Genomic DNA, 115343 nt, shown 5'->3' on the forward strand with positions numbered 1-115343 from the left:
CTTTGGTGGCATGTTTCTCGCGAATGCCGTTCCACACTGTGTGAGCGGTCTCACGGGGCATCCTTTTCAAACCCCCTTTGCCACGCCGTCCGGTGAGGGGCTTTCGACCTCGACGGTGAATGTGCTTTGGGGGTTCTTCAATCTGGTGGTCGGCTATGTGCTGGTCTGCCGAGTTGGAAGCTTTGACCTTCATTCCACCAGCCATGTTGCCGCGTTGGGGCTGGGCAGTTTGCTTATAAGTCTTTTCACGGCACGCCACTTCGGCCGGTTCCATGGCGGCAACACGCCTGAGCAATCGTGAAGCCTGTTGCCACGCCGGCGACTTCATCGGTAGCTTCGATGTCGCATGCGTGGCGCTCGCTGCGGCATCGCAACTTCCAGCTCTTCTTCTTTGGGCAGAGCATCTCCGTCATTGGCAACTGGATGACGCGGCTGGCGACGAGTTGGCTCGTCTACCGGATGACGCATTCGGTCCTCCTTCTGGGCGTCGTGGGCTTTTCCGGACAGATTCTCTCGTTTTTGCTGGGGCCCGTTGCGGGCGTGTGGGTGGAGCGCCTCAATCGGCGCAAGTTGCTGGTGGCGACGCAGGCCGCCGCCGCCGTGCAATCGCTCGCGCTGGCGGCGCTTACTTTGACCCACGTCATCACGCTATGGGAGGTCATCGTCCTCACGGCCATGCAAGGCCTGATCAACGCCTTCGACATGCCGGGGCGGCAGTCCTTCCTGGTGCAGATGGTCGAAGACCGCAATGATCTGAGTAATGCCATTGCCATCAACTCCTCCATGGCCAACGGAGCGCGGTTGATCGGTCCCGCCGTCGCCGGTTTGGTGGTGGGCGCCTTCGGCGAAGGCTGGTGTTTTCTTCTCGACGGCTTCAGCTACTTCGCTGTCATCGCTTCCTTGCTGCTGATGCACATCAAGCCCATGGAAGTCCGCCACCGCACGAGCAGCATGCTGGAAGAGATGCGCGAAGGCTGGGACTACGTCCGCACCTTCCGCCCGATCCGCTCGATCCTTCTGCTTTTTGCGGTGGGAAGCATGATGGGCTATTCGTACCCAGTGCTTCTGCCGTTCTTTGCGGCCCAGGTGCTGCACGGCGGAGCGACGACGCTGGGCTGGCTTACGGGAGCGTCGGGCGTGGGTGCAGTGGTCTCTGCGCTTTCGCTTGCAGTGCGCAAGTCGGTGGTAGGTCTAGTCCGCATGGTGCAGATCGCCTCCACTATGCTGGGATCCGCTCTGATCCTCTTCGGGTTCTCGCACACGCTGTGGATCTCGCTGGTGCTGATGGGCTTCGTCGGTTTTGGCCTGATCCAGACCGCGTCTGCGAGCAACACCATCATCCAGTCGCTGGTGAAAGAGGGCATGCGCGCGCGGGTGATGGGGTACTACACGATGGCATTTTTCGGCTCCGCTCCGTTTGGAAGCCTGCTGGCCGGTGTGCTGGCGGCTCGCATCGGTGCTGCCCATACCGTGATGGTGACGGGAGCGTGCTGCGTTGCGGGTTCGGTGTGGTTCGCGCTGGAGTTGCCGAAGGTAAAAGCGGAGATGCGGCCGATCTACGAAGAGATGGGTCTGCTACCCGCGCAGCAGGAAGCAGCACTGGAAGCTGTCCCCGGGGCCTAGCAGGTTTCCGTCCCGGCCAAATCAAGGACGTGGCCTCCGCGTTGCCCCACAAACCATGTGATCTAGATCAAGTATCAACAAGTGACTCGGCCTGATATGGAGTGACCGTGTCAACACCGCCAAATCTGTGGGTTTGTTTTTGTCGTTGTCGTTGCTTTCGTCCTTTCCCGAAGACAGAGCGAGCAGCAGTCGGGGCAGTTTTGAGCGACGATTGATCAGTCTGATATTCGCGGGTCGAAACCGCATAATCATGATCCGTCGGGAGCTGCCTCTGACTGTTATCGCGAGTCCGGTTGAGCCTGTCGCATAGGCCGAGCGAGGGTTCTCCTTCGTGCTTGCCCTGGCTGCTGCTGGCTCTGTGTTCGAGATGGATGTCAGCGTTCATTGAAAGTGTTCTTGTCTTTTTCCTTCTTAGGAGGTTTTTCTTTTGCGTTATTGTCAGGCTGCAACTTGCTGCCTGGAGACAGTCTCTGCTCTGGTTCCAATAGCCCAGATAAAGCCCAGCAGCTCTCGAGCTACAGCTGTGACGATCTTCCTCTGATCCTTGCCGGCCGCGCCCAGCTTCATATATCGCTTATGCAACCGGTGTTGCGCCTTCCACGCAATCTCCTTGGTCTCTTGTGAAATGGTCTCCTGTCGTCTGCGCAGACCGTACCAGATACCTGGTGGACGACGATAGCTCCATGCGGCTTCGACAACGATGCGTCGGAGGTGCGCGTTGCCGGTCTTCGTGATGCCTCCGCGTCTGGTTCGCTTGCCGCTGGAATCCTCGCTCGGTACAACGCCGCAGTAACCCATCAGCTGGCGAGCGCTCTCAAAGCGAGATACCTGGCCCAACTCGCTCGCAATGGTGACCGCCGAGATATCTGCAATACCGCGCAGTGCCTGTAGATCGTTGATGACTTGTTGCAGCGCCGGAGATGCCAGCTTCACCGCTTCCATGATGGCTTGCTCCAGTCGTGCGACCCGCTCCCGCATGTGCTCGACCTCGTGCAGATAATCCTGGCGCGTAGACTCTTGCGCGATCTGGGTGAAACGCAGCTGCGCGACCCAGATTAGATAGGGTCGTGTCCACGGCCTGACTCCGGTCGGTGGACGCTGACCGGAGCGCAGAAGGAACTTGCTCAAGCGATGCCGCGCTCGGGTCTGATCCTGCTTGGCTGCCTCGCGGGCTCGCACCAAATCGCGTAACGCTTCCGACCCCTCATCCGGAACCCACACCGCCGTCAGATCCCCGGACCGATAGCACCGTGCCAGCTTCTCAGCATCCCGCCGGTCCGTCTTCACTCGATCGCCAGCCTTGACTGGTACCAGCGTAGGTGCCACAACCTCGCACTCGACGCCCAGTTCCGCGAGCTGCCAGTACACGACGTAGCCCGTCGGCCCGGCTTCATAACAGGCTCTCAACTTGGCGGCCGGACCAAGCTTCTTGATCAACCTGCGGATAGACTCAGCACGGTTGGGAATCGTTCCCAGGCTCCGAACCTCACCTTCCGGCTCCGCGACCGCCACGGCGATCGTCTCAGCATGGACATCCAAACCTAGAAATCGTACCTTCTCCTTCATGACCGGCTTCCTTCCGCTTGTGGCTCTGAACTGCGCGCCCTTCGACGCTCACAGCTTAACCCACGGTCGGCGCATCGGCGCCGGTCACTCCATACTGACTGTAATCGTCAGTTGAGAACCGCCTGCTCTACACGTGGTCCGGATGGAATGATAGCGCGTGGTAGAAGCGCCCATGAGAGGCGCGCCCGATGGCTTTCTTAAGCGGATCGACGCAGGATAAAGGACATTATCATGCGTAAGAATCACTGCCTTGTAGAGACTCCTATTCAACCTTGACCGGAAGCCCTGCAATATAGAGGGAGGCAATTTTATCGACGAAGGTTTGAGGCGATCCGCCCATAAGATTTGTCAGCACGATGATCTTTAGGTCGTCGTCTGGATAGACGAACACTGTGAACCGTTCTCCACCCACAGGAGTGATGGCACGGTGAGAGCTACGTCGCATGACTGGCCAGCCGAGCGAAGCCACACGAGGTGTGACATCCGTGGAATCGCCGTAGCTGGTTCCTTTCATGGCAACAACGTCAAACTGTCGCTGTTGCACAAAGCTGGCAAAGGTTTCGCCCGTGAGCTTCGCTATGATCTTCCCCATGACGACATAGTTAGTCTGGGTGTAGGCAAACTGCGTTCCAGGGGCGAACTGCAGGGGAAGTGTCTGCACCTTTGCCCAAGCGCCCTCCGCCGTTCCGTCGCCGATCAGCCGAACGTTGTCGTCTACGATCTCGGGGAGGCCGGAGGTGTGCGTGAGAATCTGCCGGACGGTGATGTTCTGCCAAGAAGTGAGAAGCCCGCCGAGATATCCCGAGAGCGGAGCGTCGAGGTTGAGCTTTCCGGCCTCGACAAGTTGCATTGCTGCGACGCCAGTGAATGCCTTACTCATCGAGTTGATGCGAAATATCGTTTGATCCGTCATGGGTACGGAGTTCTCGACGTTGGCTAGGCCGTAGGCACCTGTAAAGACAATTTTGTGATGCCGAACAATCGTCAACTGGAAGCCCGGGAACCCCGTGAGACTGCATCTGCGGCCGGACCAGATGTTCAATCCTGTCTGCCTCGGCGCTGGTCTCCGTCCTGGAGGCGGCCTGGGCGTGAGACACAGCAAAAGTTAGTGATACCCAAAAGCACAACGAAGACAACGGCGAACTGTTTGATTCTCAAGGTTACCTACTCTACCCCCAAAACCAATTGAGCGTTCCTCAGAGGAATCTAGCAGGTCTGGTCAGACCACTTCCCTTCAATCCCTCAGGATCTTCGAAAAAAACAGAAGTAAAGGTGAACTGCGCGGAAGAGAATCCTCTTTGGTTTCAAAACCAAAGACGTGCATTGTTGGACATCCGAAAGGTTCCAACCGCAAATCTCAAGAAGCGCATACTCGCCAATGCACTCATTGATGCCGGTCTTCGAATATATTCAAAAAATAACGGATTCCAGTTTGCCGCAGATGCCAGTCCGATCGGCAGTATCCCGTTCGTTACCTGGCGCTTATGGAACAAGTCGTCTGTCCATTTACGGACAGAATCGCTAATTGCGGACAGTTACTCCTCAAATGAATAATTCTACAAATAAAAGAATGAGCGAGTTCCAACCATTCTGCTTTGGTAGCCAAGATGCTCTTGATAAGGGCTTACGGCAGCAAAAGGAGAACTGAGCATGATGCAGTCCTTTGTCCAGAGTCTTCGGTACGCCTTGCGGCAGTTGAGGCGTGCGCCTGGTTTCGCGGCGACCATCGTGGTCACGCTGGCCCTTGGCATCGGCGCAAACACGGCCATCTTTACGCTCTTCGATCAGGTCTTGCTGCGGATGCTGCCGGTGCAGAAGCCGCAGGAATTGGTGCGCTTCGAGTGGAGCGGAAGCTTCTCCGGTTCGTCGAACGGCTTTGGTGGAGGCAAGAAGAATTATTTCTCTTATCCGATGTACAAAGACCTGCGTGACCGCAGTTCTGCCTTTGCAGGCATGGTGGCTGCAAGCCGCACAAACGTGGGTATCTCGTGGCACGATCAGGCAGCGAGCGAAGATGCGGAGCTGGTCAGCGGAAACTACTTCGATGTGCTCGGTCTGCGGCCAGCAGTTGGGCGTCTGCTTACTTCCTTCGATGAGGGAGCGAAGAACTCCAACCCGGTCGTGGTCCTGGGGTACGACTACTGGAAGACGCACTTCAATGCAGCGCAGGATGTCGTGGGGCAGGCGTTGTTGATCAACGGGCACCCCTTCACCGTTCTCGGGGTAGCTCCGCAAGGCTTTCACAGCGCGGTGGATGGATATAACCCAAGGGTCTTTCTGCCGGTGAGCATGGTTGAAGTGGCCATGCCATGGATGGCTCCGGGAGACGACCTCAACAGCCACAAATCGATCTGGCTAACGGTGTTTGCGCGGCTGAGGCCTGGGGTGACACGCCAGCAGGCCGAAGCGAGCGTGGGTCCTCTCTGGTATTCACTGCGGGCAGAGGAGCTGACGGCCTACAAGAATGGCGCTCGGTTCAAAGAAGGCTTTCTAAACAAGTCACACCTGTCCGTGATGGACGACTCCGCGGGCTTTATGCCACAGCGTGCCGAACTGCGCATGCCCATGCTGGTGCTGATGGGGATGGTCGGCGTACTGGCGGCGATGTGCGCGGTCAATGTGGCAACGCTTTTACTACTGCGCGCCGCCGGGCGTGTGCGCGAGTTTTCGCTGCGCTATGCGCTGGGAGCCGCGAAGTCGCGGATCGTGGGACAGCTTCTGGTGGAGGGTGGTCTGCTGGGTGCGATGGGCTGCCTCGCCGGGCTTGCGCTCTCGCCGGTCATCGCGCGGGCTCTGGTCAGGCTGCTGATGCATGCAGAGGAAGCGATCGATTCGCCCTATAGTGCGGCGGTAGGTGGGCGTGCCCTGTTGTTCAGCCTCGTGCTTTCCTATGTCGTGTGTCTCGCATTCAGCGTGGCCCCGGCGCTGCAGTTCCTGCGACCAAAGCTGGCCGAAGCGTTGCGGCAGAATACGGGCACGGCTTCGAAGAACTCGCAACGCTTCCGCAAAGTGGCGGTAGGTCTGCAGATCGCGCTGACCATTCTGCTGATGGGTGGAGCGGGACTCTTCCTGCGCACGCTGACGAATCTGCGGAGCCAGAATATCGGCCTGCAGGTTTCTCATCTGATGACGCTGGATGTCGACCCCACCCTGGCGGGCTACGACGAAGCGAACAGACCTCGCGTTGAGTCGGGTGTGTTGGAAGCGGTGCGGTCCGTTCCCGGTGTGCAGCAGGCCGCGGGAACGACAGATCCAGTGATCGCCGGCGACTCGAGCCATTCGTCTTTTGCGGTGCAAGGACACCTTGAGACCGATGAAGACGACACCATGCACTTTGAGGATGCGTGGGTCACGCCGGATTACTTCGCGGCGCTGGGCCAGCCGCTATTGGCGGGGCGTGATTTTTCCCCCGCCGATGCGAAGGATGCGCCTCATGTTGCGATCGTGAACCTTACGTTTGCAAAACGGTTCTTCGGGTCGCCGCAGAATGCTCTTGGGCGGTTGATGGCCGAGGGCAGCGGCAATGCCGTGAAATACGACCTGACCATTATTGGAGTTGTGGGGGATGCATTCCACCACGATATGCGTGACAAGGTGGCGGAGGGCGTGTTTCGTTCCTACGCACAGATGCCGCATCCTGTCGGCCTGCAGCTCTATGTCCGCACGGCGCAGACGCCAGAGATCGTGGAGAATGCCATCCGCGAAAGCATTCATCGTTACGATCCAAAGCTGGTGGCGGAGGAGATCCGCACCATGGAAGAGCAGATTGACCGCAACGTGTCGAATGAGCGTGCCCTTGCACTGCTCGCGGCGAGCTTCTCTGCTCTGGCGCTTCTGATGACGGCGGTGGGTCTCTACGGCGTGCTGGCCTTTGCCACAGCACAGCGCACGCGAGAGATCGGCGTGCGCATGGCATTGGGAAGCGACCGTACTGCGGTGGTGATGCTTGTACTCAAGGAGATGGCGCTGACGGCGGTGATCGCGATTGTAGCGGCGGTTCCAGCGGCGATCGGGCTTTCGAAACTGGTGCAGAGCCAGCTTTATGGCGTGGTGCCGGGCGATCCACTCACACTGGCCGGATGCGTGGTCATCGCTACGCTGATGGTGCTGGCATCGGCTGCCATTCCGGCGCGAAGAGCGGCTTCCGTCGATCCAATGCTGGCGCTTCGTACGGAATAACTCAAATGAATAAGGGCCTGCCTGCTTCAGCAGGCAGGCCCTTATTCATTTGATGTGGGTACTAGTGAATTATCTGCGGCCCCGCCTTGACGGCGACGACGGAGATCTCGATCTTTGCTCCGCCGATCAAGCCTGCAACCTGCACGGTAGCGCGCGCGGGCTTCGGGTCTGGCATGAGCTTCTTGTAAACGGCATTCATCGCCGGAACGTCATTGAGGTCGGTGATGTAGACGGTGACGGAGACGATGTCCGTCAACTTGTAGCCCGCCTGCTTGACGACCTTTTCGATGGCGGCGATGGCGCTGGTGGTCTGGAAGGTGATATCGGTGCCGGTGACCTTGCCGTGGTCATCGGGGCCCTGCTGACCAGCGACATAGAGGGTGTTGCCAGCGATGTAGGCATTGCTGAAGGGCATGCCAGGCGTGAAGTCGATGGCCTTGTTCTGGGCGAAGGCCGAGGTGCCGAGAGCGAGCAAGCCTGCGAAGAAGAGGGTGCGCTTCGCTGCCTTTAAGACGGTGAGCTTCATGTGCTTGGATCTCCTATCCGGTTGAGGATGAGTGATTTTCTCATTTCGACGTTTCGGCCCGGTGGAAGTTTTGCCTTTTCGGCCACTTATGTTCTGTATATTGCGTTCTGTATATTGCGCGTACCGAGGGATTCGCTTGCGGCCGGGCCCCTGCAGTGCCATTCGTTCAGGGCGAATCTGGCTCGGCTACCTTGTGGAATGGAAGGGATAGCGAGCGTGTCTTAACACAAGCTAGTGTTGGCCTCTACCGACACAGGCTCAGGAGTGTTATGACCGTTGCTGCGACGATAAGCCAACCTTTGACCATGGATCCAACGACCACGGAGAGCGATCTGCTTGCCGCCGCGAGGTCGCTGGTTCCCGTCCTCCGGTCGCGATATGCGGAGACAGAGACCCTGGGCAGGCTACCGGCGTCCACGCTGAAGGAAATGGAGCAGGCCCGTCTCTTCGATGTCCTCGTCCCAAAGAGATACGGTGGCCTGCAGACTTCGCTGCGCACCTTTATGGATGTGGTCGTGGAACTCGGAAAGGGAGATGGATCAGTATCCTGGACCCACTCCTTACTCGCAGGCGGAAACTGGATCGCCGCAGCGATCTATCCGGAGCAAGTTCTGGAGGAAGTGTTTTCGCAGCCGAACATTCGCCTTGCAGGCGTAATGACAGGACGTGGCGTAAAGACGAGGCGCATGGAGGACGGGATTCTGATCGAAGAAGGGGTATGGAGTTTCAATAGCGGGATTCATCATGCGCAGTGGGACGGTCTGGGGATTCCTCTCAAGGACGATACCGGGAAGGTCATCGACACCGCCTTTGCCATGATCCCTACATCGCAGATCACCTTGTTGAACGACTGGGATACGGTCGGTTTGCGAGGAACCGGGAGTGTCAGTGTGTCTGTGAAGGATGTGTTTGTTACAAACGAACGCATCGCGCCGGTCAGTAAAGCGTTTTCGGGAAGATACGACTATGCCGGAAATCCGATGGGGAGCGAGGGACTCTATCGTCTTCCTCTGATGCCTTTTTTCGCGATGAGACTTGTTTGGCCTGCTCTGGGCATGGCCAAAGCTGCCCTTGAGCTTTTTCTGGAAAAGGCTCCATCCCGCATCATTCCATTCGCGCCCTACGAGAAGCAGGATGACGCTCCCGTAACGCACATACAATTCGCCGAGGCGTCGGTCAAGATCGATGCGGCTGAACTCCTGCTTCGCCGAGCGGTCGATGACCTGGATGCAATCACTCAAAACAACACGAAGTTGACGCTGCAGCAGCGCGCACGTATGTGGGCGGACGTGGGTGTGGCCAGCCGAATGATCTGGGAGGCGGTCGACCTGCTTGCCGGAGCTTCGGGAGGATCGTCTGCCCATAAGACCCACCCGATGAATCGTATCTGGCGGGACGTACGCGTTGCCGGGATGCATGCGGTACTCAACCCAACGACAGCGATGGAAGCGTTGGGCAGAGTTCTCTTAGGAAAAGATCCCAAAGCCCCGTTCCTCTAGCGTTACGTCGAGTTACCTCGCATTACTGTCTATTTACTGCGCGCAGCGATGTGCGATGAGGCGGTGGCTGAGCGCCTGCGTCTGAGCGTCTTCGGCAGGCTCCTGGTCGTCATCGAGGACAGCGCCGGTGCGCAGGTTCACCGTGTAGAGACCCACAAGGGAGCCGCTGTCGGAGTCGTTCAGAACGCGGAAGGTAGCTGTGCTGCGTACCTGGTGGTCGAGAGCGGCCCTGAGTTTCGCGCCATAGTTTTCTTTGAAGGCGCGTGCGTTCGGTGTATCGAGAACGAGGGTGCGGGCATCGGCTACCGTAAGCGTGGCGCTGCAGACGCGGGTGTTCGTTGTCGCGGTCGCGGTAGCCAGAAGAAGGGTTGCTGGTAGGAGCATCTGTGTCAGCCTCGTGCGGCGGCTACGACGCTGGCTGTTCCGCGAAGCTTTGGAGACGGAGCAGATGATTGCGGTCGTGGCCGGCCATGGTTTCGACGATGGTCCAGAACGTCATGGTGCCGCGCTCCGGGTGCGTCACTTCTTTGGAGCGATCTTCGGCGGAAACGGTTGTCAGGAGAGCCAGATTCCAGGCGCGAATCGCATTAAAAGTCGCGTGGGCCGTGGCGAGATCGTAGGCTGCATAGCGCTCCGCATAGACATCCTGATCGAAGGGCAGAAGGGTGGAACCGGGGTCCGCCAGGGCCTGGCGAAGACGCGCGCCAAACATCAGTTCGCAGTCGGCAAGGTGCGCGACGACCTCGCGGGGCGACCATTTGCCGGGGTCGAGCGGAGCTTCGGCTTTTTCTGTGCCGAGAATGGCGAGGAGGTCGGCGAGCGTTTTTGGCGTTTCCGCAATGATCGCGTGGGTGTCCTCTCCGATCTGGAGGAAGGTGGCGTAGGGATTGAGGGTCATGCGTTCAGGGTAATCCGCCCTGCCGTTTGCTGTAACTTGATTTTTGATGGATACGCGGACGATCGACGGGTGGAGTGAGGACGAGCGGCGGTTGCGCTGGCGCGTCTTCTGGGTGGCATTTCTAGTGCGCGTGGCGTACATGACGCTGGCGCATACGTTCAAAGTGCGCCCTCTGGAAGACCACTTCCAGTTCGGCTGGGAGATGGGACGGGTCGCGCGCGCGTTGACGACAGGGTTTGGCTACGCCGATCCCTTCAACGGCCACACCGGACCGACGGCGTGGTCTCCACCGCTGTATGTGTTTCTGATGGCGGGTGTCTTTAAGCTGTGCGGTGTGTATTCGGCGCTGTCGGCGTGGGTGATCCTGGCGCTGAACTGCCTCATGTCCGCAGCCACGGCAGTCGCAGTGTGGGAGATTGCGTGGCGATGCTTCGGAGCGAAGGTCGCTCTTTGGAGCGGTTGGATGTGGGCGCTCCATCCGGCGGCAATGCAGTATGCGGTGCGTTGGATCTGGGAGATGACGGCGAGCACATGTCTGCTGGCGTGGATTATGGTGCTGGCCCTGCGCATGCGCGAGAACCAGAGCTGGCAGCGATGGTTTGTCTTTGGGCTGTTGTGGGGCGTGCTGGCGTTGGCCAGTCCAACGCCGCTGATTCTGCTGCCCGTGGTAGCAATTTGGGTGCTGGCCGGGCCGGGCTTCTCAACGGCGCGTGTGGCGAAAGCGGCGCTGGCAGGAGTGGTCTTCTGCGCTGTGATCGCGCCGTGGGCCGCGCGCAACTGGGCAGTGTTCCATGCATTCATCCCACTGCGTGGAAACTTCGGAGCGGAGAACTATCTGGGCAACGGCCCATGGTCGGTTGGCTTTCCCTGGGGAACGACAGTGCCGCTGGACGACAAAGTAACGCTGCATGAGTATGCGACGATGGGCGAGCGCGCATGGGTGGCGGACCGTGGAGCAAAAGCCTCGGCTTGGATCGCCGGGCATCACGCGCAGTTTGTCCAACTCAGTGTGAAACGCGCATGGATGTTCTGGGCAGGCGTGCCGCACCCTTTGGGCGAAGGCGCGGCGAACGAGTACACACGCATCATCAGCTTCGAGTTTCTTTCGCTCGCCGGGTGGTTTGGGGTCTTGCTCGCGGTGAGGCGCGGGGTTTATTTTTCCGGTGTGATGCTGGCGGCGTTTCTATTGGTTCCCGTGACGTACTACCTTGTGACGGTGCAGGCACGCTTCCGCCATCCACTGGAGCCGTTCATCTGTATCGTCGGCGTCTACCTGTTTCAGAGCGCGGAGCCGGGACGATTTGGACGCGGCGTAGCAGCGAGGTTTGCGTGGCTGGGCAGAGCAACTGCGGGGCTTAGACCTTTCTTCCGAGGTGAAGCTTGAAGAAGACCTTTCGTGCCGTGCTGGAACCGCTGCGAGGCAACCTGGGATGGGTGATCGCGCGCGTGCCTTTCGATATGACGAAGGTCTGGAAGGAGCGCAGGGGGCTGCGCGTGCACGGCACAGTGAACGGATTTGCGTTTCGTAGTTCACTCTTCTCGGAGAAGGAGGGTGGTTATTTTCTGTTGGTGAATAAGGTCATGCAGAAGAACGCTGCTGCGGGCGTTGGCTCCATGGTGAAGATAGCTCTCTGGCCCGATCTGGAAGCTCGCGATGCGGCCGTTCCTGCGGAGCTGGAGAAGATCTTTGCGAAGCAGAAAAAGCTGCGCGCGTTCTATGAAGAGTTGAGTCCCTCGGCGAAGGCAGATATTTCCAAGACCATCACCGCACCGAAGAGTGCCGAGGCACGTCTGCGCCAGGCCGAGCGGATGGCGGAGCGCTTTTTGCTGACCATGGAAGGCGAGCGCGAGCTGCCGCCAATTCTCCGGATGCTCTTTCAGAGGCATCCCAAAGCGAAGGCCGGTTGGGACGCCATGACCGCAGCGCGGCGGCGCGGACACCTGATGGGGATCTTTTATTACCAGGGGCCCGAAGCGCGGGAGAAGCGGGCGATGAAAGCAGTGGAAGAGAGCGAGTCAGCAGGCCAGCGAGTCAGCTGAGTAATCTGCACAGATTACTTCTGAATCAGCTTCGTCAGGTAATCAAGCGCACGCGGATCATGCGATTGTCCCAGCCAAAAAACAGCTTGTTTGCGGACAGCAGGATCTTTGCTGGTGTCGGCTACGTGCATAAGCTGGGTGGCAGCTTCATCTCCGGGAAGGCGCGAAAGGGCAAAGACCGCAGACTTGCGCACGTCCGTGTTGGGATCGTTCTCCGCAGAGTTTACGAGGTCAGCCGAGACGGCTTTACCTGCCTTGTTCGCCATCCAGAACTGGGCCTGTTTGCGGACCTTCGGATCTTCGTCGTTGTGCGCCATCTTGATGAGTTCGGTGGTGGCTTCAGGGTCTTTGCAGAGATTGAGGTCAAAGGCGATCTTCTCGCGAAGAGCCGGATCGGGTTCGTCGTGCGCGAGCTTCTTCAGAATAAGGAAACCTTCGTGTCCGCGCCGGTTAGCGAGCCAGAAGGCGGCTTTTTCTCGGAGGAACGTGTCTTTGTCCGGCTTTGTAAGCGAAGCGAGTGCGGCGAGACCGGAAGGATCGCTGTGCAGACTGAGCGCGAAAACGGAGACGTCGCGGAGCTTCTTCTGCGTGGCTTCCTGCGCCAGGCCGAGGAAGAAGCGGACGCTGAGATCGCCTGCGGCATTAGGAAGATAGACGACGCGTGTGTCGCCCGCGTCGATGGTGCGCTTTGGCGATTCGACGTGGATCTTGGAGACAGCCCCGTCACTGATGCGCACGAGAATGAAGGCGAAGTCTGTGCTGTCCTGCGTGCGGAAGCCGTCGGACTGGTCGTGATGATCGCTTTCGAGGTAGACGATCTGATCGTTGTTCCAGCCCGCGTTGAATGTGTCGAGGGTCTTCACCGGCCATGCAACCCAGCTGGTGGTGTTTGCTTTCTTTGCCGCCTCAATCTGAAGGGCGGGGTCGTGGACCTCAGCGAGAGTAGTGAGCTGTGCGTGGACGAGTTTGGGCTGTTGTGCGTGGAGGGTGGTCGCGACGATGGTGATTGCGAGCAAAAGGGAGCTGAGACGCGAGATGAGGCGCATGGTGGTCTCCGTGAAAGTGTGGGTGGGTTTAGTCGCTACGCGTGGATCCGGTTTGTGCGCTCTGCGCGACCCCATTCTTTCGCGATACAGCCGCGAAAGAATGGGGCACTAAGGGGCTCTCCTTTATTTGAGGAGTTCGAGCATGTAGTCCTGTGCTGCCTGGTCGTGCATGAGGGCAAGTTGCGATACGATCTGTCGTTTCACCTGAAGGTCTTTTTCCGAACGGGCGATGTCGACCATGCGGGGTGCGTCCTGGGAGATGAAGAGGCCGTTGATGACGGCTTTCTTTACCTTGGGATCGGAGGTGGATTTGTAGACTTCGACGAGAGTCGGATTGGAGCGTTTTCCCTGGAAGACGGCCATCATCTCAATGGCGCGACGTTGCAGTTCGGCGTCCATCTTGCCGCGGACGGCGTCGTCGAGGATCTTCTGCGCTTCAGGGTTCTTGCTCTGCGCGAGGGCGAAGATGGCGTGCTTCTTCATCTCCATGGAGTTGTTGCCACTCAGGATGCCGCGCAGCAGGGGAAGAGCGCGGTTGGGGTCCTGCTGCATGAGGGAGTTGAGCGCGAGCATCTTGATGTCGGAGTCGGGATCGCGGCTTTCACTCCGCTCTGGACGTTCCGGCCGCTCAGGCCTTTCGGGACGCTCAGGCCGTTCCGGACGATCGTTGTCGGAATCGTTATTTACGAAGATCGCGATCTTCGGCTCTACGGAAGTAGAGACAAGGAGCGCGCCACAGTCGTTGTTCCACGAACTTGCGGCGAAGCGCGCGTGAAGTGTGTCGCAGGTGGACTTTGTCTCCGAGGTGCGGTGAAGCTTGCTGAGGTTGTATGCCTTCCAGTAAAGCGCCGCGTCCGTACGCGGTCCATTCGCCTTGATGACCTGATCGAAGGAGCGGACGGCGTCGTACCAGCGCTGTCCGTTCATGGCGTCGGTACCGGCGGTGAAGGCTGCATCGGACTTGCTATCGGGTGCGGGAGAGGCCGCAGCTTCGGCGTGAAGAAGAGGGGAGGCAGCAAATGCTGCAAGGAGGATTACGGTGCGGAACGGGATAGCGTTCATGGTGGGGTCCTTTATTTCTGGTCGTTCTGGCGGAGAATGCGAATGTCTAGGAGAAGGCCGTCGGTGTTCATTTCGACACGAAGGCGGAAGGTGCTGGATTTGTGCGATTCGTTGTCGAGTGAAGTAAGCACGCGCCCGAGGCTTTCCAAGGTGGAGGCTTCGACAAGGTCACCGCGCTGCGTGGCCTGTTGCACGTAAACGGCGTTGCGGAGTGCAAGCGTTCGGGCCTGCGTGCGCGTCGTGTCGTCGAGTTCGCCCGAGGTATGGTTCACCGTGGTGAGCAGACGCTCAGCGGCGTCGAGATGGTTGCGTTCATCCGCAGGCGCTGTGGTCAAAGGGCCGGGGCGATTGAAGGCATAGGTATTCGTCTTCTGCTTCTGGTGAGAAACAACGAAGGCGATGGTCAACAGAAGCACGGCGGTGAGTGTACCCAGCGCGGGCCACGCTGCGATCTTCCACCAGGACTTCTTCTGCGGCTTGGCGAGCACGGTGAGATTGCCGCGAACGCGCTGCCAGCTTGTTTCGAAGTCGGGTGTTGGGACAGGTTCTGCGGAGAAGACGCGGAGAGTTTCAGCGATAGAGTCCGAGAGTTCGCCGCAGGTTCCGCAGGTGTCGAGATGCTGGCGGATGGCGGCTTCGTCTTTGCTCTCATTCAGATGAAAGGCAATAAGGTCGTCTTCGCTGAAGTGGTTGGTGGAATGGTTCATGCCAGACCTCCTGCTACAGGCGCCAACGCGCGACGGAGCTTGCCCACGGCGCGGAAGACGGCTTGCTTGGCCGCGTTTGGCTGAATGTTGAGGGCGACGGCGATCTCTGCGATGGGCGTCTCTTCCATATGGCGCAGGGTGAAGGCGGTGCGTTCCATGGGGGTGAGGCAGGCCATGGCCTGCTTGCGCATGCTTTCGCTCTCGCGGTCGAGCAGAGCCTGCTCAGGAGAGGCTTTATCGTCCGCTACCTGCACGTGGCCATCGGTGACGGCGTCGGCGATGCGGGGCGCGTGGTGCGAGAGATCGCGTTTGCGGCGTTCGACGAGATTGAGGGCGGTATTCATAGCGATGCGTGTGATCCATGTAGAGAATGCGGCGTCCATGCGGAAGCCGGGGAGCTTGTTGTAGGCGCGGAGGAAGGCCTCTTGCGCGGCCTCCTCTGCGTCTTCCTGATCGCCCGTGATGCGAAAGGCGATGCGATGAACCTGAACGAAGTAGCGATCCATCAGGACGCGGTAAGCGTCCCGGTTGCCGGACAGGATCTGCCGAATCGCTTCTTTCTCTTCCTTATCCATGCGGCGATTAGACAGCGGTTCGCCGTCCCGGTTAGGAAGGTTTGTGAAGAAATATTTTTGGGGCAGATTGCGACGGGGAGTTGATGAGGCTGTTGGTGCTTTTGCGAACGCTATTTGGGAGGAGAGTCGACACGACGCAGATGTGCCAGTTGGGTATTGTGGCTTGCTTGTAATTCCCATTTTGGGATTGTTGAAGATATTGCAACGGATCATAGGAGGCGGGAATGCTAGCATCTCTCCCATAAGTGCGGAGATATTAGCCAACCCAACCCAACGTACGTGCCTCGATAAGGCTATGTTTGAGAGGAATCGAATGCCAATGGTTCGTTTATTGAAAACTCTGATCGCAGTATTTATTGCAGTGTCTTCTGTAGTTAGCCAAGCTCAGTTTGTAGCTCTCCAGCCGTCGGGATCCCAGACAGTCCGGCAACCTACTGCCACGACGTTGATGGTTAATTCTTTAAATAGCTCTTTGAACCCGATACTTTTTCCCGGCTCCGACATAGGAGCTCAGATCAACTCAGCAATTTCCGCGCTGCCACAGTCAGCATTCGGAGAGCCGTGTGGCACCATTGTTGTCCCGGCGGGCTACTATGCATTCTCTACTAGCATAGTGAAGCCTCAATGCGTTTTTATCGAAGGAAATGGCGCCAACCTTCATTTCACAGCTACGAGCGGTGCCGCATTGGTGGTCGCATCGCCATACTCTAACTCGGACCCATATAGCTCCGGTGGAGTGTCGCACCTTTCGCTATCAGGCGTTGGGGGATCTTCGATTGGGGTTTATATGGGGGGCGATCCGGCGGGGTCGATCTCCCGGTCAGATTATTATGCTGCGGACCAGTCGTTTGTAGATGATCAAATCTTCGGTTTTGGAACCGGAGTACAAATGGGAAATAACTCTTTTCTTGATACTTGGCGGGGTGGCGCTATTTCCAGTAACAATATCGGGGTATATTTCCCCTGCGGGACTACAAATGCCGGGGAAAATTATAGTTTTTATGGAATGGTTGTGAATAATGGGGGCGTTGGATTCAAACAGGATTGTGGCGCAGAGATCAAGCTATATGGAGGCGGTGTTGACTATAACGTAACAGCAGCAATCACAGGAGCTGGCATTTACGTGACAGCCTATGGCACTCATTTCGAACAGCGGAACGCACCGATCATCTTGGGACAAGGTGTTAGTGCAACCCAACAGTTGAATTTGTTTGGAGGAGTTCTGTACGCATCGGCTCCAGGAGGAGATGATCCTTCGTTTATAACGATAGGGGGAGTATCGAGCAATGTAAGACTCGACGCCGTTGATCTAGCAGCAGGTCCGGGACATGGCGTGTCCTCCATCGTCAATTGGCAGGCAGGCGGTCAAGGTCATCTTTCCGCCTCCGCGATTACGGGAGCAACTTCGCCACCTCTCGTCATTGGAGCCACAGGAAACGTATCCGTATCCGCGATGGATCTTAATACTGCATCGCTCTCAAATTATTCTGGTGCGTTTATCCCAAGTGGTCTTATCCAAGGGGGAAGCTATATCGGGTCAGCGAACAATAGCAACGGTTCACTTCCCGGAACTTCCGGAACATTTCCCTACAACGGCACTTTTTTAGGATGGAACGCCGACGATAACGGTGGAAGCGATTTCTATAACGCTTTCGATGCACCTGCATCGGCTAACGCAGCTTTCAACTGGTGGAGTAACAATAACGGCGCATGGTCAAAAATTAGCTCTTTGAGCCGGAATGGAGATCTCACTTTGAACGGTCGGGTTTCTGCAACCACAGTAACCATCTCCGGTGCAAATTGGACATCGGGAAATGGCATTCCTTCCGGAGCTTGTACTACTGGCAGCCTTTATAGCAACAAGGTAGGTGGTCCTGGTTCAACTCTTTTCATATGCGTCGCTGGAGCTTGGGTAGACGACAAGTAAGTTGAGCTTTTTGGGGAGACGCTCAACTGGCGGAGCTGATAGGTAGTGCCAAAAATTGGTTGCGCTGTGTCTTTTGATCAGGTTACGGCATCAATGCAACAGATGTTGTTTGACGGAGCTGCTCTCAAGGTGAAGGAGAAGGGATGTCTGAGAGTTGAGCAAAAACATTCAAATTGCGGACCTTCATAGCTCATCCAGCTCCTGGTTGACCTGAGGGCAAGATTTGCCGTATTCTCGTTAAGTTTGGCGGAGTGCCCCTGCGTTGCGGGGCGGCTTGATTGAGTTCCTGTTTTGTGAGGGCCAGTCTGGAGCCAGTACCTGCCACCCAATCCAGCGTTTTGATATGACTGGTTCAAGTTTTGGACGCGCTCCCAACTTGCGGTACTTTCGCAGGATGCGCGTGGAGGAAGTTTATGTACGCAGTGATTCGTACCGGCGGGAAGCAGTATCGTGTTGCTCCCGGAGATACCTTGAAGATTGAGACCACGGCGCACGAAAACGGCGCTTTGGAGTTCTCCGATGTTCTGGCCGTAAGCGGCGAAGAGGGCAAGTTTGAGCAGGAGCTGGGCGGCGCGAAGGTGCTGGCCTCGGTCGTCGGCGAAGGCCGTGGCGACAAGATCCTGGTCTTCCACTTCAAGCGCAAGAAGCAGTACAAGAAGATGCAGGGGCATCGTCAGAACTTCGTTGAAGTAAAGATCAACGAGATCCTGGTGAACGGCAAGAGCTTCAAGGCTGAAGCCAAGTAGTCGCTTTCGTACCGCAAAATTTTGAATTCGACAGGGATGGCCTGGTAAATCCGGCGCCCGGTGATGAGGTAGAGGAATGGCACATAAAAAAGGTGGCGGAAGTACTACGAACGGACGTGACTCGAACGCACAGCGCCTCGGCGTCAAGAAGTTCGCGGGCGAAGTCGTAACGGGCGGATCGATCCTGGTACGTCAGCGTGGAACCCCGCTGAAGGCCGGTCTGAACGTTGGCCGTGGATGCGACGACACGTTGTTTGCCAAGATTTCGGGACGTGTTCAGTTCCTGGACCGTGGCAACCATGGCCGTTTTGTGGCGATCGATCCCATCGCGTAAATTAGTTTTCAGCAAGAGGAAGCCCTGCGTATGCAGGGCTTTTCTGTTTTGTCTTTATACTTGTGCCCCATTCTTTCGCGGTTTCATGCGAAAGGGTGGGGTCGCGCTGAGCGCACAAACCTGATCTTTGGGGAGAGTCCCGCCAAAGATATAGCTAGTCGACTTTGAGGGTGATGCTGAAGCTGTTCTTGGAGTCGAAGGAACTGATGGTTTTGGTCGGGCTCTTCTTACCGTTGAATTCAGCCCAGATCTCATAGTCCGTATTGGAGTTAAGCTGGCCGAAGCGGAATCCGCCGTCATCGTCGGTGATGAAGCTCTTTTGTGAGAGGCTGCGGGTGTCTTTGAGATGAACGACGGCACCCTTGACGGGGGTGTCGGCCTTGGACATGACTTTGCCCTGTACCGAGCGCTGCGCAGCCTGCGCGAAGGCCGGAGCGGCGGAGAATGGCACGGCGAGCGGTGCAAGCAGGAACGTTGCAGCGAGGGCCATGCGGCCAAATTTGTTGAAGTGTTGCTGGACGTACTGTTGAGCGCGTTGCGTGGCTCGTGTCATGGCTTGAGTATACGTGCCGGCCAGAGGCCTGGCCGGCAACCTTTCACAGGTAACAAACACGCTTTCGACGTACGCGTTGCGTTGGCCGGGACTACTCGTCTTCTTCGTCGGCGTCCGCGCGTACGGGGGTATCGTCTTCGTCGTCGTATCCTTCCGCATCAATGGCGGCTAGTTCAAGGGGATCGCTGGAAACAACTTCGATGTCGGCACCGCATTCATCACAGGTGACGGTGTCTCCTTCTTCGATTTCTTCCTGGTCGATATCGAGGGGGGTGTCGCATTCTGGGCAGAGAGCCATGATTCTTACCTCCGAAATGTTGCTGGTAGCGGGATAGTGATTGAAGTCGTAGGACGCAGACAGGGTAGTTTTAGATGGATGTTGGATTCGCGTCAAGCGAAAGCACAACCGAAGTGGAACAGGTACGCATGCTTCGACGCACGAAGAGGGCAGAAGGATGACAAGTTTTTTAAAATTACTTTCGCCTCGTTGTCCCGTTTTGTTCGAAGGATATACGCACCCTGATAAAGGGAAAGAAATCAACACTGTGGCTGATTGCAGCTTAGAGTTTACCCGGTGAAAGAGTGGAGCACTCGCTTTCCCGCGTGCGGCTCCGATTAGGATAGAGGTATGCAGCGTGGCGGACCCAGCATGATGACTCTTCCACCATTTGGCGGTGCGGTGCGCCGGATCGTTCTGGCGTACGTGGTGGCTTTCTTTGGCTTGGCGTTGTTGCACTTCGCTCTGCCCCAGCGCGGCAGTCTGATCGAAGGCGCCCTTTCCCTGATCCCGGTAGCCGTTGTGCACGGCTGGGTATGGCAACTGGTGACGTACACGTTCGTGGGCGGGGGAATCCTGAACACAGCGTTTGCTCTGCTGACGCTTTGGTTTACGGGCAGTTCGCTGGAGGGGATGCGAGGGTCGCGGTGGGTGGCGGAGCTCTTCTATGTTTCGGTCATCGGCGGCGGTGTGGTGGCGACCGCACTCGCAATGCTGCATGTGTTCGGTCTGCGGCCGGATGTCCCCGCGTGGGGGGCCTGGAGCGCCGTCTTCGGCATGCTGGTAGCGTTTGCCGTGCTCTTTGCCGAGCAGGAGATCGTCTTCTTCTTCGTGCTGCGCATGAAGGCGAAGTACCTTGTGCTGATCTATGTGCTGATCGAGATCGCCATGCTGATCCGGGGTGAGGACAGGCTGGCGGCGGCGGTACAGCTATCGGCGGGTCTCTGCGGATATCTGTATGTGCGGTTTGCGCCCAGGCGGGGGCTTTCGTACGCCGTAACGGAGCAGTATTTCGGTGTGCGAAATAGTTATTTCCGTTGGAAGCGGCGGCGGGCGGCGAAAAAGTTCGAGGTCTATATGCGCAAGCAGGACCGCGTGGTCCACTTCGACTCCGAGGGTCGCTATATCGCGCCGGAAGACGAGAGCGGATCGAAGCGGTCGGACAAAAAGTGGATGAACTAAACACGTAATTCAGACTGATCTGCGCCTTCTCTGTCGCGCGCCACGTCCAAATCTTTATAAGTTATTGGAGAGCTGAGACTTTGCTGAATCTTGGGACTACGAAGTTGGAGATTGCTCCGCTGGCGTTGGGCGGAAATGTGTTTGGCTGGACCGCGGATGAGGCGGCGAGTTTCGCCGTGCTGGACGCCTTTATAGATCGCGGTTACAACCTGATCGATACGGCAGATGTCTATTCGCGCTGGTTTCCAGGACATGTAGGCGGCGAGAGTGAGACGATCCTGGGTAAGTGGTTTGCCCAGGGCGGCGGTCGGCGCACGAAGGTCGTGCTGGCGACCAAGGTCGGCATGGAAATGGGCGAGGGAAAGAAGGGCCTGTCCGCGCGCTATATCCGCTCTTCAGTGGAAGATTCTCTGCGTCGTCTGCAGACGGAGTACATCGATCTTTATCAGTCGCATACGGACGACGCGCAGACTCCTCTGGAGGAGACGCTGCAGGTCTATGACGAGCTGGTGAACTCCGGGAAGGTCCGATACATCGGTGCCTCGAATTACAAGGGAAGCCGTCTGCGGCAGGCGATCGAGACAAGCCGACACGAAGACCTGGTGGCTTACAAGACACTGCAGCCGAACTACAACCTGCATACCCGCGCGGAGTATGAGAACGATCTCGCCCCCGTGGTGGCCGAATACAAGCTGGCAGTACTGCCCTATTTTGCTTTGGGCAGCGGGTTTTTGACGGGCAAGTACAAAACGAAGGAAGATGCTGCCGGAGCAAAGCGCGAGGGGATGGTTGGGAAGTACTTCGATGCGCGGGGTGAGAAGATTCTCTCGGCCTTGGCTGCCGTGAGTAAAGAGAGTGGCGAGGCGCAGGCTTCGATTGCCCTGGCCTGGCTGCTGACTCGTCCGAATATTGCCGCGCCGATTGCGAGTGCGACTTCGGTGAAGCAGTTGGAGGCGCTTGTCCGCGGGGCGGAGATGAAGCTTTCGGCGGAGCAGGTGAAGACGTTGGATGAGGCGAGTGCTTACTAGGCGCTCGCTTTTTGTCATCCCGTAGCGAAGCGGAGGGATCTGCTTTTCTTTCCTGACAGATCCGGTTTGTGCGCTCCGCGCGACCCCACCCTTTCGCAAAGAGCGCGAAAGAATGGGGCACGGAATGTTCTAGCGGTCGTTTTTGTCGCCGAAGGGGCGGAGGCGGAGAAAGACTGAGACGCCTATGGGATGGGATCCGTAGATAGGTTTGAGGACGTCGGGGACGCCGTAGGTGGTGACCTGTGCGCCCAGGGCGGTGCGCAGGTGCGAGATGACGTCCACGTCGTGATCGTAGCCAAAAGTGTACGCCTGCACGTGGGCGAGGGGCTCTTCCTGGAAGTTGGGCGGCAGCGGGTTGGTGCCGTTGAGCAACTCATTGGTGCGGCTGGCGTTTTCCATACGGAGCCAGGCGTAGTTGCTGGTCTTGAAGCGCAGGAGCGATTCGAGGAGGTAGCTGTTCTGCTTGCCGTTGTCTTCCAGCGCACGGGTGTGCCCCCAGACGGCTGTATTGGCCCAGTTTCCTTTTGAGAACTTGCGGTTGTACATAACGGAGGCGGTGGTGCGGGCCTGGTCTTCCTGCGGGTAGAGGGCTTCGGGGCTATGGATGCGGGCGTAGGAGTACTGGCCGCTCCAGTTCTTGCCGGGCTGCACGGTGAGGCGTGTCGACCAGGAGTCGATGGCTCCATAGTTAACATCCCAGCGGAACTCGTCGGGCTCGCGACCGTGGAAGCCGCTGGCTTCGGCCTTCACGCCGATGTTCCCAAAGGTGTGAGCGACACCGACTGTGAGGACGTCGGCGGCGATGTGGGTGGAGTCTTCCTGGTGATGGCCGAGGGTGCCGACAGGGTTCTCAAGGGCCGAGGCGCGGTGGGGGTAAGCGGTGGGGCCTATGGCGGGATCTCCCATGGGTGCGGCGTAGAAGGAGAGAAGGGTCTTGCTGCCAAGCTTCAGGTCGTAGAGAGCGGCGATCTCCATGAGGAAGTCATGCGGGTGCTGGCCGTCGGCGATGGGCTTGCCGAAGGCGGTTTCGCCCTGCTGGAAGAGCAGCGGATACTGGCGACCAGTGACGGTGGCGGGTTCAAGCGAGAACATGGCGCGGAGCGTGAACTCTCCTGGGCCAAGGTTGCGCTGGGCCATGGGCATAAACCAGTTCGTGGAGTACAGCTTGTCCCCGCCGCGAGGACTGGTCTGTTGCGTGTCCGTGAGGAAGCCGTTGCCGTGGAACATGAACATCCACTTGCCGCGCATGGACATGAGCATGGGGGTAGGCGTGGAGTTGGGCTCGGCGGTGGTACCGGATGAGGAGTGATGGAGGATCTGCTGGAGGAAGTTCTGCGGACGCATGTTCTGCATGAGCTCCATCATGTCGTGATCCATCGCCGGAGCCGTTGTGTCAGGACACATCTTCATGCCGGGCATGTTCTCCACGCAGGGAGACGGAGTAGCCGTTGGGAGATTTGCATTCTGCGGAAACACTGCGGGAGCCGCAAGCAAAAAGACAGAGAAGACGAAGATAACGGGATGCAAGGACTCTCCGAGGAGCCACGCGCTACACAAATCTTCGGGCGGGCTCAACTTAAGAATCACACGAAAGTTGAAGGGATGAATAGCCGATGTGCCATATCGACGTAACGTGACCATGTCGCAAGATGAATAGGCATGTGGTGGGTGGGCATCTTTGAGAGGCTGGGGCAATGAAGGCCATGATTTTGAAGCGGTTTGCGCGTTGGTTGCCGGTGGCGCTTGCATTGCTGCTTACTACGACGGGCAGAGGCGCGTTTGCGCAGGCGGTCACGCTTGTCCCGATCCAGACAAAGTTTGCGGGCACCGGGGCGGGCACGTACAACGGCGACTTCGGATCGGCTGATTTTGTTTCGCTGAATGGACCTGCGGCAGTCGCGCTGGATTCGAGTGGGAACACCTTCATCTCGGATAGAGGAAATAACTGTGTTCGCCGAATCGATGCGGCGACGGGAAGCGTGACCACGCTGCTTGGATTGGTAAGCAGCGGGACGGGTGATTCCTGCAACACCGCGACAAATGCCACGCCTTCGGCGGCGCAGGGGCTGTACCAGCCGGGCGGGATCGTGATCGACTCCAACGATTCTCTCTACATCGCGGACACAGGGCACAACTGCGTGCGGATGCTGCCATCGCATACGACCGGAACGACAAACCTTGTGACCGTTGCGGGAACGTGTACGTCCGTGAATACGCCGGGAGCGACGACGCCGGGATCGAGTACGCCGCAGCCCAACATGTTGGCCATCGATAGCGCGAACCAGCTTTATGTGAGCATTCTGGATGCGCCGGATAGTGTGTATCAGGTCCTGCGGCACACCTCCGGTGATCTTGCTGCCACAGTCTGCCGCGTTGCGGGCGCAGCTTCTACGCTGGCACCGGCGAACTGCACTGGGGTAAGCAATAGCGTCGCGTTGAATGCGCCCGTAGGGATTGCGTTTGATCCTGCAGGCGGACTTTACATCGCCGATACGGGAAACAACTGCGTGCGCGAGGAGCAGGGTGGAACGATCTCCACAGTTCTGGGCACGTGCGCGAACGACAGTACAAGCTCTGGAACGGCGGCCATCGTGGATCCGCGCGGCCTGGTCTTCAACTCTAAGGGCGAGCTTTTTGTGTCGGAGGGTTCAGCGAACCAGCTTCTTCGTTTCAATGCTTCGACGAAGAGCATTCTGCGATTGGCCGGTGACCCAACGGGCGCATCCGGGGCATACATCGCTGCGCAGAATGGGACGGGTTCACAATCGATCCCGCTGCATACGCCGCTTGGGCTGGCGTTCGATGCGGGCGGAGATCTGTATCTCGCGGACTCGGATAACAGCGTTGTGCGCAAGTTCAGTTTTTCAACACGCTTTGGGCAGGCACCGATCGGCAGTGCGGCGAGCGCGCAGCTGGTGACGTTTACGATCAACAATCCGACGGTGAACCTGTCGGTGAGTGCAGGCGCGGATTACGTCGTGGATGGATCGACGTGCACGGGCGCGCTGACGGGTGCGGCGAGCGGGAGTCTCTCGAATTTCTGCACGGTGACGGTGAGCTTCCATCCGACGTTTCCGGGGCTTCGCTCCTCAGCGCTGCGTGTGGCCGATTCGGTGAGCGGCAACACGGTGTTAGTGGCGTTGCAGGGAACCGGAACGGGAAGCCAGCCGGTCTTTGCGCCGGGAGTTGCGGCGACTTCAGCTTCGGCCATTTCGAATCCCGTGGCGGTCACGGTGGACTCGGCGGGAAATGCCTATGTGCTGAATGCTGCTCCGGGTGGGGCTAGCCTTTCGGTCACAGGCAGTGGCGGTGTCACGCAGACGGCGATTCCGACATCCGCAGGTCTGGTGAATCCGGTGGCGATTACGTCTGACGGCGCGGGGAACTTTTACATCGCAGACGGAACGACGGGCAAGATCGTGCAGTTTGGCGCGGACGGTTCTGTGACGCCGGAGTACGTGACGGGCCTGGTTGCACCGACGGCGATTGCGCTGGATGTCGACGGCAATCTGGTGATCGCGGAGGCGGGATCGAAGCATGATCTCGTAAAGGCGTTCGTCGGTGGGCAGAGGCTGGTACTGGCTGGCGCGGGAGCGAATACTTCGCCCGATAATGTCTTGGCAACAACGGCCATGTTGCAGACGCCTTCGGGTGTGCGCGTTGGGCCGAGTGGGAATGTCTTCTTCGCGGATGCCGCGGCGCATCGCGTCTACGCAATCGATACGGCGGGGCAGATCCACTTTCTTGCGGGAAACGGGACCACGACGACGAGCGCTGTTGGAGCCGCGTTGGGCACGGGCTTGGTTCAGCCGACCGGGGTAGATCTCGATGCTGCGGGCGATGTGTTGATTACCGATCCGCCTGCGAATTTGGTCTACGTGGTGTATTCGTCCACGCAGCAGATGTTGAACCTGAGCGTGATTCTGGGCACGGGCGTTGCGGGCAATACGGGCGATGGCGCTTTGGCGACCTCGGCCACGGTGAACGGGCCGGTTGCGGTGGCGACGGCGTCGTCGGGTGCGCTCTATGTGGTGGACGCCGGAAACAAATCGCTGCGGAGCGTGACCTTCCCGGCGACGACGCTCGACTTTGGCGATGTGGCCATCGGCGGGACCGTTTCGCTGGTGCAACAGCTATGGAATCGCGGCAACCAGGCCTTCATCCGCACGACCGATCCGGTGATCAGCGACTCGCACTTTGCGAACGATGCCACGCTGAACACCTGCGGACAGTCCGTGGGCCTGGGAGCGACGTGTAACTTCGGCTTCTCTTTCTCGCCGACGGCCATCGGTCCTGTTTCGGCGACGGGGCAGTTAGTGAATGTCGCGTATAACTCGCCGCAGGTGGTGAATCTTACGGGAGTGGGTACCGGGGCGATCATTACGATCACGGCCCCGGTGGAGACCGAAGTCTACGGAGCACCGTATGTCGGCACGGTGCATGTCGTGAGTAACGGCGGAGTGGCGGCGACGGGAACGGTGACCTTCTCCGTAAACGGCGTTGTTCTCTGCGCGACGACGGGGGCCGTGACCGGCGATCTGAGCTGCACGAAGGCTGCAGGCAGCGGTCTGAATGTGGGCACCTATCCTGTGCAGATTGCGTACAGCGGAGACACGACTTATCCGGCGCGCACGTTGACGACGACCTTGACCGTGACGCCTGCAACGATCTCCGTGGTCGTGGGGAGTCAGTCGAGAGACATCAATTCGGCCAATCCGACGCTTACGGGCGTGGTCACAGGAGTCGTCGCGGGGCAGAGTGTGACGCCGATTTATACGACCACGGCGACGACGACCAGCCCGGCGGGAACCTATCCTATTACAGCGACGGTCACGTTTGGGGCAGGAACGCTGGCGACGAACTATGTCGTCCAGATCACTCCCGGCGTACTGACAATCTATATTCCTGTGACGATGACGCTTGCCAGTTCAGGAAACCCTTCGACGGTGGGACAGAGCGTGACGTTTACCTCGACGGTGGTCCCAGTTGCGGGAACGGCAGCAGGTACGGTGGTCTTTTTCGATGGAACCGTATCGGTTGCCACTGTGCCCGTGAGCAGTACAGGCGTTGCGACGTATACGACTTCTATACTCACGTTGGGAACGCATGCCATCGTAGCGTTGTTCAGGCCGAGCACGTTGGACTTTCGCACGGCGAGCGGTTCGCTGATACAGGTGGTCGACGCTGTGCCGGTCCCAGTGGGAGCCTTCTCTGTCTCGGCCACGCCGGATACCTATCTCGTACGGGGTAAAGGATCGGTGGTTTACACCGCGCGAGTAACGCCCGGTGGCGGATTTGCCGGACCGGTGGCTCTGACCTGCTCCGGGCTTCCAGCGGATGCAACGTGTGTTTTCGCTACGCCGACGGTGAATGTTTCGACGGCAGTTGTGGACACTGCATTTACCGTGAGCGTCACGGAAGCCGACGCTGCATCGCTCCGAATGCCAGCGAGTCCGGCGATACCAACGATGGCTCCGATCTATGCTGCCGCGGTCTTTCCCATGGGGTTGAGTGGGCTTGGGGTCTTTGCCTTCGGTGCGCGCCGACGCCGACGCGGTCAGAAAAACATGCTGCTGTTTGTCCTGATCGGATTGGTGATGGTGGGTCTCGCAGGATGCGGATGCCCTACCAGTTCGTTCAAAACATACTCCGTGACGGTGACGGGTACGAGTGTGAATGGCGGTCCGGCCGCAAGCTCCGCCACAGTCTCGATTACGGTAGCGACACCAACAAATTAGTTGTGGAAATGGATGTTGAGCTGACTCATGAATCTTATCGAGTACTCTTTGGTCGAGCAGGAACGTGCGGGCGGTATCTTTCAGAAAGAGATGTGTCTGCGCCTATCCAAATCGCTCGCGCTCATCGCACTCACCGTGCTCGGGAATCTTCTGGTTCCGGGTTTGGCAACGGGGCGGATCGAGGCGCAGGCGGCACGCACGGGCAATCCAGATGCAGTGACCGACCGCGTGGAGTTGTTTGCGGGATATTCGTACTGGCGTCCGTGGCGTGCGGACATTAATAACTACTACTACCGCACGATCAATCCCGGCGCGGTGGGAAGTGCGACGCTTTATGTGAACCGTTGGCTGGGTGTGCAGGCGGAGGGTGGCTACCATCCGAATGGGCCGAACGATTGTGCTACTACGGCAGAGGCCGGGCCGGTGTTCCGCTATGCGATTGGGCATTTCGTTCCCTTTGCCCATGTGCTGGGCGGAGGCGTCAGGATCGGAGGGCCTCTGCTGAATAAGTGCACCTGGGGCTACGGCGGAACGGGCGGGCTGGGCATAGATTACGTTCTTCATCAGTGGCACGAGCGCATTGCGATTCGACCGATCCAGGCGGACTACGAGTACAACCATGTGGACTATGGTCCGCTGCTGCTGCCGGGTGGATACTCGGGCGGCATCGTGAAGATGAATACGATCCGTCTGTCGGCGGGCGTGGTCTTCCGCTTTGGTGAGAAAGACAAGGCGCAGGCGGCGCAGATGGCCTGCACGGCGGTCCCTGGGCAGGTGTTTCCGGGAGAACCGGTGACCGTGGACTCGCAGATATTGAATCTGGATATGCGTCGTGCGCGAACCTACAACTGGATGTCGGCGGGAGGAAAGATCTCCGGGCGAGGCGATACGATTTCCATCGATACGAATGGTTTGGCCGCAGGGGATTATGTGGTGCATGGAAGTGTCTCGCAGGGGCACGGAGCTTCTTCGCGGGCGACGTGCGATACAGGGTTTACGGTGAAGCCGTATCTTCCGCCCTCGGTGACCTGCTCGGCTAGCCCGACGTCGCTGCACGCGGGTGAGAGTTCGACGATTACCGCGAGCGGTGTAAGCCCAGCGAACCGCCCGATGACGTACACCTTTACGACGACGGCGGGGCAGATCACGAACACGGGCAATGTAGCGACGCTCAGCACGGGCGGTGTGGCTCCCGGTGACATCGTGGTGACGTGCAACATGGCCGACGATCAGGGCAGGATGGCCACGGCGACGGCCATGGTGAACGTGATGGGCATCACGATTCCTGTGGCGCCGCAGCAGAGGAGCCTGTGCTCCCTGACCTTCAACCGCGATGTGCGGCGACCGGCGCGCGTGGACAACGAGGCGAAGGGCTGCCTGGATGATGTCGCTCTGGCGCTGAACCGCGAGAGCGGGTCGCAGCTTGTGATTATTGCGAACCATGGAACGGATGAGGGACGACCGACGGCGGATGAGCGCGGTATGAATGTGAAGGAGTATCTGACGGCGGAGAAAGGAATCGATCCATCGCGCATTCAGGTGAGGAGGGGTTCCTCGCCAGAACATACGGCGGAGAATGTTCTGGTGCCAAATGGGACCACGTTCCTTGGCGATGGCACGACGATCGTAGATGAGGCCTCGGTCGTGAGACACGGAGGTACTTATGGTTCAGGAGCTTCGGGAACGACGGCGCATGTGCGTTCTGGGCATACGGCCACCCGACACGGGCGCAGGAAAAGGGCCAAAACCGCGGCTGCAGCGCCAGATTCCACCGGCGCTGCAGCCGCTCCGAGCACGGTACAACCGCCCCATCTGCAGTAGGAGAGCAGAGGGTTTCTGATACACTGGGTCAGTTGGAATCGCTGTGCAGCCGTGCGTTGCGCAGTCCCGCCGCCCAACGTTTTTCGAAGAAATCGGGGAGTGGCTCAGCCTGGTAGAGCACCTGGTTCGGGACCAGGGGGTCGGAGGTTCGAATCCTCTCTCCCCGACCAATTTTGGTCTTATAGAAAACGGCAGCTCTCAGGGCTGCCGTTTTCGCGTGCCGGGGATTATTTTTGTCGCGGAACTGCTGTCCTTGACTGGCGGATGTCTGCGACCGACCATAAAATCAGCGCATGCACGTGCCCGCTTCTACTTCTTCCAACACGTTAGACAAAAAGGCCTTAGTCACGGGGGCCTCGCGAGGAATTGGGGCGAGCGTTGCCCGACAACTTGGGCGGCTGGGTGTGGATGTCGCCCTCAATTATCGAAGCAAAGGGCCGAGAGCGCAGGAAGTCGCCGACGAACTGGTGGCTCTGGGAAGGCAGGCGTTGCCGATTCAAGGCGACATCACCAGTGCGGCAGACCTCGCTGCGACCTTCGATCAGATTCGCGCGCTCTGGGGTCATCTGGATCTTCTTGTTTTGAACGCCAGTGGAGGGTTGGAGCAGGACAAGGCTGCCGATTACGCCATGCAGCTCAACCTCACGGCGCAGATAAATCTTGTTCATGGAGCGTTGCCTCTTATGCCGCGCGGGGGACGTATCGTCTTCGTGACCAGCCATCTCGTCCATTTCTATAGGAAGGGGACGGGGTACGACGGCTATGAGACGGTCGCGGCAAGCAAGCGGGCAGGGGAAGACGCTCTGCGCGCCATGATTCCGAGCCTGTCCGAGCTCGGCATTCGGCTGGTCATCGTGAGCGGTGATCTGATCGAGGGCACGATTACGCCGAAACTCCTGGAGCGGCAGAGTCGTGGCTTGATCGAGAAGCGGAGGCAGGCGGTGGGTGCGCTTCCGGGTGTGGAGGAGTTTGCTGCTGCGATCGTGCAGGCTGGCGTTGGCGAAGAGTATGCGAGCGGCGACACGATCTACGTTGGGAGCACGGAGTTGTGACCCGACTCCAGATTGAGAAGATAGGCTTTCGTCTCCAGGCCGCCCGCGAAGCCCGTCAGTTTTCCTGAAGATCCGATTACGCGATGGCAGGGGACAAGGATGGAGACCGGGTTTCTGCCGTTGGCTGCGCCGACGGCCCGCGTTGCCCGAGGATTGCCGAGCTTGTTCGCGAGTTGGGCGTAGCTTCGGGTCTCTCCGAAGGGGATGGCGAGCAGGGCTTCCCAGACATCTTTCTGAAATCGCGTCCCTTGCATATCGAGAGGGATAGAGAAGCACTTTCGCTTTCCGGCGAAGTACTCGCCGAGCTGCCGTTCCGTTTCCACGAGAACGGGGTGCTGTTCTTCTTCTACCGATACGCTCAGGCGCACACGTCCTGGGCGGTCATTCTCCCAAAGAATGGCGACGAGGCCTTTCTCGCTTGCGACCAGTTCCAGCTTGCCGATGGGGGATTCGATTTTCTTGTGGACGAGACTCATTGTGGGAATTTTAGAAGCATGGACCGCATCTTTTCTCCGGAACTTTGTGAGCTATGGTAGATTTTCTTTCGCCGTTCCTCTTGTTCCAACCGTGTGTCTCGCCCGAGACCGAAGGAGAATTTGGACGTGTCTACCAAAAAGAAATCCGCGCCTGTGAAGGGTGTAAGTGCCGCTGCGAAAAAGGCCGCGCCAAAGTTTCTGCGCAACGTCGTCCCTGACAGTATCGACCTTCGAGACCGGCCCTACATCCCGTCGATTCAGGTGATTCCGTCCGAAGTCCTTGCGCCGAAGGTCAAGATCCCCGTTCTTAATCAGCATGATACGAATGCCTGTACTGGCTTTGCACTCGCGAGTGTTTTGTATCACTTACTCTTCGCAGCGAAACGCAAGCCGGAGGAGTGCGAGGTCTCACCCTTCATGCTGTACTCCATGGCGCGCCGGTACGACGAGTTTCCGGGCGCGCCCGATGTAGACACGGGTTCCAGTCTGCGGGGTGCGATGAAGGGTTGGTATAAGCATGGCGCGTGCGCCGCTGCTCTGTGGCCTAAGTTCGACATGCCGAAGCAGATTGATGACAGCACCGATGCGGCCAAGGACTGGTGGCTTGACGCGGTGCGCAGGCCAATGGGCGCTTACTATCGGGTCGAAGTGCGCTCGGTTACGGACATGCAGGTGGCACTCAATGAGGCGGGAGTGCTTTACGCAAGTGCTGTCGTACACAGTGGCTGGGACGAAGGAGTGGACGCCAAGGCGAATCCTAAAAACGATATTTGGATCATCCCGCAAAAGAAATCTCTTCCGAGCGATGGTGCCCACGCCTTCGCCATCGTGGGCTATACCCAGGAAGGTTTCATCGTACATAACTCCTGGGATACGAACTGGGGTTCGGATGGTCTTGCGGTTCTGACCTATGAAGACTGGTTGGAACACGCGATGGATTGCTGGGTCGCCCAACTTGGCGTGGTCACGAAGATTCATCTGGATATTGCGGATTCCAAATCACTGCGTGTGAAGTCCGGGACGGTCCGTCTCGCCAGCGATAGTGTTCTGCGTTACCGCGAGATAGATCCTTTTATCGTGGATATGGCGAACAACGGTCTGCTGAGTAACACCGGGGATTTTCGTACGCAGGATTCAGACCTCGATGCGCTGGTCAATCAGCAGGTTGCGATGGCACGCTCCAAGTGGGGTCTTCAGGACGGCGATGTGATGGATATCGCCATCTACGCTCATGGTGGACTGACTGCCGAGAGCGACGCGGCGGAGACGGCATCTCAATGGATTCCGGCTCTCTATAACGCTAAGGTCTTTCCCATCTTCCTCATGTGGGAGACCGGCCTCTGGGACACGATCAAAGACCGCACCGCCGATCTTCTTTCCCATCAGGCGAAGACTACGGGCGGTATGTTGGACGGGGTTAAAAACTGGTGGAACGCGCGCCTGGAGAAGCTTCTGGCCGTTCCGGGTACGGCAATCTGGGGCGAGATGAAGAAGAATGCCGATTGCCTTTCCAGTTACCCGCAGAGCGGCGGGATCAAGCTGTACAAAGCTTGCCAGAAATCTCCTTACTTCAAGGATATGTCGAAGATCCGCCTGCATCTCATCGGACACTCCGCCGGGGCGATCGTCCACAGTTTCATCGTCGATCGTCTCGGCCAGCAGGGCTGGAAGTTTGAGAGCGTGAATTTTATGGCTCCGGCTGTTCGGGCTGATAGCTTTCTGGCGGAGGTCGTTCCCGCGATCAAGAGCGGCAAGGTAAAAGCTTATAACCAATTCAGTCTGCTGGATTCGTTCGAGCAGAAAGATCCTACCTGCGAACCGATCCTGGGTTACAGCCGATCTCTTCTCTATCTTGTTTCGCAATCGTTTGAGCACGGAACGGTCACGCCGATCCTCGGCATGCAGACATACTTCAATCGTCAGATTGCGTCTTTGAATCTTCCCAATGTCACCCTGATTACCGCACCCAGTGCGGCATCGCAGAGTACGACACACGGTGGATTTGACGATGATCTGGCGACGAGGACGAAGGTGATTTCGCTGATTACTTCTACGCGTTCCTAAAGTGAGTCATCGCTCTCAAAAAACGAAGCGAACGTACCGGTGGAGAACCTTCATCAAGGGGCTTTTGTCTTCATAGACGCTGACTTCCGTAATGCCGCCAGCATGCCATTGTTGTCTGCGCTGGATTTCATGTTTGAAGGGACGCAGAGTGCCGAAGCTGTGGTCGATGAAGACAGACGCACCGCAGGTCGCGCACATGGGCCATACGGATGCAGACGCATCGCCTCTCAAACGTTCTATCGTCACGTGATCGAGTTGCCCAACATGAATAGCTCGCATATCTTTGTGATGCCGAAGATATACGCCAGGTGTTCTAAATGTATATATCGAAGGGGTGCCAACTTTAGTAATCCGTTATTAAAGTTGACAAGGTCAACACTGCCCTGCTGGCAGAGCAGTTTCGCGCTTCGAATGACCGCCGACTTACTTCTCTGTCGTGAAAGGCATCTCTGGTAAGTCATTCGGTAGTAACAGATGACTCTGTAACCCCATACCTGGAGAAGCCGTCAGAAGCTCTCTTATGCCCTCGGCATCCAGAGGTTTTGAGAAGAGATATCCCTGTCCGTAAAGGCATCCCACCTGCATGAGCAAAAGGCTTTGTTCCGCTGTTTCGATTCCCTCCGCGATTACCGTCATATTCAGGGTCCGACCTAATTGCAGGATCGATTGCGCGATGGCCTTACTTTCCTGGGAGTCCGTTAACTCGTGGACGAAGGATTGGTCGATCTTCAGGGAGTCAAAGGGAAGACGATTGAGATAACTGAGAGAAGAGTAGCCAGTTCCGAAGTCGTCCAGGTCCAGATGGACGCCGAGGCTTCGCAGACCATCCAGGCTCTTCTTTGCGCCTGCTATGTTGTCCATCAGGGCGCTTTCGGTGACCTCCAGAGTGAGACAGTCCGCGGGGAAGTCTTCTTCGGCGAGTTTTTTCGCAATCTCTGCGATCAGACCCGGCCTTTCAAACTGCTTGGTCGAAAGATTCACCGCCATGGTGACATCGGGCGCAACCAGGCCGGAGTCACGCCAGACCTTTGCCTGCCGGATAGCGTTTCGCAGCGTCCATCGGCCGATGTCGATGATCAAGCCGGTTTCTTCGGCGTAGGGGATAAATTCTGCGGGGGAGATCATACCCTTGACCGGATGCTGCCAGCGGACGAGTGCTTCGAATCCGACGAGCTTTCCGGTCTCCAATAGCACTTTGGGCTGATAGTGGAGGATGAATTCGTTTCTTTGGAACGCTCCACGAAGGTCAGTTTCCAGCTCGACGCGCCTTCGCGTCCGTTCCCTCATATGGGCGCCGAAGAGAATGCACTGGGCTTTCCCGGCCCGTTTTGCCTGGTGCATGGCAACTTCCGCATCCTCCAACATCGTCTCGGCGGAGTGATAGCCCTCATCTCCCATCGCAATCCCAATGCTGGCCGAGATGGTAAGAAACTGATGTTGGTGCTCGATCGGAGTGCTCAGAACATGCTGAAGAAGGTTGGCATAGGTGATTGCGTCATCGACTCCAGCGATGCGGCCTAAAAGGACCACAAACTCATCGCCCGTAATTCTTCCAGCGATCGATAGAGGGTCTTTCTGGATCGTTGAATCCAGCCGTCGTGCGATTTCGATCAGGATGGCATCGCCAGAAGCTCGACCAAAGCTATCGTTGATTCGATTGAAGACGTCCAGGCCGACGACAATCACCGCGAAGGTCGCCTGCTCTTTCGAGGGCATCTCCATACGGTGATCGATCTGCTCCACGGACGAGGCTCGGTTTGGCAGGCCGGTCAGCGGCTCAATCGACTTTTCAGAGGTAATCTCTTTCATCGAGCCCACCTTGCGGGTGGGCCGATTTTCCTGATCCCTGATGATGATCCCTTCGTTCCGCACCCAGATCCAACCCCGGTCTTCGTGACGCATCCGATATTCAGTGCGGAACTCTAGTGTGTTCTGCTCTTCCATCTCGCGTTGTGCTTGTTGACCGAGGAGCAAGTCTTTTGGGTGGACCCGATTTTCCCAATCAGCACTGGTTCCTATGAAATCGACCGCGGGCAGACCGACGATTTCCTGCCATCGCGCGGAATAATAGATCTGATCGGTTAACATATCTCGATCCCATACCCCTTCCGTCGTCGATCGTGCGGCGAGGCGATAGCGCTCTTCTACTTTGCGGAGCTCCAGATCCAGAGACCGCTGCTCGGTGACGTCGGAGAGAAAGACGACGATCCCATCCCCGCTGGGATGGACGTGTCCTTTGAAATAGGCCTTGAGCGGCGCATAGTATTCGTTGAAGGAGAGCGCGATGCCTTCCTGAGCTACTTGTCTGTACTTCTGTTCGAAGCCCGTTCCTACCAGTCCGGGAAAGGCTTTCCATATATTTTGCCCAAGCACATCACGGCCCTGGGCGCTGTTCCGAATTGCATTCTGGTGAGAAAGATGAGGTTCCAGTCCTTGTCGAGGAGGAAGACGCTTTCTTCTACGCTTTCCAGAATCTGCCGCGAATTCCGGGAGGAGTTCAGGGTTTTTGCTTCGGCTTGAGCCAACTGCATGGGCAGAAGCCGCTCCTCCACCAGTTCCATGGCCAGAGAGGCGAAGTCCACGAGCGCTTTACGGTCTTTCTCTTCAAAGCTTTCGCGGGGGGTGAAGTCGAAGATGCAGAAGGTACCTATTTTTAGGCCTTCTTTGCTCACCAAGGGAGTTCCTGCATAAAACAAAAGCGGCGTTTCGGTCTGTACGTGCGGGTTCGAAGCGAAACGCGGATCCTGCGAGGTATCCAGAACGACCAAGGGATCGTCCTGAAGAAGGGAGTAGCTACAGAAGGAATCACGTCGCGAAGACTCGCGTCTGGGAGTGCCATAAGCAGATTTCAAGAACTGCCTATGCTCCGAGATAAAGGTGATGAGACACAAGGGAACGTGGAAGGCATAAGCGCCCAGACGCGTGAGCTGGTCGAACTGGGGCTCGTCCTGTGAATCCATGATGCGGTAGGCGGCGAGGGCGGAGAGCCGCTCTGATTCGTTTGAAGGGAGTGCAGCGGGCACAAAGGTCTGGTGTTCTCTCATGGTTCAGGCCAGTCCAGGGTTGACGGAGGTGAGTACTTCAAGGAACGCAACCGGGCCTGGATTTGGATTTCAATCGCGCTCCTCGCCATGATCCCGAGCTCCTTGGTGTGCCAGTTCGTCGCGATCGAAACAGGCGGAATACCCGCGCGACCTGAAAACAGGCGCAAGTCTTCTATTTCTTTACGGAATCGTACTCCTAAGATTCGGTTTGCCGCCTACCACTTAAGTTAAGGATGCTTTGACATAAGGATCCAATGTTCAAAAACTATGGTGTCTCTTATCAATGTGTCTTTGATACCTCTGCCTTGTGCCGGGCTTAACCGCCAGCTATCCGATTGACTGCCGCTTCTTATCCCGGTACAGCTTACTTATGCGCGAGAAATTGCTTTGCGGGAACTGCGGAAATCTCGGTCTGATGCGGAGCCATCGTCATGGTCTGATCGAACGATTGGTGTTGCCGTTGCTGCGGATTTTTCCCTGGCGGTGCCACCGTTGCGATCACCGGACGTGGAGGTTTGTCAAAGCGCATCGCGTTCCTGTGTAAGGTTGTTCCGGACATTTCGAGAACGGCGGCTCATGGGGCTGGCCGTTGTTGTGTTTTGAGGTCGATTGAGATGCCTCTGTAAGATCTTCGCGAAGTTCCAAACTGCAATCAAAACCCTCGCAACCTAATTGTTCTGTTCCCACAGTCGATCGTTAGTAAAAAGCAGATCCCCTTCGCTTCGCTACGGAAGCACAAATTGAGCTGCGTTAGTTTCTCCTGTGCGTTGTTCCGGGAGGGGAGAAATGCGGCGACACGATGCCGCGTCTGCGATAGAGTGGAAGGAATCCCCTGAAACACTGTTGCGCATGGCTTGTCGCGCCGGAGAGAACTCTGCATCCAGTGGACGGCCTGTCTCGCATAACTTTTCGTCTTTAACTAACTCTGGTTCTTAATTTGACGAGGTGATTTGATGAGCATTTCCAGGCGCAATTTCCTTTTGCGTGTCGGGCAGGCCGGCGGTTACAGCGCGGCTTTTACAGCAATGCAGGCCATGGGTTTGATGCCGATGAAGGCAGTGGCTGCCGAACCGATTACAGCTACGGCGGGCGTGGGTAAGGGAACGAAGCTGGTGGTTCTGGGGGGCGGTATCGCAGGGCTTACGACAGCCTATGAAGCCAGAAAGCTGGGCTATGACGTGACTCTGCTGGAGGCTCGGAAGCGCGCGGGTGGACGCAGCTGGAGTGCACGGAACGGCGACGTGGTGGAGTTTGTGGATGGAACCAGGCAGCAGGTTAGCTGGAGCGAGGGGCTGTACCAGAACATGGGACCGGGGCGTCTTCCCTCCGTGCACGGAACGATTCTTGGCTATTGTCGTGAGTTAAAAGTTCCACTGGAAGTTGAGGTCAATACTTCACGCTCGACTTTGCTGCAGAACGATAAGGTGAATGACGGCAAGCCGTATGTGCAGCGCAAGGCGATCAACGATACGCGCGGGCATGTGAGCGAGTTGTTGTCGAAGGCCGTGCAGAATGGCTCGCTGGACCAGGAGCTTTCCGCGGATGATCGTATCCGCATGATTGAGTTTTTGAAAATCTATGGCGCTCTGGATAAGAGCAATACGTACCAGGGTTCTGATCGTTCGGGCATCAAGCAATATCCCGGCGCGGGTGCGCAGGAGATGGTCTTTGAGAAAGACACCATCCCGATGCATGTGCTGCTGGATGCAAACTTCTGGTCCGCAGAGCTGTATGAAGAGGCATGGGACTGGCAGGCGACGATGATGCAGCCGGTGAACGGTATGCAGCAGATTGCCAATGCTTTTGCGAAGTCCCTCGGGCCGATCGTGCACTATGACTCGCCGGTGAGCGAGATCAAGAAGACCGCAAAGGGTGTCAGCGTGACCTATGTGCAGGGTGGCGTCACGAAGCATGTAGAAGCCGAGTACGCCGTATGCGCGATGCCGTTGACGATCCTCAACAAGATTCAGGCGGACCTGGATCCCGAGCACGCGGCGGCCGTGAAGCTGGGCGCCAGCCTGTATCGCGGATCGTTCAAGGTCCCGTGGGAATCGAACCGCTTCTGGGAGAAGGATTACAACATCTATGGCGGCCTTTCGTTCCTCGCGCAGGGACCGAGCCCGGTATGGTATCCAAGCTGCAATCTTATGTCGGACCGTGGCATCATCGTGTCGGGTTACATGGATGAGACGGTCGGCGGCTTCAACAAACTTACGATGGAAGAGAAGTTTGCGGCATCGCGCGCGTCGATTGAGAAGCTGCACCCCGGCCATGGCAAGGAGCTGGAGAAACCAATCTTCTGCGGATGGAAGCACATTAAGTACAACGAAGGCTCATGGATTGGATCGACTCCGCCAGCGATGTACAACGTGATCACGCAGCCTGACGGTCCGATCTACTTTGCCGGAGATCATACGAGCCACGTTGTGGGCTGGCAGGAGGGCGCTGCACTGAGCGGACGCCGCGCCATCCAGATGATCAGCGACAAAGTCAAAGCGCGCGCGTAAGAGTTTGCGCAGCCAGATATTGAACGAACGACTTACTGCAAGAGAAAGGGATTTCCATGAAGAAGATTATTTGCACAGCGACGATGATGTTGGCACTAAGCACGGTAACGCACGCGCAGGCTGTGGTGAAGCATCTGCAACCGAATGAGAAGAGCCCGATTGCCAACGGCGTCTGGGCGGGAGATACGTTGTATCTCAGCGGACAGCTTGCATCGCCAGTGACTGCTGCAGATCCTGCAAAGGGTGTTGCCGCAGCCTATGGAGATACCGAGGCGCAGGCATTGAGCGCTCTGACAAAGATCCAGGCTTTGCTGAAGGAGCAGGGGCTGGATATGAAGGATGTTGTGAAGATGACGGTGTTTCTTGCGGGCGATCCTTCCAAGGGTGGGAAGCTGGATTTTCCGGGTCTGCAGGCGAGCTATACCAAGTTCTTCGGAACGAAGGATCAGCCCAACAAGCCCGCGCGCAGCGCCATGCAGGTGGCCGCTCTTGTGGCTCCCTGGGCATTGGTGGAGATCGAAGTGATTGCGGTTCGTTCCAAGTAACAGTAATTGCAGCAAGAGAAAGGCGAAGCTAATGGCTTCGCCTTTCTTCTTGCTTGTAAGTCGCCTACGAGAGCTGAGGGAAGGCTACGTCGACGAATGGATCGTGCAGAGTGGCCGTGGAAGGCACATCCATGACTTCCTTGAACGCTACCTGGAACTTCGCCATCTCACTTGGCGTGCCGACGGAGACGCGCACCATGTTGGGCCAGACAGCCCATGTGCGTCCGATGAAGATGTTCTTCGCGCGCATGGCGGCGATGACCTGACCGCCGGGACGGCCGGTATCGATCATGAAGCAGTTGGATTCAGAGGGAATGAACTTGTAGTGATTCGCCTTGAGGAAGGCGAAGGTATCGTTCCGTGTCTTCGCGATCAGAGCTTTGCGCGTAGGTACTAACTCTGCGTCGAGCAGACTGACGTTCGCTGCGACAGAGCCGGTGATCGGCATTGCGTTCTGTCCGAAGGGCTGTAATTTCGCGAGTAAGTCAGGACGGCCTACTGCGAAGCCGCAACGGATACCTGCCATGCCGTAGATTTTGGAGAAGGTACGCAGAACGATCAAGTCTTTGTCCGCGGCTACATACTCCAGAACGTTCTTCGCGTCGGAGAGGTGAATGTAGGCTTCGTCGACGAGTAGGATCGAACCCTTGGGCTTGTTTTCGAGCGCCCAGGCGATATCTTCCTTGGTGGTGGTGGTGCCGGTCGGGTTATTTGGATTACAGATATAAATCACGCCAGCGTTCGGATCGGCAGCCACCATGGCCTTGACGTCGTGTGCGTAGTTCGCTGTCAAAGGTACCTTGGTGATCTTGGCCTTTGCGATGGATGCGGCGCGCATGCCGGCTTCGTAAGAAGGATCTGCTGTGACGAAGCCTTTGGTGGGGGAAGTGAAGGCGAGCACGGAGTAATGCAGTGGCTCGGAGGAGCCCGCATAGACCATGATGTACTCCTCCTTCAGGCCATTCTGTTCGGCGAAGGTCTTGGTGAGCTTCTCCGTTTCGCCATCCATGTCATAGCGTCCGCCCTTGGGTGCGATGGCTGCGATGGCTTCGCATGCGGCCCTACAAGGACCCAGGGGATTTTCATTTGCGTTGATCATAACGGCGCCCGGTGGCGTAGCTGGACGCACACGGCGCAATGGCGCGGAGGCACCGGGTGTTGGAGTCGCCTGATGTGCGGCCCAGGCGAAGTGCGCTTCGGTAAGGACCGGCAAGGAAGCAGCGACGCTTGCGAGGCGCATGAAGGAACGGCGTGAGACCGCAGATGCGTTCTTCTGGGGCATGATGACTCTCCTTGGGATGCAGGAATTCTTAAGGCCAGGCCAATAGTCGGCTTGTCTTGATCATGCGAAACAGATGGACCGAGAAGCTGTGGAAGGGAACTGTGTGTACTCTAACTCAAAATTTCAATTCGCCAAGACATTTTCAAAGGAGGTATTTCTTCGAACGATGTTACGTAATTACTTTCGCGCTTCATCGGATGTGAGGGTTCGCTTCCAGCATACGGATGCGATTTTCACGAAGGAACCAAATTTCTATTGACACACCGTTCAAGGTTCGATAGTTTCAAACCCATTACCTCGAACTCAGATGGGACAGTCTGATCGGCAGAAATACACTGCCATCAGCAGCACCCTCGCATCACCTTGCTAGCCTAGCCTTTGGTTTGTGAGGTATGGCATAGCCACACCTCCAGTGATTCCTCTAGCCGTACAGCGTCATTGCAGTCTGATTCAGTTGTCGTAGCAAAGCCGGCAGTTCCGCCGGAAACCGATCTGAACCGTTCTATAGCAATCCACTCGGCAGGGCCTGTTTTTAACTCGCTTTGAAACTTTCATGAAGGACAACGGCGGAGTATCCCGCCGCTCACCCAGTTGCATTTGGCCGCGACTTAGCCCGTGGTGTATCTCTCTGCATCTTTATGCACCGAGTTACATGGCGGAAGAAGTTACCCCAAGGCGATTTCGGTGAAGTATGTCCATAAGTATCTGAGTTTTATATTCTTCGGAGGCATGAACAAGATATGCATTGTAATTTCCAGATATCCCCAGTTGCTCGCAGGTGCCGCTCTCTCGCGCTCTTTCTTCTGCTCTTTATCGCGTTTGGAGTTTCTTTGGCCCAGTCGAACTACGGAGCGCTCCGTGGAATCGTGACGGACCTTCAAGGTGCAACGCTTCCGAATAGCGAGGTAACGCTCACTTCTCAGGCGACAAAGCTTTCGAGAAAAACAAAATCGAACGGTGCGGGAGAGTATGTTTTCAATGCGGTCGATCCGGGCAAGTATACGATCACTGCGACTTCGTCAGGCTTTCGCGCCATCGAGCAGACCGGCGTTACTGTGGATACGGGAAACACGCTCAATATCGATTTGAAGCTTTCGGTCGGTGCAGCCACGGACAGTGTGGAAGTAAGTGCGGCAGAGCCACTGGTGGACAATGGTACCTCTTATAACGGTCAGATGATCGATTCGCAGAAGCTGCAGAATCTGCCAAATCCCGGTCGAAATCCTTTTCTCTTTTCCAAGCTCGACAATGCTGTGACGCCTGTCGGCGATCCGCGTTTCGTTCGTTTCCAGGACCAGAGCGGATCTTCCACGATCTCCATTGCCGGTGCGCCGCTTAGCTCGAACAACTACTCGATTGATGGTGTGCCGATTACTGACTTCAGTAATCGCGCTGTGATTATTCCCAGTATCGAGGGTGTGGATGAAGTCAAGCTGCAGGCCAACACTTACGATGGCGAGATAGGACGTACCAGTGGAGGTATGTTCAACACGACTCTCAAGTCGGGAACGACTTCACTGCATGGCGTACTGCAGGGTGAAACCCGCCAGACCAACTGGGGCGCAAATCTCTTCTTCAATAACCACCATGCCGGCACTGCGGCCGACCCCAAGGTTCCCCGCGGCGCAGCCGAGTTTTATAGCTATGTCGGTAGCCTGTCTGGTCCAATTCCTCTCCCGTCTTTTCTCGGCGGCAAGGACAAGACCTTCTTCGCAATTACCGAAGAAGGATATCGGCAGCGGTCTCCCATCACGACAAACTCTTACGTCGTTCCAACCGATAAACAGAGAGCTGGTGACTTTTCCGAGATTGGAACTGTTACCGGTCCGACCACGTGCGCGCTGGGTTCCAATGGAACCGATACCATTTGCATCAAGAATCCTAATACCGGTCTCTATTTTGCCAATAACAATCTCGCTGGCTTCATCAATCCAGTGGGACAGCAGTTGGTCAACGCTTATCCGCACGCCAACAGCAGCGTGACGAAGTATGCAGCCACGAACTTTACGGGTCAGGACACACTTGGAGATCGTGCCGATGAGTTCAACGGCAAGCTGACGCATCAGTTCGGTAGCCGTTGGTTAGCGGACTTCTACTATCTTCATTACGGAAGCAAAGAGCCGGGTGGGAACTCCCTGACCACTCCCGCCGGCAGCTCGTCCTCTTACCTGCTTTACCGTAAAGTGGACGCGATTGGTATTCAAAATACGATCACTTTGAATCCGACGACGCTCCTCACCGTCGGCTTTGGATTCAATCGCTTCCCGAACGATACCCAGGACATCAGCAAAGGGTTCAACCAGGCGACCCTTGGTTTTCCCTCCACCTATGTATCTGCTCTGAGCAAAACGGGATTTCCTGCCATCACTGCGGATTCAGGATTGTCCGCCGAAGGAACTTCGAACTCCGGTCCCGCTGTGTACTTCTCAAGAAACTTTGTGGTGGGTCTGTCCAAAAGCATTGGAAAGCATAGCTTGAAGACCGGCTATGTTTATCGTGCGATCAGCCTTACCTTTACAAGTCTTAGCAATACCAGCGGCACCTTTGCGTTCGACCGCACTCTGACGGCGGGCGCACTCACGGGTTCTACAGCGACCGCGGCCGGCGCGACAGCTGCCGATATGCTCCTGGGTTATCCCACCACTGGTTCATTGGTTATTCCTGCGAAGCTGGCGATCACCACGGCCTATCAGGCGACTTATCTACAGGACGATTGGCGTGTTACTCCCAAGCTAACGCTCAATCTTGGATTCCGTTATGAGTATGAGCCCGGTGTTCATGAACGTGACAATCACTATGCTGTTGGATTTGATCGTAATGCCACCTACGCTGCTTTCGGGACCGGTCCTTCCGCGACCGGCGGCGTGATGTTCGCGGGTCAGAATGGTTACGGCACGAGCACGGGCAACATGGGCAGCAAGTACTCTCCGCGCGCGGGCTTCGCTTATGCTCTGGATGAGAAGACAGTTGTTCGCGGTGGCTATGGCGTCTTCTACATGCCGCTCGTTTACGCTGGAAACTCCGCTCTTGCCCCTGGCTACGTTTTGACGAACAGTATCCTCTCGCAGTCAGGTGTTCCGACGATCAGCCTGAGCAATCCCTTCCCGAACCTCAAAACGCAGGCAACTGGGAATGCGAATGGCCTGAGCCAGAATATCGGAACGACATTGACCGTAATTGACCAAAACCGTCGCTCGCCAATTTACAATTCTTACTCTTTCGGAATTGAACATGAGTTCCCTCTTGGCATAGCTATGAAGTTAGGCTACGTGGGTGGTCACGGACGCAATCTTCCTAATAGTGTCAACATAAACCAGCTCAATAGCAGCCAATTAGCCTTGGGTTCGACACTGACGAGTAAGGTTGCGAACAAGTACGCTGGCCTGGGTAACTTCAGCACTGGAACGGTCAATCTGGCGCAGACTTTGCTGCCCTTCCCGCAGTACCAGGGAATCACGGACTCGATAAGCAATGGAGTCTCGGACTACAACTCGCTTGATCTCAAGGTGCAGAAGCGTATGAGCATGGGACTCACTCTCCTTGCCGCTTACACATGGTCTGCAAACTGGGACAACATTGTAGGCGCCTATGGATCTTCAAACACGCTCAATCCTGGTAATAACGGACCGCAGGACATCAACAACTTTGCACCAGAGTATGCGCGCGCGACGAACAATATTCCTAACCGCTTCACGGTCGCTGGAACTTATGAGCTACCCTTTGGTCGTGGTAAGACCTTCCTCGGGCACGACAACCGCCTGGTCGATCTTCTCGTTGGAGGTTGGAGATTCAACGACGTCATGATTATTCAGAATGGTGGACCGTTGCCGCTTACGCAAGGAACGAATAACAACTCGACCTACGGATTTTTAACACAGCGTCCCACGATGATTCCCGGCGTGAATGCCTGCCGTTCCGGGCGCCCTCAGGATCGCCTGGGCGATAGCTCTGCGCCCACCACGTATTTCAACAAGGCAGCATTCACCACGACACCGGCATATGCTCTGGGCAACCAACCGCGTACGAGCAACTGCTATGGACCGGGGTACATCAACTCCGATCTTTCTCTCAACAAGGACTTTCGTGTAACGGAACGAGTGCACGCAGAGTTCCGCGCCGAAGCTCTCAACGCCTTCAATACACCGCAGTTTGCATTTTCTACGAGCCAGTTGGCTGTGGATACCTCCAACAGCGGAGTCATCAGCCAGACGCTTGGTTTCCCCCGCTTGATCCAGCTTGGAGGACGACTTACCTTCTAACTTGTAAAAGCGCAAAGAAACGGCAGCCTTCGGGCTGCCGTTCTTTGCGTAACTTAGTCAGTTCATTCGCTAAATTCTGTTTGAGATTTGTACCTGAGTCAGTTGTGGACGCACCTTGGCGCGCGGTTCCCATGTTGGATAGATGAGTTCTGGCATGGGCTTGGACTGGAAGATTTTGCGCGTCTGGCGAGCAATCCAGCGGGCGGAAGATTTCGCTTTCTTGCGTCGTGCACTGTCGGTTGAGATGCCGGTGCCTGCATACATCTGGCGATAGAGCTTGGAGAGTAGAACGAAGGCGACGCGCGCGCGCAGGGTGGGTGTGCAGGCTGAGCGTTTCCAGACAGCGCTGAGGTCGTAGAAGCGGTCCCAGACGCCCTGCGTGCGTTCGCGGATTTCGTCTGAGCTCATGGATGGATGCGGCGTGAACATCTTGGGGCGAATGGCTGTGGGGATGAGCCAGTAGCGCGTGATGGGAATGTCTCCGACCATCTCTGGATTCTCAGCTTGTTCTTTTTCCCATCGGCCGAAGTCGACGGTGCCGGGGAAGGGAGTCATCATGACGAACTGTGCGAAGGTGACGCCTGCTTTGAGCGCGAGTTCGACGGTGGCTCCAAAGGTACTCGGCTTGTCCGTGGGCAGGCCGAAGATAAAAGAACCCAGGACGTGAACGCCGTGTTCGCGGAAGGTCTGGAGTTGCTGCACGAGACGGTCGCCGGAGTAGTTGAAGTCTTTGAAGACGGCTTTGAGGCCTTCGGGGGTGACGGCCTCAACGCCGACGAGTGCACCCTTGATGTTGGCGCGGCGCATGGCGTCGAGGTACTCGGTGTCTTCGGCGGACTCCATGGTGATCTGGGTGAAGAAGACCATGTCCTTGGGCAGCTTGGCGAGTTCGGCCATGAGGGAGAAGCGTTCCGCGCGGATGGCAAGAAGCGATTCCAATTTTTCCGCGTTGTTCTGCTCGCGGGCGAGACGGAGGTCCGTGAGCGTGACGGGGTAGAAGTTGTCGTCCGCGAGGGCGATGAAGCGGAAGCCAAGGCGGCGGAGATCGATGATTTCGTCGATAACCTTTTCGAAGGAGCGCTGCCGAGGCTTTTGTCCGTCGGTGCGCCAGACGGAGCAGAAAGAGCAGTGCTTGGGGCATCCTCGGATGGTCTGTACGGAGGCCCACATATATTTGTCGGTCTGCATGAGGTCCCAGCGGGCGGCGAGGAAGTCGTCCCCTTCGATCTTGCCGCCGTCGTAGATTCTGCCCGCACATCCGGCCTGAATGTCGCGGAGGACTTGTCCCCAGGCGATGTCGCCGTCACCTTTGACGACGACGTCTGCGGCGCCGTACTCGAAGGGCTCCTCGGGGAAGAGCGTGGCGTGAATGCCGCCATAGACGACGGTGGCGCCGCGTTCGTGCGCGAGCTTGCCGACTTCGTAGCCGCGCAGGGCGTTTCCGGTGTGGACGCTGATGCCGACGATGTCGCCGGCGTGAATGGTTTCGGGATCGAGCTGTTCAATCGACTCGTCGACGAGGGTGGGGTCGCCCATGGAGCGAGGTGTAGCTGCGGCCAGAACGAAGAGCCAACGCGGCGTGATCACGGCGGTTCCAAAGGAGTTATCGCTTGGATTAATGAGGTGCACAATCATACGCGGCGCTCCCAGCATTCGGTAGCCCCTGGGCCTGAAGTAGCGGCGATCCCCAGAGGAGGTGAAGTGCATGGTTGCGCCCAGCGAAAGATCGTTTCGCGCGAGGCTGTCTGAAAGCATACGCCTTGTGTTTTCTTTCAGGCATAACCTTGCGCCCGATTTTCAACCGGATTTGTAAACGCAAATTCGGTTTTGGTAGGACAAAAGGGCCTTTCGCTTGTTTTTCTCTGTGTCATGATGGGAGAAACTTTGCCAAATCCTTCTGACCATTGGGCCCTACGCGGTGCTCACTGCGAAATTTCTATCTAAGAGGAACTCGATTGAAGTTACTGAATGTTGCAGGGTACGTCTTATTGGCTTCCGTTCTTTGTCCCTTGGCGATGCATTCGCAGGCGCGTGTGCCGCAGCATCCGCTGGATGCGCTGACGACTGAAGAGTATTGGGAAGCTCATGAGGTCCTGCAGAAGAGCGGGCACCTTTCGGAGAAGACGTACGTCTCCACGCTGCTGCTGCATGAGCCGCTGAAGAGCACGGTGCTTGCCTGGAAGGAAGGGGATGCGATTCCTCGGGAGGCGGATATCGTTCTTGAGGCTGAGGGCAAGACGGTGGAGGCGCGCGTCGATCTGGCAGCACACAAGCTTGAGTTCTGGAAGGTGATCGAAGGGGCGCAGGCTCCGTTTACGAATACCGAGATGGACGCGATTGCGGAGGTGTCAAAGAAAGATCCCCGCGTTCTGGCCGGATTGAAGGCACGCGGGATTACGGACCTGAGCACGGTGCATTGCCAGCCCATTCCTCTCACCTTTCGCGTGTTTCCGGAGGAGGAGGGTCACCGCATCGGTTACGGAACGTGTACGGACGAACGTGGTGCGTATCACTACTGGGGCAGGACGATTGAAAATCTCTACATCCTTGTCGATGTGACGGCAGAGAAGGTCTTGAGCGTCGTGGATCGCGGGCCGATACCCATGCCCACCGGGGATGCGAGTTTTGAAGAATCGGAGGCAATGCCGCGGGAGGGCACAACGCCGCTGCTGGTGACGCAGCCGATGGGGCCCGGCTACAAGATCGACAAGGGCGAAGTGTCGTGGCAGAACTGGAACTTCCGCTTTCGCATAGACCCGCGCGTCGGTGCAGTGGTGAACCTGGTGAAGTACAAGGACGGGGAGCGGCTGCGGTCGGTGATGTATGAGGGGTCGCTTTCGGAGATGTACGTTCCTTATATGGATAAGGATCAGGGATGGAGCTGGCGGGCGTTTCTGGATGCGGGAGAGTTTCTGATGGGTGGGCTGTTCAAGCCGCTGACGTCGGACGATTGCCCGGACCGGGCGCAGTACTTCAATGGATTGGTGCCTTCGGATACAGGCAGTCCGATGCTGAAGCCTCGATTGGCATGTATGTTTGAGCGGACGCTCGACAATCCTGCGTGGAGACACGGAGAGCCCGATCTGACGAGTGGACGGCCCAGCCGGGAGCTTGTGTTGCGCACGGCTGCGGTGGTGGGGAACTACGACTACATACTGGACTGGGTTTTCCAGCAGGATGGAACGATTCGCGTAGCTGTGGGTGCGACCGGAATCGTGGAGACGAAGGGTGTGAAGGAAGACCACGTGGAGCATGCCATGGGGGACGGTCCGCCGAAGCCTGAGTATGGAACGCTGGTCGCGCCGCACCTTCTGGCCGTGAATCATGACCATTACTTTTCGTATCGGCTGGATCTGGATGTGGACGGGCAGAATAACAGTTTTATGATCGACCGGCTTGTTCCGCAAAAGGTTGAAGGCGCTGTCCGGAAGAGTATCTGGGCGGATGAGTCGTCGATGGCGCATACGGAGAAGGACGCGATTCTGGATCTCGATCCGAAGCGGCCGGGGATGTGGCACTTTATCAACCCCGCGCAGCACGGTGCGATGGGATATCCGACGGGCTACGAGATCATGCCGGGAGCGACGGGCGTTGCATTCGCTGCGGCTGACGATCCCGCGCAACGCATGGGGCAGTTCGCGACGCACCAGATCTGGGTGACTCCATATGTGCCGGAGGAGCGCTATGCGGGCGGGACCTATGTGACGAGTGGCAAGGGCATGGACGGTCTACCGGCGTGGACCGCCTTCAACCGCAGGATCGAGAACACGGACATCGTGGCCTGGTACACGCTGGGGTTTCATCACGTGGTGCGGCTGGAGGACTGGCCGGTGATGCCGACGATGTGGCATGACTTTCTGATTCGACCGATGAACTTCTTCGACAAGAACCCCGTTCTGACGATCCCGCACCAGCCTTGAGCTTGGCGGGGCGATGACGGGGTGGGGAATGCCTTAAAAGCGGATTCCTCCGCTTCGCTGCGGAATGACAAATTGGGGGCGCTACGAAAGATAGCGTCTACTGCACCATCTCTCCGTAGGCAAAGCGCGGCGGAAGGCGGCAACCGTTGCGCTCGATCATGGCGAGGGTGAGCGCCTGCGGGACGAGGATGGAGGTGATCCCCTCCCATGGCTCGGAGACGGCTCCGATTTTGATGGGGAGGAGCCGGTCTGTCCGTTCGTGATCTTCGCTTGAGATGAGGAGGACTTTGCCACCGCGCTTGTTGCACTCCGCTGCGAGCTTGAGGCCGAGGCCTGCGGCGCGTCCGAGAGCGAAGATCATGGCGACGTGGGTGCCGTCCACGTCGAGGTTCGGGCCGTGGCGGAAGCCTGCGCCGGTGTGCGGCGCGGCGCGGAAGCCGCTCATCTCGCGGATGGTGAGCGCGCCCATGATGGCCCCGCCGTATGCCGCGCCGCGGCCTACCAGTTCGATGTTTGCAGCGCCGCGTGTGAAGGCTTCGAGTTCATTCCGCATGGAGAAGACGGGTTCGAGATGGCTGGTGAAGACGTCGATGGCGTGTTGTGCGTCGTCGAGCCATGGGTGGTTGAGGATCTCCGAGGCGAGAATGATCGTGGCGGCCGTGGAGTTGGTGTAGGTCTTGGTGGCGTTGCCATACTCCGGACCGGCGAGGATTGGGAGCTTGTTTTCTGCGAGGTTCCAGCAGGTGCTGGCGGAGTTGTTGCAGAGGAGGGCGGCTGGCTGTTTCGTGTCGCGCTTGACGAGTTCGACGAGTTCGGCGCTCTCTCCTGAGGTGGTGAGGAGGACGGAGAGCGCAGCTTCGTCCCAGACGGGTTTGCCGTAGTGGAGCCACTCTCCTGCGTCGAGGCTGAAGGCGGAGCGGCCATTCGATTGGAGGTGGATGGAGCCGCTGACGGCCGAGCAGAGCGAACCACCCATGCCAATAAAGAGTACGGGATTGGAACTATTTGCAGCGTCGCTGATCTTTTTTAGCTGTGCTTGAATGGCCGCATCGGTGGAATAGGCCACCAGGAGTTCCCGCAGGAGCGAAGGCTGTTCGCGGCACTCGTATTCGAGGATCTGTGTGCCGTCGTAGGAGAGAAGTTCTCTGGATGGCTCGATGCCGTTGATCCAACGCGGAGCGGGTTTATTCTGACTCATCGATTTCTTTCTTGTTCTAGGCCAAATGACTCGCGGTAGAGGCGACGTCCAAAGGCTATCATTCGTACGAATACCAACCGAGGTGTCTCCTTGTCCAGCTTGCATGTGATGGCGAAGCCGCGTGTGAACCGCGGATTTTTGTGGAGAGTTTCTCTGATTGCAGGTCTGGGCGGCATCCTCTATGGATTTGATGTCGGCATTATTGCGGCGGCGCTGGTCTTCGTGCGCAGTACGTTTGCCTTGTCCACACAGATGCAGGAGCTGGTCGTCAGCGTGGTCCCGATGGGCACGATGGCGGGGGCGATTCTGGGCGGCATTGTGTCGGACAGGCTGGGACGCCGGTCTACGCTGCTATGGTCCGGAGCGATTTTCATCTTTGGGTCGGTTTTAGCTCCCGCTTCGCCGAATGTGGCGACGTTGATTGTGGCGCGCCTGCTGCTGGGGGTTGCGATCGGTTTCACTTCGGTGACCGCGCCGGTCTACGTATCCGAACTTGCGCCGCCGCAGTCGCGCGGAAAGCTGATCGGGTTCTACCAGTTCGCCCTGACGCTTGGGATCGTGCTGGCAAACGTGGTGGGCTACTGGCTGGCCGGGCAGCATGCGTGGAGGCTGATGTTTGGCCTGGGCGCTTTACCGGCGGTGGTGTTCTTCTTCCTCGTGCTGACGGTGCCGGAGAGTCCGCGATGGCTCTATGCGCAGGGGCGCGTGGTGGAGGCGGAGAAGGTGCTCCTCTCGTATACCGATGAGGCCGGGGCCGAGGAGTTACTGGCGGATATCGAAGTGGCGTCCAGGACAAAGGTCGACCGGCGGTGGAGCGTGCTCTGGACTCCGGCGGTGCGGCGTGGCCTTTTAATTGCAGTGGGATTTGTGGTGTTGCAGCAGTTCACCGGGATCAACGCGGTGATTTATTACGGCCCGCAGATCTTCGCTTTGGCTGGGATTACCTCCAATGAAAATGCGATCTTTGCGGCGCTGCTGGTGAGTGTGATGAATATGCTGGCGACGATTATCGCGTTGTTCCTGGTGGACAGGCTGGGGCGCAAGCCGCTGCTCTACGCGGGTCTGAGCGGGATGATGGCGTCTCTGTTTGTGCTGGCCTATTCGTTTCAGCACGCGGCGGCACTGGGTCACTCGCTGGGACTGGTGGCGACGGGTTGTCTGGTGGTTTACATTACGTGTTGCGCGGCGAGCATGGGGCCGATTGCGTGGATTCTGGTCTCTGAGGTATTTCCGCTACGGGTGCGTGGGCGGGGCGCTGCGGCGGCGACGCTGGGGTACGGAATCTCCAATACGCTGGTATCGCTGACATTTCTTTCTGTTTTGCAAAGGGTAGGTACGGCGATGACGTTCGCGATGTTCGGTCTTTGTTGTGTGGTGACGCTGGCGTTTGTGCGTTGGGTGGTGCCGGAGACGAAGGGGATGGAGCTGGAGAGTATCAGCGCGGCGCCCGTGGAGATGCGTCCCTGATGAAAGGCTATGTTGCAGCGGTAGATATCGGCGGAACAAATCTTCGTGTCGCGCTGGCGGACCTTGCGGGCAAGGTCATCGCGCGGTGGTCTGCATCGACCGAAGGCATCCGCGATGCTGCGGTGGTGGTGGAGATGATGCGCACCGGAATGGAAGAGATGCTGGATGAGCACTCTTTGGACAAGAGCGATCTCCGCGCCGTGGCGGCGGGTGCGCCGGGCGTAACGGACGTAGAAGCGGGCGTGGTGATTGCGACCTCTTACCTGATGGGATGGCGTGATGTTCCTCTCCGCGCCATGCTGGAGGAAGCGTTTGGTGTCCCCGCTACCGTGGACAACGATGTGAATGCTGCCGCGGTCGGTGAGGGTTGGGCTGGAGAAGCGCAGGGTGTGCGTGACTTTGTCTTCGTTGCGATTGGCACGGGAGTCGGCGCGGGTATTGTGTTGAACGGGAAGCTGTTCCAGGGGATGGGATGGACGGCGGGAGAGATCGGATACATGCTCGTTCCGGGCACGCCGGAAGAGCCCGTGGAGCGCGGAAAGCCTGGGGCCCTGGAAGGTGTTGTGGGCGGTGAGGGGATCCGGGACTATTGGCATAACGCATGGCGAGCGAAGAAGACGGGCCTGCCGCGGATGTTGCATGCGACGGAGATCTTCGACGCGGCGATGCAGGGAGACGAGTTGGCCGAGGCGGTCCTGCACCGTTCTGCAAAGACACTCGCCTACGCGATTTACAACATGGCGTTGGTCATTAACTGTCCGCTCTTTGTGCTGGGTGGCGGCGTAGGCATGCATCCCGCTCTGGTGGACGAGACACGAAGGATCCTGTACGAGCGGGGGACGCGGATCCGGCCCGAGATCGTTTCCAGCACGCTTGGAGCGGACGCACAGCTTATGGGAGCGGTGCGGTTGGCCCTGGATCTGGTGACGGTCTAACGATTACTTTCTGGAGATGGAGAGATCTTGAACCTACGGTCACGTGCTTTTTGCCTGGTTTTCTTTCTTGGATGTCTCACTGCTTTCGCGCAGGATGGAATTCCGAAGTCTGCCTGGCGAAGGCCGCTCGGGCTGCCTTTAGAGAACGCCGGGGTAAAGCGTGTGGCGGGCGACATTGATGACGGCTACTGGCAGGGAGCACCTGTCGGTGGCTTTGGGGCTGGAACTTTTTCGCGCAGCTATCGCGGAGACTTTGCGCGATGGCATATCAAAGCGGGCGTCCACAAGTACGACGTCAGTTATGCCAACGAGTTTGCGATGTTTCAGCAGGTCGAAGGAGAAGCGACCGGAGTGGCGAAGGTCCTGCTGAACGACCATCCCAAGCAGGGTGAACTTGCCAGCTGGTCGTGGGATTATCCGGTGGGCGCGGGAGAGTATGCGGCGCTGTACCCGAAGTCCTGGTACGACTACCGCTGGGAGAAGTTTCCGGCGCACGTCACCCTGGAGCAGTACTCGCCGGTGATTCCAGACAACTACCGCGAATCGAGTTATCCCACGGCAGTCTACCGGTGGCATGCGGAGAATCCCACGGACAAGACGGTGACGGTCTCGGTGCTGCTGTCGTGGACGAATATGTCCGGGTGGTTTCGTACCTTTACGCATGACTTCAAAGGCGCGCCGAACCAGGGGAACTACGACACGTACAGAAATGAAGCGGGGATGAAGGGCATCGTCTTTGACCGTAGTCGTGCGGGCGTTGCGCCCAATGAGTGGGACGGGCAGTTTGCGATTGCTGCGATGGAGACGCCCGGTGTCGAGGTCACGTATCAGACCAGCTTTCAGGCGGCAGGGGATGGCAAGGCAGTCTGGTCTCACTTTGCCAGGGATGGACGTCTCCCGAACGACGATACCTCCTGGGTGAGCGATGGGGAGAAGCTCGCCGGGGCGATTGCGGTTCGTTTCACGCTGAAGCCGGGCGAGAAGAAGGTTGTGCCGATGGTGATTGCGTGGGACCTGCCGGTAGTGCAGTTTGGCGAAGGCCGCCAGTGGAACCGCAAGTACACCGATTTCTATGGGACAGACGGAAAGAATGCATGGAAGATCGCGCGCGAGGGCCTGCTGCATGCGCAGGAGTGGAGCGATGCTATCGATGCCTGGCAGAAGCCGACGATCACGGATGAGAGCAAGCCGCTCTGGTATCGAGGGATGTTATTCAACGAGCTGTATGCCTTGACCGACGGAGGCACGTTCTGGGGGCGGCCGGTGGGGAGCGACAAGAAGCTTCCGGCTTCGTTCGCTCTGTTGGAGTGCTTCGACTATGCCTACTACGGGACGCTGGATGTGCGGTTCTATGCGTCGCTGCCGTTACTGAAGTTTTGGCCTGAGATCGACAAGCGCGTTTTGCGCGAGTTTGCCGAGACGGTGGAGAAAGAGTGGTCGGAGAAGGGGTTGTGGGTTTGGAAGACCGCCGAGACGGGATCTCCGGTGCTCCATAAGCGGAAGAAGGTTGGTGCGGTTCCCCATGACCTTGGGGTGCCGGAGGGAGATCCGTTCTATGTCGTGAATGAACCGGGATGGCAGGACACGAATGACTGGAAAGACCTCAACTCGAAGTTCGTGCTCATGGTTTATCGCGATTATGTGCTGACTGGACGGACGGATAAAGCGTTTCTGCAGGAGACGTGGCCTGCGGTGAAGGCAGCGATTCAATATCTGCGGCAGTTCGATCATGGCCGAGGTGTGCCGGAGAACAGCGGCTATCCTGACCAGACGTATGACTCGTGGGTTGTGCGCGGTGTGAGTGCGTACTCCGGTGGGTTGTGGTTGGGAGCTCTGCGTGCGGGCGAAGAGACGGCGAGGGTACTGGGCGACTGGACGGCGCAAGCGGAATATCAAGCACTCTTTGCAATGGCGCAGAAGACGTATGTTGCGACTTTGTGGAACGGTGAATATTTTCTATATGACACCGACGCCAGCAACAAAGGTGTCATTCAGGCTGACCAACTCGCGGGGCAGTGGTATGCGCATATGACGGGTCTGGGAGACCTGGTTCCAAGAGCCATGCAGAGATCGGTACTGAAAAAGATCTATGCGTTCAACGTGAACCAATTTGGAGACGGCAACCTGGGCGCGGTCAATGGAATGAATGCCGACGGGACCGTGGTGGATAACGTAGAGGCCAGGGAGGTGTGGGCAGGAACGACGCTGGGCTATGCTGCCCTGCTGAAGAGCCTGGGGATAGAAGAGGAAAGTTATCATGTGGTGCATGGCCTGTTCCACGTAATCTACGAGAGCAAGGGCTACTGGTTTCGCACACCGGAGGCCTGGGACGTGACGGGAAACTTTCGCGCCTCCATGTACATGCGTCCCGCTGGTCTGTGGGGGATGGAGATGATGCCAGCCGTGCGTTGAGCATGAAGGTGGCCTAATTCTGATAAGTTGAAGCCTGAGATCCAGGTAGATAGGAGACATTTTGAAGAAAGCACTGATCACGGGCGTGACGGGACAAGACGGAGCTTACCTGGCAGAGTTTCTGCTGCGCAAAGGGTATGAGGTCCACGGCGTCAAACGCCGCTCGTCTTTATTCAATACCGCACGCATTGACCATCTCTATGAAGATCCCCATTTTTCCGAGAATCGGTTCTTCCTTCATCATGGCGACCTGACGGATTCGTCGAGCTTGCTCCATATTGTGGAGAAGGTCCGTCCGGATGAGATCTACAATCTTGCGGCACAGAGCCACGTGCAGGTGTCCTTTGAGGAGCCGGAGTACACGGCAAACTCCGACGCGATTGGCGTATTGCGTCTGCTGGAAGCGATCCGCACCCTTGGGCTTGTCGAAAAGACTCGTTTTTATCAAGCGTCTACTTCGGAGCTTTATGGCCTGGTGCGCGAGACGCCGCAGACAGAGAAGACTCCGTTCTATCCGCGTTCGCCCTATGGCGTCGCGAAGATGTATGGCTACTGGATTACGGTGAACTACCGCGAGTCGTACGGGATTCACGCTTCCAATGGGATTTTGTTCAACCACGAGTCTCCGATCCGCGGCGAAACGTTTGTCACGCGCAAGATCACACGCGCTCTGGCCCGTATCAAGCTGGGCACGGAGAAGCGGCTCTTCCTGGGGAACCTGGATGCGAAGCGCGATTGGGGCCATGCCCGCGATTACGTGGAGATGCAGTGGCTGATGTTGCAGCAGGACACACCGGACGACTACGTCATCGCGACCGGCGTGCAGTATTCGGTGCGTGAGTTTGTGGAGCGCAGCGCGGCTCTGCTGGGCATCCATCTGACCTGGAAGGGTAAGGGTGTGGATGAGACGGGTACCGACCAGAATGGAAATGTGATCGTCTCGGTCGATCCCCGCTACTTCCGTCCTGCCGAAGTGGAGACGCTTCTGGGAGACGCGACCAAGGCCCGTGAGAAACTTGGATGGACTCCGCAGACTTCTTTCGACGATCTGGTGCGAGAGATGGTGGAGTCGGACTTCAAGATCGCCGAGGGTGAGAAACATCTTCGCGAACGTCCGGATGTGGGCCTGGGGAACTAAGCATGATGATGCAGTCCGACAGTCGTATTTTTGTAGCCGGGCATCGCGGTCTGGTGGGGTCCTCGCTGGTGCGAGGACTCCAGCGGAAGGGTTTTACGAACCTTCTCACTCAGACACGCGCACAACTCGACCTTTCTGACCGGGAGGCCGTGGCGAAGTATTTCGAAGAAACGAAGCCGGAGTATGTTTTTCTGGCGGCGGCGAAGGTGGGCGGCATTCTGGCGAACGACACATTGCCCGCCGACTTTATCCGTGACAATCTCGACATTCAGAACAGCGTGATCGAAGCCAGCTACCAGGTTGGCGTCAAGCGACTGCTCTTTCTGGGATCGAGCTGCATCTATCCGAAGGCGTGTCCCCAGCCCATCCGTGAAGAGTACCTGTTGACCGGACCTCTGGAGCAGACCAACAGGGCTTATGCGCTGGCGAAGATTGCCGGCATCGAGATGTGCTGGGCCTATAACCGCCAGTATGGAACCAAGTATCTGGCAGCGATGCCTTCGAACCTCTACGGTCCGGGGGATAATTTCGATCTGCAGTCGTCGCACGTTCTGCCGGCGCTGATTCGCAAGGCGCACGCCGCGAAGAAGAGTGGGAGCGAGTTCGTGGTCTGGGGCAGCGGGAAGCCGCAGCGAGAGTTGCTCTATTCGGATGATTTGGCGGATGCTTGCCTTTACCTGATGAGCTCGGAAGATGCGCTCTTCGATACGCTTCTGAAAAGTGACGAGCCACCTTTAATTAACATCGGTGCTGGTTCGGACGTCACCATTCGGGAGCTAGCCGATCTCGTAGCCAAGGTCGTCGGTTTTGAGGGAGCGATGATCTTTGACGCTTCGAAGCCGGACGGCACGCCCAAAAAGCTTATGGACAGTACGCGCATGCGCGGTCTGGGTTGGGCACCGAAGGTTGGGCTTGAAGATGGAATCCGCTCGGTCTACGAAATGGTGAAGAACGAACTGGACTAAACGTTCGCGCCCGCGTCTGATACTCAAGCAGAGTTGGCAGTGATACCGTCATCTCGAGCAGTTTTTGAACGGAGCGGTGCGACGAATGACGAACCCGATGAAGGCGCGCCTGAGCGCGATGATGTTTCTGGAGTATTTTGTCTGGGGTTCCTGGTACGTCACGTTGGCGACGTGGCTGACGAGCTCGCTCCACTTTACCGGGCAGCAGATCGGTCTTGCCGCCGGAACAACGGCTGTCGGAGCGATGATTGCGCCGTTCTTCATGGGGCTGGTGGCGGATAAGGTCTTCGCTACGGAAAGACTGCTTTCTTGCCTGCACCTGCTGGGCGCTGTGCTGCTCTTCGTCGGCTCGCAGCAGGTAAGTTTTGCGCACCTGTATGTCGTGGTGCTTCTATACTGCCTCTGCTTTATGCCCACGCTGGCACTGACGAATTCGCTGGCCTTCCGGCAGATGAGCGACCCTACGACCGAGTTCGGCGCGATCCGCGTGTTGGGTACTGCGGGATGGATTGTTGCGGGTCTTCTGGTCGGTTCGCTGGGGCTGGAGAGCACAGCTCGGCCGATGCAGCTGGCGGCTGCGGCGTCTGTCGTGATGGCGGTCTACTGTCTCACCCTTCCGCATACGCCACCACTCGCGCGGGGCACGGGGTTTTCCGTGGAGAGCGTCTTCCCGCGTGAGGCGATCGGCCTTTTGAAAGAGCGATCGATGGCAGTCTTTGCCCTGACGTCGTTCTTCATCTGCATTCCGCTGCAGTTTTATTACGCGTTTACGAACCTGTTTTTGAATGAAGCCGGTGTACAGAACGCTGCGGGCAAGATGACGGGCGGGCAGGTGTCCGAGTTGTTGTGCATGGTGCTTCTGCCATGGTTCTTCCGTCGACTGGGAGTGAAGTACATGCTGGCGGCGGGGATTTCCGCGTGGGCGCTGCGGTATGTCTTCTTCGCGCTGGGCGGCGTGGACCGCATGCCCCTGCTCTGGCTGGGAATTATTCTCCATGGCATCTGCTATGACTTCTTCTTTGTGACGGGCCAGATCTACATCGACCGCAAGGCGTCGCTGGCCCTGCGAGCGGCGGCACAGGGGCTGATTACATTCATCACCTACGGTGCGGGGATGTTTGTCGGTTCGTGGCTTTCGGGTGCGGTGGTCGAACACTACACCATCGTTGTGGCGGGTGGAGCTGTGATGCACGACTGGCGGTCGATCTGGCTGCTCTCTGCTGGAGCTTCTGCCGCGGTGCTTGTCATCTTCCTGGTGGCGTTTACGGACAAGAGCGTGAAGCATGCGACCCTCGCGGGTGACGATGCTTTGGCGCCAGCTACTTTGACGTAGGGCTTCGCTCCGGTTGACCGGCCAGCCACACTTGTTCGATCTGAAGGACGGATCTCTGCGCATCCCACTGAAAGGTGAAGAGGTCCGCGCGCGCTCCGGGGAGGAGACGACCACGGCCTCCGGCAAAGGCTCCGGGATTGGCGGTCGCGAGCGGGAGAATCGATCCAAGGGGAAGGCGGGTTAAGCGGACGGCTTCTCCGATGCAAAAGATCAAAGGCACAGCAGCGCCTGCGAGCGTTCGTGCGCCTGCCATGGAGAGCCTGCCGTCGGCAGAGAGTTCGACCTGTCCGCCGACGGGTGTGTCGTATCTTCCAGGCGGCATCCCGGCGAGAGCCACGGCGTCCGAGACGAGGATGCTGCGGTGCAAGCCTTTTGCGTGCAGCATGGCCTGAAGGACCTCCGCAGGGAGGTGGTGGCCATCTGCGATGAAGCTTGCTGTCAGGCGTTCATCCGCTAACTGAGGCCACATGGGATTCAGGTGTCGGTCGAGCTGGAGTGCGACTCCGTTGCCGAGATGGGTGGAGAGGCGAGCGCCCGCGTCGACGGCGGCACGAATCTGCGAGGAGGTCGCGTGCGTGTGGCCGATGGAGACGTGGACGCCGCGTTCGGTGAGGGCGGAGATGTATTCGTCCGAGCGGGGAAAATGGGGCGACAGCGTCACGAGACCGACGAGGCCGTCGCATGCGGCCTGCCAGCGGTCGAACTCGGCGATGGATGGCGGACGGACATCTTCCAGGGGATGTGCGCCGCGGTATCCATCGAGCGGAGAGATGTGCGGCCCTTCGACATGGACAAACGGGATGCAGGCGAAGGCGGTGGCGTCGGATCGTCGCGCTTCCGCGATCGTCGCGAGGCCACGGAGGAGTTCCGGTTCCGAGGCGGTGATGAGCGTGGGTGCGAAGGTGGTGACGCCCGTGGCGAGCAGTTCGCGTGTGAGGCTGGAGACTGTCGCGACGGTGAGGTCGGCACTGTTGAGGTCGAAGCCCCGGTAGCCATTTACCTGTAGATCCACCAGGCCTGCGGAGAGGTAGGTTTTGCCGTCGTACTCCGTCTCGGTGATGGCCGTGATGAATCCGTCTTCCGCAGTGACCGTGATGCCGTTCCCGGTGAACGGATCGCGTCCCGAGATGCTGATTTCACCCATGTTCCGTCCCGATCCGATGCTGTCTTTGAGCATGTTTCATGATGTCACGATGCCATGGGTTCACGTCTGCGCTATAAGAAGAAGTATCCATATCAGTTCTGCGCAACGATCCGTACCAGGATTGAGGAGATGTATGTCGATGGAGAACGTCCTGAAAGTCGGCAGCGAACCGCTGCGTCCGATAGCGCAAACGCTGCAATGCCTTGCGCGAGGAGAAGTCACCAGTCGGAGCTTAACGGACGATTGTCTGCGCGCCGTTGCCGATCCGCAGGGTGAGGGCAAGCGTACGTTTACGCGTGTGTATGAAGAGTCTGCTCGCACGACTGCCGACGAAGTGGATCTGCGGAGGAGCGAAGGTGTGGTTGCCGGGCCATTGGCTGGTCTGCCAATCTCGATCAAGGATTTATTCGATGTTGCGGGAGAGACCACGCTCTCGGGATCGACGGTCCTTGCGGACGCACCTTCCGCGACAGCGGATGCGGCGGTGGTGAGCCGTCTGCGCCAGGCGGGTGCGGTGCTGATCGGGCGGACAAATATGACGGAGTTTGCTTACTCCGGGCTGGGGTTGAATCCACACTATGGGACGCCGAAGAATCCTTATGATCGTGCGACGGGGCGGATTCCTGGTGGTTCGTCGTCGGGCGCGGCGGTGTCAGTCAGCGATGGTATGGCGGCGGCAGCGGTCGGTTCGGATACTGGCGGGTCGATTCGGATTCCCGCTGCGCTGTGTGGTCTGACGGGGTTTAAGCCGACTGCCCGGCGCGTTTCGATGGAGGGCGTGCTCCCGCTTTCGCCGACTTTGGACTCGATTGGTGTGATCGCTCCGACGGTGGCATGCTGTGCCCTGGTGGATGCGGTGCTGGCAGGGCAAGCCACGATTACTCTACTGCCAGGACCGCTTTCGGGCATGCGCTTCGGTGTATTGCGGGGATTTGTTTTGGATGGCATGGAGGACGAGGTGGCTCGCGCCTTTTATACTGCGCTCTCGACGCTCTCCAAAGCGGGCGCAAAAGTTGAGGACCTTTACTTCGGGTCGTTGGACAGGGTTCCGGGGGCAAATCAGTTTGCCGCTCCTGAGGCGTTCGCGTGGCACCGCGAGCTTCTGGCGATGCACGGCGACCGCTACGACCCACACGTGGCCATTCGCATACGGCATGGAGCCGGGGTGTACGCCTGCGACTATCTCGATCTCTTCACGATCCGCACGGAGATAATGCGTGAAGCCGCACGCACGTTCGAGGGTTTCGATGCCGTTCTGCTCCCCACGGTGCCGTGCATAGCGCCTGCGATTGCAACGCTGGAAGCAAGTGACGATGCGTACTTCGATGCCAACGGTGCCGTGCTCCGGAATCCGAGTCTCTTCAACTACCTCGACGGTTGCGCGCTTTCTATCCCGTGCCATCGTCCTGGCGAGGCCCCTGTGGGCCTGATGGTTGCGGGTCTGGGAGGTTGGGATGCCCGAATTCTTCGCGTCGGCGCGGCCATCGAAGCAGCGCTTTTGCAGCAGGGCTGCGCGATCTTTTCTTGATCGTTCGTAAGTAGCGATAAAAAAGTTAGAAAAAGAATCGAAGACTCGCTACCGTTCCTTCGATTTCTTGCGTCTAGAAGGAACCTTATGAGTTAGAACCACGTACAAGCCTCCGTGGTGGTACGTTTCGATCAAGGCATCGCCGGTAACGGCTGTGTGTTCTTTCGTGCCATGTTTTTCCAGAAGATGAAATAAGCTCGCCCAGATACGGCAACAGAATCATGGATGTTTTCAGGAGAAGACGTATGAAGAAGCTGTTGCTTTGGCTGGTAGCCCTCGTTTCATTTTCCGCAGGAGCTTTGCAGGCCCAGGACGTTGTAGGGACATGGCAGGGAACGTTGCAGGCGGAGAAGGATCTTCGGATCGTCGTCAAAGTTTCAAAGACGGATGCCGGTGCCTTGAAGACGGTCAATTACAGCATCGACCAGGGCGGTCAACCTATGAACGCCAACACCTCTTCGCTGCAGGGATCGACTTTCAAGTTTACGATCACCGGGATCGGTGGCTCGTATGAAGGCAAGGTGAGCGCCGATGGAAAGACCATCACCGGCACATGGACGCAGGGCAAGCCTCTGCCGCTGGTGCTTACACGCGTAACCCCTGAGACGGCATGGGCTATACCGGAGCCGCCACCACCGCCGAAGATGATGGCGGCGGATGCGTCACCCACCTTTGATGTCGCGACGATCAAGCCTAGCGATCCTGAAAAACAGGGCCACGGCATACGGGTGAATGGACGGAACTTCTCCACGCTGAACACGACGCTTGCCGATCTGATCGAGTTTTCCTATGGCGTTCACATGCGCCAGATCGTCGGTGCTCCGGAGTGGGTGGACAAAGATAAGTACGATATTGCCGCTGTGCCTGATGGCGAGGGCATGCCGAATGACAAGCAGTGGAAGGGCATGATTCAGAAGCTGATTGCGGACCGCTTCAAGTTGAAGTTTCATCACGACAAGAAGGAACTCGCCGCTTATGCTTTGACCGTCGGCAAGACACCACTGAAGATTACGAAGAGCGAGAGTAACGGACCGCTTCCGGGACTCTTCTTTCACCCGGTGACGGGCGGCCTGATGTTGACGACTCGCAATGCGAAGATCGAAGACTTCACCGGGCTTCTCCAGGCGATCGTGCTCGACAGGCCTGTGGTCGATCAGACCGGAATCGAAGGAAGGTACGACTTCGATCTCAGCTTTACTCCGGACGATTCACAGTTCAACGGACGCTTCCATACTGCAGCGGCTACGGAAAACCCTCTGCCGGGACTCTTTACGGCAATTCAGGAACAGCTTGGCTTCAAGCTGGATCCCGTCAAGACTGCCGTCGACGTGCTGATGATCGACCACGCAGAAAAGCCGACCGATAACTAACCTTCATGACGCCCAAGGCTCTACATCTCGGACGCTTATGCTCTCTCTGTCTCTTCGTCTGCCTCGCTGTGTTGGCGAGCCGGGCGGTGGCTGCGGAGTATCGGGGGCAGGTCGTCTACGGAGGCCTGCCCGTTCCGGGCGTCACCGTTACGGTGGTCCAGGGAGGCAAGACGTTCACCACGGTTACGGACGATCAAGGTGCGTACTCGTTTCCTGATCTCGGCGATGGCGCGGGCCGGCTGAAGGTGGAGATGCTCTGCTTCTCGCCCATCGAAGAGGCGATTACTGTTGCCGCTGGAGCACCGGCAGCCAAGTGGGAACTGAAGCTGCTTTCCATCGAACAGATCCGGGCGCAGGGTGCCGTGGCGCAGCGTGTGTATGTGGTTCCGGAAGCACCCAAGGCGGAGAAGCCGAAGACGACAGCGCAGGGAACTCTGGAGGTTGCGCCTCCACCTCCTCCGCCGGACGATGCTTCGCAACGCGCGGCAGACGGCCTGCTCATTAACGGGAGTTCGAATAATGCTGCGACTTCGGCTTACTCGCTTGCGCAGGCCTTCGGTAATCGGAGGAACGGAAACAAGGGGCTTTATAACGGCGGTGTTAGTTTCATCCTGGATAACTCGACCTTCGATGCGCGACCGTACTCCCTCAGCGGGTTGGAAACAGACAAGCCTGCCTACAATCTCGTGACGGCTGGATTTACCTTTGGCGGGCCGATCCGGATTCCGCACTTGATCCGCAACGGCCCCAACTTTTTCGTCGCTTACGAGTGGACGCGCAACAACAATTCCACCGCGCAGTCTGCTCTTGTGCCGACCCAGGCGCAGCGGAACGGCGACCTCTCCGCGCAAACCACATCCATCATCAATCCCCTTACCGGGCAGCCCTTTGCGAACAATCAGATCCCCGTAAGTGCACAGGCGCAGGCGTTGCTCAATCTCTATCCCCTGCCGAATGTCGCCGGTAACCCGCGCTATAACTTCCAGGTTCCGATTGTGAACAGCACGCATCTGGACGCCATGCAGACGCGCCTGGATAAGACGATTGGCCGCAGGGACCAAGTCTATGGGCGCTTTGCATTTCAATCGTCGCGCAGTGGGAGCGCCAACTTTCTTGGCTTCAACGACACGACGAATGCTTTCGGCCTGAATACGAGCATCAACTGGTCGCATCGCTTCAATCCGCGCACGGCAATCATTCTCGGCTATCAATTCAGCCGGCTCTCCAGCACCGTGACGCCGTTCTGGAAAAACCGCGCGAATATCTCCGGTCAGGCCGGCATTACGGGGAACAACCAGGATGCGATCAACTGGGGTCCGCCGACCCTCAGCTTCGTCAGTGTCAGCAGCCTGACGGACGCGCAGAGTTCCTTCAATCGCAACCGCACCGATGGCGTGTCGCTTTCGGCGATGTGGAACCGTTCGCCGCACAACGTTACGATAGGCGTGGACTATCGCAGGCAGGGGTACAACGATCTCTTTCAGCAGGACCCGCGCGGCACTTTTTCTTTTACTGGCGCAGCGACGCAGGGAACGGCTACGGGCAGTGGTTCGGACTTCGCTGATTTCCTGATCGGTGTTCCTGATACCAGTTCGATCGCCTTCGGCAACGCGGACAAGTATCTTCGCCAGAATGTCTATGACGCGTACTTCACCGACGACTGGCGGATCAACTCGCAGTTCACGGCGAACATCGGCATGCGCTGGGAGTACGGCTCGCCGATGACGGAGCTGAAAGACCGTCTCGTCAATCTCGACATTGCGCCGAACTTTAGTGCAGTGTCTCAGGTACTCGCGAGCGAGCCCGTGGGTCTGCGTACGGGGCAGCATTATCCGGGTTCGCTGATCCGGCCAGACCGTCGCAGCTTCGAACCGCGCATCGCTGTGTCATGGCGTCCGATTGCGGGTTCGTCGATGGTGGTTCGTGGAGGCTATGGCATCTACAGCGACACCTCCGTCTACCAGGCGACGACGCTTCGGATGGCCCAGCAGGCTCCGCTCTCGAAGAGTCTGAGCGTGTCGAACAGTCCAACCTGCCAGCTCACGCTGGCGGATGGCTTTAACTCCTGTGGCTCTACGACACAGAATACGTTTGCGGTGGATCCTAATTTCCGCGTGGGGTATGCGCAGGTTTGGCAGCTCGCGGTGCAGAGAGACCTTCCCGCCGCTCTGCAAATGACGGCGACGTATCTCGGCATCAAGGGGACACGCGGTGTGCAGCAGTTTCTGCCCAACACCTATCCGATCGGTGGCACAAACCCATGCCCCGCATGCCCGATTGGCTTTACCTATCGCACGTCGAACGGTAACTCGACGCGCGAGTCCGGACAGCTTCAACTTCGACGCAGGCTGCGGAGCGGGTTTACCGCGTCGCTGCAGTATGTGTATTCGAAATCGATCGATAACGATTCGCAGCTTGGCGGGCAGGGAGCTACGCTGACTTCGAACACGAGCACGCAGATCACGCAGGGTGTAACCGCGCAGAACTGGCGCGACCTTAGTGCAGAGCGTGGTCTCTCTACCTTCGACCAGCGGCATCTTCTTACACTTTCCGCACAGTACACCTCGGGCATGGGCAGTGGAGGAGGCACGCTGATGAGCGGATGGCGCGGCACTCTGTTGAAGGAGTGGACGATGCTGACGTCCATCACCGCGGGCACAGGCTTGCCTGAGACGCCGATCATTCCCTCGGCCGTTCCCGACACGGGCGTCACCGGAAGCATTCGCGCAAACTATACTGGCGCTTCCATTCACGCGGCGCCCGCAGGCCTCTTCCTTAATCCGGCAGCGTTCACGGCTCCTGTTGCTGGGCAGTGGGGCAATGCAAGCCGAGGGTCGATTACAGGGCCCCATCAGTTCACATTGAACGCATCTGCTGCGCGCACCTTTCGGATGACGAACCGCTTCAATCTAGATCTGCATATTGATGCGACGAACCTGTTGAATCACGTGAACTTCACGAGTTGGAACACCACCGTGACCAGCACGCAGTACGGTCTGCCCGTAGCCGCGAATGCGATGCGCAGCCTGCAGACCACTTTGCGGTTGAGGTTTTGAGTATGCCCATGCGACGCCTCATACCGGTTCTCTCTCTGGCGCTTGCATTTGCGCCAGCGCTCACTGCGCAGGTGGTCGGGCAGAATCAGCCGACGGGAAGCAATGGGACGTACACGATGACGGTACGGTCGCAGCTCGTCATCGAAGCTGTGACCGTCAAAGACAAAAAAGGCAATCCCATTCCTGGCCTGACGACGAAGGACTTTACGCTCACGGAAGACGGCGTTCCACAGACGATCCGTTTCGTCGAGCATCAGACTCTTCCATCTGCTGCCGATGCGAAACCCATTGCTCCGCCTTCGCAGGAGAACGTCAAGATTTATAACAAGCTCGCGCTGAGTCAGATTTCTACGGACAAGACGGGGAATGTCCGTTACAAAGATCGACGTCTGCTGGCGCTGTACTTCGATATGTCCGCGATGCCGCCGCCGGACCAGTTGCGCTCTCTTGCTGCGGCCGAGAAGTTTGTAAGAACGCAGATGACGGATGTCGATCTGGTCGCCATCCTTCGTTACACCGGCGGCGCTGTGAATGTGTTGCAGGACTTTACTGCGGATCGCCCACGCATTTTGAGTATCCTGCAGACGATGATCGTCGGCGAGGGGCAGGGCATGGATGAATCCACCAGCGCTGATTCGGACGCTGCGGATACCGGCGCGGCCTTCGGGCAGGACGACAGCGAGTTCAACATCTTCAACACCGACCGCCAGCTTTCTGCTTTGCAGACGGCGGTAAAGACGCTTGGTCAGTTGAGCGAAAAGAAGTCGCTCCTCTACTTTGCCAGCGGTCTGCGCCTGAACGGGACAAACAATCAGGCGCAGTTGCACGCGACGATTGACGCGTCGATTCGTGCGGGTGTTTCCATCTGGCCGATCGACGCGCGCGGTCTCGTGGCGGAAGCACCCCTCGGCGATGCGACGCAGGGCTCGCCCGGTGGTGCGAGCATGTATAACGGCGTGGCAGCTTCGGCGGCTACCACACGGTTTCAGCAGTCACAGGACACTCTCTATGCGCTGGCAGGCGACACCGGAGGCAAAGCGCTCTTTGATAACAACGATTTGTCGATGGGCATCGTGAAGGCGCAGCAGAGTGTCAGCAGTTACTACATCCTTGGTTACTACACGACCAACCCCAATCTCGATGGTCGTTTCCGCCGTATCAAGATCACAATGAACCCGGAGATCGCGGCCGATCTTGAATATCGTCAGGGCTACTTTGCAGGCAAGGAGTTTGCCAAGTTCAACGCAGTCGATAAGGAGCGACAGCTTGAAGATGCTCTCATGCTTGGCGATCCGATTACAGAGCTCACCATTGCGATGGAGATCAATTACTTCCAGCTCAATCGAGCCGAGTATTTTGTTCCTCTGGTGGTGAAGATTCCGGGACGTGAGCTCTCGCTCGCCAAGCAGCACGGTGCGGAGCACACGCTTATCGACTTTGTCGGAGAGATCAAGGACAACTACGGCGACACGACCGTCACCAATCTGCGCGACAACGTGAACATCAAGCTTACGGACGCGACGGCTGCCGAGCTCGCAAAGCGTCCGATTGAATACGATGCGGGCTTTACCGTACTTCCGGGAAAATACACGATCAAGTTCCTCGCGCGCGACGATGAGACGGGGCGCATCGGAACGTATCAGACGACGTTTGTGATTCCGAATCTCAACAAGGAAGAGAAGCATGTTCCGACGAGCTCTGTTGTCTTAAGCAGTCAGCGTGTGGATCCCAAAGATGCGCTCTATAACGCAGCGAAAGGAAAAGACCTCGCAAAAGAGTCTGCGGTAAATCCGCTGGTGCAGAACGGACAGAAGCTGATTCCCAGCGTGACCAGGGTCTTCAGCAGAGGCCGCGATCTGTACGTCTATCTGCAGGCGTACGAGCAGGCATCGGAGAGTGCTGCGCCACTTGTCTCTTTCGTGACGTTGCTTCAGGGAAAGACCAAGGTCTTTGAGTCCCGGCCCATCGAAGCTCCTCGTGCGGTCGACGCCCACCTGCAAAAAATCCCGCTCAACTTCACGCTTGACCTCAAAACGCTTCCGCCGGGAGAGTACACCTGCCAGGTGACCGTTTTAGATACGGCGAGTCAGAAGGCATCATTCTGGCAAGCTCCCATTCTGCTTGTGCCGTGAGGATGCTGAGCGAAAAGATGAATATACGCAAAATTTCTACGGCGTAGGTTCTGCAGCGATGATTTTTCATGCAAAAAGATTCAAGAACATACGACGCGAAAAAGTGCCTTCCATATCGCTTCCACCCCATCGAGGGGTGGAGACGATCTTTGTGACGCGGTAGACTCCGGAGCAGCGGCAGAACTCTTTCAGCGAAGTCATGCTGGCAGCAAGGTTCTTCCGCCCGAGGAGAAAGCATGCCGGTTGAGAAGCAAGCGGGGGAAGCACAGACTTCCATTCGTGCCGCGTTCCTGAATCACCTGACCCACACGATTGGGCGTACGTTGGAGAACTCCACCCCGTTGGAGCAGTATCGCGCCCTAGCGCACACGGTGCGTGATCTTGTGATGGAACACTGGATTACGACGGTCAATAGCTATAGGGATCGCGATCTGCGCATCGTCTCTTATCTTTCGGCGGAGTTCCTGCTTGGACCACATCTTCCAAACAATCTGCAGAACCTCGGTCTCACGCAGGACTGTACCGCGGCGCTGAGTACGCTTGGTTTGAACTTCTCCGAGATCGCTGTACAGGAGCCGGAGCCGGGCCTGGGCAATGGCGGTCTTGGGCGTTTGGCTGCATGTTTTATGGATTCTTTGGCGACGTTGCAGGTGCCTGCGATCGGCTACGGCATTCGCTATGAGTTCGGTATGTTCCGCCAGGAGATTCGCGACGGTTGGCAGGTTGAACGCACGGACAAGTGGCTGCAGTTCGGTAATCCCTGGGAGATCCCTGCTTCGGATGCGTGCTTCTCTGTCGGCTACGGAGGCACGGTGGAGATGGTGACAGACGAGTCAGGGCGCCTGCGCCCTCTCTGGAAACCGGGTCAATGCGTAAGGGGAGTTCCCTACGACACGCCTATTTCCGGATACCAGACGAATACTGTGAACCGTCTGCGTCTCTGGAAAGCGGAAGCGATTGAGTCCTTCGATTTTCAGGCCTTCGACACCGGCGACTACATGGGCGCAGTGCGCGAAAAGCTTGTGTCGGAGACGATCACGAAGGTGCTTTATCCGAGCGACGATACGCCGGAGGGCAAACGTCTGCGTCTTCAGCAGCAGTACTTCTTCGTGGCCTGCTCGCTGCAGGACATGATCCGTATCCATGGCGTTCGCCAACGACCTCTTAACGAGTTTCATCTTAAGTGGTCGGTGCAGTTGAACGATACGCATCCGTCCATCGGCATTGCAGAGCTGATGCGTTTATTGATGGATGTGCACGACTTTGGATGGGATGAGGCGTGGGAGGTCACGCACAAAACCTTCGGTTATACGAACCACACTCTGTTGCCGGAGGCGTTGGAGCGTTGGTCGCTGCCGCTGTTTGCGGAGTTGCTGCCTCGTCATCTGCAGATCATCTTTGAGATCAATCGACGCTTCCTCGACGATATGCGGCAGCGGTTTCTCAACGACGACGAAAAGATGCGACGCATGTCGCTGATCGGTGAAGAGGGAGAGCGGTCTGTCCGCATGGCGAATCTTGCCGTCGTCGGCAGCAAGGCGGTGAATGGCGTGGCCGAGTTGCATACAGAACTTCTTGAAGAAGAGACGCTGCATGACTTCTACGAAGCGTTCCCGAAGCGCTTCAGCAACAAGACGAATGGCGTTACGCCACGGCGCTGGCTCATGCTCTGCAATCCCGCTCTTGCAGGTCTGATCAACGAGTCCATCGGCACCAAGTGGCACACGGAGCTGGATGAACTGCGCGGCCTGGAGAAGTTTGCAGGCGATCAAGGCTTCCTTGATCGCTGGGAGAAGACGCAGCATGCAACGAAGGCGGAACTCGCCAAGTACATCCAAAGCACAACGGGCATTGCGGTCGATCCTGCGTCGATGTTCGACGCGCAGGTCAAACGTATTCATGAGTACAAGCGGCAGCATCTGAATGCGCTGCACATCCTCAGCCTGTACTGCCAGATCAAGGCGCAGTCGGGTCTCACCATGACGCCGCGCACGTTTATCTTCGGCGGAAAGGCCGCGCCTTCGTACAAGATGGCGAAGCTCATCATCAAGCTGATTCATAGCGTGGCGGATGTGGTGAACAACGACCCGGATGTGCGTGGCCAGTTGAAGGTTGTGTTTCTGGCGGACTACAGCGTCTCGCTCGGTCAACGCGTGTATCCCGCAGCGGACCTTGCGGAGCAGATTTCGACGGCGGGCAAAGAGGCCTCCGGTACGGGGTGCATGAAGTTCCAGATGAACGGAGCGGTGACGATTGGCACACTGGATGGTGCAAACATCGAGATCCGCAAAGAAGCAGGCGAGGAGAACTTCTTCCTCTTCGGTCTCACAGCGCCACAGATCGGCGATCTTCAGCGTGGCGGCTATCGACCGCGTGACTTCTACGAACGCAATCCCTTGCTGCGCGAAGTGATCGACGGTTTACAGAATGGGCGTTTTAGCAACGGCGATCGTGCGCTCTTTGCTCCGCTCGTGTCTGATCTTTTGGATCGCGACAGCTACATGCTGCTCGCGGACTTCGATTCTTACTCCACGGTTCAGGAAGAGGTTGGACGTGCTTATGGAGATTCGCCTCGCTGGGGCCGCATGTCCGTGTTGAATACCGCACGTTCGGGCAAGTTCTCTTCCGACCGCACCATCCGGGAGTACTGTAGAGATATCTGGGACGTTCCTGTGATGTCCCGCACTTAGAACCCGAACCCACTGAGATCTCTAAAGGAGACACCCCAGATGACGCCCCTTGTAGACAACGGCACGACTTTGAATCCTGAAGAGCTGCGCAAAATGAACGCCTACTGGCGAGCTTGCAACTACCTCGCCGCAGGCATGATCTATCTTCGTGCGAACCCTTTACTTAGGGAACCTCTCAAGCCGGAACATATCAAGAACCGCTTGCTTGGACATTGGGGCTCCGATCCGGGGCAGTCGTTCACATGGGTCCATCTGAATCGGCTCATCAAGAAGTATGACCTCAACGTGATTTACGTTTCCGGTCCAGGACACGGCGCGCCCGCGACGCTGGCCAACAGCTATCTGGAAGGCCACTACTCGGAGATTTATCCCGACCGCAGTCAGGACGAAGCCGGGATGCTGCAGTTCTTCCGGCAGTTCTCTTTTCCCGGAGGCATCGGCAGCCACTGCACGCCAGAGACTCCAGGCTCGATTCACGAGGGCGGAGAGCTGGGGTACAGCCTTTCCCACGGCTTCGGCGCAGCCTTCGACAACCCTGACCTGATTGTGACCGTAGTGGTGGGCGATGGCGAAGCGGAAACCGGACCGCTCGCAATCTCGTGGCATTCGAACAAGTTTCTCAATCCGATTCGCGATGGAGCGGTGCTGCCGATTCTTCATCTCAATGGCTACAAGATCGCAAATCCTACGATCCTCGCGCGCATCTCTCACGAAGAGCTGGAATCGCTCTTCCGTGGCTACGGCTACACGCCGTACTTCGTCGAAGGCGACGATCCCGAGACGATGCACCAGAAGATGGCTACGACTTTGGAGCACTGCGTTCTCGAAATCCGTGCGATCCAGGAGAAGGCGCGCAGCACCGGCAATCCAGAGCGCCCGCGCTGGCCGATGATTGTGCTTCGCTCTCCCAAGGGTTGGACCGGTCCCAAAGAAGTCGGTGGACACAAGGTAGAGAACTTCTGGCGCGCACATCAGGTGCCCGTGCTCGATCCCGTGACGAACAAGACCAGCCTGCACATCGTGGAAGACTGGATGCGCAGCTATAAGCCGGAGGAGCTCTTCGATGAGACCGGTAAGCTGATTCCGGAGTTACTCGCGATGGCGCCGGTCGGACCGCGCCGCATCACGGCGAATCCTCACGCGAACGGAGGCCTGCTGCGCAAGTCGCTCGACCTTCCGCGCTTCGAGGACTATGGCGTGAAGATCTCAGCGCACGCCAAGGCGATGGAGTCGCCGACCGCTGTGCTCGCTATCTTTCTGCGCGACGTGATGAAGAAAAACATGACGAGCTTCCGCGTCTTCGGTCCAGATGAGACGGCGTCGAATAAGCTTGACGGGATCTATGCCGCTTCCAAAAAGACCTGGCTTGCGGATTACTTTCCCGAAGATGCGGATGGGACCGAGATCGCTCCCGACGGACGCGTGATGGAGATGCTCAGCGAGCACACGCTCGAGGGCTGGTTCGAGGGCTATGTTCTTACCGGACGCCACGGCCTGCTTTCGACCTACGAAGCTTTCGTGCATGTGATCGATTCGATGTTCAATCAGCATGCAAAGTGGTTGGAGAAAGCGAAGAACGAACTGAGCTGGCGCGCCCCCGTGCCATCGATCAACATTCTGATTACTTCGCTCGTATGGCGTCAGGATCACAACGGTTTCACGCATCAGGATCCCGGCTTTCTCGACGTCGTAACAAATAAGAGCCCGGACGTAGTACGCATCTATCTCCCGCCCGATGCCAACTGCCTGCTCAGCGTGGCGGATCACTGCCTGCGTTCGCGCGATTACATCAACGTAATCGTCGCGGACAAACAACCGCATCTTGTCTTCCTGGACATGGATGCAGCCGTGAACCATTGCACCAAGGGAATCGGCATCTGGGACTGGGCCAGCACAGATGATTGTGTGGAACCTGACGTCGTGATGGCGTGTGCAGGCGATATCGCCACCATGGAAGCGCTGGCAGCGGTCGCGATCCTCAAGGAGAAGTTCCCGGCTCTGAAGATTCGCTTCGTCAATGTCGTCGATCTCTTCCGCCTAATGCCGGAAGAAGAACATCCGCACGGTCTCTCGCAGAGAGACTTCGATTCGCTCTTTACGAAGGACAAGCCGGTCATCTTCAACTTCCATAGCTACGCTTCTCTCATCCATAAGCTCGCGTACCGGCGTACGAACCACGCGAACTTCCACGTGCGCGGATACAAGGAAAAGGGAAACATCAACACGCCCTTCGAACTTGCCATCATCAACCAGGTGGATCGCTTCGATCTCTGCATCGACGTGATCGATCGCGTTCCAGGTCTGCAGGCAACGGGCGCACACGTAAAGGACTGGCTGAAGAACGAGATCATCGACAGCCTCAACTACGCCCACGCCGAGGGTATCGACAAACCGGAGATCCGCGACTGGACATGGCCGGAGTAGGCATGTCGACTTCGGGGAACGCACAGACGGTTCTCGTCCTCAATAGCGGATCTTCATCCCTCAAGTTCGGCGTCTTTCGCCGTGGCGATGAGGATGAAGATCTGCTCCTTGAGGGCAGCGCGGAAGGCATCGGACGAGAGAACGGAAGTCTGAAGATCCTTTCTGCGGATGGGAAAGTGCTGCTCTCACAAGAGCATCTGATGGAGTCACAGCAGGAGGCGTTGCAGAAGCTAGCCTCTGCACTTGCTGAGCACTTGAACGAGACGCTGTCGGCCGTCGGACATCGCGTCGTACATGGCGGTCCACATCTTCGCGAACATCAGCTGCTGACACCCGAGGTTCTGCAACAACTCGAAGCGGCGGTACACTTTGCGCCGTTGCATATTCCGCAGGCGGTCGCGCTCATCAAACAGGCGCAGGCAATCTTTCCGAAATGCCCTCACTTTGCCTGCTTCGACAATGCCTTTCATCGCACCATGCCAGAGGTTGCGGCGCATCTGCCTTTACCCACGCGCTACTTTGAGCAAGGCGTGATTCACTATGGCTTCCATGGCATCTCGTATGAATCGATTGTCCATCGCCTCGGAGACGCGCTTCCTGAGCGCGCCATCTTCGCCCATCTGGGAAGCGGTTCCAGCGTAGCCGCAGTGCATGGGGGGAAGTCGATCGATACTTCCATGGGACTGACACCGACGGGCGGCGTGATCATGGGAACACGTACGGGTGATCTGGATCCTGGCGTTCTGCTTTACCTGATGCGGATCGAGTCGATGGACGCGGACGCTCTGGAGAAGATGCTCAATCACGAGTGCGGGCTTGCAGCCCTGTCCAATGGCGAAAGCGATATGCAGACACTCCTGAAGCGTGCAGAGAGTAGCGACGCATCGGCGGAACTCGCCATCTCCGCATTCTCCACATCGGTGCGCAAGTTCATCGGCGCCTATGTCGCTCTCATGGGTGGTGTGGACCTGCTTGTCTTTACAGGAGGCATTGGCCAGCACAGCGATGCGATCCGCAAACGGATCTGCGATGGCCTTCAGTTTATCGGTCTGGACGTGACGAGCGGCAAGATCAAAGTGATGCCGACGGAAGAAGAGAGACAGATTGCGCGGCATTGCCGCCTGCTTCTGGCTTCGCAGTAGATCAGATGCCTCTCGATTCGAGCCGCAGGAATATGCCGTGGGGTCAAACTGCGTATCGATTGCTCCTGTCGTCCTTAGCCGACAGCCCCGCAGATCCGCAAAATAAAGCTGTTTTATCTCGATCTCTTCATCGTTTAATGCCGTTGGCAATTCTCTTGCCGCTTCATCGCCCTGAAATCTTCAGTGGAGAATCCAATGGCAACCTCACCTCGGCTTCGGCACATGCGTGCGGCAGAGCACGCACTCCCGTATCGTGTCATCTTTGAAGAACTATTTGCCATCGGCAAAGACGATCCGAAGCTCCAGGACCAGAGGATCGTGAACCTGGCTAAGGAGGCCTTTGCTCCTTCGGACAAGACGTCAGGCCACAACGGAGCGGCTCAGGCAGTGAAGAGTACATGCCCGCAGCCCGAACTGACGGCGGCGGAGGCAGAACGGCTCCTCTTCGATCGCATTGCCGAGGTGGAACACAAGTATGAGGAATTGGCGGACAGCAAGCGCAAGCGCGAATATAAGACGTCGGCAGAAGCGGAGCTGAGCAAACTGGAGACTCCGCTGCTGGACCTCCTGCATCGCATTCCTCGCTCTTCGCTCTGTCTCTCTGGAGGAGGCATTCGAAGCGCTGCTTATTCTCTTGGCGTTCTGCAGGCGCTCGCACGGTTTCGCAGTGGCGGCTCCGGGCCGAGTTACAAGGATCCAGAGAAGGCCTCTGTACTGGAGCAGTTTGATTACTTATCTACCGTTTCGGGAGGCGGCTATATCGGGAGCTGGCTCACGGCATGGACGCAGAGGGTATATCAGGCTGCTGTTGACGCTAAGAAGCCGATCTCTCCCGCGGAGGCGTTTCATGCGGTCACTCGGGGCGTCGCTGGTGACGTGGAACATACGTCGGGAGATCCCGCGCGAAGGCCCATCCGGCATCTGCGCGAGTACACAAGCTTCCTCGCGCCCAAGCTGGGGTTGACGCTCGACACCTGGACGCTTGCCGCACTCGTTCTGCGCAATCTGCTGGTGAATTGGGTCATGATCGTACCGGTCATTCTTGCGCTGGTGGCCGGGCTGCAAACGGTGCACTACGGCGTCTTCGATCTCGCAGATTTCATGTTTCGGCACCAGAGTGTGTGGTGGTGGGTCGCGGCGGGTTTGCTTTACACACTTGCAGGTACGACTGCCGGTCGGCGCATGCCTTCCTGTCCGCCTGCGGACCGCACGCCGAAGTCCGATGGCGTCATGCCCGTTCTCCTCCTCTTCATCTTTCCCCTGGTCTTCGCGAGCCTCTTTGTCTGCATGTTCTGGTCGAATCTCGGGACCGGATGGATTGCCGCGAGAGAGGTCCTGCTACAACGACTGACGCTTGCTTCGTTCATCACGCTTGCCAGTGTTCCCATAACGCGCCTCATCCGCGGTCGAAAGGTGATTGAGCAAGAACATACCGTCGCCGGTTATCTCTTTGCTGGACTGGGCGCTGCGCTCCTTACCAGCGTGCTGCTTGCATGCACTGTGTATACGGTTGGGCTGGTCTTCGATGCGCCCCTTATTCAGGGCACGCCAGTCGATCTCCACGGATCGCTCGCGTACACGCACTTCAGTTCGCTATGGCACGAGCTGAGGCTGCCACCCGTACCGCCCCAGTCGGTTGGCATCGAGAAGATCCTTCATCGCGACAGCTTTGCGGCCCACGCTTTTGCGGTACTCGGTTTCCCCATGGTCTGGTTGTTCCTCATTGCGGCCTCGGCGTTGTTCTCTGGCTTACTGGGGATCTTCGAAGAAGATGTGGATCGTGAGTGGTGGGCGCGCGCTGGCGGTCTCATGATGGGAGTACTGATGGCCTGGATCGTGGGGGAGGGCATGGTGATCCTCGCGCCTCATCTGACGACCACGGTCTCGAAGGGCGTTGGCACGGCGGTGGCAGCGCTTACTGCAGGCCTCTTCGGAGCTCTCGGGGGCGCGAGTACCGCTGGCGGACTTGGAGCGGCTGCAGCCAAGAGTGCGAACATCAGCAAGCTTGGCCGTGTTTTGAAAAAGTACGGTCTGCTCGTGCCGGTTCTTTGTGGATTGGCTTTGCTGATCTTCGGTGCCTTGATCGCGGACTTTGAACAGTGGGTGGCCAATCGTTTCCCGGGCCATGCGATCTCCTCGGTGCATCTCGTCATCTTCCTGGTTGCTGCCGCCCTCAGTTTTCTCGCGAACTGGGCGATCAACATCAACATCTTTTCGTTGCACGGGATGTACCGCATGCGGCTCATGCGTGCATTCCTCGGAGCTTCGAACACGCAGCGCGTTCCGAACCCCTTCACCGGCTTCGATGACCGGGATACTGTCTACGAAAACAAGATTGTTACCGGTCCAGGTATGCCGCTGCACCTCATCAATACAACGGTCAACCTGTTGGGCACGAACAACCTCGCATGGCGGCAACGCAAGGCAGAAGGCTTCACGATCAGTCCGCTGCACTGCGGTGGCTGGCGTCTGGGATATGCCAAGACGGAGATCTACGGCCGCAAGGGCGGCCTGTCGCTGAGTACAGCCATGGCGATCAGCGGAGCCGCGTTCAATCCGAACATGGGATACCACTCGTCTCCGCTCGTAACCCTGGTGATGACGTTGTTCAATGTGCGTCTTGGGTGGTGGCTGCCCAATCCCCGGTACCAGATGGGTAAGCTCCAAGCCAGGTTCAGCGGCTGTCCGGAACCCCACCTCCATGGAGATACTGGACATGCAACGAATCTAAGATTGGACTACCCGCCGCTGCCGAACAAGTTTCTCGAAAAGAAGGCGCCTCGTCTGGCTCTTGGTCCGCTTCTGCGAGAATCGCTCGGTGGTACGGATGACGAAGCGCCCTTCATTGAGCTCACAGATGGCGGACACTTTGAAAATCTCGGTTTGTACGAGATGGTGTTGCGGAGGACCCGCTGGATTGTGGTGGTGGACGCCTCCGCCGATCCTAAGTGCCAGCTCGAAGATCTGGGCAATGCCATCCGCAAGGTGGAGATCGATCTCGGTGTGCCGATTGTCTTCGACCGCCAGGGTCTGCGCATGAAAGAGGGCCCTGCCAAAGACAATCTCTACTGCGCCCTCGCGGATATCCGTTATGATGTGGTCGATCCCGTGGACAGGCCAATGCGTGGGCAACTGCTCTACATCAAGGCCGGTCTCAACGGGAACGAGCCCCCAGATATCACGCAATACGCGCGCACGCATCATGACTTCCCACATGAGGCGACCGCGAACCAGTTTTTCAATGAGTCTCAGTTCGAGAGCTATCGCCATCTGGGCCATCATGCTCTGCACACGATTCTCACCAAAGGAGATGGTGCGGGCTACACGGTACCGAACGCCGCAGATGGCACGGTCCTGACGCTCATCCAGGCGCTGTTTGCTGCGGCCGAAACTTACACAGGGAAGATTCCCGCGCGGAAGAAGCAGCAACCTCAAAACAATCCTCCGGCGAATCAAGGGCGCTGGAGGAAGGAAAACGGCACAGACACGCAGTATGCAGAGGGAGAATCTTAGTAAAGGTTTCTGAAGCGAGACTAGTGTTTCGAGAAAAGAGAGATCTTAGGGTTCCACGTAATCTGCAAGCGGCCACTGGTGTTGTGTTGCGCGCCTGGCATATAAGACGGAATCAGGAAGCGCTCATACTGTGTAAAAACCTGCGTGGACCATTGCGGAGTGAACGCATAGGAAGCGGTCATGAAGCCATCGGAGATGGTGCTGCCACCGGGCAGATACAGCAGGCCGCCCTTGGTCTGCCGATAGCCAATCTCGACACGAGTCTTCGCGGAAAACCAGTAGCCAGAACGGGCTTCCAGCGAGCGAGCGTCACGTCCCACAGCATTCCCCAGAAGAAAGCCCTTATTGGTGTTTCCATCCCGGTATTGGTTATTGATAAAGAATCTTCGTCCGGTCTCATCCTGACTCATCTCTTCTGAGCTTGCAGCCTCAACACGGAGATCCATATGGGGTAGCAACGGTAGTCTTGCGAAATAAATTCCTGGATGCCAGACGACGCGGCGAGGAGCGTTGAGCGGACTCAACTCATCGTCAGCATAGGCATCCGTATAGATGGTGACATAGTTGCGCAGGCCGGGAACGTGGAGGCGAAAGTCGAAGGCGCTCTTACGATCTCCTGGATCTTCTCGATCTCCATAGCCAAAGTCGGTTCCAGTGGATGTGCCGCTGAAGAGATTGTGCTTCAGATTCCCCAGTGTCATAGGATGGCCTTCCCCAAAGAGAATGGACCAGCGGGTGAAACTCATCTCCAGAAGACGGCCGAAGTTGAAGTCGACTTTCAATCCATTGAAATAAGGTCTTGCCGGATAGTGGTGTCCCGAGAGCTTACCGAAGACGGCGTCGATGCGATAGCTGCCCAATGAAGGGACAAAGGGAAATGGGTGGGGTCTTGTCGCAACAAGACGCAGGTTATAGGTGGGCTCCGCATTACTCGAAAATGACAGAGGGCCCATCGTGGTCGGGCCCCAGAAGAGTTCCTGTTTGCCGAAGGAGAGAGAGTATCCATCGAACGCGACGCCAGCATAGAGTTCAAGGGGGCGCTGCCGCACATAAGAGGGACTGGCAGTTGTGATGGGGTAGGGAGGCGCGCTCTCCTTGGTGCCGAAGTCGTCGAGACTGAAATACAGTGCAGAGAGCGCCGCGGTGGTCGCCGGGATGGTAGGGGTTTGTTGCAGCTCCTGGCGGTCATAGAAAAAGAAGCGGCCATGTACGGCACGGAACGAGTATCCGGCGATCGTACTTGTGCCACGGCCCAGAGGGCGACCGAAGTCGTTGGTCCATGTCTGCCCGATGTGAAAACCATCGGACAACGCCGGACCCGCGATTGTGCCGACACGCATGTAGCCGGACTCCAACACGGCCTGCGAGGATTCGTTCGGCTCGGAAAGCTCCTGATCCAGCTGTGGGATAAGCCGTTCGGCCTCGTTCATGATGCCGTCATTGACGGCGTAATAGCTGCCACGAATGCCAGAGAGGATATCCTTGGCCTGCTGCACCTGCCGGCGGCACTCCTGTCGTGTCCAGGGACGGATCGCCACACTTTGAAATGGGACAAGGCCCATCGAGCTAAGGCGTTCCAGCGCGGGATAGATCCAGCTGTCCATCGGAACATTTGTGGAACCTATCTTGTCGCTGCCATTGTTGTAGCTATTCTCCCAGGAAGAAGAACTCGCGACGGCCTGAGGGGCGCTCTGCTGAGATCCGAGAAGCGGTTTCATGGCCGACGACGAGCGGACCAGATAAGTATTGCCTGAATTCTTGGTAGAAGAAGTGAGAGTTTGAGAGGGTGAGGGAAGATAGAAAGTTCCGTCGCTAAGTGCTCCCTTGGGAGCGGAAGGCTCTTGCGTGAGACCGATTCCCGAAGCGGCCACAAGGGTGGCCGCTGTCATCGAACAGAGAAGCTTGCTGCAACGATTCATGATGCCTCGGAGGGTGAGCGCAAGGTGTGTATTGACTCACCCTCGATAGTCGGCGCTGATCAACGTGATCGCCGCGCTCGACGTGAACTACTGCTTGATAACACTCAGTGCTGCGGCTCCGAGTGCGAACGACGAGAACAACTGAGAATAGTCGACGAACTGTCTTATAAATGCAGGCTTAATGGGCTTCTCAGGAATAACGATGGAGTCGCCAGGATTGATCTGTGCTGCGTCGAAGCTATTCTTCCAGACACCCTTGGCGCGCTGGCGGCTGTAGACCGAACCATCCGCGCGAATGATAAAGGCATGGCTCCGGTCAGCGATGGGATTCTCTTTACCCGCGAGCAGAACATAGTCCTCAACTCTGCGCCGTGAATCGAAGAGAAAGACGTTCTGTCCGTAGACAGCGCCAATCACATTGACCGTGAGAGGACGTGAAGGTACGCGGAAGACGTCGCCATCTTCGAGTGGAATGCGGGGAATGCTTGCGCCTCCGGTACTCTCGGGGCGGAACTCCAGCACAATACGTCCGGTTGCGCGGAGTTTGCGCAGTTGAGCGATGATGTCTCTCTGTTCCACGAGAGCGTTGGGATCGACCACAGCGTTGTTCGACGAGGCTGCTCGGATGGCAGCGGATCGCTGCATGCTGATCGAAACAGATGTTACGTACTCATCCAGACGCTGCTGCTGGGCGATCCGGGCGGACTCGCGGGTGAAGCTTGCACCGTAGAGGTAGGCCTTGGTCGAGAGTCCACCAGCGCGTTGCACCAGATCGGCCAGAGTTTCGTCCGGGCTGACGCTGTAGACACCCGATCCCTTGAACTCGCCCTCCAGGCGAACAAACTTGGTTTGTTCATCTTGAGGCACGTGAACATCCGCCTGCGACAGGATTGTCACAATATCTCCCGGCTGAAGCTCAAGATTCTGGGAAGGGTCGTGATTTTGCAGGAGCTTTTCCGGGTTGAAAGGGACGAGCGAGTTCTTCAACGTAATCGGATCGAGGCGCTCGATTACGGCGTAGGACCAGTCGATCTCCGGGGCCGGAATCTTGATGGTGTTCCGTTGGCCGATGTTTGCAATATTGTGGCTGGTGGCTGCCTGCTGCTCTTCGGCAAGCGAACCGCTGCTGAGCGAAGTCTCAGGAGGCCGCATCAGGCCCTCGCGGTCTCCCTGTTCCTGAGAGTCCTGGCTATTTTGGTTTCGCTGATTTGAGTTCGATACCTGATTATTTCCGTTGGAGCTGCTGCCGTTGTAATTCTGGTCGACGCTGGAATCCTGAGACGAATCGAGCGTATCGGGATCGGGTCCAAGAGAGGAGATTCCTGCCCGATTGGAGATAATGCCAGTCGTGGAATCGTTCGTGGTGTTATTGGTTTGCCCATTTTGGGTCTGGCCGTTCTGCGTCTGACCGTTTTGTGTCCTAGAGGTCTGTTGTCTTGGTCGCATGGGACGCAGAGGCTCAAAAAGAGGGACCGGTACGCCCAGGCGATTGCGCTGTTCCCAGTAATTGCGTGTCAGCAGGGACATGCGGTCGGGGATAATATCGCTCAGGTGCATGCCCGCGTGCCAAGGAAAGCGACCCGGATTCGCGAGATTTCCACGAATGGTCACGGACTGTTGATAGGCGGCGCTGATGTGGTTGGCGAAGAGAACGTCGCCATCGTGCAGGACCGTTGCCTTACCCGCTTCGTCCAGGTTGACCGTCATGGCGGCGCGTGAGCGGTTCTCTTCGATGCGTTCCAGGGAAATTTGCGTCGTGGAGCCCGTGGGAGTAAAGCCACCAGCGAGTTCCAGCAAACCCCCTACGGTGGTGTCGCCGCGTAGTTCATATACCGCCGGATGGCGGACGCTGCCTGCTAACGCCGCTTGAGGACCCGCCGCCGGGATAAAGATGGTGTCGTTGGCTTGTAAACGAATGTCCTGCGACTTGTCGCCGCGTAGGATCAGGTCGTAGAGATCAAGCTCGGAGACGACCTTACCTTCTCGTCGTACCTGGATACGTCGCAGGGAGCCTTGGACATTTGGGCCGCCTGAGACGAAGAGCACGTTCAGTACTGTGCTGAGCGCGCTGACTGTATAGGCACCCGGACGTCGTGCCTCGCCCACAACATAAATTTGGATGGAACGAAGATGCCCCAAATTGACGGAGAGATTGAAGTTTCTGAAGGTATGGCGGATGTCCGCGCTGATATGTTCCTGGAGCTGGTCTACACGAAGACCCGCAACATGAATGGCGCCGACCTGGGGCACGTAGATCGATCCTGTGCTGTCGACCGTAAGCTGCCCATTGAAGGATTCAGGTCCCCAAAGACGCAGAAGAACTTCGTCGCCGGGACCAAGAAGGTAATCAGCGAGTGCGGGGATCTGGTCCGCCGGTGCAAACGTGGAGGGTGCTCTCTGAAAGAGATCCCGTCCAAATACTGGAAGTGTTTCGCCGGTAGCGGCTTTGGCTAGCCTCTGCATGTCCACAAGCGGATCGGGGGGGAAAAAGACGTTCGTCCGATTTGTATCTGTCTGCCGACGATTATTCGTAGAAGCCGAATCCACATAGAGCTGTGTACCCTGATCGGCCTTCTGTTCTCTCGTCGAGTTCGACCCGTTTACGTCACCGGCGCCTTGGGTAGGATAGGCGGTACTCCCATTTTGGCCGGAGCCGGAATTGGAGCTATCGCGGCAGTCGGACGAGGTTGGGTCGCAGCTCGATGTGCTTTGCGCAGAGATCAGGGGACTTACTCCAAGCAGGAAAAATGGGGTAAGAAGAGCGAGTCGTCGGACGAAATCGCAAAGCGGTACTTTGGCTTGCGTTGTCCGCGAAGGTGCCAGCATGATGTCTCCCAACTTCTGAGAAGATTCCCATAGTTCGAACCTCGCGTTTTCCCGAGTCAAAATAGGTAACCTTCCATCGTCGTTTTTCATAGATTGATAGAGGTCCGTAGGTGAGCGAGCGAGGGAAATCGCCCAGTGAATAGAACCCCTGCTGATGATAATAGAGCAGCTGTCAGTACACCACTGGATAAGAGAGCAGGAGCAAAAGGAAACTGCTTCATGCCCAGGGAAAGAAGGCACTCCTCAAGCTATTGCCAGAAGGCATGGGGATCAGGTCTAATCGCCTGCGTCTAGACATCTGTGCGCGAGACAGGAAAGCTGCAGCCATGTCGATCTATAAACGTTATCTTTCGGCTGCCGAGACGAGAGGCGAAGGGGGAGGGCGCTCAATTATGTTAACTTTCATCAGAAGCTTTCCCGTAACGTCGTTTCCCGATTATGGGACTATAGTTTCTCGCTTTGAGTAGTCCAGACGGTTATACTTTTGGAGTTAGAGAGTAAGGCAAATGACGGAGCCGCATGCAAGCCAGAACACTTGATACCCAGATCCTTCGTGCTCAGGCGTTCCCAGGCAATATAGGTTTCGTCATACCCACATATAACGCGGGGCCTCACTGGAATCGCTTTCATGCAGCGCTTGAAAGACAGGGAATACCTCGGGAACAGGTTCTCGTCGTTGATTCTTCCTCAACGGATGAGACAAGAAGAAGCGTGAAGAGTGCTGGTTACACGCTGATAGAGATCCCCCAGAAGAGTTTCCGCCATGGTGGCACACGCCAGTTGGCGGCAGAATCCCTTCCCTGGGCCGATATACTAGTCTTTCTTACACAGGACGCCATTCCTTGCGGCGACTACTCCATAGAGCAGCTTCTGAGAGCTTTCGATGATCCTCAGGTAGGTGCGGCCTATGGACGTCAGCTTCCCAGGGAAGATGCTGGCCCCGTCGAGCGTCATGCGCGCCTGTTCAACTACTCAGAAAAATCCGAAGTTCGAACCTTTGAAAGCCGAGAAACGCTGGGATTCAAGGCCGCCTTCCTTTCCAATAGCTTCTCTGCCTACCGAAGGGTCGCCCTGGAGGCTGTCGGTGGTTTCCCAAGAGACGCGATCATCTGCGAAGATACTACCGTCGCGGGACGTATGTTAATTGACGGATGGAAGATCGCCTATCGGGCGGATGCCACCGTAATCCACTCTCACGCACTCTCGGTGCGGGACGAGTCGTCGCGTTATTTTGACATTGGAGTCCATCACGGCCGCGAAAAATGGCTTCTGGAGGCTTTCGGCAAAGCAGGCGGGGAGGGCCGGGCTTTCGTCGTCTCCGAGCTGCGCTACCTTTTGAAAACCCAACCTTCCCAGATCCCCGGCGCATTTTTTCGCAACCTTAGCAAGTGGGCCGCTTATCAACTTGGTCTGCGCGAAAAGCGCTTACCGCGGATGCTTAAGGAGATCTTTTCAACCCAGCCAAGTTTCTGGCGGACAGATGGAGAACCTTCGTTCGCTCCGGAACCCCATGTAGCTGCACGACGTGTTCATTGAGCGAATTCGCCTAAAAAACAGCACCCGATTGAATGTCTGATCCATCGCGTAACTTTCTCTGGGAGGGGCATGCCACTGCAGAACCATCCATCTGATCTTCAAGTGTCTGCCACCTATTCGGCGGCGGATCTTGCCTATATTTATCCGGCACAGGATCGTAAGACTGTTCCCTTTGGCATCGGTGCCGCCTCTCCGGCTTATACCTTCGAGTATGTTGTCTTCAAACGCATCTTTGATATTTCCGTTGTCCTTCTCTTTTCCCCGTTCATTCTGCTTTTCATCGCGGCGCTATGCCTGGTGGTCGCCCTTAGCTCACCTGGTCCTATCTTCTTTTCTCATCGTCGTATCCGTCGCGGTGGTGCTTTCTTTTCCATGTGGAAGTTTCGTACGATGTGCGTGAACTCCGCAGAAGTTCTCGAGCGGCACCTGACTCTCCATCCGGAAGACCGCAAAGAGTGGGATCTCAATCACAAACTCAGGAATGACCCCCGCGTTAACTCCATCGGACGTCTGCTTCGCCGTTTCTCGCTGGACGAACTGCCCCAGATCTGGAACGTGCTTACGGGCCGCATGAGCCTCGTGGGACCTCGTCCCATCGTCGCTGCTGAAGTCGAGAAGTACGCTGAAAACTTTGCTTATTACACCGCAGTGACCCCTGGCATTACGGGACTTTGGCAGGCCTCAGGTCGATCGACCTTGACCTACGATGAGCGGGTCGCGCTCGACCGCTACTATGTCGAAAACTGGAGCCTCTGGCTCGACCTCAAAGTCTTCTTCCGTACCATACGCTGCGTCGTCAACTCCGACGGAGCGTATTAATAAGCACGGGCGGAGAAAAGAATCTTTCTCCGCCCGCTTGTGCTTGCAGAGAATTCCCCCTCTTAGCCTTTGCTTCGCGCCGACGTATAAACGACGGGCTTGAACTGCAGATCCGGTACAAAGGGATAGGTTGGTTTTCGCAGCCGATTCGCCGGTAGGTGCACAATGTCCTGGTTGATCGCACCGTCTGAAAGCGCCATCAGGCTGGGGTTGGCAAGCGGTTTCAGTTCGGGCGAGAGATACCCGGATTTGACCACGATGATCTTGAAGGATTTTGGCTCCAGACCGAGTCGGGTGAAGTCGAGGATGTCGTGATACGGACGACGTCTGGCGCTCAGGACGAGCGTTACTCCCTCGATCTGCACCACCGCCTCGCGTAGCAATGGATCTTTTACGGGAAGCAGAAACTTCACGGTGGCATTGGCCTTGACCGGGCGGCTCCCCTTCGGGTCGAGCGTAGCGCCGATGGAAAGTGGAATCGTAGCGCCGATCCCTGCAAGATAACAGGCGTCCGCTGCCGGACGGTCAGTGATGCCGGCGAAGACCACATTGGTCGCCTTCTTCCGAAGCAGCACTTCCAGGACCTCCGCGCGATCGCTGTTGCCACCGCCAGTTGGGTTATCGCCGGAGTCGGCCAGAATCGCTGGCTGCGTCTTCGCCTGCATCGCCCGCACGACGCACTCATCCACCGTGCAGGTCTCGGTGCCAAATTGAAATTCCTTGCGAGCATCCCAATACTTCTGTGCAAGTCCGGTGGCAATCTCTTTCTGTTTTGCGGGCGCAACACCGGTGATCACCACGGAAGCCGTGGACCGCGGTTCGTCAGCCCATACATACCCCACAAGCATCGAAACATCGAGGATGCCCGGCTGGTTATTCAGAGTTGCCAGTGGAGCCCAAAGTCGCTTGCCCGGCTCCCACTCTGTGCTACTTCGTTCGCCTGGCATCAGGACGGGGACCGGCGCCCAGACAATCGTTGGTCGGAGGTTCTGCTGCAAGCTTTGAACCAACATGTCGCAGGCGCGAATCATCGTCTCTTCCCGATCGATATGCGGCGCAGTGCGAAAGGCGGAAAACATATCGATGTTATCGACGACGCGCTGACTCACATTTCCGTGGAGGTCGTAGCTGGCGGACATCAGGCAATCCTGCCCGACCAATTTGCGCGTGGCCTCCATCCAATCGCCTTCGGCATCCTCCATGCCATCGACAAACATGGCTCCATGCATGGGCAGGAAGAGACCATCCAGGGGCAGCAACGTCTTCAGGCGGCTCAGATAGCCCGCCTTGATCGCTTGATAGGTCTCCATTGCAACCGGTCCACCTGGAACGGCGGAAGCGACCAGTACAGGCTGGAAGGGAATCGGATAGCGCTTCAGAAAGGCGAAGCGTTCCGAAGAGGTGAGTACGCCGTCCGTCAGAATGGAGAAGTCCTCCATGCGCGCGCGAATGCGGCTGTACGTGCTGCACTCAATGCCGATGCCGCCGAAGGCGATGCGAGGTGCCTTCGGTGCGCACCATGCTGTGCCTGCCGCCATAGGCGCGAACGCTGCCAAGGATGCTGTTTTGAGAAACGATCTGCGCTGCATGAAACTCCTTGTCGTCCTAGATAAAACGGGCGGCCTTTAAAGGCCGCCCGTGTGTTTGTTTAGAACTTGAATCGAGCTGCGAATTGAATCAGGCGCGGGTTGTAGGCGTTCGCCGTGCTGGAAATAGTACCGTTTGCGGCATTGCCAAGGATCGCCGTTGGATAAGCAAACTGTGCCGTGTTCAGAACGTTGAAGGCTTCTGTACGGAGCTCCAGGTTCAACTTCTCCATAAGTTGGAAGTTTTTGAAGAGAGAAAGATCGACACGTTGCAGGCCCGGACCGTAGAGTTGGTTCCGGCGCTCGTTGCCCACGGTACCTACTTGCTGAAATTGAAATGTGCTTGTGTTGAACCACGCGCCGATCGTCGGATGGCTTACCCGCGGTGAGGCGACCATGTTCGGCCGATCCGAAGTCGCCACGCCTGGCCGTGTGCCGCTTCGGTTGGTAATGTTTGTTACAGAAAACGGCATGCCCGTGTTCCAGACAATCAAACCATTTGCCTGCCAGCCCTTTGCCAGTACACCAGCAACGCCACGCAGGTTGTTGCCGAACGGAAGAGTGTAGTTGAAGGTGCCCGTGACACGCTGGCGGACATCCAGGTTCGCGTTTCCGTACTCAAGAGTTGAAATCTGCGAAGCCACGGAACCGAAACCGTTGCCGCCGTTGTTGCTGATCGTCTCTGCATCGTCAAGTCCATGCGCCAGTGTGTACGTAACCTGAAGGTCGAGACCCTTGCTGTAACGCCTCTTGAGCACCGCCTGCAATGCGTGGTAACTGGAGATAGCGTTCGTGGTGAGATACGGGATTGATGTGATTCCAGGCTGCTGTGCGTAGAATCTCCGGAGCGTGTTGTAGTTGAAGCTCGAAAGCGCCGGGCTTGCTGCTGTTGTGTAGAACGGGGCACTCGCGGGAACTAAAGGATTGTTTGGGTCGGCATAGGTCTGGAAGTTCGGTGTCGCTGCGTTGTAATCCGAGAGATAGTAGGCCAGACGGCGTCCCAGCTCTCCCACGTACGAAACACTTGCAACGTTTCCCGCGAACTCACGCTCGACGGTCAGATTGAACTGTTCAATGTAACTCGATTTGAAATGCGGATCCAGCGCGGCGCTGACGCTGCCGGTTGGGGTGATCGCATTGGTCGGTACGGAGGTCGGCAGGCCATTTGCAAACTTCTTGAAGGCCGCATCTGCGGTACCTGGAGTAAACGGCCCGTACGCTGCAGTGAAGGGTTGATTAACCAGCGCGGCGCCAGAAGTCATATTTTCCGGTGCATAGCTCATACCGAACCCGCCACGAACGACAGTACGTGAGATAGGGGTATAGGCGAAACCAAGACGTGGTGCGACGTTGCGATAGTCCGTGCGGATGTTAGCGTGGTTATCAATTCCGTTCTGGCCTGCGACTACGATCCTGCCCAGATCGGTGTCGAAGTTGGACATCAGGTTGCTGACCTCGGTGTAAGGCGTAAAAAGGTCATACCGGATGCCGAGATTGACGGTGAAGGTTGAGGTGAGGCGGTAATCATCCTGGAGGAAAGCGTGCGGTTCCCAGGTGCGGTTGCGTGGTTGGTAAAGGATCGCGTTGCGTGTGGCGTTCAGATAATCACCTGCGAGCAGCGTAGAAAAGTCGGTGAACGTCCACGATCCATTCGCGGTGTCTGTCTGCGTAATCGTGTCCTGGCGGCGGATGAGCCCAGCCCCGAACTTGATGGACTGCTTTCCATGCGTCCAGTTCAGCATGCCCTCGTACTGAAAAGTGTTTTCCAGGTAAATGATCGGAGGACGTGCACCCAGGTTCGATCCCTGATTGATCGTTACAGCGGATAGCTCTGCCGTACGTCCACTCACATTGATGTTCGGTTGCCCGAACTGAGCATTGATGTTTTGTCCATAGTTGAGCGGATATTGAGCGTTATTCAGAAGGGTGTAACCGCCCTTTAGTTCAATCAGAAGATTAGGAGTAAAAACGTGAACATAGTTCAACTGTCCTTGATGCGCTCGGCTGGTCGCAGGTCCTGGATAGCTGCTTAGATTGCCCCCAGGGAAGATCGTTCCCGCTGCAGTACCTACCGCCGGGAATAGTCCGCCAATATTCGTGTTGACACCGTTATAGGTGTAGCGCAGGTAGAAGAGGTCTCCGTTGCTGAAGCGGTGATCGATACGCCCATCTGCGGTTTTGCTGAACTGAGAATTGCGCGGTGAGACTGTGTAGTTATTAGCGAATCCTGTAGTAGTGGGCAAGGGGAACAGGTTGAGATATTGGCGGCCAATTGGATCGATCGAGGTTACGGTCGGATTGACCAGAGTGTATTTCTTAACGCCATTGGCATCCGTCGTGAAATTGTCGGTGAAGTCCCCCACGTTGGCACGCTCAAAAGCTGTCGGTACCGTGGTCTGCACAGGATTCAATCCACGCACAAGATTGAAGCCTTCATAGTCTGCAAAGAAGAAGGTGCGGTCTTTAAAGATAGGTCCACCAAGACTGCCGCCAAACTGGTTCTGTCTCCATTTCGGCTTGGGGATATTCGCGCCGAATTTGAAGGGCTGTGCATTCAGGACATCGTTACGAAAGAACTCGTATACGGTGCCATGAAACTGGTTCGTTCCGGACTTCGTGATGACGTTGATCATCGCGCCGGCCGAGCGTCCGACCTCCGCCGTAAAGACGTTGGTTTGAATATTGACTTCCTGGATCGCATCCACCGATGGGCGAACGCCGATCGATCCGATCACGCGTTCGTTGTTGTCCATGCCGTCGATCAACTGGTTGTTGATGACATCAGACTGACCGTTGACCGATACCGACGAAGTAAGTCGCCGGTCATCAGGGCGGTTGCCGCTCGCGAGACCATTGTTGAGGCCTTCGGTAGCTCCTGCTGTCAGCTGTACCAGATTGATATAGTTACGGCCATTCAGAGGAAGTTCCTGCGTCGCCTTCTCTGTAATGGTTGTCGTCAGGGCGGAGGTATCCGTGTGGAGCGAAGGCGGAGCTGCGTCCACGGATACGACTTCATCCGCTGAACCGATATCCAGATGCGAATCTTCACGCGCGCGATCTCCCGCGGCCAAGCTGAAGGAGTTGATGCTGTTTGCTTTGAATCCTGAGGCGGCCACTTTGAGGGAATAGTGGTTCGGCTTGAGCAGAGTGAAGCTGTACTGTCCTGAAGAATCCGTTACATCGGTACGCTTCTCGCGGGTATCCAGGTTGGTGAGTTCAACGGCTGCGTTTGGAACGACCGCGCCACTCTTATCGGTCACTGTACCCACCACGTCGGCGGTCGTACTCTGCGCATAGACCGGCGTATAACAAAGCGCCATACCGGCCAGGCCAAGTGCCATCGATAAACGATGTCGATAGAAGAGTCTCTTGGCACGAAAATATCTTTTGACGTTCAGGTCCGTACTCGAACCTGAAGGCACGTGTGTTCCAGTAAAAACGGGTTGTCCATGCTTCATCGAAGCCTCCTTAATTTTGAAACAAAAGAGAGTCACGCCAACCCTTAATAGGCTGGTCGTGGGTGTTTAAAGCTCAGGCGAATTGCGCAAGGTTCATGCCCAGCGCATACTCTTCCTGATCGTTTTCAATCTCCGGCCACGTCATGCGGCGTCCCGTCTCGGCTGACTTTCTCGCCATCATGCAACTGCGGGCACTCTGGACGCCGATCGAGATCTGGTTATGAAACTTACCGGAGGTAATGCTCTCGATAAAGCCGCGGTCCTTCATGGCATCTGCCTGTGCCAGGTTGTCGTTGAAGGCGCCATCGGCGGCAAACTTGCCTTTGGCCGGAGCCTCGCTTCCGGCCCAGACCCATGGGTTATTCCCCACGATCCGTAGTGGTCCGGAGTACGGAGCTTCGGCGATGCCTTCGCTGCCGAAGAAACGCTCCGCTACATCGAAGAAGTGATTCACATTGAACTGTGTGGAGGAGAAAGTAAGTTCCACATCGCCGGGATAAGTGAAGAGCACTTCGTAGTTATCCGAAGTATTGCCGAAGTTCTGTACCACCTTACGACTGCGGCGTGCGATCGCGCTCTCCGGGTGAGCACCCATCATCCAGTTACATACATCGATGACATGGATATTTTGCTCCAGAAGAATATCTCCAGAGAGCGTCCGGTCCCACAGCCAGTTTCTCAATCGCTTTTCATTCGCAGACATGCCTGTCCGTTCCGGATAAGAGGCCGCGGGTGCGTTGTAGTACGCGGCGATGCTGGCGACCTTTCCAATCTGACCTGCCTGAACGCGACGCACAATCTCCACAAACGGCGGAGCGGAACGAATTTGAAAACCTACGTCCACACTTAGCTTTCCATCGATACGCTTGGCGATCTCCAGCGCGCGACGCGTCTGCGGAACGTCCACTCCCATCGGTTTCTCGCAGTAGGCATGTTTTCCGCCTGCGGTCACCCCGTCGAGATGCTCTACGTGGAAAAAAGGCGGCGTGGAGATCTGCGCCGCATCCACTTCATTCGAGGCAGCCAGTGCCTTGTACGCATCGGGCCCATGAAACATGTTCTTCGGATCGATCGGCGGCAGACCCAGAGAGGCATTCACTGCGTCGAAGTGGACCTTGGCTTTTGCCAGTTGATCGGGAAATATATCCGCCAGCGCCACTACGTGCGCGCCAGCATTCTTCGCGAACGAGGTCGCAACCGATGTACCGCGACCACCGCATCCCAGAAGGCCCCATCGCACGGTAGAGTTTGCTGCATAACCGAAGGCCGTCTTCGGCTTCAAGATCATCAGCCCCGAAACACCAGCGGCACTTTGAATAAAGTTACGTCGATTCATCAGTCTGTCCCCCCAAACGGCAAATTAGCTGTGGAGCACCTGGGCCAGGATGCGCTCAAGATAGAGCTTCTCCTCGCGTACATCTGCGATCTGCTGCGGGCCGGAAGTCTCGCGCTCAATGGTGACCGCGCCTTTGTAACCGAGCTTATGAAGACTGGTGAGGACCTTCGTGAAATCTACTTTGCCTTTACCGATCAGGACCTCTTCGCCCAGTTCGGAGGGATTCGTCGGCCAGTTCCCGTCCTTCATGTGCGTCGCCTGGATATGCGGCCCAAGTATCTCGATCGCATCCACGGGATTGGCTTTGCCGTAGAGAATGAGGTTTGCCGTATCCAGCCCAACTCCCAGGTTGTGCCGATCCACGTCTTTGATGGCGCGCAGCATCGTCGTCGGTGTCTCCTGCCCGGTCTCCATCAGGAAGCTCTGTCCATTTCCGGCGCAGTGCTCTGCGAGGGAACGGATCGCAAGAACCGCTTCTTCGTAGAGAGGATCTTTGGGATCTTCCGGAATGAAGCCGCAGTGCGTCTGAATGCGTTTGATTCCCACCCGATACGCAAAATCGGAGGTCTGTTTCAGGGCGTCGATGCGTGCAGGGCGCGTCGCGCGCGGCACAACGCCAATGGTCGCGGGGCCTTCGGTAAAGTTCCACTTCAGTGGCGGAGGTCCAACGACCTCGGCTGTCGTAGCAATCAGTTCGTACTTATCGAACAGCCCGCGCATGGTGGTCGCAAGTTCAGGGGTGAATTTGCCGAGGTAAGAATCCAGGGAGAGAAAACACGTCTTGAAGCCAAGCTCTTTCACCATCGCGATCTTCTTTTCGGCGTCGGGAAAAGGCTTGATGAGAAGGCCCATCGCCATGGGAGCGTGTTCCGGCATTGGCTTCGGATTAGCTTCCCCAAAGGCAGACGCTCCTGCATGGACCATCGCGAGCGCGGCGGCGCTTTGCGCGGAAAACTTCAGAAATCCGCGTCTTCCTCGATCGTAAGAGGCACAATCTGCATCCCGGTTCGCCATTTTATTCACCATCCTTACAAAATAATGATCAGTGAAAATGCGGTTTCTCTGCGATTCGCGCCTAAAGCCTGCTAAGTTGATTTGGTTGCTGAAGCATAGGGCAGCACCGGATTGCCGTCAAGAACAAAGAGTGTCCGCTATCGGACAGAAGCGCATTTCGCTGTGTTTGCCATAAAAGAGGAGAGAACATTGGAGCAAGGAACTTCCCGCTCGGCCCGAAGTGCTGTCATTGCTGCGCTTTTGCGACACGGCAACCTGTCTCGCTCAGAACTGGCCGTCCTTACCGAACTCAGTCGTGCGTCGATCACGGATGTCACGCAGCAACTTCTCGCCCAAGGCCTGCTCCTGGAACTGCCGGTCCTGCAGCTTGAAACGCGTCGTGGGCGACCTGCGATCCTGCTGTCTCTACATGCCGCGCACGCCTGCTTCGTCGGCATCAACATCGCGGACACCGCAACGGCCATCGTGCTCACGGACATGCAGGGACGCATCCTGGCGCGCCAGGCCATGCCTCCCTACAAGACGCCAGAGGAACTCGTCGCCGCTGTGCGCAAGGGCTACCAACAGTTATTGCGCGCCAGCAGCATCCCGCGAACGCGTGTGCAGGGAGTTGGTCTCACCGTCACCGGCATCGTCGACCATAAAGAAGGGATCTGCCGCTACTCGGCCGCCCTGGATTGGCGTGATGTGCCGATCTCCAAAATGATCGGAAAGGCTATGCACTTGCCCGCGTGGATGGATAACGACGCGAAGGCGGTCGCCGTCGGGGAAAAATTTTTCGGGCGCGCGCGGGAATATATGCACTTCACCAGTGTCGTACTGGGTAGGACCATCGGAGCGGCCCACTCCATGAACGGGACACTCTATCGCGGGCAGGATGGAGGCGCAGGGGAGATCGCGCATATTACGGTCGATCCCAACGGCGTGCTCTGCCGATGCGGTCGCAACGGCTGCCTCGACACCATCTCCGGCGGTGCCGCTCTGCAGCTAACGGCGAGGGAGCTTGGGCTCAAGGTGAACAGCATGCGCGATCTGGAGTCGCTCGCCATGCACGGAAACACCGTTGCCACGCGGCTGCTGCGGCATGCCGGAAAAGTCCTCGGATCGGTCATCGCCTCCCTGATCCAGATTAACAACCCACAGTGCATTCTCTTCACCGATATGGAAGGCTTTGGCAACGGTGTCTTTCGCACGGCGACCAGGCAGGCCATCGAAAACGGCATTCTGCCGCGCTTTCTCGCCGGAACGGAGATCCTTTTCAACGAAGTCGAGGCAGACTTCCTCCCTCGCAGCGCCGCCTCCATCGCAGCGTTTGAATATCTGCGCACGATTCGATGAGTTGTGCGCCCTTACCTCTTCAATGAACCGCAAGGCTGGCGCGAATCATCCAATTCCCGGTATCTCTTTGCGGGAGTAACATCAACAGTATGGCCATTATCACCAAGCCAGTCACGAGGCAGGCCTCCAAGCCGGACAGTTTCGAGCGCACACTCCGATCTGCGAATACGACCATGCTCTTCTCGGAGACGCTGCGTCTCGCGATCGACAGCTTCCGCGCCAGTAAGGTCCGCTTCCTGCTCACGATGGTGGGCATGATTATCGGTTCAGCTTCGATCATCCTGGTCGTGACTATCGGTCTCACCGGCAAACAATATGCTCTCGATCTGCTCTCTTCCATCGGTCCCAACATGGTCGAGATGCAGTATGTCGGCGGCGCCCTCTCCGGGCCCAACAATACTTCTTCACCTGACTTCATGACGAAAGATGACGAAGCTGCTGTCGATGCGCAGATTGCCGGTATCAAGGCCTCTTCGCCCATGCTGGAGTATCACCAGCCCGTCAGCATCGGGAACGGCGTCAGTAAAGAAGCCATGATGCTCGGCGTATCACCGCAGTACAAGGATGTGCGCAACCTTGCCGTCATTGCTGGACGATTCTTTGACGATCAGGACGACAGAAGCCACTCCAAGGTGGGCGTTCTCGTAGAGCCTTTTGCCCGCACCCTCTTCGGTTCCATCAATGAAGCCGTCGGCAAAAAAGTCACGATCCAAGGCATACCGATTACCGTTATCGGCGTTTTTAAGCCGCGCGTAGATACATTCGGGCAATCTGAAATCGGCGACGAGACCATGCTGGTTCCATATCCTGTGCTTCGGTACTTTACCGGCACAGATCAGGTGAAGGAGATTTTTTTCACCATGAAAGACGCGGGCGATGTCCCCCGCGCTGCGAACCAGATCCTCGCGCTTATCAAGTCGCGTCACCGTCCCGCGACCGTCTACAAGTACATGACCATGACGCCTATCCTCAAAACGATGGCGCAGATAGCGAACATGCTTACGGTCGTGCTCTCGCTCGCGGCGTTCATCACATTGATTGTCAGTGGCACGGGCATCATGAACAGCATGCTCGCCAATGTGCAGGCGCGTATTCGTGAGATCGGTATTCGCAAGGCCCTGGGCGCAACCGCTCGCGAGATCCGCCTGCAGTTTCTTACAGAAGCCGTATCCCTCTCGCTGAGTGGGGGCATCGTCGGAACGCTGCTCGGTCTTGCAATCCCGATCAGCGTCAACCTTCTGACACCGTTTAAGATTCCCATCAGTTACTGGGCGGCAGTGATCGCGCTGTCCACCAGCGTGCTCGTTGGTGTGATCTTTGGAACTCTGCCGGCCAACCGTGCTGCGGCGCTGGATCCCGTAGAGACCCTGAAATACGAATAACGCAATTACATCGGTAGAGCGAGGTGCTCCATCTCAGCCTGCATGCACTCCAGAGAGCAGTTCCGAAATTCCATACGTGCGACTGCTGTCCGCGCATCGCCGGAAGAGACGCCATAACCGCGCCCAGCAATAAACGTAGAGACCAACTCTGCTGCTTGCCATGAATCCAGACCCGCTTGGAGCAGTTCATTGCGAAGGTCTGTCAGGTCATGTAGAGCGAATTTATTGATCGATTCTGATTCCATAATGACCTCCTTCGGATAAGTTCAGTTCCCAATTAGACGTCAACCATCCCCCCGGGTTGCAATTCCCTTCCGTTACCATTGGGGCATAGGAGTCACACGAATGGTTTTGGATGGAGTCGCGATCGCTGCCGAGATTAAGGCAGAAGTGAAGAAGGAAGTAGAAGCCCTCGCAGCGAAAGGAATCAAGCCAGGCCTGGCTGTAATCCTTGTAGGCGAGGATCCTGCATCGCAGATTTATGTGCGGAGCAAGGTTAAAACCTGCGGAGAACTGGGTATTGCGAGCACCATGATCACGCCGGATGCGTCAATTTCGACCGAGGAACTGCTAAAAATTGTTGACGGACTCAATGCCGATGATGAGGTTGACGGCATCCTCATCCAACTTCCGCTGCCCAAACAGGTCGACACCAAGCGTCTCCTCGAAGCGGTTCGTCCTGAGAAAGATGTAGACGGATTCCATCCCATCAACGTCGGTCGTCTGCAGACGGGCAAAGGTGGCCTCGCTCCCTGCACGCCCGCCGGCATCATCGAAATCCTCAAACGCACCAAGCTTCCCATCGCCGGACAGCATGCTGTTGTTGTAGGTCGCAGCGACATCGTGGGAAAGCCCGCCGCCATGATGCTTCTCAACGAGAGCGCCACCGTCACCGTCTGCCATTCGAAGACGAAGGACCTTGCAGCCGAAACCCTGCGCGCGGACATCCTCGTCGCCGCTATCGGTCGTCCTGGCTTTATCACCGAAGAAATGGTCAAACCCGGCGCTGTTCTGATCGATGTAGGCATCAATCGCATGGAAGACGCTGCGGACGTGGAACTCTACTTCCCCGGCAACACGGCACGCGCAGAAGGCTTCGCCAAGCGGGGCTACACCGTCATCGGGGACATCGATCCCCGCGCCTTCGCCAAAGCCTCTGCTTACACTCCCGTCCCGGGCGGCGTCGGTGCGCTCACCATCGCCATGCTCATGCAGAACACTCTCACCGCTGCGCGTGCGCGCCGCGCCCTCGCATAAGCATGCTTCTCGTCGGTATTACCGGAGGGCCCGGCAGCGGAAAATCCACCGCTGCCGGGTTCTTTCGTGAGCTTGGCGCACACGTCACCTCTTCGGACGAAACGGCGCGTGCCCTCATGCAGCCGGGCGAAACCGTCTACGCAGAGATCGTTCGCGCCTTTGGAAGCTCCGTCGTCGCCCCAGATGGCAAGCTGGACCGCTCGGCACTCGGCAGGCTCGCTTTCTCTGAAGGACGTCTCCAGGAGCTAGAGCAACTCGTGCATCCCGCTGTCCTTGCAGCCGAAAAGGCGTGGGCAGAGAGGCTTCCTTCAGATTCCATCGGCATGGTTGAGGCGGCCATCTTTTTCGAGCGCCTCCTTCCGCCAGGGATCGACCGTTCATCGCCGTCCCCTGAAGTCCTGCAATCCGTCGCAAAACAAGTGCATCAGCGTTTCCATCGTGTCGTCCTCGTAACTGCTCCGGATGAGCAGAAAATTGAGCGCTTTGCCCGCCGAATGCTGTCCTCGCACGCCGATTCTTCGGAATCTGCCGCACGCGCGGACGCTGCTCGCCGCCTCGCCCTGCAGATCCCCGATGCCGTCAAAGCACCTTATTGCGACGAGATCCTGCCGAACGATTCCACCCCTGAAGTCCTCCGCACGCGCGTCCACGCCCTCTGGCAGAAGCTTCAATCCTGACTGATTCCGCGATAACCCGGCTTCCATAGAGGAAGACCGGTGCAGTATCGTTGAGGGGACGCCGTTTTGCGGCAAAAGTCGGAAGTAAAGGTGTTGCGCATGAAGTCTCGACGGGTCCTCCTCGTCCTCCTCTTTGTCTTCGGGTTCTACTACCTCACCACGCATATGTGGCACACAGGATCCGTCTCCGCTTTGGTCGGCCGCATCGCGCCCAACCTCGCCAGCACGACCGCGAATGCACCTCTGGGGGCCTTCGAACTCACCGAGGCCCACGCGCAGCCCGCCTACGACACAGAAGAGCAGAACAACATCGCCGTCTACAAGCGCGTCCTTCCCAGTGTGGTCAACATTACCTCCACGGCGGTCGCCTTCGACTTCTTCTACGGTGCGGTTCCGCAGCAGGGACAGGGATCGGGCTTCGTCCTCGATAAACAGGGCCTCATCCTCACGAACAACCACGTGATCGAAAACGCCCAGCGCGTTGAGGTCCAGCTCTGGGACAAGCATAAGTACAAGGCCCAGATCGTCAACGTGGACAAGGCCCACGACCTTGCACTCTTGAAGATCAATGCTCCCAATCTTGTCCCGGTAGAACTCGCCAGTTCCAGCGGCCTGCAGGTTGGCCAGAAGGTCTTCGCCATCGGCAATCCCTTCGGCCTCTCGGGAACGATGACCCGCGGCATCATCTCCGCCATCCGCTCGGTTCGTGGTCCTGCTGGTGGAGGCATTGAAGATGCCATCCAGACCGACGCCGCCATCAACCCCGGAAACTCCGGCGGCCCGCTCATGAACTCGCGCGGTCAGGTCATCGGCATCAACACCATGATCGCCTCCAATAATGGAGTCGATCAGAGCGCAGGCATAGGCTTCGCGATCCCCATGAACACCGCCCGCGCCGTGCTCGACGACATCGCAAAGTACGGCCATGTGCGCCGTCCGACGCTCGCCTTCCTCCCCCTTGAGATCGGACCTGACCTCGCCGATCAGATCGGCCTTCCCAGCGACTACGGCCTTCTGGTCCAGCGCGTCTATCCTGGGGGAGCCGCAGAGATTGCTGGCCTCAAAGGTGGTACGCAGAAGGCATATCTCGGCAATACCCCGGTCATGCTCGGCGGGGATCTTATCGTTGCCATCAACGGCACCGAAGTCACAAGCATGCAGGACGTCTCCAGCGTGATGAACTCGCACAAAGCCGGAGACACGGTGACCGTGACCGTCTTCCGCGCGAAAAAGCGCATGGAGATCAAGGTCACGCTCACCGATGCGAAGGACCAGCAGACGACTGTTTAGGAAGGCGTGCTTAGGAGCGGGCTATGTAGCGTCGTCCCTCGACGGTATAAGCGCCGCTCAGCACGCGCCGCAATGCCTCGGGATAGGCAGCATGCTCTTCGTGCAGGATCCGCTCCGCCAGCGTCTCGGCTGTGTCGGTATCTTCCACGGCCACGGCACGCTGCAGCACGATCACGCCGTGATCCACTTCCTCATCCACAAAGTGGACGGTGCAACCGGCGATCTTCGCACCGTACTCGAAGGCCTGCTGCTGCGCATGCGTTCCGGGGAAGCTAGGCAACAGCGAAGGATGAATGTTCAAGATTCGATTCTGGAACGCGCGGATAAACTGCGGCGTCAAGATGCGCATATATCCTGCAAGGCAGACGAGATCGACCTCGTGCTCCAGCAGGGTAGCGATCATCTTTGCCTCATGCTCTTCGCGCGGAATGCCTTTGCCCGAGATGGCTATTGCTTCGATGCCCCGTTCGCGGGCAATCGCAAGTCCACCCGCATCTGGGAGGTTCGACAAGACCACAGCAATCGAACACCCTTCAAGCGAACCGTCCGCAATCGCATCCGCAATGGCGACAAAGTTCGATCCACGTCCCGACAACAATACGCCCAGCTTCATACGTAGTTGACTCGACGGACGCCCTTGGCGACGCGACCGATCACATGGAAGCGTTCATTGGCGCGGTTCAGAATCGCCTTCGCCTTCTTCACCTGCTCCGCTGGAACCACGACGATCATGCCGATGCCCATGTTGAAGGTGCGCATCATCTCGTCCTGCTCCACATTGCCAAGCTCTTGCAGATGCTGGAAGAGCGGGGGAATCTCCCACGAGTTCATCTCCACCTGGGCGCAGAGGCCCTTGGGCAGGATGCGCGGGAAGTTCTCCGTAATGCCACCGCCGGTGATATGTGCCATGCCACTCACAACCCCGCCCGCGGTAAGCTTCCGCAGCACGCTCAGATAGCTGCGATGAGTCTGCATCAGGGCGTTGCCGACCTTGTCCTTGAGCGCCGTAACATAGAGATCCGGGTTGTAGCCAGCCACCTCGAAGAGCAGCTTGCGCGCCAGCGAGTAACCATTGGTATGCAGCCCCGTCGAAGGCAGGCCGAAGAGCATATCGCCCGCCTGAATCGCGCTTCCTGTGATGATGCGATCCCGGTTCACAACGCCGATGATCGTACCCGCAAGATCGTACTCGCCATCCGCATAGAAGCCCGGCATCTGCGCCGTCTCGCCGCCGATCAGAGCGCAACCATTCGCGCGGCAGGCATCTGCAATGCCTGTCACGATCTTTTCGATGACCAGAGGGTCAATCTTTCCCGTCGCCAGGTAGTCGAGGAAGAAGAGCGGATCCGCGCCTTGTACTGCGATGTCGTTCACGCAGTGGTTCACGAGATCGGCGCCGACGGTGTGATGCACGCCCAGCGTGAAGGCCACTTTGAGCTTCGTTCCCACGCCATCGGCGGAAGACACGAGCACGGGGTCGGGATACTTCGCCAGATCCAGCTTGAACAGGCCGCCGAAGCCGCCGATTTCGCTGAGGACATTTTTGTTGAAGGTCTTGCGCGCAAGATGCTTGATGCGCTGCTTGGTCGCATCGCCCGAGTCGATATCGACACCGGCGTCTGCGTAACTCACGCCAGTGCGCGCGGTCTTCTCGGCAGGCTTGCCTGCTTTGGATGTTGCCGTGGCGGCGGAGGGTGATGTGGGCTTCTGGCTCAAGTGCAATCGTCCTAAGTTTGGATTCGGCCGGTGGCAGAGCTTTGAGTCTATCAGCGTAGACGCGGTGGATCCTTGCACGCCCCGATATGCACACTCCTATACTTGTGCCATGGCTCTCTCGTTCACACACTCGCGCGCCCTCCAGAAACGCGCCGAATCCCTGATCCCCGGCGGCGTGGATTCGCCCGTACGCGCCTTCCGCTCCGTCGGCGGTGATCCGCCTTTTGTTGCCAGTGCGCAAGGCGCTTATCTCTACGACGCGGACGGGAATCGCTTCCTCGACTACTTCGGGTCGTGGGGACCGATGATCCTCGGCCACGCTCACCCCGCTGTGATCGATGCCGTACAGAAGGCCGCCGCCAACGGCACCAGCTTCGGTGCCTCCACGGCAGCAGAGGCAGAGCTCGCCAGCCTTGTTGTGCAGGCGGTTCCCAGCATCGAAATGCTCCGCTTCGTCTCGTCGGGAACGGAGGCGGTCATGTCCGCGATCCGTCTAGCCCGCGCCTTTACAGGCCGGAAGTTCATCCTCAAGTTCGAAGGGTGCTATCACGGCCACTCCGATGCCTTGCTGGTCAAGGCAGGTTCCGGCGTCGCCACGTTGGGCATTCCCGGCTCCGCAGGTGTTCCCGAGGAGACCGTCCAGTTCACGCTGGCGTTGCCCTTCAACGATGTCTCGGCGGTGGAAGAAGCCTTCCGCCTGCATCAGGGGAAGATCGCCTGCATCATCGTCGAACCTGTCGTCGGGAACGCCGGAACCATCCTTCCCGCTCCGGGATATCTGGAAGCCCTGCGTGCGATCACCGAACGCGAAGGCGCTTTGCTGATCTTCGACGAGGTGATGACCGGCTTCCGTCTCTCCCTTGGCGGAGCTCAGGAAATCTTCCACATCAAGCCGGATCTCACCACGCTGGGCAAGATCATCGGCGGCGGCCTGCCCGTCGGTGCCTTCGGTGGACGCCAAGAGATCATGCAGATGCTCGCGCCGCTCGGTCCTGTCTACCAGGCAGGAACGCTCAGCGGCAACCCGCTCGCCATGGCCGCAGGAATCGCTACCGTCTCGCATCTCATCGCGGAACGAGCCACGATCTATCCGCAACTCGCTGAAACTACGCGCCAGATCGCGGTGGGTGTCGCGAAGGAGGCCAAGGCTGCGGGCGTGCCCATGTCAGTGAACTGGATGGGATCGATGGTCACCTGGTTCTTTACCGAGACGAATGTGACGGACTTTGACACGGCTTCGACGAGCGACATGGCCCGTTTTGGGAAGTTCCACCGCGCCATGCTGGAGCGCGGCATCTGGCTGCCACCCAGCCAGTACGAAGCCGCCTTCGTCAGCGCATCGCATGGCGAAGCGGAGGTCGATTTCACGATCTCAGCCGCACGCGAGGTATTCGCGAATCTGCTCTAAACGAAGAGCTTAAACGATGAAGGCCGCGATCGCTCGCAGCCTTCATCGTTTCTGAAAAAGAATCTACTTCTTAGCTTTTGCGAAACGCTTGTTGATCTCTTCCCAGTTCACGGTGTTCCACCATGCTGCGAGATACTCAGGGCGCTTGTTCTGGTATTTGAGGTAGTAGGCGTGCTCCCAGACATCGTTGCCGAGGATCGGATACAGACCCTGCGAAAGGGGTGAATCCTGGTTGGGTGTGGTCAGGATCGTCAGCTTGCCGCCCTTAAAGACCAGCCAGCCCCAGCCCGCGCCGAACTGCTTCGCCGTGGTCTCGTTGAAGGTCTTCTTGAAAGTCTCAAAGTCGCCAAAGTCGGCCTTGATCTGCTCTGCGATGTCGCCCGTCGGTACGCCGCCGCCATTGGGCTTCATGATCTCCCAGAACATGGTGTGGTTGACATGACCGCCGCCGTTGTTGCGGACGACCGTGCGAACGTCTTCTGGCACGGCATCCAGGTTGCTGATGAGCTCTTCGGCGGTCTTCGCGCCGAGTTCGGTGTGTTTTTCCACTGCGCCGTTCAGATTGGTGACGTAGGTGGCATGGTGCTTGTCATGGTGCAGCTTCATCGTTGCTTCATCGATGTGCGGCTCAAGCGCCGTGTACTCATAGGGAAGAACCGGAAGTTCGAAGGCCACTGTCTTTCTCCTGTAAATCAAATCTCTGCCATCAGTATGCACCTCGGCGCTTACCTCGGGCGATATGGGGTTCGATGCGGAAAGCATAAGCCGCGATGCGGCCACTTTGTCGGATCGAAGCAAAGTTTTTCCCAAATACGGCTTGTGCCGTAAAGTGCGTTCTAATGGGAGGACGATGAATGCTCTTACGACGGCATACCGGTGGCTGAACGACGACGGTCCCGCCTTTGGTGCTCCCGGCCTCGAACCACGGTGGACTTCCAGTAAAAAAGACGCCGTCTGTACGGCGTATGCAGCCTCCAGCCGCGTTTGGTTTACGGTCTCGCATGGCACGTTGAATGAGATCTACTATCCCACCATTGATCGTCCGCAGACCCGCGATATGGAGCTCATCTTTACCGACGGAGAGACCTTCGTCCACGAAGAAAAGCGCGACTACGAGTTCGACTTCCACTACATCGATCCCGACGCCCTCGCCGTGCGCGTCGTCGCCAACGATCTGCAGGGTCGTTACACGATTACCAAGGAATTCATCACCGATCCGCATCATCCCGTCGTCCTGGTTCACGTCAAGGTCGAGGGCGAAGAAGAAGTCCTCTCGCGCCTGAAGTGTTATGCCCTTCTCGCACCGCATCTCGATGGAGGCGGTGCAGGGAACTCGGCCCGCTCCGTGGAAGTCGCCGGGCAGAGAGCCATTCTCGCCTGGAAGAACGGCACGGCGCTGGCCATGGGCGTCAGTACCGGTTTCACAAGAACTTCATGCGGTTACGTCGGTTCTTCCGATGGTTACCAGGATCTAATCCAGAACATGCGCATGGACTGGGAGTTCGGCCAGGCGCTCGACGGCAATCTTGCTCTGACGGGCGAAATCGACATCAGCCGCAACCGAGAATTCACACTCGCCATCGCCATGGGAGAAGGCTTTCATTCGGCCCTTGCTGGGATGATGCAATCCCTCTCCACACCCTATGAGCTTCAGCTCAAGCGTTTCATCGAGCAGTGGCACCGCGCGGCTTCGCCGGAGCGTCTGGCGGAGGCTTCGACTGATGGTGGACGCCTGATGCGCATTAGCCACAACACGATCCTGGCGCATGAAGACAAAACCTACTCCGGAGCCTTCATCGCGTCCGCCTCCATCCCCTGGGGCAACGCGAAGGGCGACGACGATCTCGGTGGATACCATCTCGTCTGGACGCGCGACATGATCCAGTCCGCCACGGCAATGCTTGCCTGCGGGCGCGTGGACACAGCACGCAGGGCGCTCGTCTATCTCGCCTGTACGCAGCGGCCAGACGGCAGTTTTGCGCAGAATTTTTGGATCGACGGAACACCCTACTGGACCGGCATTCAGCTCGACGAAGTGGCCTTCCCCATCATGCTGGCCTGGCGCCTCTGGAAGGTCGATGGGTTAGGCGAATTCGATGTCTTTCCTTTTGTGGAAAATGCGGCAGCGTTCCTTGTGCACTTTGCACCGGTAACGCAGCAGGAGCGATGGGAAGAGACCTCCGGTTACTCTCCCTCGACCCTCGCCACGGTGATTGCAGCGCTGGTTTGTGCCGCAGATATCGCCCGCGCGCACCACTCTCCGGAACTGGCTGAGTTCTTGTTGATTTACTCGGACTGGATCGAAGCCCATCTGGACGAATGGACGACCACGAACGATGGATGCCTCCATCCCGACGTGAAACGGCACTATATGCGCGTCCGTCCGCCGTCGCCGGGCGAGCCGTTCTATCACCCCGAAGCGGGCGAAGGTCGCCTGAATATCGCCAATCGCGCTCCGGGAGAGAAGTACAACTTTGAAGCCCGCGAGATCATCGACGGCGGCTTTCTGGAACTTGTCCGTTACGGTATCCGCCGCGCCGACGATCCCCTCATCATCGACAGCCTGAAGGTGGTCGATCACGTTCTGAAGATCGATACCCCCTACGGCCCCTGCTGGCGTCGTTACAACCATGACGGCTATGGACAGCAGAAGGACGGCGAACCTTTCATCCATTACGGACAGGGACGCGCATGGCCGATTTTGACAGGGGAGCGCGCCCACTACGAGATGGCGGCGGGAAATGACATCAAGCCCCTGATCACCGCCCTCGAGCGCTTTTCTTCCTTTGGCGGCATGCTGCCGGAGCAGATCTGGGATTATGCTGATCTCCCCGAGGAGGGCCTGTATTTCGGCCGTTCTGCCGGATCGGCGCAGCCCCTTGTCTGGGCGCATGCGGAATACATCAAGCTCCTTCGGTCGGCGGTCGACGGCAAGGTCTTCGACCGCATCTCGGTGGTGGAAGATCGTTACTGCAAGAAAGCCGAAGACCGTACCTTCAAGAGTGAAGTCGAGTTTTTCCAGGTTTCACGCCCGGTAGCGCGGCTTTCGAGCCAGAAACGGCTGCAGGTTTTAGATAAGAATCGGTTTCAGGTCATGTGGACATCAGATGGCTGGAAGACGAAGAACACCACCGATGCACGGCTGCTGGGGTATCCGGGTTTCTCCGCGGAGATTCCAGCCCAGGCAGCGGGATCGCAGATAGAATTCACGCTTTTCTGGCCTTTGGAAGCTCGCTGGTTAGGCAAAAATTACTTTGTGGCGGTAACCTCGTGACGCAGGGGTACGACGATCCAAACTCCGCTGCGCTTGTACACTAAAACCAATATTGAATCTTGAAACCACGGCGTTCCCGCCGAGAGGACACATGAGCGATCTGGATCAGCTTTCTATCAATACACTCCGCCTTCTGGCGGTTGACGGAATCGAAAAGGCGGCAAACGGACATCCCGGAGCCCCGCTGGCGCTTTCGCCCCTTGCCTACCTGCTGTATCAGAAGCACATGAAGCACGATCCATCCGACCACAAATGGGCGGACCGCGATCGCTTCGTCCTCTCGAACGGACATGCTTCCATGCTGCAGTACGGCGCGCTGCACCTCTCGGGCTACGACGTCTCGCTCGAAGACCTGAAGCTCTTCCGCCAATGGCACTCCAAGGCCCCCGGACATCCGGAATACGGCTTCACCCCCGGCGTTGAAGTGACCACGGGACCCCTCGGACAAGGCTTCGCCATGGCCGTCGGTCTGGCGATTGCAGAAAAGCATCTCGGCGCGCTGTATAACCAGCCAGGCCAGGCAATCGTCGATCACTACACCTACGTGATGTGTGGCGATGGCGATCTGATGGAAGGCGTCTCGCATGAGGCTGCCTCGCTCGCCGGAACGCTTGGTCTCGGCAAACTCATCGTCTTCTACGACGACAATCTCATCTCGCTCGACGGTCCGACAGAGCTCTCCTACACGGAAGATGTCGACAAGCGCTTCGACGCCTATCACTGGCACACGCAGTTTGTGAAGGACGGCAACGACCTTCAGGCACTGGAAGTCGCCATTGTAGAAGCGAAGAAGGTCACCGACAAGCCTTCCATGATCCGTGTGCGCACCATCATCGGCTACGGCTCGCCGCACGCAGGAACGAACAAGGTGCACGGCGAAGCGCTGGGTGCGGAGAACACCAAGAAGACCAAGGAGTTCTTCGGCTTCGATCCCGAAAAGAGTTTTGTCGTTCCCGAAGAGGCAGGCAAGCACTGGCTTGAAGCAAAGTCGCGCGGCCAGAAGGCGCACAAGGAATGGGATGAGAAGTTTGCGGCTTACAAGCAGGCTCATCCCGATCTCGCTGCGGAGTTTGAGCGTCGTGTCTCGCATGAGCTTCCCAAGGATTGGGCGAAGGACATCAAGCCCTTCCCGACCGAAAAGGCCATTGCGACGCGCAATGCAGGACAGGTTGTCCTGCAGGCCATCGGCAAGAACCTTCCGGACCTCATCGGCGGCGCAGCCGATCTGACCAGCTCCACGAAGACCATCTTCAAGGACTCGCCCAGCTTCCACGTCGATCCGAAGGGCAAGAACATCTTCTTCGGCGTACGCGAGTTCGGTATGTGCGCGGCGGTCAACGGCATGGCCGCTCATGGCGGCATCATTCCGTTCGGTTCCACGTTCTTCACCTTCTCCGACTACTGCCGTTCGGCGATGCGTATGGCCGCTCTCATGAGCACGCATTCGCTCTTCGTCTTCACGCATGACTCCATCGGTCTTGGCGCTGACGGCCCCACGCATCAGCCGATCGAGCACCTGATGAGCCTGCGCGCCATTCCTCAGCTCACAGACTTCCGCCCGGCGGATGCGAACGAGACAGCAGCCTGCTGGCAGCTCGCGATCGAGCGGCCCTCGGCCTGCTTCATGGCGCTCAGCCGCCAGGACCTGCCAGTTCTCGATGCCGACAAGTACAAGGTCTTCGAGAAGGTGAAGAAGGGTGCCTACGTCCTCGAAGGCGAAGGCAATACCGATCTCATCCTCGTCGCTACGGGTTCGGAAGTCTCGCTTGCATTGAAGGCCCTTCCGGAGCTGGAGAAGGCTGGTATCAAGACCAAGGTCGTCTCCATGCCTTCGTTCCGCATCTTCAAGGAGCAGGATGAGGCGTACCGCTTGTCTATCTTCCCGCATGGCGTGCCGAAGATCTCCATCGAAGCGGGCGCAACCGAAGGCTGGTGGGAGTTCATCGGCCGCGACGGTATCGCCATCGGCGTGGACACCTTCGGAGCCTCTGCCCCAGGGCCGGAAGTGCTGGAGAAGTACGGCTTCAGTGTCGCGAACATCCTCGACAAGGCCAAGCAGGTCATCAAGAAGTAAGGCACAAGCAAGTCAAGGGGCTGGCGCAGAATATTCGCGCCAGCTCCACGCCCTCGAACCCATGGACAAATATCTCAACGACGAAGACGCGGTGTATGAAGAGGCCCCGAGGCGGGAGCGCGACAGTAACACCTCGCTTCAACCTCAGTACGAAGACACGCAGCTTCCCGAACGCGAATACGAAGACTCCTGAGTTCCAAAGGATTTGAAGCGCATGAAGATTGCTATTGCCTCGGACCATGCCGGTTTTCCCTTGAAGGAAGAGATCCGGCAGTACGTCGCGAAGCTTGGTCATGAAGTACAGGATCTGGGAGCGTATAACGCGGAACCTTCGGACTATCCGGATTTCGCGAAAAAGGTAGGGAAGTCGCTGATGGCAGGAACCGCGGAGCGAGGCATCCTGATCTGCGGCTCCGGTGTTGGCGTCTGTGTTGCAGCCAACAAGATGCCCGGTGTTCGTGCGGGCATGTGTCATGACACCTACTCCGCGCATCAGGGTGTCGAACACGATCAGATGAATGTGCTCGTGATGGGTGCGCGCATCATCGGAACTGCACTCGCCGAAGAGTGTACGCTCGCGTATCTCAATGCTAAGTTCATCGCGACAGAAGAACGTTTCGTCCGCCGCTTGAACAAGGTCTTCGCCATCGAAAAGCTCTACATGCCCCAGGCTTCAGGAAATTAAATATGCCAGCACACGGAAAAAATCGCGTTTGGTTCATCACCGGAGCTTCCACTGGCTTCGGGCGTTTGCTTACGGAAGAACTTCTTCGCCGTGGAGACCGTGTGGTTGCCACGGCACGCAAGCAGGAGGTAGTCGCTGACTTGCAAACACAGCACGCGGAGCAGGTGCTCGCGCTCGCGCTGGACGTCACCAAGCCGGAGCAGATCGCTGCGGGTGTAGATGCGGCGATTGCGCGCTTTGGGCGCATCGATGTGCTCGTCAACAATGCCGGATATGGCGTCACAGGCGCGGTCGAAGAGGTTGCGGAAGAAGAGTTTCTTCCCATGTTTGAGACCAACATCCTTGGCCTCATCCGCATGACCAAGGCTGTGGTTCCGCACCTGCGCAAGCAACGCTCCGGCCATATCCTCAATCTTTCTTCCATCGGCGGCCTGATCGCTTCGCCGGGTGTGACTTACTACAACATCTCCAAGTTTGCCGTCGAAGGTTTTACCGAAGGTCTGGCCGGAGAGATGGAGCCGCTCGGTGTCAGCGTGACGGCCATTGAGCCCGGTCCCTTCCGCACAGAGTTTCTGGGACGCTCCAAGACCGTGGCTTCGCACCAGATTGCCGATTATGCGGAGTCTGCGGGCAAATCGCGCGAGTACTTTGAAACGCAGTCTGGCAAGCAGCTGGGCGATCCGCAGAAGGCGATTGAAGCCATGATCGCCGTGGTGGACTCGCCCAATCCGCCGCGAAATCTGTTGCTTGGACGTTCGGCCTACGAGCGTTTCCGCGGGCGTCTGGCAGCATGGGACAAGAACCTGACGGAGTGGGAAGCCACGACGTTGGGCGCGGATTTTCCTCAGGAGACGAAATAGGCTCCATGGCGAAGAACAAGACCATCTTCTGGGATATCGGTGGAGTCATCCTCTCCAATGGATGGGACCGAAATCAGCGCGCTCGCGGCTTGGCCCGGCTTGGCGTTGACCTGGAAGAGTACGAAGCGCGACACGAAGAGGCGAACTATACGTGGGAGCGCGGTCTTTCTACGGACGTGGAGTACTTCAACAAGACCATCTTCTTCAAGCCGCGCAGCTTCACGCTCGAAGATGTCTGGTCGGCCGTTCGCGACGAGCAGACGCTCCTTTACCCAGGAAGCATCGAAATTCTCAACAAGCTCAACGCCACGGGAAAGTATCGCCAGGCCACGTTGAACAACGAATCGCGTGAGCTCAACGCCTATCGTCTCGACGCGTTCGACCTGCGCCGACGCTTCGATTTCTTCATCTGCTCGGGATATGTCCACGAGATGAAACCAGCGGCGAGCATCTATCAGCAAGCCATCGATACCTCAGGCAATCTGCCCGGGGAAACCTATTTCATCGACGATAAGAAGGAAAATGCGGATGCTGCCACGGCTCTCGGCATGCACGGCATTCACTTCCAGTCGCCGGAACAGTTGCAACAGCAGCTCGCACAGCTTGGCATCGAATTCTAGAAAGCGAAAGAGGACGACTCACATGGAACTTGGAATCATTGGTCTTGGAAAAATGGGCGGCAATATGGCGGAGCGTCTTCGCCTCGCCGGACACAAGGTAGTAGGCTTCGACTTCAACAAAGATGCCACGGCAAAGCTCACCACCGATGGTGGCTTGGGCGTGAACTCGCTCGAAGAGCTCTGTAAGAACCTGCAGGCTCCCCGCGCGATCTGGATCATGGTTCCCGATGGCAAGCCGGTGGATGACACCATTGCTGGTCTGAAGCCTTTCATGCAGAAGGGCGACATCTTCATCGACGGCGGCAACTCGAACTATAAGGAGTCGCAGCGCCGCTACGCCGAGTTGAAGCCGGAAGGTTTCAACTTCGTCGACGTTGGTACCTCCGGCGGCGTCTGGGGCCTGAAAGAGGGCTACTCCATGATGATCGGTGGAGACGAGGATGTCATCGAAAGCCTCCGTCCCATCTTCGAGACGCTGGCACCCGGCAAGGATGAGGGTTGGGGACGCACCGGACCTTCCGGGGCTGGCCACTTCGTCAAGATGGTGCACAACGGCATCGAGTACGGCATGATGCAGTCCTACGCGGAAGGCTTCAGCATCATGAAGGCCAAGACGCCGCTGGCGCTCAACCTGCCGCAGATCGCGAAGATCTGGCAGAAGGGCTCTGTCGTCCGCTCCTGGCTGTTGGACCTCACCGCGGAGGCCCTGGAGCACAACCCAGAGCTCGACGGCCTGCAGGCCTACGTAACCGACTCAGGCGAGGGCCGCTGGACGGTCTTCGAAGCCATTGACCTCAACGTCTCCGCGCCCATCATCACCGAATCGCTCATCCGCCGTCTGCGTTCGCGCGAGGACAACAACTACACTGACCGTATGCTTTCCGTCATGCGGAATGCCTTTGGTGGCCACTCCATGAAGAAGAAGTAACCACCCTCCCGTCGGCGGGCGGCGAAGTTTCTCTCCATCCTTCGCCGCCCGAGCGCATCCGATAGAAGTGCAAGAAATTTGAAGTAAGGAAGAATCATGTCGACCACTGAGATCAAAACATCTCCGGAGCAGGTAGAGGCCGGAAAAGGTACAGAGCGTAAGCCTGAGCCCTGCGTTGTCGTCATCTTCGGCGCCTCCGGCGATCTAACCAAGCGCAAGCTCCTCCCGGCGCTCTACCATCTCGAGCAGCAGAGCCTGCTTCCCGAAGAGTTCGTCGTTGTGGGCGTCGCCCGCCGCGATCTCTCCAAGACCTTCGCGCCAGATATGCAGGACGGTATCGTCAAGGGCGGCGGCGTGGATGAGAAGGAAGAGAAGCTCTCCAAGTTCATTGAGCGCGTGAAGTACTTCGCCACCGAGTTCGATAACGACGAAGGCTTCGAGAAGCTCAAAGCGTTTCTCGCCGACCTCGATAAAGAGTTCGGCACCAAGGGCAATCGCCTCTTCTATCTCGCCGTTGCTCCCGAGTTCTTCGCCGATATCACGCATCGCCTCGGCGACCACGGCATGACCACGGGCGAAAACGGTGCATGGGTCCGCGTCATCATCGAAAAGCCCTTCGGCACCGATCTCGAGAGCGCCAAGAAGCTCAACACGGAGATCAACAAGGTCCTGCACGAGGACCAGATCTTCCGCATCGACCATTACCTGGGCAAGGAGACGGTGCAGAACATCCTCGTCTTCCGCTTCGGCAATGGCATCTTTGAGCCCGTCTGGAACCGCAACTACATCGACAGTGTGCAGATCACCGCGGCTGAGAGCATCGGCATCGAAGGTCGCGGACCGTTCTACGAACAGGCCGGCGCGCTGCGCGATGTTCTGCAGAACCATGTGATGGAAGTACTCTCCTTCGTTGCGATGGAACCACCAGATTCGTTCGAGTCGGCGGCCGTACGCGTCGAGAAGCTGAAGGTCTGGCAGGCCATCGAGCAGATCCCGGTGGAAGATACAGCACGCGGCCAATACGGTCCGGGCAAAGTCGATGGTCAGGATGTCATTGGCTATCGCCAGGAAGATCGCGTCAATCCGGAGTCGCAGACAGAGACCTTCGCAGCGATGAAGCTCGAGATCGAAAACTGGCGTTGGGCTGGCGTTCCGTTCTACATCCGCGCCGCCAAGCGTCTTGAGCGCCGCGTCACGGAGGTCACCATCGTCTTCAAGCAGCCGCCCCTCCACATCTTCAAATCAGCGAAGAATACGGCATCCGTCGAGCCGAATGTCCTCACCATGCGCATCCAGCCGGACGAGGGCATCAAGCTGCAGTTCGGAGCGAAGATCCCTGGCCCGACGACGAACATTGCGCAGGTGCAGATGGAGTTCTCCTACGCTGACGCCTTCGGTAAGTCGTCCGCCAACGGCTACGAGCGTCTCCTGCTCGACGCCATGCTCGGCGACGGAACGCTCTTTGCAGAGCGCGACGGCGTGGAAGCGACCTGGGCATTGATGACACCGATCCTTGAAGCCTGGAAGGCACAGAAGGTTAACTTCCCCAACTATGAAGCCGGTTCCTGGGGACCGAAGGAAGCCGATGACCTTCTTGCAAAAGACGGTCGCGCCTGGCGTGTCTCCTAACCTGTAATCTCAGAGCGCCGGCGAGTGCCGGCGCTCTTTTTGTTTCACGGAAATCGCATCCAATACGGTAAGGACCTACGGACATGGCACGCATTACGATCGCTGAATACTCCGTCTACGACACGCCAGAGCGCGTGGCCGCCGCCGCTGCAAACACCTTTGCCAAGGCCGCCGCGGAAGCCGTCGCCGCCCGAGGAGTCGCCCGCATTGCAATCTCAGGCGGCTCTACACCGAAGCGCATGTTCGCTCTCCTCGCGGATGAATCGCGGCCTTTCCGCGCGCAGGTGGCGTGGGACAAGCTCGAACTCTACTGGGTGGACGAGCGCTGCGTGGCTCCGGACGACGCCGAATCCAACTACCGCATGACGCGCGAGCAGTTGTTGAGCAAGGTGCCATTGCCTGCTGAGAAGATCTTCCGCATGGAAGGCGAGCTCGATCCTGAAGAGGCCGCCTCGCGCTACGAATCTCTCCTGCGCATCAACTGGAAGCTCGAAGGCGCGCAGGCTCCGCAGTTCGACCTTATTCTGCTCGGCATGGGAGACGACGGCCACACCGCTTCGCTCTTCCCGCACACCGACGCCATCAATGAGCTGGGACGTCTGGTTGTTGCAAACCACGTGCCACAGAAGGACACCTGGCGCATCACGCTGACGTGGATCGTCATCAACCACGCGCGGTCTGTCTACTTTCTGATCGAAGGCGGTGCGAAGGCGGATATTCTTCATGAGGTGCTTCTAGGGGATTACGACCCTGAGCGTTTGCCCTCGCAGCTCATTCGTCCGGAGAATGGCAAGCTCCATCTGCTCCTGGATGCGGAAGCGGCACGGCGCTTGCCGAAGGCTTCTGCCACAGACACTTGTGAAACCGGCGTTCTGGAGTTGGTTCGATGATCCTCGCAGGCGATGTCGGCGGAACGAAAGTCCATCTTGCACTTTGTACCTTCAACGAAGGCAAGCTCGTTATCGTGCGCGATCAGAAGTTTCCCGCCACAGAGTTCAAGAGTCTGCAGGATGTTGTCGCTGCCTTTCTTGGTAAGAAAGACGATGCCGAGAAGGTAGAGCACGAGGTCGTCGCTGCCTGCTTCGGTTGTCCAGGCCCCGTGCGCGACGGAAAGATCCAGCTCACGAACCTTCCCTGGAACTTGGATACGCGCGAGCTCTCCAAATTGCTGCAGATCGAACATCTGTTTCTCATCAACGATCTCGAAGCGAATGGCTATGGCATCGCCGAGCTTCCGCCGGAGTCGATCTTCACTCTCTTCGACGGTGACCGTGCCGCCATCGGCCATCGTGCTCTGATCTCCGCTGGTACTGGTCTTGGAGAAGCGCAGCTCATCTGGAACCCTACGAGTCGGCGGTTTCTTCCGCTTGCCTCTGAAGGCGGTCACGCTGACTTCGCCGCGCGCACGCCGCTCGAAATCGAGATGCTGCAGTTCCTCATCCAGAAGATGAATGGCCGCATCTCCTGGGAGCGCGTTATCTCCGGGCTTGGTCTACAGAACATCTACAGCTTTCTCCGCGACGGTAAGAAGATGGAAGAACCGGACTGGCTGCGTGAACGCATGGAGAAAGAAGACCCAAACGCCGTTATCGGCACCTGCGGAGAAGATGGCTCCAGCGAACTCTGCGCGAAGACGCTCGATATCTTCGCGGGTGCCTTCGGCGCTGAAGCCGGAAACTCCGCGCTTAAGCTGCTTGCGGCGGGTGGAGTCTATCTCGGCGGAGGTGTTGCGCCGAAGATCCTCAAGACGATGCAGAATGGAACCTTCCGTCAGGCATTTCTGGACAAGGGGCGTCTCTCGCCGCTACTGCATACCATTCCTGTCCGCATCATCCTGGAGCAGCGCTGCGCTCTCATGGGAGCCGCTGCTTACGCCGAACAGCGGGCCGCGGAGATCTCCGGTCGTTCCGAGCGCGTTGCGTCCAGGTCGGCTGGCTGAGCGTACTTCTTGTGAAGGAAGCACGCATGCATCTGCTCAAGTCTCTTCTCTCCCTGTCCTGCGCGCTTGCGCTTGTCGCTGTGCCGTCCTTTGCACAGCGACTTCCCGCCGGTGTACGGCCAGATCATTACACGCTGCACTTCACGCCGAATCTCACGACGGCGACCTTCAGCGGCGAAGAGTCTATCGATATCCTCCTCGACGCGCCGCAGTCTTCGATTACGCTCAACGCCCTTGAACTGAAGATTACGAGCGTCAAGACGGAATCAGGCGATACAGCTACAGTCTCTTACGATGAGATCAGGCAGCAGGCGACGTTCCTTTTTGCCCAGCCGCTCCCGGCGGGAAAGAACCGCCTGCAAATAGCCTTCAGAGGAATCCTCAATAACCAGCTTCGCGGCTTCTATCTCTCCAAGACCGCCAAGCGAAATTACGCCGTGACGCAGTTTGAATCGACGGACGCCCGCCGCGCGTTTCCATCGTTCGACGAACCCGCGCTCAAAGCTACGTTTGACCTCTCGCTCACCATCGACAAGGGCGACACCGTCATCTCGAACGGCCCGCAGATCGCGGACAAGAGCGACCCCGATCCCGCAAAGCACACACTTACCTTTGCGACCACGCCGCGCATGTCCACCTATCTCGTCGCATTTCAGGTGGGAGACTTTAAATGCTCCAGCGGCAAGTCCGAAGGCACTCCCATCCGTGCCTGTGCTACGCCGGACAAAGTCGGCATGACGAAGTTCGCGGTGAAAGCTGCGGAACACTTTCTGCACTACTACAACAACTACTTCGGCATTCGTTATCCCATGCAAAAACTCGACATGGTCGGCCTTCCGGATTTTGAAGAAGGAGCGATGGAGAACTTTGGCTGCATCACTTATCGCGAAACCGACCTTCTGCTCGACGAGAAATACGCTTCTGTTCCGGCGCTGCGGCGCGTTGCCGTAGTAGTAGCGCACGAGATGGCGCACCAGTGGTTTGGCGACATGGTCACCATGCAGTGGTGGGACAACGTCTGGCTCAACGAGGGCTTTGCGAACTGGATGGAGTCAAAAGCCGTCGGCGAATGGAAGCCTGAACTGATGATGCGGGATGACGAAGCTGTAACGCTCAACAGGACACTCGATCTCGACTCGCAGAGCACAACGCATCCCATCCGTGCACGCGCCGATACGCCCGCAGAGATAGAAGAGATGTTCGACGGCATCTCGTACGGCAAAGGCGGAGCCGTCATCGGCATGGTGGAGCATTACCTGGGGGAAGAGATCTTCCGCCAGGGTGTACATAACTACCTCGCGGCCCACCTCTATGCCAACGCCACGGCGGAGGACTTCTGGAATGCGCAGACCGCAACCAGCCACAAACCCATCGATGCGATCATGTCCAGCTTTGTAGAGCAGCCTGGAGTCCCTCTGCTCGCCTTGGAGAAGGCGAACGCGGGGCAACTCGCCACGACGCAAAGCCGCTTCCTTCTAAGCCCCGGCTCCTTAAACGCAGTGGCAAGTTGGACGGTTCCTCTCTGCCTTAAATCCGGCACATGTCAGATCATCACACCGGCAGTCAACACGGCCACCCTTCCGACAAACAGTCGGACCCTTTATGCCAATGCGGAGGACAAGGGCTACTATCGCACCTCTTACTCGCCCACAGATCTTCCGCTCATCATCGCAGATGCGCCCCAACTCACCGCTCCGGAACGTATTGGCCTGATAGGAAATCAGTGGGCCCTTGTGCGTGCCCGAGAGCTCTCGGTCGGATCGTATCTGGACCTCGTCAAAACTCTTCGCGCAGATGAAGATGCCGCGGCAATTGACACAGCCTTTATCGGCATCGGTTATCTGCAGACTCGGATTGCCAATGAGAGCGAACGCGAAGGCCTGAACGCTGCGATTCGCGCGGAGTATGGACCTGTCTATCGCGCTCTTCCAAAAGCGAAGAAACATGAAGACCCCAATACCAGGGAACGCCGGGCGCAGCTTTTCGCAGTTCTCGGTGCTGCTGGCGAACCGGTCGTCTTGCAGGAGGCAGCGGTTCTCAAGGAGCGCTACTTCCACCATGATGATTCGGTCGATACCTTGCTTGCCACGGAAGCCATTGGCATCGCGGCGCAAAACGGAGATGCAGCGTACTACGACCAAGTGCTTGCCTGGGAGAGAAGCGCGCAGGACCCGCGCTCACGCAGCGCAGCGCTTTTTACACTCACCTACTTCCACAATCCTGCGCTTGTAGACCGGACGCTTAACCTTGCAATCAGCGGTGAAGTGCGAAACCAGGACAGCTATTCTTTGATCACGCGTCTGCTCAATGCTCCTGACACACGTGTGCAGGCCTGGACCTTCCTCAAACAAAACTGGCAAAAAGCAAACGCTACCTTCACAATTTCTTCTGGTCAACGTGTGATCGCTGCGACCGGAGTTTTTTGCTCGAAGACCGATCGCGAAGATGTGGCTCAGTTCTTCTCGGAGCATCCTGTGTCCTCTACGGAACGGACCTTGAAGATCGCGCTCAGCAAGATCGAAGAATGCGCATCCACAAGAGAATCTCAACAGGACGAACTTGAGTTGTGGCTGAAGCAAAACGCGACACGCTGAACCCTAACGCACGCTGGACGAAGTCTCTACCTGACCGTCAGCGTGCAGTAAAAAAGTCGTCGCACCCACCATGTCTGTGCGAAAGGTATGAGATCTTGCAGCTTGCAATCGCTGCAAGATCTCCATCCGTGGATGCCCAAAGCGATTGTCACGACCGTCTGAGATAACCGCATACGCAGGTGCCACTGCGGCAAGAAACGGTGGTGTGGTCGAGGTGCGGCTGCCATGATGCCCAACCTTCAGAACGCTGCTTTT

82 protein-coding genes and 1 tRNA gene (2 of these 83 running past the window's edge) are annotated in these 115343 nt (G+C 57.6%); 52 read left to right on the forward strand and 31 right to left on the reverse strand.

Features of this window, described 5'->3' with window-relative positions:
- Both ACIPR4_RS02155 and ACIPR4_RS02160 read left to right on the forward strand, forming a co-directional pair.
- Positions 1 to 301, forward strand: the 3' portion of a protein-coding gene (locus ACIPR4_RS02155) for a hypothetical protein (protein WP_013567004.1). 29 nt of this gene lie to the left of the window's left edge; only the last 301 of its 330 coding nucleotides appear in the window; its start codon lies off the left edge, out of view; its stop codon occupies positions 299 to 301.
- Positions 298 to 1623, forward strand: a complete 1326-nt coding sequence (locus ACIPR4_RS02160; RefSeq protein WP_245536430.1) for an MFS transporter — start codon at positions 298 to 300, stop codon at positions 1621 to 1623. The genes ACIPR4_RS02155 and ACIPR4_RS02160 overlap by 4 nt, the downstream gene beginning before the upstream one ends.
- A gap of 438 nt (positions 1624 to 2061) precedes the next feature.
- On the opposite strand, the gene ACIPR4_RS02170 is transcribed toward ACIPR4_RS02160, so the two are convergent.
- Complete coding sequence (locus tag ACIPR4_RS02170; protein WP_013567006.1) at positions 2062 to 3189, reverse strand: IS110 family RNA-guided transposase; 1128 nt, start codon at positions 3187 to 3189, stop codon at positions 2062 to 2064.
- Between the two features lie 262 nt (positions 3190 to 3451).
- Positions 3452 to 4291, reverse strand: coding sequence for a serine hydrolase (locus ACIPR4_RS02175; RefSeq protein WP_083811874.1), 840 nt, complete (start codon positions 4289 to 4291; stop codon positions 3452 to 3454).
- Positions 4292 to 4839: 548 nt separating this feature from the next.
- On the opposite strand from ACIPR4_RS02175, the gene ACIPR4_RS02180 reads away from it, so the two are divergent.
- Positions 4840 to 7368, forward strand: coding sequence for an ABC transporter permease (locus ACIPR4_RS02180; RefSeq protein WP_013567008.1), 2529 nt, complete (start codon positions 4840 to 4842; stop codon positions 7366 to 7368).
- Positions 7369 to 7429: 61 nt separating this feature from the next.
- Here the strand turns inward: ACIPR4_RS02180 and ACIPR4_RS02185 are convergent, their stop codons facing one another.
- Positions 7430 to 7894, reverse strand: a complete 465-nt coding sequence (locus tag ACIPR4_RS02185; RefSeq protein WP_013567009.1) for a RidA family protein — start codon at positions 7892 to 7894, stop codon at positions 7430 to 7432.
- A gap of 269 nt (positions 7895 to 8163) precedes the next feature.
- On the opposite strand from ACIPR4_RS02185, the gene ACIPR4_RS02190 reads away from it, so the two are divergent.
- A complete protein-coding gene (locus tag ACIPR4_RS02190) occupies positions 8164 to 9393 on the forward strand; it encodes an acyl-CoA dehydrogenase family protein (RefSeq protein ID WP_013567010.1) in 1230 nt (409 codons plus the stop codon).
- A gap of 33 nt (positions 9394 to 9426) precedes the next feature.
- Here the strand turns inward: ACIPR4_RS02190 and ACIPR4_RS02195 are convergent, their stop codons facing one another.
- Together ACIPR4_RS02195 and ACIPR4_RS02200 are read right to left on the reverse strand one after the other, a co-directional pair.
- On the reverse strand, positions 9427 to 9777 hold the full coding sequence (locus ACIPR4_RS02195) for a hypothetical protein (RefSeq protein WP_013567011.1): 351 nt from the start codon (positions 9775 to 9777) through the stop codon (positions 9427 to 9429).
- A gap of 22 nt (positions 9778 to 9799) precedes the next feature.
- Positions 9800 to 10291, reverse strand: a complete 492-nt coding sequence (locus ACIPR4_RS02200; RefSeq protein ID WP_013567012.1) for a DinB family protein — start codon at positions 10289 to 10291, stop codon at positions 9800 to 9802.
- Positions 10292 to 10337: 46 nt separating this feature from the next.
- On the opposite strand from ACIPR4_RS02200, the gene ACIPR4_RS02205 reads away from it, so the two are divergent.
- Both ACIPR4_RS02205 and ACIPR4_RS02210 read left to right on the forward strand, forming a co-directional pair.
- Positions 10338 to 11675: an ArnT family glycosyltransferase gene (locus tag ACIPR4_RS02205; RefSeq protein ID WP_013567013.1), complete on the forward strand. Its 1338-nt coding sequence runs from the start codon at positions 10338 to 10340 to the stop codon at positions 11673 to 11675.
- Positions 11672 to 12331: a YdeI/OmpD-associated family protein gene (locus ACIPR4_RS02210; RefSeq protein ID WP_013567014.1), complete on the forward strand. Its 660-nt coding sequence runs from the start codon at positions 11672 to 11674 to the stop codon at positions 12329 to 12331. Before ACIPR4_RS02205 ends, ACIPR4_RS02210 begins: the two co-directional genes overlap by 4 nt.
- A gap of 14 nt (positions 12332 to 12345) precedes the next feature.
- On the opposite strand, the gene ACIPR4_RS02215 is transcribed toward ACIPR4_RS02210, so the two are convergent.
- The 4 genes from ACIPR4_RS02215 to ACIPR4_RS02230 all read right to left on the reverse strand — a co-directional run bounded on the left by ACIPR4_RS02215 (position 12346) and on the right by ACIPR4_RS02230 (position 15721).
- A complete protein-coding gene (locus tag ACIPR4_RS02215) occupies positions 12346 to 13377 on the reverse strand; it encodes a HEAT repeat domain-containing protein (RefSeq protein WP_013567015.1) in 1032 nt (343 codons plus the stop codon).
- Between the two features lie 123 nt (positions 13378 to 13500).
- Positions 13501 to 14439, reverse strand: coding sequence for a HEAT repeat domain-containing protein (locus ACIPR4_RS02220; RefSeq protein WP_013567016.1), 939 nt, complete (start codon positions 14437 to 14439; stop codon positions 13501 to 13503).
- Positions 14440 to 14450: 11 nt separating this feature from the next.
- On the reverse strand, positions 14451 to 15146 hold the full coding sequence (locus ACIPR4_RS02225) for a hypothetical protein (protein ID WP_013567017.1): 696 nt from the start codon (positions 15144 to 15146) through the stop codon (positions 14451 to 14453).
- The gene (locus tag ACIPR4_RS02230) at positions 15143 to 15721 is read right to left on the reverse strand and encodes an RNA polymerase sigma factor (protein ID WP_041585884.1); all 579 of its coding nucleotides are present in this window, start codon (positions 15719 to 15721) and stop codon (positions 15143 to 15145) included. The genes ACIPR4_RS02225 and ACIPR4_RS02230 overlap by 4 nt, the downstream gene beginning before the upstream one ends.
- A gap of 319 nt (positions 15722 to 16040) precedes the next feature.
- Between ACIPR4_RS02230 and ACIPR4_RS22385 the strand changes: the two genes are divergently transcribed.
- The 3 genes from ACIPR4_RS22385 (at position 16041) to rpmA (ending at position 18728) form a co-directional block, all read left to right on the forward strand.
- Positions 16041 to 17648: an autotransporter outer membrane beta-barrel domain-containing protein gene (locus tag ACIPR4_RS22385; RefSeq protein ID WP_144312283.1), complete on the forward strand. Its 1608-nt coding sequence runs from the start codon at positions 16041 to 16043 to the stop codon at positions 17646 to 17648.
- Positions 17649 to 18061: 413 nt separating this feature from the next.
- Entirely contained in the window at positions 18062 to 18394 is a 333-nt protein-coding gene (gene rplU / locus ACIPR4_RS02240) for a 50S ribosomal protein L21 (protein WP_013567020.1), read from the forward strand.
- A 76-nt stretch (positions 18395 to 18470) separates the two neighbouring features.
- Positions 18471 to 18728: a 50S ribosomal protein L27 gene (rpmA, locus tag ACIPR4_RS02245; protein WP_013567021.1), complete on the forward strand. Its 258-nt coding sequence runs from the start codon at positions 18471 to 18473 to the stop codon at positions 18726 to 18728.
- 154 nt (positions 18729 to 18882) lie between these two features.
- Here the strand turns inward: rpmA and ACIPR4_RS02250 are convergent, their stop codons facing one another.
- Both ACIPR4_RS02250 and ACIPR4_RS02255 read right to left on the reverse strand, forming a co-directional pair.
- Positions 18883 to 19281 (reverse strand): carboxypeptidase-like regulatory domain-containing protein, encoded by a 399-nt coding sequence (locus ACIPR4_RS02250; protein ID WP_013567023.1) that lies wholly within the window; start codon positions 19279 to 19281, stop codon positions 18883 to 18885.
- Between the two features lie 91 nt (positions 19282 to 19372).
- Entirely contained in the window at positions 19373 to 19579 is a 207-nt protein-coding gene (locus ACIPR4_RS02255) for a hypothetical protein (RefSeq protein WP_013567024.1), read from the reverse strand.
- A gap of 330 nt (positions 19580 to 19909) precedes the next feature.
- Here ACIPR4_RS02255 and ACIPR4_RS02260 point away from each other — a divergent pair, with 330 nt between their 5' ends.
- On the forward strand, positions 19910 to 20740 hold the full coding sequence (locus ACIPR4_RS02260; RefSeq protein ID WP_013567025.1) for a rhomboid family intramembrane serine protease: 831 nt from the start codon (positions 19910 to 19912) through the stop codon (positions 20738 to 20740).
- An 80-nt stretch (positions 20741 to 20820) separates the two neighbouring features.
- Entirely contained in the window at positions 20821 to 21768 is a 948-nt protein-coding gene (locus tag ACIPR4_RS02265) for an aldo/keto reductase (RefSeq protein ID WP_013567026.1), read from the forward strand.
- A gap of 129 nt (positions 21769 to 21897) precedes the next feature.
- Here ACIPR4_RS02265 and ACIPR4_RS02270 read toward each other — a convergent pair whose 3' ends face one another.
- A complete protein-coding gene (locus ACIPR4_RS02270) occupies positions 21898 to 23295 on the reverse strand; it encodes a hypothetical protein (RefSeq protein WP_245536431.1) in 1398 nt (465 codons plus the stop codon).
- A 167-nt stretch (positions 23296 to 23462) separates the two neighbouring features.
- Here ACIPR4_RS02270 and ACIPR4_RS02275 point away from each other — a divergent pair, with 167 nt between their 5' ends.
- The 4 genes from ACIPR4_RS02275 to ACIPR4_RS02290 all read left to right on the forward strand — a co-directional run bounded on the left by ACIPR4_RS02275 (position 23463) and on the right by ACIPR4_RS02290 (position 30379).
- Positions 23463 to 27506, forward strand: a complete 4044-nt coding sequence (locus tag ACIPR4_RS02275; RefSeq protein WP_013567028.1) for an Ig-like domain repeat protein — start codon at positions 23463 to 23465, stop codon at positions 27504 to 27506.
- 27 nt (positions 27507 to 27533) lie between these two features.
- Entirely contained in the window at positions 27534 to 29327 is a 1794-nt protein-coding gene (locus tag ACIPR4_RS02280) for an OmpA family protein (protein WP_013567029.1), read from the forward strand.
- A gap of 93 nt (positions 29328 to 29420) precedes the next feature.
- A tRNA-Pro gene (locus tag ACIPR4_RS02285) sits at positions 29421 to 29497 on the forward strand.
- Positions 29498 to 29620: 123 nt separating this feature from the next.
- A complete protein-coding gene (locus tag ACIPR4_RS02290; protein ID WP_013567030.1) occupies positions 29621 to 30379 on the forward strand; it encodes an SDR family oxidoreductase in 759 nt (252 codons plus the stop codon).
- On the opposite strand, the gene ACIPR4_RS02295 is transcribed toward ACIPR4_RS02290, so the two are convergent.
- Positions 30355 to 30855, reverse strand: coding sequence for a methylated-DNA--[protein]-cysteine S-methyltransferase (locus ACIPR4_RS02295; RefSeq protein WP_013567031.1), 501 nt, complete (start codon positions 30853 to 30855; stop codon positions 30355 to 30357). The two genes, ACIPR4_RS02290 and ACIPR4_RS02295, sit on opposite strands and share 25 nt — an antisense overlap.
- A gap of 126 nt (positions 30856 to 30981) precedes the next feature.
- Here ACIPR4_RS02295 and ACIPR4_RS02300 point away from each other — a divergent pair, with 126 nt between their 5' ends.
- Positions 30982 to 32919, forward strand: coding sequence for a C1 family peptidase (locus ACIPR4_RS02300; RefSeq protein WP_013567032.1), 1938 nt, complete (start codon positions 30982 to 30984; stop codon positions 32917 to 32919).
- Between the two features lie 423 nt (positions 32920 to 33342).
- Here ACIPR4_RS02300 and ACIPR4_RS02310 read toward each other — a convergent pair whose 3' ends face one another.
- The 3 genes from ACIPR4_RS02310 to ACIPR4_RS22670 form a co-directional block, all read right to left on the reverse strand.
- Positions 33343 to 35292 (reverse strand): putative bifunctional diguanylate cyclase/phosphodiesterase, encoded by a 1950-nt coding sequence (locus ACIPR4_RS02310; RefSeq protein ID WP_013567033.1) that lies wholly within the window; start codon positions 35290 to 35292, stop codon positions 33343 to 33345.
- On the reverse strand, positions 35250 to 35963 hold the full coding sequence (locus ACIPR4_RS02315) for a GAF domain-containing protein (protein ID WP_013567034.1): 714 nt from the start codon (positions 35961 to 35963) through the stop codon (positions 35250 to 35252). Before ACIPR4_RS02315 ends, ACIPR4_RS02310 begins: the two co-directional genes overlap by 43 nt.
- Positions 35964 to 36327: 364 nt before the next feature.
- Positions 36328 to 36492 carry a hypothetical protein gene (locus ACIPR4_RS22670; RefSeq protein ID WP_013567035.1) on the reverse strand — a complete coding sequence of 55 codons (165 nt, stop codon included), beginning with the start codon at positions 36490 to 36492 and terminating at the stop codon, positions 36328 to 36330.
- Between the two features lie 424 nt (positions 36493 to 36916).
- On the opposite strand from ACIPR4_RS22670, the gene ACIPR4_RS02320 reads away from it, so the two are divergent.
- Positions 36917 to 38470, forward strand: coding sequence for a flavin monoamine oxidase family protein (locus ACIPR4_RS02320; protein WP_013567036.1), 1554 nt, complete (start codon positions 36917 to 36919; stop codon positions 38468 to 38470).
- A 56-nt stretch (positions 38471 to 38526) separates the two neighbouring features.
- Complete coding sequence (locus ACIPR4_RS02325; protein ID WP_013567037.1) at positions 38527 to 39015, forward strand: RidA family protein; 489 nt, start codon at positions 38527 to 38529, stop codon at positions 39013 to 39015.
- Between the two features lie 64 nt (positions 39016 to 39079).
- Here ACIPR4_RS02325 and ACIPR4_RS02330 read toward each other — a convergent pair whose 3' ends face one another.
- Positions 39080 to 40297, reverse strand: coding sequence for a pyridoxal phosphate-dependent aminotransferase (locus ACIPR4_RS02330; protein WP_013567038.1), 1218 nt, complete (start codon positions 40295 to 40297; stop codon positions 39080 to 39082).
- Positions 40298 to 41127: 830 nt separating this feature from the next.
- On the opposite strand from ACIPR4_RS02330, the gene ACIPR4_RS02335 reads away from it, so the two are divergent.
- Positions 41128 to 44556: a TonB-dependent receptor gene (locus ACIPR4_RS02335; protein ID WP_245536432.1), complete on the forward strand. Its 3429-nt coding sequence runs from the start codon at positions 41128 to 41130 to the stop codon at positions 44554 to 44556.
- Between the two features lie 69 nt (positions 44557 to 44625).
- On the opposite strand, the gene ACIPR4_RS02340 is transcribed toward ACIPR4_RS02335, so the two are convergent.
- Entirely contained in the window at positions 44626 to 46311 is a 1686-nt protein-coding gene (locus ACIPR4_RS02340; protein WP_245536433.1) for a B12-binding domain-containing radical SAM protein, read from the reverse strand.
- 200 nt (positions 46312 to 46511) lie between these two features.
- On the opposite strand from ACIPR4_RS02340, the gene ACIPR4_RS02345 reads away from it, so the two are divergent.
- Complete coding sequence (locus tag ACIPR4_RS02345; protein WP_013567041.1) at positions 46512 to 48476, forward strand: copper amine oxidase; 1965 nt, start codon at positions 46512 to 46514, stop codon at positions 48474 to 48476.
- Between the two features lie 97 nt (positions 48477 to 48573).
- Here ACIPR4_RS02345 and ACIPR4_RS02350 read toward each other — a convergent pair whose 3' ends face one another.
- Complete coding sequence (locus tag ACIPR4_RS02350) at positions 48574 to 49674, reverse strand: SIS domain-containing protein (protein ID WP_013567042.1); 1101 nt, start codon at positions 49672 to 49674, stop codon at positions 48574 to 48576.
- 90 nt (positions 49675 to 49764) lie between these two features.
- Between ACIPR4_RS02350 and ACIPR4_RS02355 the strand changes: the two genes are divergently transcribed.
- From ACIPR4_RS02355 to ACIPR4_RS02380, 6 genes are all read left to right on the forward strand, one after another.
- The gene (locus ACIPR4_RS02355) at positions 49765 to 51141 is read left to right on the forward strand and encodes a sugar porter family MFS transporter (RefSeq protein ID WP_013567043.1); all 1377 of its coding nucleotides are present in this window, start codon (positions 49765 to 49767) and stop codon (positions 51139 to 51141) included.
- Entirely contained in the window at positions 51141 to 52076 is a 936-nt protein-coding gene (locus ACIPR4_RS02360) for an ROK family protein (RefSeq protein ID WP_013567044.1), read from the forward strand. Before ACIPR4_RS02355 ends, ACIPR4_RS02360 begins: the two co-directional genes overlap by 1 nt.
- A gap of 27 nt (positions 52077 to 52103) precedes the next feature.
- Positions 52104 to 54488, forward strand: coding sequence for a GH116 family glycosyl hydrolase (locus ACIPR4_RS02365; RefSeq protein WP_013567045.1), 2385 nt, complete (start codon positions 52104 to 52106; stop codon positions 54486 to 54488).
- A gap of 61 nt (positions 54489 to 54549) precedes the next feature.
- Positions 54550 to 55626 (forward strand): GDP-mannose 4,6-dehydratase, encoded by a 1077-nt coding sequence (gene gmd, locus ACIPR4_RS02370; RefSeq protein ID WP_013567046.1) that lies wholly within the window; start codon positions 54550 to 54552, stop codon positions 55624 to 55626.
- Between the two features lie 2 nt (positions 55627 to 55628).
- On the forward strand, positions 55629 to 56591 hold the full coding sequence (locus tag ACIPR4_RS02375) for a GDP-L-fucose synthase family protein (RefSeq protein ID WP_013567047.1): 963 nt from the start codon (positions 55629 to 55631) through the stop codon (positions 56589 to 56591).
- An 85-nt stretch (positions 56592 to 56676) separates the two neighbouring features.
- Positions 56677 to 57924 (forward strand): nucleoside permease, encoded by a 1248-nt coding sequence (locus ACIPR4_RS02380; protein WP_013567048.1) that lies wholly within the window; start codon positions 56677 to 56679, stop codon positions 57922 to 57924.
- Here ACIPR4_RS02380 and ACIPR4_RS02385 read toward each other — a convergent pair.
- Positions 57911 to 59101: an N-acetylglucosamine-6-phosphate deacetylase gene (locus ACIPR4_RS02385; RefSeq protein WP_013567049.1), complete on the reverse strand. Its 1191-nt coding sequence runs from the start codon at positions 59099 to 59101 to the stop codon at positions 57911 to 57913. The genes ACIPR4_RS02380 and ACIPR4_RS02385 overlap by 14 nt on opposite strands.
- Before the next feature lie 100 nt (positions 59102 to 59201).
- Between ACIPR4_RS02385 and ACIPR4_RS02390 the strand changes: the two genes are divergently transcribed.
- From ACIPR4_RS02390 to ACIPR4_RS02425, 8 genes are all read left to right on the forward strand, one after another.
- Positions 59202 to 60596 carry an amidase gene (locus ACIPR4_RS02390; RefSeq protein ID WP_245536434.1) on the forward strand — a complete coding sequence of 465 codons (1395 nt, stop codon included), beginning with the start codon at positions 59202 to 59204 and terminating at the stop codon, positions 60594 to 60596.
- A gap of 245 nt (positions 60597 to 60841) precedes the next feature.
- A complete protein-coding gene (locus tag ACIPR4_RS02395; RefSeq protein WP_013567051.1) occupies positions 60842 to 61966 on the forward strand; it encodes a TIGR03435 family protein in 1125 nt (374 codons plus the stop codon).
- A gap of 5 nt (positions 61967 to 61971) precedes the next feature.
- Positions 61972 to 65022 carry an outer membrane beta-barrel protein gene (locus tag ACIPR4_RS02400; RefSeq protein ID WP_013567052.1) on the forward strand — a complete coding sequence of 1017 codons (3051 nt, stop codon included), beginning with the start codon at positions 61972 to 61974 and terminating at the stop codon, positions 65020 to 65022.
- Positions 65023 to 65030: 8 nt separating this feature from the next.
- Positions 65031 to 67154 carry a VWA domain-containing protein gene (locus ACIPR4_RS02405; RefSeq protein ID WP_041586342.1) on the forward strand — a complete coding sequence of 708 codons (2124 nt, stop codon included), beginning with the start codon at positions 65031 to 65033 and terminating at the stop codon, positions 67152 to 67154.
- 236 nt (positions 67155 to 67390) lie between these two features.
- Positions 67391 to 69844 carry a glycogen/starch/alpha-glucan phosphorylase gene (locus ACIPR4_RS02410; RefSeq protein WP_013567054.1) on the forward strand — a complete coding sequence of 818 codons (2454 nt, stop codon included), beginning with the start codon at positions 67391 to 67393 and terminating at the stop codon, positions 69842 to 69844.
- Between the two features lie 39 nt (positions 69845 to 69883).
- On the forward strand, positions 69884 to 72268 hold the full coding sequence (locus ACIPR4_RS02415; RefSeq protein WP_013567055.1) for a phosphoketolase family protein: 2385 nt from the start codon (positions 69884 to 69886) through the stop codon (positions 72266 to 72268).
- Between the two features lie 2 nt (positions 72269 to 72270).
- Positions 72271 to 73410, forward strand: coding sequence for an acetate/propionate family kinase (locus ACIPR4_RS02420; RefSeq protein WP_013567056.1), 1140 nt, complete (start codon positions 72271 to 72273; stop codon positions 73408 to 73410).
- A 195-nt stretch (positions 73411 to 73605) separates the two neighbouring features.
- Entirely contained in the window at positions 73606 to 76923 is a 3318-nt protein-coding gene (locus ACIPR4_RS02425) for a patatin-like phospholipase family protein (RefSeq protein ID WP_013567057.1), read from the forward strand.
- Positions 76924 to 76943: 20 nt separating this feature from the next.
- Here ACIPR4_RS02425 and ACIPR4_RS02430 read toward each other — a convergent pair whose 3' ends face one another.
- Together ACIPR4_RS02430 and ACIPR4_RS02435 are read right to left on the reverse strand one after the other, a co-directional pair.
- A complete protein-coding gene (locus tag ACIPR4_RS02430) occupies positions 76944 to 78842 on the reverse strand; it encodes a capsule assembly Wzi family protein (protein WP_013567058.1) in 1899 nt (632 codons plus the stop codon).
- An 87-nt stretch (positions 78843 to 78929) separates the two neighbouring features.
- Positions 78930 to 81668: an SLBB domain-containing protein gene (locus ACIPR4_RS02435; RefSeq protein WP_013567059.1), complete on the reverse strand. Its 2739-nt coding sequence runs from the start codon at positions 81666 to 81668 to the stop codon at positions 78930 to 78932.
- Between the two features lie 519 nt (positions 81669 to 82187).
- Here ACIPR4_RS02435 and ACIPR4_RS02440 point away from each other — a divergent pair.
- Positions 82188 to 83204, forward strand: a complete 1017-nt coding sequence (locus ACIPR4_RS02440) for a glycosyltransferase family 2 protein (protein WP_013567060.1) — start codon at positions 82188 to 82190, stop codon at positions 83202 to 83204.
- Between the two features lie 69 nt (positions 83205 to 83273).
- The gene (locus tag ACIPR4_RS02445; protein ID WP_013567061.1) at positions 83274 to 84023 is read left to right on the forward strand and encodes a sugar transferase; all 750 of its coding nucleotides are present in this window, start codon (positions 83274 to 83276) and stop codon (positions 84021 to 84023) included.
- Positions 84024 to 84085: 62 nt separating this feature from the next.
- On the opposite strand, the gene ACIPR4_RS02450 is transcribed toward ACIPR4_RS02445, so the two are convergent.
- The 4 genes from ACIPR4_RS02450 to ACIPR4_RS02465 all read right to left on the reverse strand — a co-directional run bounded on the left by ACIPR4_RS02450 (position 84086) and on the right by ACIPR4_RS02465 (position 91417).
- Positions 84086 to 85612, reverse strand: coding sequence for a M81 family metallopeptidase (locus ACIPR4_RS02450; protein WP_013567062.1), 1527 nt, complete (start codon positions 85610 to 85612; stop codon positions 84086 to 84088).
- A gap of 59 nt (positions 85613 to 85671) precedes the next feature.
- On the reverse strand, positions 85672 to 89067 hold the full coding sequence (locus ACIPR4_RS02455) for a TonB-dependent receptor (protein ID WP_013567063.1): 3396 nt from the start codon (positions 89065 to 89067) through the stop codon (positions 85672 to 85674).
- A 73-nt stretch (positions 89068 to 89140) separates the two neighbouring features.
- Entirely contained in the window at positions 89141 to 90403 is a 1263-nt protein-coding gene (locus ACIPR4_RS02460) for a Gfo/Idh/MocA family protein (RefSeq protein WP_013567064.1), read from the reverse strand.
- Positions 90404 to 90427: 24 nt separating this feature from the next.
- Positions 90428 to 91417 carry a sugar phosphate isomerase/epimerase family protein gene (locus tag ACIPR4_RS02465; RefSeq protein ID WP_013567065.1) on the reverse strand — a complete coding sequence of 330 codons (990 nt, stop codon included), beginning with the start codon at positions 91415 to 91417 and terminating at the stop codon, positions 90428 to 90430.
- Positions 91418 to 91606: 189 nt separating this feature from the next.
- On the opposite strand from ACIPR4_RS02465, the gene ACIPR4_RS02470 reads away from it, so the two are divergent.
- Both ACIPR4_RS02470 and ACIPR4_RS02475 read left to right on the forward strand, forming a co-directional pair.
- Entirely contained in the window at positions 91607 to 92755 is a 1149-nt protein-coding gene (locus ACIPR4_RS02470) for an ROK family protein (RefSeq protein WP_013567066.1), read from the forward strand.
- Between the two features lie 89 nt (positions 92756 to 92844).
- On the forward strand, positions 92845 to 94137 hold the full coding sequence (locus ACIPR4_RS02475) for an ABC transporter permease (RefSeq protein ID WP_013567067.1): 1293 nt from the start codon (positions 92845 to 92847) through the stop codon (positions 94135 to 94137).
- Positions 94138 to 94142: 5 nt separating this feature from the next.
- Here ACIPR4_RS02475 and ACIPR4_RS02480 read toward each other — a convergent pair whose 3' ends face one another.
- Positions 94143 to 94382 carry a hypothetical protein gene (locus ACIPR4_RS02480; protein ID WP_013567068.1) on the reverse strand — a complete coding sequence of 80 codons (240 nt, stop codon included), beginning with the start codon at positions 94380 to 94382 and terminating at the stop codon, positions 94143 to 94145.
- A gap of 100 nt (positions 94383 to 94482) precedes the next feature.
- On the opposite strand from ACIPR4_RS02480, the gene ACIPR4_RS02485 reads away from it, so the two are divergent.
- The 3 genes from ACIPR4_RS02485 (at position 94483) to ACIPR4_RS02495 (ending at position 97361) form a co-directional block, all read left to right on the forward strand.
- Complete coding sequence (locus ACIPR4_RS02485) at positions 94483 to 95394, forward strand: bifunctional 5,10-methylenetetrahydrofolate dehydrogenase/5,10-methenyltetrahydrofolate cyclohydrolase (protein WP_013567069.1); 912 nt, start codon at positions 94483 to 94485, stop codon at positions 95392 to 95394.
- Positions 95395 to 95396: 2 nt separating this feature from the next.
- Entirely contained in the window at positions 95397 to 96071 is a 675-nt protein-coding gene (gene coaE, locus ACIPR4_RS02490) for a dephospho-CoA kinase (RefSeq protein WP_013567070.1), read from the forward strand.
- A gap of 99 nt (positions 96072 to 96170) precedes the next feature.
- On the forward strand, positions 96171 to 97361 hold the full coding sequence (locus ACIPR4_RS02495) for a S1C family serine protease (protein ID WP_041585891.1): 1191 nt from the start codon (positions 96171 to 96173) through the stop codon (positions 97359 to 97361).
- A 10-nt stretch (positions 97362 to 97371) separates the two neighbouring features.
- Here ACIPR4_RS02495 and purN read toward each other — a convergent pair whose 3' ends face one another.
- Positions 97372 to 97974, reverse strand: coding sequence for a phosphoribosylglycinamide formyltransferase (gene purN / locus ACIPR4_RS02500; protein WP_013567072.1), 603 nt, complete (start codon positions 97972 to 97974; stop codon positions 97372 to 97374).
- Entirely contained in the window at positions 97971 to 99077 is a 1107-nt protein-coding gene (purM, locus tag ACIPR4_RS02505; RefSeq protein WP_013567073.1) for a phosphoribosylformylglycinamidine cyclo-ligase, read from the reverse strand. The genes purN and purM overlap by 4 nt, the downstream gene beginning before the upstream one ends.
- 109 nt (positions 99078 to 99186) lie before the next feature.
- On the opposite strand from purM, the gene hemL reads away from it, so the two are divergent.
- The gene (hemL, locus tag ACIPR4_RS02510; protein WP_013567074.1) at positions 99187 to 100485 is read left to right on the forward strand and encodes a glutamate-1-semialdehyde 2,1-aminomutase; all 1299 of its coding nucleotides are present in this window, start codon (positions 99187 to 99189) and stop codon (positions 100483 to 100485) included.
- 63 nt (positions 100486 to 100548) lie between these two features.
- On the opposite strand, the gene ACIPR4_RS02515 is transcribed toward hemL, so the two are convergent.
- The gene (locus ACIPR4_RS02515) at positions 100549 to 101160 is read right to left on the reverse strand and encodes a superoxide dismutase (protein WP_013567075.1); all 612 of its coding nucleotides are present in this window, start codon (positions 101158 to 101160) and stop codon (positions 100549 to 100551) included.
- 175 nt (positions 101161 to 101335) lie between these two features.
- On the opposite strand from ACIPR4_RS02515, the gene ACIPR4_RS02520 reads away from it, so the two are divergent.
- From ACIPR4_RS02520 to ACIPR4_RS02565, 10 genes are all read left to right on the forward strand, one after another.
- Positions 101336 to 103759 (forward strand): glycoside hydrolase family 15 protein, encoded by a 2424-nt coding sequence (locus ACIPR4_RS02520; protein ID WP_013567076.1) that lies wholly within the window; start codon positions 101336 to 101338, stop codon positions 103757 to 103759.
- A 91-nt stretch (positions 103760 to 103850) separates the two neighbouring features.
- Entirely contained in the window at positions 103851 to 105833 is a 1983-nt protein-coding gene (tkt, locus tag ACIPR4_RS02525) for a transketolase (protein ID WP_013567077.1), read from the forward strand.
- A 214-nt stretch (positions 105834 to 106047) separates the two neighbouring features.
- Entirely contained in the window at positions 106048 to 106518 is a 471-nt protein-coding gene (gene rpiB / locus ACIPR4_RS02530) for a ribose 5-phosphate isomerase B (RefSeq protein ID WP_013567079.1), read from the forward strand.
- Between the two features lie 2 nt (positions 106519 to 106520).
- Positions 106521 to 107378: an oxidoreductase gene (locus ACIPR4_RS02535; protein ID WP_013567080.1), complete on the forward strand. Its 858-nt coding sequence runs from the start codon at positions 106521 to 106523 to the stop codon at positions 107376 to 107378.
- Between the two features lie 5 nt (positions 107379 to 107383).
- The gene (locus ACIPR4_RS02540) at positions 107384 to 107998 is read left to right on the forward strand and encodes an HAD-IA family hydrolase (RefSeq protein WP_013567081.1); all 615 of its coding nucleotides are present in this window, start codon (positions 107384 to 107386) and stop codon (positions 107996 to 107998) included.
- Positions 107999 to 108020: 22 nt separating this feature from the next.
- Positions 108021 to 108926 (forward strand): phosphogluconate dehydrogenase (NAD(+)-dependent, decarboxylating), encoded by a 906-nt coding sequence (gene gnd / locus ACIPR4_RS02545; RefSeq protein WP_013567082.1) that lies wholly within the window; start codon positions 108021 to 108023, stop codon positions 108924 to 108926.
- Positions 108927 to 109022: 96 nt separating this feature from the next.
- The gene (zwf, locus tag ACIPR4_RS02550) at positions 109023 to 110555 is read left to right on the forward strand and encodes a glucose-6-phosphate dehydrogenase (RefSeq protein ID WP_013567083.1); all 1533 of its coding nucleotides are present in this window, start codon (positions 109023 to 109025) and stop codon (positions 110553 to 110555) included.
- A gap of 83 nt (positions 110556 to 110638) precedes the next feature.
- Positions 110639 to 111445, forward strand: a complete 807-nt coding sequence (pgl, locus tag ACIPR4_RS02555; protein WP_013567084.1) for a 6-phosphogluconolactonase — start codon at positions 110639 to 110641, stop codon at positions 111443 to 111445.
- Positions 111442 to 112494, forward strand: coding sequence for a glucokinase (glk, locus tag ACIPR4_RS02560; RefSeq protein WP_013567085.1), 1053 nt, complete (start codon positions 111442 to 111444; stop codon positions 112492 to 112494). The genes pgl and glk overlap by 4 nt, the downstream gene beginning before the upstream one ends.
- Positions 112495 to 112520: 26 nt before the next feature.
- Positions 112521 to 115088, forward strand: a complete 2568-nt coding sequence (locus ACIPR4_RS02565; RefSeq protein ID WP_013567086.1) for a M1 family metallopeptidase — start codon at positions 112521 to 112523, stop codon at positions 115086 to 115088.
- A 3-nt stretch (positions 115089 to 115091) separates the two neighbouring features.
- On the opposite strand, the gene ACIPR4_RS02570 is transcribed toward ACIPR4_RS02565, so the two are convergent.
- A protein-coding gene (locus ACIPR4_RS02570) for a ComEC/Rec2 family competence protein (RefSeq protein WP_013567087.1) crosses the window boundary here: on the reverse strand, positions 115092 to 115343 show its 3' portion. The gene runs 2526 nt beyond the window's last position; 252 of the gene's 2778 nt are visible here — the last part of the coding sequence; its start codon lies beyond the right edge, outside the window — the gene reads right to left on this strand; its stop codon occupies positions 115092 to 115094.

It is taken from the genome of Terriglobus saanensis SP1PR4, assembly GCF_000179915.2.
In the GTDB taxonomy this organism is placed as follows: Bacteria; Acidobacteriota; Terriglobia; order Terriglobales; family Acidobacteriaceae; genus Terriglobus; species Terriglobus saanensis.

Coding starts and splice junctions, on each gene's coding strand:
- ACIPR4_RS02400 (WP_013567052.1), top strand. CDS start 61,972: ATGACGCCCAAGGCTCTACATCTCGGACGCTTATGCTCTCTCTGTCTC.
- ACIPR4_RS02475 (WP_013567067.1), top strand. CDS start 92,845: ATGGCCATTATCACCAAGCCAGTCACGAGGCAGGCCTCCAAGCCGGAC.
- hemL (WP_013567074.1), top strand. CDS start 99,187: ATGGCTCTCTCGTTCACACACTCGCGCGCCCTCCAGAAACGCGCCGAA.
- ACIPR4_RS02275 (WP_013567028.1), top strand. CDS start 23,463: ATGAAGGCCATGATTTTGAAGCGGTTTGCGCGTTGGTTGCCGGTGGCG.
- ACIPR4_RS02415 (WP_013567055.1), top strand. CDS start 69,884: ATGACGCCCCTTGTAGACAACGGCACGACTTTGAATCCTGAAGAGCTG.
- ACIPR4_RS02465 (WP_013567065.1), bottom strand. CDS start 91,417: ATGGCGAACCGGGATGCAGATTGTGCCTCTTACGATCGAGGAAGACGC.
- ACIPR4_RS02375 (WP_013567047.1), top strand. CDS start 55,629: ATGATGATGCAGTCCGACAGTCGTATTTTTGTAGCCGGGCATCGCGGT.
- ACIPR4_RS02435 (WP_013567059.1), bottom strand. CDS start 81,668: ATGCTGGCACCTTCGCGGACAACGCAAGCCAAAGTACCGCTTTGCGAT.
- ACIPR4_RS02420 (WP_013567056.1), top strand. CDS start 72,271: ATGTCGACTTCGGGGAACGCACAGACGGTTCTCGTCCTCAATAGCGGA.
- ACIPR4_RS02205 (WP_013567013.1), top strand. CDS start 10,338: ATGGATACGCGGACGATCGACGGGTGGAGTGAGGACGAGCGGCGGTTG.
- ACIPR4_RS02380 (WP_013567048.1), top strand. CDS start 56,677: ATGACGAACCCGATGAAGGCGCGCCTGAGCGCGATGATGTTTCTGGAG.
- ACIPR4_RS02250 (WP_013567023.1), bottom strand. CDS start 19,281: ATGACACGAGCCACGCAACGCGCTCAACAGTACGTCCAGCAACACTTC.
- ACIPR4_RS02430 (WP_013567058.1), bottom strand. CDS start 78,842: ATGAATCGTTGCAGCAAGCTTCTCTGTTCGATGACAGCGGCCACCCTT.
- ACIPR4_RS02190 (WP_013567010.1), top strand. CDS start 8,164: ATGACCGTTGCTGCGACGATAAGCCAACCTTTGACCATGGATCCAACG.
- ACIPR4_RS02230 (WP_041585884.1), bottom strand. CDS start 15,721: ATGGATAAGGAAGAGAAAGAAGCGATTCGGCAGATCCTGTCCGGCAAC.
- ACIPR4_RS02295 (WP_013567031.1), bottom strand. CDS start 30,855: ATGAGTCTCGTCCACAAGAAAATCGAATCCCCCATCGGCAAGCTGGAA.
- ACIPR4_RS02390 (WP_245536434.1), top strand. CDS start 59,202: ATGTCGATGGAGAACGTCCTGAAAGTCGGCAGCGAACCGCTGCGTCCG.
- glk (WP_013567085.1), top strand. CDS start 111,442: ATGATCCTCGCAGGCGATGTCGGCGGAACGAAAGTCCATCTTGCACTT.
- ACIPR4_RS02220 (WP_013567016.1), bottom strand. CDS start 14,439: ATGAACGCTATCCCGTTCCGCACCGTAATCCTCCTTGCAGCATTTGCT.
- ACIPR4_RS02485 (WP_013567069.1), top strand. CDS start 94,483: ATGGTTTTGGATGGAGTCGCGATCGCTGCCGAGATTAAGGCAGAAGTG.
- ACIPR4_RS02280 (WP_013567029.1), top strand. CDS start 27,534: ATGAATCTTATCGAGTACTCTTTGGTCGAGCAGGAACGTGCGGGCGGT.
- ACIPR4_RS02290 (WP_013567030.1), top strand. CDS start 29,621: ATGCACGTGCCCGCTTCTACTTCTTCCAACACGTTAGACAAAAAGGCC.
- gnd (WP_013567082.1), top strand. CDS start 108,021: ATGGAACTTGGAATCATTGGTCTTGGAAAAATGGGCGGCAATATGGCG.
- ACIPR4_RS02480 (WP_013567068.1), bottom strand. CDS start 94,382: ATGGAATCAGAATCGATCAATAAATTCGCTCTACATGACCTGACAGAC.
- ACIPR4_RS22670 (WP_013567035.1), bottom strand. CDS start 36,492: ATGCGCTTTGACAAACCTCCACGTCCGGTGATCGCAACGGTGGCACCG.
- ACIPR4_RS02540 (WP_013567081.1), top strand. CDS start 107,384: ATGGCGAAGAACAAGACCATCTTCTGGGATATCGGTGGAGTCATCCTC.
- ACIPR4_RS22385 (WP_144312283.1), top strand. CDS start 16,041: ATGGTTCGTTTATTGAAAACTCTGATCGCAGTATTTATTGCAGTGTCT.
- ACIPR4_RS02385 (WP_013567049.1), bottom strand. CDS start 59,101: ATGCTCAAAGACAGCATCGGATCGGGACGGAACATGGGTGAAATCAGC.
- zwf (WP_013567083.1), top strand. CDS start 109,023: ATGTCGACCACTGAGATCAAAACATCTCCGGAGCAGGTAGAGGCCGGA.
- ACIPR4_RS02185 (WP_013567009.1), bottom strand. CDS start 7,894: ATGAAGCTCACCGTCTTAAAGGCAGCGAAGCGCACCCTCTTCTTCGCA.
- ACIPR4_RS02440 (WP_013567060.1), top strand. CDS start 82,188: ATGCAAGCCAGAACACTTGATACCCAGATCCTTCGTGCTCAGGCGTTC.
- ACIPR4_RS02350 (WP_013567042.1), bottom strand. CDS start 49,674: ATGAGTCAGAATAAACCCGCTCCGCGTTGGATCAACGGCATCGAGCCA.
- ACIPR4_RS02495 (WP_041585891.1), top strand. CDS start 96,171: ATGAAGTCTCGACGGGTCCTCCTCGTCCTCCTCTTTGTCTTCGGGTTC.
- ACIPR4_RS02215 (WP_013567015.1), bottom strand. CDS start 13,377: ATGCGCCTCATCTCGCGTCTCAGCTCCCTTTTGCTCGCAATCACCATC.
- tkt (WP_013567077.1), top strand. CDS start 103,851: ATGAGCGATCTGGATCAGCTTTCTATCAATACACTCCGCCTTCTGGCG.
- ACIPR4_RS02330 (WP_013567038.1), bottom strand. CDS start 40,297: ATGCCCCAGAAGAACGCATCTGCGGTCTCACGCCGTTCCTTCATGCGC.
- ACIPR4_RS02450 (WP_013567062.1), bottom strand. CDS start 85,612: ATGCAGCGCAGATCGTTTCTCAAAACAGCATCCTTGGCAGCGTTCGCG.
- ACIPR4_RS02225 (WP_013567017.1), bottom strand. CDS start 15,146: ATGAACCATTCCACCAACCACTTCAGCGAAGACGACCTTATTGCCTTT.
- ACIPR4_RS02200 (WP_013567012.1), bottom strand. CDS start 10,291: ATGACCCTCAATCCCTACGCCACCTTCCTCCAGATCGGAGAGGACACC.
- ACIPR4_RS02535 (WP_013567080.1), top strand. CDS start 106,521: ATGCCAGCACACGGAAAAAATCGCGTTTGGTTCATCACCGGAGCTTCC.
- ACIPR4_RS02455 (WP_013567063.1), bottom strand. CDS start 89,067: ATGAAGCATGGACAACCCGTTTTTACTGGAACACACGTGCCTTCAGGT.
- ACIPR4_RS02320 (WP_013567036.1), top strand. CDS start 36,917: ATGAGCATTTCCAGGCGCAATTTCCTTTTGCGTGTCGGGCAGGCCGGC.
- rpmA (WP_013567021.1), top strand. CDS start 18,471: ATGGCACATAAAAAAGGTGGCGGAAGTACTACGAACGGACGTGACTCG.
- pgl (WP_013567084.1), top strand. CDS start 110,639: ATGGCACGCATTACGATCGCTGAATACTCCGTCTACGACACGCCAGAG.
- ACIPR4_RS02255 (WP_013567024.1), bottom strand. CDS start 19,579: ATGGCTCTCTGCCCAGAATGCGACACCCCCCTCGATATCGACCAGGAA.
- ACIPR4_RS02395 (WP_013567051.1), top strand. CDS start 60,842: ATGAAGAAGCTGTTGCTTTGGCTGGTAGCCCTCGTTTCATTTTCCGCA.
- ACIPR4_RS02360 (WP_013567044.1), top strand. CDS start 51,141: ATGAAAGGCTATGTTGCAGCGGTAGATATCGGCGGAACAAATCTTCGT.
- ACIPR4_RS02565 (WP_013567086.1), top strand. CDS start 112,521: ATGCATCTGCTCAAGTCTCTTCTCTCCCTGTCCTGCGCGCTTGCGCTT.
- ACIPR4_RS02520 (WP_013567076.1), top strand. CDS start 101,336: ATGAATGCTCTTACGACGGCATACCGGTGGCTGAACGACGACGGTCCC.
- coaE (WP_013567070.1), top strand. CDS start 95,397: ATGCTTCTCGTCGGTATTACCGGAGGGCCCGGCAGCGGAAAATCCACC.
- ACIPR4_RS02170 (WP_013567006.1), bottom strand. CDS start 3,189: ATGAAGGAGAAGGTACGATTTCTAGGTTTGGATGTCCATGCTGAGACG.
- ACIPR4_RS02410 (WP_013567054.1), top strand. CDS start 67,391: ATGCCGGTTGAGAAGCAAGCGGGGGAAGCACAGACTTCCATTCGTGCC.
- ACIPR4_RS02425 (WP_013567057.1), top strand. CDS start 73,606: ATGGCAACCTCACCTCGGCTTCGGCACATGCGTGCGGCAGAGCACGCA.
- ACIPR4_RS02180 (WP_013567008.1), top strand. CDS start 4,840: ATGATGCAGTCCTTTGTCCAGAGTCTTCGGTACGCCTTGCGGCAGTTG.
- ACIPR4_RS02260 (WP_013567025.1), top strand. CDS start 19,910: ATGCAGCGTGGCGGACCCAGCATGATGACTCTTCCACCATTTGGCGGT.
- rplU (WP_013567020.1), top strand. CDS start 18,062: ATGTACGCAGTGATTCGTACCGGCGGGAAGCAGTATCGTGTTGCTCCC.
- ACIPR4_RS02325 (WP_013567037.1), top strand. CDS start 38,527: ATGAAGAAGATTATTTGCACAGCGACGATGATGTTGGCACTAAGCACG.
- ACIPR4_RS02340 (WP_245536433.1), bottom strand. CDS start 46,311: ATGCTTTCAGACAGCCTCGCGCGAAACGATCTTTCGCTGGGCGCAACC.
- ACIPR4_RS02445 (WP_013567061.1), top strand. CDS start 83,274: ATGCCACTGCAGAACCATCCATCTGATCTTCAAGTGTCTGCCACCTAT.
- ACIPR4_RS02460 (WP_013567064.1), bottom strand. CDS start 90,403: ATGAATCGACGTAACTTTATTCAAAGTGCCGCTGGTGTTTCGGGGCTG.
- purN (WP_013567072.1), bottom strand. CDS start 97,974: ATGAAGCTGGGCGTATTGTTGTCGGGACGTGGATCGAACTTTGTCGCC.
- rpiB (WP_013567079.1), top strand. CDS start 106,048: ATGAAGATTGCTATTGCCTCGGACCATGCCGGTTTTCCCTTGAAGGAA.
- ACIPR4_RS02195 (WP_013567011.1), bottom strand. CDS start 9,777: ATGCTCCTACCAGCAACCCTTCTTCTGGCTACCGCGACCGCGACAACG.
- ACIPR4_RS02315 (WP_013567034.1), bottom strand. CDS start 35,963: ATGAGAGAACACCAGACCTTTGTGCCCGCTGCACTCCCTTCAAACGAA.
- ACIPR4_RS02405 (WP_041586342.1), top strand. CDS start 65,031: ATGCGACGCCTCATACCGGTTCTCTCTCTGGCGCTTGCATTTGCGCCA.